At 70.0% G+C, this 81,494-nt stretch carries 68 protein-coding genes, 2 tRNA genes, 1 other RNA gene and 1 pseudogene; 30 read left to right on the forward strand and 42 right to left on the reverse strand.

Annotation, left to right across the window (positions count from 1 at the left end; translation table 11 throughout):
• Window positions 1-941 (reverse strand): annotated as a pseudogene (locus QM582_RS02970) (hypothetical protein); the annotation flags it as partial.
• Window positions 942-1,177: 236 nt separating this feature from the next.
• Between QM582_RS02970 and folP the strand changes: the two are divergent.
• Window positions 1,178-2,119 (forward strand): dihydropteroate synthase, encoded by a 942-nt coding sequence (gene folP, locus QM582_RS02975; protein WP_415081606.1) that lies wholly within the window; start codon window positions 1,178-1,180, stop codon window positions 2,117-2,119.
• Between the two features lie 15 nt (window positions 2,120-2,134).
• Here the strand turns inward: folP and QM582_RS02980 are convergent, their stop codons facing one another.
• Window positions 2,135-3,166 (reverse strand): lactonase family protein, encoded by a 1,032-nt coding sequence (locus QM582_RS02980; RefSeq protein WP_415081608.1) that lies wholly within the window; start codon window positions 3,164-3,166, stop codon window positions 2,135-2,137.
• Window positions 3,167-3,219: 53 nt separating this feature from the next.
• Complete coding sequence (gene upp, locus QM582_RS02985) at window positions 3,220-3,861, reverse strand: uracil phosphoribosyltransferase (RefSeq protein ID WP_415081609.1); 642 nt, start codon at window positions 3,859-3,861, stop codon at window positions 3,220-3,222.
• Between the two features lie 75 nt (window positions 3,862-3,936).
• Between upp and QM582_RS02990 the strand changes: the two genes are divergently transcribed.
• The 4 genes from QM582_RS02990 to QM582_RS03005 all read left to right on the forward strand — a co-directional run bounded on the left by QM582_RS02990 (window position 3,937) and on the right by QM582_RS03005 (window position 5,716).
• On the forward strand, window positions 3,937-4,569 hold the full coding sequence (locus tag QM582_RS02990; protein WP_415081611.1) for a tRNA adenosine deaminase-associated protein: 633 nt from the start codon (window positions 3,937-3,939) through the stop codon (window positions 4,567-4,569).
• A gap of 22 nt (window positions 4,570-4,591) precedes the next feature.
• Window positions 4,592-5,023: a nucleoside deaminase gene (locus QM582_RS02995; protein WP_415081736.1), complete on the forward strand. Its 432-nt coding sequence runs from the start codon at window positions 4,592-4,594 to the stop codon at window positions 5,021-5,023.
• Entirely contained in the window at window positions 5,020-5,616 is a 597-nt protein-coding gene (locus QM582_RS03000) for a YdcF family protein (RefSeq protein ID WP_415081613.1), read from the forward strand. Before QM582_RS02995 ends, QM582_RS03000 begins: the two co-directional genes overlap by 4 nt.
• Before the next feature lie 10 nt (window positions 5,617-5,626).
• A tRNA-Ser gene (locus QM582_RS03005) sits at window positions 5,627-5,716 on the forward strand.
• Window positions 5,717-5,770: 54 nt separating this feature from the next.
• Here the strand turns inward: QM582_RS03005 and QM582_RS03010 are convergent.
• The gene (locus QM582_RS03010) at window positions 5,771-6,187 is read right to left on the reverse strand and encodes a type II toxin-antitoxin system VapC family toxin (protein WP_415081615.1); all 417 of its coding nucleotides are present in this window, start codon (window positions 6,185-6,187) and stop codon (window positions 5,771-5,773) included.
• Window positions 6,174-6,458: a type II toxin-antitoxin system Phd/YefM family antitoxin gene (locus QM582_RS03015; protein WP_415081616.1), complete on the reverse strand. Its 285-nt coding sequence runs from the start codon at window positions 6,456-6,458 to the stop codon at window positions 6,174-6,176. Before QM582_RS03015 ends, QM582_RS03010 begins: the two co-directional genes overlap by 14 nt.
• A gap of 216 nt (window positions 6,459-6,674) precedes the next feature.
• Between QM582_RS03015 and dhaK the strand changes: the two genes are divergently transcribed.
• The 4 genes from dhaK (at window position 6,675) to QM582_RS03035 (ending at window position 10,286) form a co-directional block, all read left to right on the forward strand.
• On the forward strand, window positions 6,675-7,673 hold the full coding sequence (gene dhaK / locus QM582_RS03020) for a dihydroxyacetone kinase subunit DhaK (RefSeq protein WP_415081618.1): 999 nt from the start codon (window positions 6,675-6,677) through the stop codon (window positions 7,671-7,673).
• The gene (gene dhaL / locus QM582_RS03025) at window positions 7,674-8,309 is read left to right on the forward strand and encodes a dihydroxyacetone kinase subunit DhaL (RefSeq protein WP_415081620.1); all 636 of its coding nucleotides are present in this window, start codon (window positions 7,674-7,676) and stop codon (window positions 8,307-8,309) included.
• A 14-nt stretch (window positions 8,310-8,323) separates the two neighbouring features.
• Complete coding sequence (gene dhaM, locus QM582_RS03030; protein WP_415081622.1) at window positions 8,324-8,704, forward strand: dihydroxyacetone kinase phosphoryl donor subunit DhaM; 381 nt, start codon at window positions 8,324-8,326, stop codon at window positions 8,702-8,704.
• 103 nt (window positions 8,705-8,807) lie between these two features.
• Window positions 8,808-10,286 (forward strand): potassium/proton antiporter, encoded by a 1,479-nt coding sequence (locus QM582_RS03035; protein ID WP_415081623.1) that lies wholly within the window; start codon window positions 8,808-8,810, stop codon window positions 10,284-10,286.
• 9 nt (window positions 10,287-10,295) lie between these two features.
• Here the strand turns inward: QM582_RS03035 and QM582_RS03040 are convergent, their stop codons facing one another.
• Complete coding sequence (locus tag QM582_RS03040) at window positions 10,296-10,889, reverse strand: LytR C-terminal domain-containing protein (protein WP_415081625.1); 594 nt, start codon at window positions 10,887-10,889, stop codon at window positions 10,296-10,298.
• Window positions 10,890-10,924: 35 nt separating this feature from the next.
• Complete coding sequence (locus QM582_RS03045) at window positions 10,925-11,218, reverse strand: type II toxin-antitoxin system VapB family antitoxin (protein WP_415081626.1); 294 nt, start codon at window positions 11,216-11,218, stop codon at window positions 10,925-10,927.
• 52 nt (window positions 11,219-11,270) lie between these two features.
• On the opposite strand from QM582_RS03045, the gene QM582_RS03050 reads away from it, so the two are divergent.
• On the forward strand, window positions 11,271-12,866 hold the full coding sequence (locus QM582_RS03050; RefSeq protein ID WP_415081628.1) for a helicase HerA-like domain-containing protein: 1,596 nt from the start codon (window positions 11,271-11,273) through the stop codon (window positions 12,864-12,866).
• Window positions 12,867-13,080: 214 nt separating this feature from the next.
• Here QM582_RS03050 and QM582_RS03055 read toward each other — a convergent pair whose 3' ends face one another.
• Window positions 13,081-13,515, reverse strand: coding sequence for a hypothetical protein (locus tag QM582_RS03055; protein ID WP_415081630.1), 435 nt, complete (start codon window positions 13,513-13,515; stop codon window positions 13,081-13,083).
• Between the two features lie 129 nt (window positions 13,516-13,644).
• Between QM582_RS03055 and QM582_RS03060 the strand changes: the two genes are divergently transcribed.
• The 4 genes from QM582_RS03060 to QM582_RS03075 all read left to right on the forward strand — a co-directional run bounded on the left by QM582_RS03060 (window position 13,645) and on the right by QM582_RS03075 (window position 22,171).
• Window positions 13,645-13,881, forward strand: a complete 237-nt coding sequence (locus tag QM582_RS03060) for a helix-turn-helix domain-containing protein (protein WP_415081632.1) — start codon at window positions 13,645-13,647, stop codon at window positions 13,879-13,881.
• Between the two features lie 109 nt (window positions 13,882-13,990).
• The gene (locus tag QM582_RS03065) at window positions 13,991-19,507 is read left to right on the forward strand and encodes a glutamate synthase-related protein (RefSeq protein WP_415081634.1); all 5,517 of its coding nucleotides are present in this window, start codon (window positions 13,991-13,993) and stop codon (window positions 19,505-19,507) included.
• The gene (locus QM582_RS03070) at window positions 19,507-21,246 is read left to right on the forward strand and encodes a sulfite reductase flavoprotein subunit alpha (protein WP_415081636.1); all 1,740 of its coding nucleotides are present in this window, start codon (window positions 19,507-19,509) and stop codon (window positions 21,244-21,246) included. Before QM582_RS03065 ends, QM582_RS03070 begins: the two co-directional genes overlap by 1 nt.
• 1 nt (window position 21,247) lies before the next feature.
• Window positions 21,248-22,171 carry a hypothetical protein gene (locus QM582_RS03075; protein ID WP_415081638.1) on the forward strand — a complete coding sequence of 308 codons (924 nt, stop codon included), beginning with the start codon at window positions 21,248-21,250 and terminating at the stop codon, window positions 22,169-22,171.
• 115 nt (window positions 22,172-22,286) lie between these two features.
• Here the strand turns inward: QM582_RS03075 and QM582_RS03080 are convergent, their stop codons facing one another.
• The 6 genes from QM582_RS03080 to QM582_RS03105 form a co-directional block, all read right to left on the reverse strand.
• Window positions 22,287-23,813, reverse strand: a complete 1,527-nt coding sequence (locus tag QM582_RS03080) for a nucleobase:cation symporter-2 family protein (RefSeq protein ID WP_415081640.1) — start codon at window positions 23,811-23,813, stop codon at window positions 22,287-22,289.
• Between the two features lie 49 nt (window positions 23,814-23,862).
• A complete protein-coding gene (gene pucL / locus QM582_RS03085) occupies window positions 23,863-24,777 on the reverse strand; it encodes a factor-independent urate hydroxylase (RefSeq protein ID WP_415081642.1) in 915 nt (304 codons plus the stop codon).
• Between the two features lie 5 nt (window positions 24,778-24,782).
• The gene (gene uraH, locus QM582_RS03090; protein WP_415081644.1) at window positions 24,783-25,109 is read right to left on the reverse strand and encodes a hydroxyisourate hydrolase; all 327 of its coding nucleotides are present in this window, start codon (window positions 25,107-25,109) and stop codon (window positions 24,783-24,785) included.
• Entirely contained in the window at window positions 25,106-25,612 is a 507-nt protein-coding gene (uraD, locus tag QM582_RS03095; RefSeq protein WP_415081646.1) for a 2-oxo-4-hydroxy-4-carboxy-5-ureidoimidazoline decarboxylase, read from the reverse strand. The genes uraH and uraD overlap by 4 nt, the downstream gene beginning before the upstream one ends.
• A 216-nt stretch (window positions 25,613-25,828) precedes the next feature.
• A complete protein-coding gene (locus tag QM582_RS03100; RefSeq protein ID WP_415081648.1) occupies window positions 25,829-26,551 on the reverse strand; it encodes a FadR/GntR family transcriptional regulator in 723 nt (240 codons plus the stop codon).
• A 76-nt stretch (window positions 26,552-26,627) separates the two neighbouring features.
• On the reverse strand, window positions 26,628-27,995 hold the full coding sequence (locus QM582_RS03105; protein ID WP_415081650.1) for a cation:dicarboxylate symporter family transporter: 1,368 nt from the start codon (window positions 27,993-27,995) through the stop codon (window positions 26,628-26,630).
• Window positions 27,996-28,203: 208 nt separating this feature from the next.
• On the opposite strand from QM582_RS03105, the gene QM582_RS03110 reads away from it, so the two are divergent.
• Both QM582_RS03110 and QM582_RS03115 read left to right on the forward strand, forming a co-directional pair.
• A complete protein-coding gene (locus QM582_RS03110; protein WP_415081652.1) occupies window positions 28,204-28,815 on the forward strand; it encodes a hypothetical protein in 612 nt (203 codons plus the stop codon).
• Window positions 28,812-29,855, forward strand: coding sequence for a helix-turn-helix domain-containing protein (locus QM582_RS03115; RefSeq protein ID WP_415081654.1), 1,044 nt, complete (start codon window positions 28,812-28,814; stop codon window positions 29,853-29,855). The genes QM582_RS03110 and QM582_RS03115 overlap by 4 nt, the downstream gene beginning before the upstream one ends.
• 81 nt (window positions 29,856-29,936) lie before the next feature.
• Here the strand turns inward: QM582_RS03115 and QM582_RS03120 are convergent, their stop codons facing one another.
• The 6 genes from QM582_RS03120 to QM582_RS03145 all read right to left on the reverse strand — a co-directional run bounded on the left by QM582_RS03120 (window position 29,937) and on the right by QM582_RS03145 (window position 40,461).
• Window positions 29,937-32,018: a CHAP domain-containing protein gene (locus QM582_RS03120; RefSeq protein WP_415081656.1), complete on the reverse strand. Its 2,082-nt coding sequence runs from the start codon at window positions 32,016-32,018 to the stop codon at window positions 29,937-29,939.
• Window positions 32,019-32,274: 256 nt separating this feature from the next.
• Window positions 32,275-35,034 carry a phosphoenolpyruvate carboxylase gene (gene ppc / locus QM582_RS03125; RefSeq protein ID WP_415081658.1) on the reverse strand — a complete coding sequence of 920 codons (2,760 nt, stop codon included), beginning with the start codon at window positions 35,032-35,034 and terminating at the stop codon, window positions 32,275-32,277.
• A 142-nt stretch (window positions 35,035-35,176) separates the two neighbouring features.
• A complete protein-coding gene (locus QM582_RS03130; protein ID WP_415081660.1) occupies window positions 35,177-36,928 on the reverse strand; it encodes a PQQ-binding-like beta-propeller repeat protein in 1,752 nt (583 codons plus the stop codon).
• 10 nt (window positions 36,929-36,938) lie between these two features.
• Entirely contained in the window at window positions 36,939-37,358 is a 420-nt protein-coding gene (locus QM582_RS03135) for an RDD family protein (RefSeq protein ID WP_415081662.1), read from the reverse strand.
• 4 nt (window positions 37,359-37,362) lie between these two features.
• Entirely contained in the window at window positions 37,363-39,927 is a 2,565-nt protein-coding gene (locus tag QM582_RS03140; RefSeq protein WP_415081664.1) for a glycogen/starch/alpha-glucan phosphorylase, read from the reverse strand.
• 24 nt (window positions 39,928-39,951) lie between these two features.
• On the reverse strand, window positions 39,952-40,461 hold the full coding sequence (locus tag QM582_RS03145; RefSeq protein WP_415081666.1) for a MarR family winged helix-turn-helix transcriptional regulator: 510 nt from the start codon (window positions 40,459-40,461) through the stop codon (window positions 39,952-39,954).
• A gap of 85 nt (window positions 40,462-40,546) precedes the next feature.
• On the opposite strand from QM582_RS03145, the gene QM582_RS03150 reads away from it, so the two are divergent.
• The 4 genes from QM582_RS03150 to QM582_RS03165 all read left to right on the forward strand — a co-directional run bounded on the left by QM582_RS03150 (window position 40,547) and on the right by QM582_RS03165 (window position 44,310).
• Window positions 40,547-41,203, forward strand: a complete 657-nt coding sequence (locus tag QM582_RS03150) for an FMN-dependent NADH-azoreductase (RefSeq protein ID WP_415081668.1) — start codon at window positions 40,547-40,549, stop codon at window positions 41,201-41,203.
• 67 nt (window positions 41,204-41,270) lie between these two features.
• Window positions 41,271-42,395: a PQQ-dependent sugar dehydrogenase gene (locus tag QM582_RS03155; protein ID WP_415081670.1), complete on the forward strand. Its 1,125-nt coding sequence runs from the start codon at window positions 41,271-41,273 to the stop codon at window positions 42,393-42,395.
• Window positions 42,396-42,461: 66 nt separating this feature from the next.
• The gene (locus QM582_RS03160; RefSeq protein WP_415081672.1) at window positions 42,462-42,986 is read left to right on the forward strand and encodes an RNA polymerase sigma factor; all 525 of its coding nucleotides are present in this window, start codon (window positions 42,462-42,464) and stop codon (window positions 42,984-42,986) included.
• Between the two features lies 1 nt (window position 42,987).
• Complete coding sequence (locus QM582_RS03165; protein ID WP_415081674.1) at window positions 42,988-44,310, forward strand: hypothetical protein; 1,323 nt, start codon at window positions 42,988-42,990, stop codon at window positions 44,308-44,310.
• A gap of 10 nt (window positions 44,311-44,320) precedes the next feature.
• Here QM582_RS03165 and QM582_RS03170 read toward each other — a convergent pair whose 3' ends face one another.
• The 4 genes from QM582_RS03170 to QM582_RS03185 all read right to left on the reverse strand — a co-directional run bounded on the left by QM582_RS03170 (window position 44,321) and on the right by QM582_RS03185 (window position 49,943).
• Window positions 44,321-44,698, reverse strand: coding sequence for a hypothetical protein (locus QM582_RS03170; RefSeq protein WP_415081676.1), 378 nt, complete (start codon window positions 44,696-44,698; stop codon window positions 44,321-44,323).
• A gap of 171 nt (window positions 44,699-44,869) precedes the next feature.
• Window positions 44,870-48,289: a hypothetical protein gene (locus QM582_RS03175; RefSeq protein WP_415081678.1), complete on the reverse strand. Its 3,420-nt coding sequence runs from the start codon at window positions 48,287-48,289 to the stop codon at window positions 44,870-44,872.
• A gap of 246 nt (window positions 48,290-48,535) precedes the next feature.
• On the reverse strand, window positions 48,536-49,570 hold the full coding sequence (locus QM582_RS03180) for an adenosine deaminase (RefSeq protein ID WP_415081680.1): 1,035 nt from the start codon (window positions 49,568-49,570) through the stop codon (window positions 48,536-48,538).
• A gap of 46 nt (window positions 49,571-49,616) precedes the next feature.
• A complete protein-coding gene (locus tag QM582_RS03185; protein ID WP_415081682.1) occupies window positions 49,617-49,943 on the reverse strand; it encodes a DUF2218 domain-containing protein in 327 nt (108 codons plus the stop codon).
• A gap of 154 nt (window positions 49,944-50,097) precedes the next feature.
• On the opposite strand from QM582_RS03185, the gene QM582_RS03190 reads away from it, so the two are divergent.
• The 7 genes from QM582_RS03190 to QM582_RS03220 are packed head-to-tail and all read left to right on the forward strand — an operon-like array spanning window position 50,098 to window position 59,956.
• Window positions 50,098-51,105, forward strand: coding sequence for an ABC transporter substrate-binding protein (locus QM582_RS03190; protein ID WP_415081684.1), 1,008 nt, complete (start codon window positions 50,098-50,100; stop codon window positions 51,103-51,105).
• Between the two features lie 14 nt (window positions 51,106-51,119).
• Entirely contained in the window at window positions 51,120-54,752 is a 3,633-nt protein-coding gene (locus tag QM582_RS03195; RefSeq protein WP_415081686.1) for a hypothetical protein, read from the forward strand.
• Between the two features lie 11 nt (window positions 54,753-54,763).
• Entirely contained in the window at window positions 54,764-55,816 is a 1,053-nt protein-coding gene (locus QM582_RS03200) for a hypothetical protein (protein WP_415081688.1), read from the forward strand.
• Between the two features lies 1 nt (window position 55,817).
• Window positions 55,818-56,858 carry a FecCD family ABC transporter permease gene (locus QM582_RS03205; protein WP_415081690.1) on the forward strand — a complete coding sequence of 347 codons (1,041 nt, stop codon included), beginning with the start codon at window positions 55,818-55,820 and terminating at the stop codon, window positions 56,856-56,858.
• Between the two features lie 34 nt (window positions 56,859-56,892).
• Window positions 56,893-57,963, forward strand: coding sequence for a FecCD family ABC transporter permease (locus QM582_RS03210; protein WP_415081692.1), 1,071 nt, complete (start codon window positions 56,893-56,895; stop codon window positions 57,961-57,963).
• Window positions 57,960-58,775, forward strand: a complete 816-nt coding sequence (locus QM582_RS03215) for an ABC transporter ATP-binding protein (protein WP_415081694.1) — start codon at window positions 57,960-57,962, stop codon at window positions 58,773-58,775. Before QM582_RS03210 ends, QM582_RS03215 begins: the two co-directional genes overlap by 4 nt.
• Window positions 58,772-59,956, forward strand: coding sequence for an enterochelin esterase domain-containing protein (locus tag QM582_RS03220; RefSeq protein WP_415081696.1), 1,185 nt, complete (start codon window positions 58,772-58,774; stop codon window positions 59,954-59,956). Before QM582_RS03215 ends, QM582_RS03220 begins: the two co-directional genes overlap by 4 nt.
• 2 nt (window positions 59,957-59,958) lie before the next feature.
• Here the strand turns inward: QM582_RS03220 and QM582_RS03225 are convergent, their stop codons facing one another.
• The 13 genes from QM582_RS03225 to QM582_RS03285 form a co-directional block, all read right to left on the reverse strand.
• Window positions 59,959-60,633 (reverse strand): FadR/GntR family transcriptional regulator, encoded by a 675-nt coding sequence (locus QM582_RS03225; RefSeq protein WP_415081698.1) that lies wholly within the window; start codon window positions 60,631-60,633, stop codon window positions 59,959-59,961.
• 274 nt (window positions 60,634-60,907) lie between these two features.
• Window positions 60,908-61,753: a MetQ/NlpA family ABC transporter substrate-binding protein gene (locus QM582_RS03230; RefSeq protein ID WP_415081700.1), complete on the reverse strand. Its 846-nt coding sequence runs from the start codon at window positions 61,751-61,753 to the stop codon at window positions 60,908-60,910.
• Window positions 61,754-61,786: 33 nt separating this feature from the next.
• Window positions 61,787-62,470, reverse strand: a complete 684-nt coding sequence (locus QM582_RS03235) for a methionine ABC transporter permease (protein ID WP_415081702.1) — start codon at window positions 62,468-62,470, stop codon at window positions 61,787-61,789.
• A complete protein-coding gene (locus QM582_RS03240) occupies window positions 62,467-63,462 on the reverse strand; it encodes a methionine ABC transporter ATP-binding protein (RefSeq protein WP_415081704.1) in 996 nt (331 codons plus the stop codon). Before QM582_RS03240 ends, QM582_RS03235 begins: the two co-directional genes overlap by 4 nt.
• Before the next feature lie 402 nt (window positions 63,463-63,864).
• Window positions 63,865-64,686, reverse strand: coding sequence for a hypothetical protein (locus tag QM582_RS03245; RefSeq protein ID WP_415081706.1), 822 nt, complete (start codon window positions 64,684-64,686; stop codon window positions 63,865-63,867).
• Window positions 64,687-64,811: 125 nt separating this feature from the next.
• Entirely contained in the window at window positions 64,812-65,372 is a 561-nt protein-coding gene (locus QM582_RS03250) for a MogA/MoaB family molybdenum cofactor biosynthesis protein (protein ID WP_415081708.1), read from the reverse strand.
• Between the two features lies 1 nt (window position 65,373).
• The gene (locus QM582_RS03255) at window positions 65,374-66,774 is read right to left on the reverse strand and encodes an MFS transporter (RefSeq protein WP_415081710.1); all 1,401 of its coding nucleotides are present in this window, start codon (window positions 66,772-66,774) and stop codon (window positions 65,374-65,376) included.
• The gene (locus tag QM582_RS03260) at window positions 66,771-68,156 is read right to left on the reverse strand and encodes an MFS transporter (protein ID WP_415081712.1); all 1,386 of its coding nucleotides are present in this window, start codon (window positions 68,154-68,156) and stop codon (window positions 66,771-66,773) included. Before QM582_RS03260 ends, QM582_RS03255 begins: the two co-directional genes overlap by 4 nt.
• Window positions 68,153-68,917 carry a respiratory nitrate reductase subunit gamma gene (gene narI / locus QM582_RS03265; RefSeq protein WP_415081714.1) on the reverse strand — a complete coding sequence of 255 codons (765 nt, stop codon included), beginning with the start codon at window positions 68,915-68,917 and terminating at the stop codon, window positions 68,153-68,155. Before narI ends, QM582_RS03260 begins: the two co-directional genes overlap by 4 nt.
• A complete protein-coding gene (gene narJ, locus QM582_RS03270) occupies window positions 68,914-69,588 on the reverse strand; it encodes a nitrate reductase molybdenum cofactor assembly chaperone (protein ID WP_415081716.1) in 675 nt (224 codons plus the stop codon). Before narJ ends, narI begins: the two co-directional genes overlap by 4 nt.
• Entirely contained in the window at window positions 69,585-71,219 is a 1,635-nt protein-coding gene (narH, locus tag QM582_RS03275) for a nitrate reductase subunit beta (protein ID WP_415081718.1), read from the reverse strand. Before narH ends, narJ begins: the two co-directional genes overlap by 4 nt.
• Window positions 71,219-74,971: a nitrate reductase subunit alpha gene (locus tag QM582_RS03280; RefSeq protein WP_415081720.1), complete on the reverse strand. Its 3,753-nt coding sequence runs from the start codon at window positions 74,969-74,971 to the stop codon at window positions 71,219-71,221. Before QM582_RS03280 ends, narH begins: the two co-directional genes overlap by 1 nt.
• A gap of 75 nt (window positions 74,972-75,046) precedes the next feature.
• Window positions 75,047-75,817 (reverse strand): YggS family pyridoxal phosphate-dependent enzyme, encoded by a 771-nt coding sequence (locus QM582_RS03285; RefSeq protein ID WP_415081722.1) that lies wholly within the window; start codon window positions 75,815-75,817, stop codon window positions 75,047-75,049.
• A gap of 63 nt (window positions 75,818-75,880) precedes the next feature.
• Here QM582_RS03285 and QM582_RS03290 point away from each other — a divergent pair, with 63 nt between their 5' ends.
• Window positions 75,881-76,126: a DUF6457 domain-containing protein gene (locus tag QM582_RS03290; RefSeq protein WP_415081724.1), complete on the forward strand. Its 246-nt coding sequence runs from the start codon at window positions 75,881-75,883 to the stop codon at window positions 76,124-76,126.
• Here the strand turns inward: QM582_RS03290 and QM582_RS03295 are convergent.
• From QM582_RS03295 to QM582_RS03315, 5 genes are all read right to left on the reverse strand, one after another.
• A complete protein-coding gene (locus QM582_RS03295) occupies window positions 76,102-77,085 on the reverse strand; it encodes a calcium/sodium antiporter (RefSeq protein WP_415081726.1) in 984 nt (327 codons plus the stop codon). The genes QM582_RS03290 and QM582_RS03295 overlap by 25 nt on opposite strands.
• 80 nt (window positions 77,086-77,165) lie before the next feature.
• The gene (locus tag QM582_RS03300) at window positions 77,166-77,849 is read right to left on the reverse strand and encodes a type 1 glutamine amidotransferase domain-containing protein (RefSeq protein WP_415081728.1); all 684 of its coding nucleotides are present in this window, start codon (window positions 77,847-77,849) and stop codon (window positions 77,166-77,168) included.
• A gap of 241 nt (window positions 77,850-78,090) precedes the next feature.
• Window positions 78,091-78,175, reverse strand: a tRNA-Ser gene (locus QM582_RS03305).
• Between the two features lie 47 nt (window positions 78,176-78,222).
• Window positions 78,223-79,278, reverse strand: a complete 1,056-nt coding sequence (locus QM582_RS03310; RefSeq protein ID WP_415081730.1) for a hypothetical protein — start codon at window positions 79,276-79,278, stop codon at window positions 78,223-78,225.
• Complete coding sequence (locus QM582_RS03315; protein WP_415081732.1) at window positions 79,275-79,784, reverse strand: SigE family RNA polymerase sigma factor; 510 nt, start codon at window positions 79,782-79,784, stop codon at window positions 79,275-79,277. The genes QM582_RS03310 and QM582_RS03315 overlap by 4 nt, the downstream gene beginning before the upstream one ends.
• Before the next feature lie 125 nt (window positions 79,785-79,909).
• Between QM582_RS03315 and ffs the strand changes: the two genes are divergently transcribed.
• Both ffs and QM582_RS03325 read left to right on the forward strand, forming a co-directional pair.
• Window positions 79,910-80,004, forward strand: an RNA gene (ffs, locus tag QM582_RS03320) — signal recognition particle sRNA small type.
• 67 nt (window positions 80,005-80,071) lie between these two features.
• A partial coding sequence (locus QM582_RS03325) for a DNA polymerase III subunit gamma and tau (protein ID WP_415081734.1) occupies window positions 80,072-81,494 on the forward strand: 1,423 nt, incomplete at its 3' end.

Consider the following 81,494-nt stretch of genomic DNA (forward strand, 5'->3'; position numbering starts at 1 on the left):
AGTTGGCTACGGGTGATGGGTCCGAGGGTTTCGGAGCGGGCAACGACACTGTCGGTGGCCTCGGCAGAGGTGGTCGTGTCCGTACCGGCCGTACAGCCACAACCGTGCCGCTGCCCGGTGACCATCTCCGGGGTCAGGTGCAGGTACACCCGGGTGCGGGGCAGGTACCGCTGATCGTCGTCGCCACTGTTGAGGAGGGCTTGGGCTCGGGCTGGGGTGGCGAGGATTCCGAGTGCTTTGGACCGGCGCGCATCGAGGCTGTCGGTGTCACCCAGGGTTTTCAGTGATTTCGCGATGGCTTGGATGGTGGCTTCCAACTGTTGCGCATCGACGGTGTCGAGCCGGGCCCACAGTTCGGTGACGGTTGGCTGGCCCTGGTCGGGTGCGTTGCGGACGAAACGTTCCGCACGGGCCTTGGTTGTGGCGGCCTCGACGACCTTGTCGGCAGCGACCTGCGCGATCAATCCCCGCGCCAACCGCATCACGCGTGCCCAACCGACACGACCGATCTTGCCGGCCAGGCGATCGTCGACTGCCAGAGCCTGCTCGTGGCTGAGCTCGTAGCCGGCGGCGAGTTGGGCGAGTTTGAACGCCTTGTAGGGCGGCACGCCGCCGGCTCGGACCGCCTTCCATAGCGCCGGGTGACGGGCTTCGAGGTTGAGCACGTCACGGATCAGCCAGGTCGCCGCGGTGACGGAGATGCCCTTGATGGCGGCGACTTCCAGAGGCAGGAACTCGCCCACCAGCCGACTCCCGTCAGCACCGATCCGGACGGCCCGTTCGCCAACCACATCGAGTTCGTCGGTGGTCGTCCACGAGTGTTCCGCGGCCAACTCTGCCAGTGCCCGCATCTCTTCGACGTCAGCCTGCCGGCGCAGCGCGGCCGAGTGCCGCAGGCGTTCCGCAGCAGTCCCCTGGAACGGTGCCGCTGCGATGATCATGTGTTCGATTATAGTTGGCCCATCCGATGTTGGCAAGCGTTTGTTGGCTAGAGCAGGTGTGAAAAGTGTGGGGTCTGGTGACCGGCGCGGGCGGGAGATCCCGGCGGTCGCCGGGATGACGGGGCCGGCATGGCTCGAACCTTCGCCCAGTGCCCGGAGTGGTTCGACAGGCGGTGGCGGTACGTCGGCGTGGGCGCTTTGTCGTCGGATTGGCCGGGGAGTGGCAGTCTGACACCGTGCCCGCCGTCGATCCTGTCCCGCTGGTGTCTCCGACCCCGCTGACCTTGCGCGAACGCAGCTTCACCGCTGCCAATCCTGCGGTGATGGGAATCGTCAACCGGACGCCGGACTCGTTCTACTCCTCGGCCCGGTACCCGTCGATCGAGGCCGGGCTGGACGCCGTCGCGGGCATGGTCGCCGACGGTGCAGACATCGTGGACGTCGGCGGCGTCCGGGCCGGGCAGCAGGGCGACTGGGTGGACGCCGACGAGGAGATCGCGCGGGTGCTGCCGTTCCTGCAAGCGGTCCGGGACGCCCACCCGCACCTCCTGATCAGCCTGGATACCTGGCGCTCCGAGGTCGCCCGGGCTTGCGCCGGCGTCGGCATCGACCTGGTCAACGACACCTGGCAGGGTGCCGATCCCGATCTCGTCCACGTCGCCGCGGAGCTCCGCGCGGGCTACGTCGTCTCGCACACCGGCGGCTCCGCCCCGCGCACCGATCCGGACGGCGTCCGCTACGGCCCGCCCGGCCCGGACGGCGTCCCGCGCGACGATCCGGACGACGTGGTCGCGGACGTCCTCGCCGTTCTGACCGAGGGCGCGAACCACGCCCGACAAGCGGGGATACCAACCAACGCGATCCTGATCGACCCCACCCTCGACTTCGGCAAGACCACCCGGCACTCGCTGCGCACCCTGCGCTCCACGGCTCAGCTCGCGAACCTCGGCTTCCCGGTGCTGCAGGCGTTGTCCCGCAAGGACTTCGTCGGCGAGACCCTCGACCTGGCCGTCGACGACCGCCTGGAGGGCACCCTGGCGGCGACCGCGGTGGCGGCCTGGTTGGGCACGGTCTGCTTCCGGGCGCATGACGTCCGGGCCACCCGGCGGGTGGTCGACATGGTGGCGTCCATCCGCGGTGACCGTCCGGCCGCGGTCAATCGCCGCGGCGTCCGCTGAGCCTCAACCGAACCGTCAGGGCGCGACGAACCACACCCAGTTCGCCTTGGCACCGGTCTCGGCACGATCCAGCAATTCCAACTGGTCGCCGCGCACCCGGTACAGCGAGACCTGGGTGGAACGCTCCCCGGCGCAGACCAGGTAGCGGCCGTCCGGGGACACCGCGAAGCCGCGTGGCTGGGTCTCGGTGACCACGAACGACTCCGGGGCCGTCACCGGACCGTCCGGATGCACCCGGACCGCTCCCAGAGTGCTTTCGGTGCGCTCCGAGCACCACAGATGGGATGGGTCGGAGAAGTGCAGGTCGGCGCCCCAGATGTAGTGGTGCTCCAGCGGATCGGCGCCGAACACGCTGTGCCCCAGGCCCTTGGTCAGGTCGTGGGCGGTGGTCGACCCGGCCGGGGTGAGGCCGCCGAAATACTGGTCGCGCCGGTAGCGCAGCACCTCGCCGGAGAATTCGGTGAGCACGTAGACGGCGTCCTGCGCGGCGTTCAGCACCAGGTGCCGGGGTCCGGATCCGGGGGGCGCCGGCACCGTCGCCGGGGTCAGCGGGAGCAGATTGAGCCAGGCGTCGATGGTGTACTGCGCGATCAGGTCGGCGCCCAGCGACACGAAATAGGCGAACCTGCCGTCGCTGCTGGCCCGCACCGAATGCAGGTTCGGGTACTCGATCCGGCCGATCGGCTCGCTCACCTCGCCGTCGTGCACGGCACAGGTGATGCCGTAGCCGCCGCCGTAGGACGCCCCGAGCAGCGCCGAACCGTTGCGGGTCAGCGCGAGATAGTTCATTCCGCCGTCCGGCAACGACAGGTGCGACCGGTGGGTCAGCGTGCCGGACGCCCGGTCGAGGGCGAGCGTGGTGATTCCCGGGTCGTCGCCCTTCACGGCGGCGTAGATCAGGTCGCGCCGGGCGTCCACCACAAAGGTGGAGCAGCCGGGGACGCCGCCGTTGACGGCGGTCCGGCTCAGCCGACCGTCGGCCAGCTTGAACGAACTGATGGTGCCACTGCCGGAGTTGGCGACCAGGACGAGCCAGGAACCGGACATGCCAGCATCCTAGGGGTCGCAGCCCCTTGACAGGGCCCGTTTACTGGGCCCGTCTACTGGGCCAATCCGTAGAGCCGGTCGCCGGCGTCGCCGAGGCCGGGGACGATGTAGCCGTGCTCGTTGAGCCGCTCGTCGACCGCGGCCACCACCAGTGTGGTCGGGACGCCGACCGGATCGACCAGTTCGCGCATCCGCTCGATGCCCTCGGGTGCGGCCAGCAGGCAGATGCAGGTGATGTGATCGGCACCCCGGTCGACCAGGAACTTCACGCAGCCGGCCAGCGAGCCGCCGGTGGCCAGCATCGGGTCGAGCACGTAGCACTGGCGTCCGGACAGGTCCTTCGGCAGCCGCTCGGCGTAGGTGAACGGCTCCAGGGTCTCCTCGTCGCGGACCATGCCGACGAAGCCCACCTCGGCGGTCGGCATCAACCGCATCATGCCCTCGAGCATGCCCAGGCCGGCGCGCAGGATCGGCACCACCAGCGGGCGGGGCCGGGACAGCTTCTTGCCGGTGGTGACGGTGACCGGTGTGGTCACCTCGCAGTCGTCCACCCGGACCTCGCGGGTCGCCTCGTAGGCGAGCAGGGTGACCAACTCCTCCACCAGCTGGCGGAACACCGGGGAACCGGTCTCCACGCTGCGCAGCAGCGTCACCTTGTGCGAGACCAGCGGATGATCGAGAGCGCGTAGTTCCACACCCGAACCATTGCACAAGTGTGCGCTGTTCGGGTGGGCATGAAACGATGGGATGCCCAGGGACAAGGAGTGGCGATGAGCAGGTACACCGACGCCTCGGACGAGGAGTACGCCGACCGCGGCGACGACCGCCCGGGTCTCGACGACCTCGAACCCGTGGTTGAACTGCTGGACGACACCCTCGACCCCGAGGATGACGAAGACGACGAGGACGATTACCCGGAGGACGCCACCGAGGACGACATCGATCTGGTGGTGGCGCTCTACCGCGAGGACGGCCAGCCGGTCGCGGTGGCGTTGGCGCTGGAGTTGGCCAACGACCTCGACGAGCTGATCAACCAGCTGCGCCGGATTCCCGGCGACGGCGGCGCGGTCGGCCTGGTCTCCATCGCCTCGGAGTTCTTCGTCATCGTCCGGGTTCGTGGCAAGCACGTCCAGGTGCTGTTGTCGGACGAGATGGCGGCGGCCGACTGGCCGATCGCCCGGGACGTCGCCGACTTCCTGGGCTCCGAACTTCCCGAGGACGACGAGGACGCCGGCCCGATCGGCGACCTGGACATCCTCGCCGACGTCGGCCTGCCCGATTTCGAGGTGGAAGCCTTGTGCGACACCGACGACGATTCGGACGCGCTGGTCGAGCGGATCGCCCGGAAGCTCAAATTCGGCACCCAGTACCGCAAGACGGTGCAGGTCGCCTTCGGCCTGTGAGGTGAACCGCTGGCTGGCGCCGATGGGCCTGGCCCGGGCCGAGGCCGCGTTGGCGCCGGCGCACGGTGATGTGCCGGTCGGGGCACTCGTGGTGGACGCCGGCGGACGCGTGATCGCCCGGGCGCACAACGAGCGGGAGCTGACCGGCGACCCGACCGGGCACGCCGAGGTGCTGGCGCTGCGCCGGGCGTCCGAGGCGCTGGGTAGCTGGCGGCTGGAGGGGCACACCCTGGTGGTCACCCTGGAGCCGTGCACGATGTGCGCCGGCGCGCTGGTGCTGGCCCGCGTCGACCGGGTGGTGATCGGCGCCTGGGATCCGAAGGCCGGCGCGGTGGCGTCGCTGTTCGACGTGGTGCGCGACCCGCGGCTCAACCATCGTCCGGAGGTGATCGGCGGCATCGACGCCGACGCCTGCGCCGCGCAGCTGCGGGAGTTCTTCGAGAGCCGGCGATGAACTGGCCTGCGATCCCCGCGTGTGCCGCGGCGGCCCTCTGGCTAGGGGTGGAACTCGCGCACGGGCTGGCCGCCGGGTTCTCTGGACGCGGCGTCCGGGGCGGCGAGGAGGAGACCCTGCTGGTGCTCGGCTGCCCGCCGCTTCGGGACGGGAGGCCGTCCGCGCTGCAGCGCTGGCGGGTCGAGCTGGCCGCTCGCAACGCCGGTCCGCGGACCCGCTGGGTGTTCTCCGGTGCCGGTGAGGCCGAGGTGATGGCGCGGCATGCGATCGAACGCTTCGGTGTCGACCCGGCGTCCGTCGTCTGCGAGAACCGGGCCACCACCACCTGGGAGAACATCGGCTACGCCGCCGAACTGATCCCGCCGGACGGCGTGGTGCGTGTGGTCTCCGATCCGCTGCACGCCCGCCGCGGCGTCCGGTATTGGCGCAAGCGGTGGCCGCAGCGCGCCGGCGAGCTGCGTCCGGCCCGGCTCTACCGGTTCGGTGAGCACCCGCTGCTGAAGCTGACCACGGCGGCCTACGCGCTGGTGCTGCGTGGCCTGCGCTACCGCCCGGACGGGCGGATTTGGCAGCGAGTGTCGGCTGCCCGATAGAATCGCCGACGGTGGCGTGTCCGAGCGGCCGAAGGAGCGCGCCTCGAAAGCGCGTGTGGGTTTATGCCCACCGTGGGTTCAAATCCCACCGCCACCGCCAGCACGACCCCCGGTTTCCTCCGGTCAGACGACGAGGAAGCAGGGGGTCGTTCGCTTACTCCACCACCGGATCATGCACCGCGAAGCCCAGCTCCCGGGCCGAGCGGATCATCGTCGCGTCGTGGGTCACGACGGTGACCGCGTGCACTCCGACCCGCGCGGCCGACGCCAGGTGTAGGGCGTCCAGCGTCTTGACGTGCGGCTGGATGGCGCCGGCCTCGGCCAGCAGCGCATCGTCGACAGCGAGCAGCGTCGTCAGGTCGAGGACCTCGTCGGCCAACCCGAGATCGAGGCCCTCCCGCCGAAGCACCCGGAGCGACTCCAGCGCGGTCAGCCGTGAGGTCACGAAGGCGTCGCCCCGATCGCAGCCCTGGTTGAACCAATCGGTGGCGGTCGGGCTATGGCCCAGCGCGATACGCAGGACGACCGAGGTGTCGAGGTACCAGATCTGGTCGGACTCAGAACCGATCATGGTCCCGCTCGTCGGCCAGAAGCTCGTCCAGCGGGCGGGACAGCGGGACCGGATCGCGCCGGGTCAGCCGCGATCCCCGAGCCCGGGGCGGCGTCGCTCGTCCGGCGGCGACGAGCGACGCCAAGGGGTCACTCGAACCGACGGGTTCCGGCACCAACCGCAAGACCACCTTGCCGCGGTTCGTCACGCAGATCGCCTCGCCGGTCTCCACGACCTCCCGGGTGACCGCGGACACCCGCTGGTTCAGCTCGGTCATGGTGATGGTCCGCATGGACGTCATTCTAGCATCTACATGCTACTTCGGGAATGTGGCTCCGTCCCTGGCTGCTCGCATGGCACGTTCCGGGGGGTTCCCGTGCACGCTTGCCCGGAGATCGCCGGCTCCCTTTCGTGACGCGCCGGCAGCGGGCAGAGTTGGCGGTGCGTCCGTTGCGACGCTGCACCGCGGCCGGGGGTGTCCGCGGGTCCCACGAACAAGGAGTGCTCAATGAAGAAGCTCATCAACGATCCGGCGGACGTCGTCACCGAGACGCTCCAAGGCTTCGCCGCCGCCAACGCCGACCTGGTCACCGTCCATCTCGACCCTGACTACGTGGTTCGCGCCGATGCTCCGGTCAAGGGCAAGGTCGGCCTGGTGTCCGGCGGAGGCTCCGGCCACGAGCCGCTGCACGCCGGCTTCGTCGGTCTGGGCATGCTGGACGCCGCGGTGCCCGGCGCGGTCTTCACCTCCCCGACGCCGGACCCGATCCTGGAGGCCACCAAGGCCGTCGACGGCGGCGCGGGCGTGCTGCACATCGTGAAGAACTACACCGGCGACGTGCTCAACTTCGAGACCGCCGCCGAGTTGGCCGAGCTGGAGGACATCCAGGTCAAGGCCGTCGTGGTCAACGACGACGTCGCCGTCGAGGACTCCACCTGGACGGCCGGACGGCGCGGCGTCGCCGGCACCGTGCTGGTGGAGAAGATCGCCGGTGCGGCGGCCGAGCGCGGCGACGACCTGGACGCCGTCACCGCTGTTGCCGAGAAGGTGATCGGCCAGGTGCGGTCGATGGGCGTCGCGCTCACCGCCTGCACCGTCCCGCACGCCGGCAAGCCGTCCTTCGACCTGGGCGAGGACGAGATCGAGATCGGCATCGGCATCCACGGCGAGCCCGGACGGCACCGCATCCCGATGGCGGCCGCGGACGCGATCACCGATCAGCTGATCGACCCGATCCTCGCCGACCTGCACCTCGACGGCGACCAGGTGCTGCTCTTCGTCAACGGCATGGGCGGCACCCCCGAGTCGGAGCTGTACATCGTCTACCGGCACGCCCGGGCGCGGCTGGAGGCGGCGGGCCTGCAGGTGACCCGGTCGCTGGTGGGCAACTACATCACCTCGCTGGAGATGCAAGGATGCTCCATCACGGTGCTCAAACTCGACGACGAACTCACCGCGTTGTGGGACGCACCGGTCAACACCGTCGCACTCAGGAGGGGTGTCTGAATGACGAAGCTGGACGTGGAGTGGGCCAAGGACTGGATGCGTCGCGCGTCCGCCTCGCTGACCGAGCACCGGATGGAGCTGATCGACCTGGACCGGGCGATCGGCGACGGTGACCATGGCGAGAACATGGCGCGCGGCTTCGGCTTCGTGGTGCAGCGCCTGGACGAGAATCCGCCGGAGGACGTCGCCGGGGTGTTCAAGCTGGTCGCCCAGACCCTGATGTCGAAGGTCGGCGGCGCCGCCGGCCCGCTCTACGGCACCGCCTTCATCCGGGCCACCAAGGCGGCCACCGACGACCTGGACGCCGCGGGCGTGGTGGCGGTCTGCGAGGCCGCCCTGGACGGCATCGTGGCCCGCGGCAAGGCCAGCACCGGTGAAAAGACCATGGTGGACGCCTGGACCCCGGCGATCGCGGCGGCACGAGCCGCGGCCGAGGCCGGCAGGAGCCCGGCCGAGGCGCTTCGGGCGGCCGCCGACGGGGCGGCCAAGGGGGCCGCGGAGACGATCCCGATGCAGGCCACCAAGGGCCGGGCGTCCTATCTGGGCGAGCGGTCCATCGGGCACCAGGATCCGGGGGCCACCTCGACCGCCTACCTGCTGGCCACCGCGGCGGACGCCGCCGAGGCCGTGAGCTGAACGGAGAGCATGACGTGACCATCGCGTTCGTGATCGTGTCGCACTCGGCGAAGCTCGCCGAAGGCGTGGTCGAGTTGGCCTCGCAGATGGCCAGGGACGTGGAATTCCGGGCCGCCGGCGGCACCGACGACGGCGGCATCGGAACCTCGTTCGACGCCATCTACGCCGCGGTCGAGGAGCTGACCGCGGCCGGACACCAGGTGGCGCTGCTGACCGATCTGGGTTCGGCCGACATGACCGTGGACGCCGTCCTGGAACTGGTCGACGGCGACGACGTCCGGTTCTGTCCGGGTCCGCTGGTCGAGGGTGCGGTGGCGGCCGCGGTGACCGCACAGACCGGCGGCGACCTGGACGCCGTCGCCGAGGCGGCGCGGGCCCGCGAGCTCTTCGCGTAGCCGAAGAACGCGCGACCGCGCAACCCGTCGCGGCGGCTCCGGACAACGCCGGTGCGGGGCCGTCCGGCTCAATAGAGTATTGAGCCAACGGAGGGGTTGACACTTGAGCCTGGACACGGTGCTGCTGGCGGGCTCAGCTGTGCTGCTTGCCGCTCTCGGCGCCTCCCGGCTCTCCAGTTGGCTCGGTCTGCCCTCGCTGCTGCTGTTCCTGTTCCTCGGTGTCGGCGTCGGACTGTGGGTCGACTTCGACGACGCCCACCTGGCCCACGACCTCGGCTTCGCGGCCCTGGTGCTGATCCTCGCCGAGGGCGGATTCACCACCAAATGGCGTGAGATACGTTCCTATCTCACCCTGGCCGGATTGCTGGCGACGGTGGGCATCGGCGTCTCGATCGTGGCGATGACGGCGTTCAGCCACTTCGTGCTGGGCCTCGATCTGGCCACCGCCCTGCTGCTCGGCGCGATCACCGCGCCGACCGACTCGGCGGCGGTGTTCTCGGTGCTGCGCAAGGTGCCGATCCCCGGCCGGATCCGGGCCATCCTGGAGGCCGAATCCGGCCTCAACGACGCCCCCGTGGTGCTGCTGGTCACCGCCGCCACCGCCTGGGCGCTGGGCGAGTCGACCGAGAGCCCGGGCTTCATCCTGGGCATGGTCGCGCTGGAACTGGTCGGCGGCCTCCTGGTCGGCCTGGTGATCGGCTGGCTGGGTGCCCGGCTGCTCAAGCAGATCGCGCTGCCGGCGTCCGGCCTCTACCCGCTGGGGGCGATGGGCTGGGCGTTGCTCGCCGAGGGCGCCGGCGCCTACCTGCACGTCTCCGGATTTGCGGCGGTCTACATCTGCGCGATGGTGCTGGGCAACTCCGACCTGCCGCACCGCAACGCGACCCGGTCGTTCGCCGAGGGCATCGGCTGGGTGGCGCAGATCGGGCTGTTCGTGATGCTCGGTCTGCTCGCCCACCCGGAGCGGTTCTCTCCTCAAGTGCTGATCACCGGCGTGCTGGCCGGGTTGTTCCTGACCGTGATCGCCCGGCCGTTGTCGGTGGCGGCCTGTGCCAGTTGGTTCCGGGTGCCGTGGCGAGAACAGGCGTTCCTGTCCTGGGCCGGGCTGCGTGGCGCGGTGCCGATCATCATGGCGACGGTGCCGCTGGCGTCCCCGCTGCCGCAGGCCCGGGACCTGTTCGACCTGGTCTTCGTGTTCGTCGTCGTGTACACCACGCTGCAGGCGCCCACCCTGGAGTGGGTGGCCCGCAAACTGGGCGTGACAACCGGTGACGATGCGGTGGACATCGAGGTCGAGGTGGCGCCGCTGGACAAGATCCAGGCCGACTTCATGCAGATCAAGGTGCCCGCCGGCTCGCACCTGCACGGCGTGACGGTGTTCGAGCTGCGGCTGCCGCCGAGCACCGTGGTGTCGCTGATCATCCGCGACGGGACTCCGTTCGCCCCCGGTTCGCGCGACGTGATCCGGGCCGGCGACGAGCTGCTGGTGGTGGTGCCGTCCAAGTTCCGCTATCAGGTGGAGAGCCGGTTCAAGCAGATCGGACGCGGTGGCCGGCTGTCCCGCTGGCGCAAGGACGGCTAGCGATATCGGTCAGGAATGGCGGGGCGTCGGCGTCCGCGAGGTGGAGGTGCTCGGCGTCGGCTGGGTCGACACCGATGTGCTCGGCGACGGCAGCGCGCTGGCCACCGACGCGGGCAGCGCCGGGAGGCAGATCGGGCCGCTCACCGCGATCGACTCCTTCGGCTTGGTGACCCGGCCCGCATAGCTGTCGCCGAGCAGCACGTCCACGACGTGATCGATGCGTCCGTCGCCCTGCACCTTGGCGTTCTTGAAGAACCCGGCCACCAGCTTGACCTCGGGTGAATCGGGCGAGTTGCCGACGATGAGGGTGTCGGTGAGCCGCTGATCGGTGTTGTTCACCTTGAGGATGTTGAACCCGTAGGACCGCATCGCGCTGCTCACCCGCTTCGCCAGACCGCCCTGCAGCCCGGCGTTGAGCACCCGCAGCGTGACGTAGTGCGGGGTGAGCGTGCCACCGACATTGGTGGACACGCAGGGCTCCGGCGGCCGCGGCGGAATCTGCGCCGTGGCGTTCCGGTAGCCCCAGATGCCGCCGAAGGCGACCAGCCCGGCGAGCGCGAGCAGGGTCAGCGGAGTCTTGATCATCCCGATCAATTGCCGCACGCGATCAACTCCTCTTGCCTGGCCTCCGGCCCAGACTACTTGAGTTCGAGAACCCGGGCGTGCATCGTCTGCCGCTGCTGCAGCGCGGCGCGCAGCGCGCGGTGCAGACCGTCCTCCAGGTAGTACTCGCCCCGCCAGCCGATGACGTGGGCGAACAGGTCGCCGTAGAAGGTGGAATCCTCCTCGAGCAACTGCTCCAGATCGAGGGTCCGTTTGGTGGTCACCAGCTGATCGAGCCGGATCTGCTGCGGCGCGATCGCCGCCCACTGCCGCTGCACATAGCCGTGCGCGGGGTAGGGGCGGCCCTCGCCGACACGCTTGAAGATCACGACGGGCAGTCTAGCGGTGATCACCCGGTGAGCCGTCCCCTACAGTGACGTCATGTCCAGCTCTCCTGACGTAGCCGCGATCACCAAGGGGTACACCTTCGACTCTCCCGCCATCGACCTGGGCGTCCTGGTCGACGGCGACCCGGTGCCCGAGGCGAAGGTGCGGATCGCCCTGTCGATGCTGAACCGGCACGGGCTGGTGGCCGGGGCGACCGGCACCGGCAAGACCAAGACCCTGCAGCTGATGGCCGAGCAGATCGCCCGGGCCGGGGTCTCGGTGTTCGCCGCCGACATCAAGGGCGACCTGTCCGGTCTCGCGCTGCCCGGGAAGTCGTCGGAGAAGCTGCTGGCGCGGACGTCCGCGATCGGCCAGGACTGGCAGCCGCACGGCTGCCCGGTCGAGTTCTACGCGCTCGGCGGCCAGGGCACCGGCGTCCCGCTGCGGGCCACCATCAGCTCGTTCGGGCCGATCCTGCTCAGCAAGGTGCTGGGGTTGAACGAGACCCAGGAATCGACGCTCGGGCTGGTCTTCCACTACTGCGACACCCAGGGCCTGCCGCTGCTCGACCTGGAGGACCTGCGCTCGGTGCTGGCCTACCTGACCTCGGAGGAGGGCAAGGCCGACCTGAAGAACCTGGGCGGGGTGTCGTCGGCGACGGCCGGGGTGATCCTGCGCTCGCTGGTCACCCTGCAGACCCAGGGCGGCGAGGAGTTCTTCGGCGAGCCCGAGTTCGACAGCCGCGACCTGCTGCGCACCACGCCGGACGGCCAGGGCGTCATCTCGCTGCTGGAACTGCCGAACCTGCACGACCGGCCGGCGATCTTCTCCACCTTCCTGATGTGGCTGCTGGCCGACCTGTTCCACGACCTGCCCGAGGTCGGCGATGTCGACAAGCCCAAGCTGGTGTTCTTCTTCGACGAGGCGCACCTGCTGTTCGCGGACGCGTCCAAGGCGTTCCTGCAGGCGATCGCGCAGACCGTCCGGCTGATCCGATCCAAGGGCGTCGGCATCTTCTTCGTCACCCAGACCCCGAAGGACGTCCCCGAGGACGTGCTCGCCCAGCTCGGTTCGCGGGTGCAGCACCAGCTGCGGGCGCATACACCCAACGACGCCAAGGCGCTGAAGGCGACGGTGGCCACCTACCCGAACTCGGGTTACGACCTGGCCGAGGTGCTGCAGAGCCTGGGCATCGGCGAGGCGATCGTCACGGTGCTGAACCCCGACGGTGCCCCGACCCCGGTGGCCTGGACCCGGATGCGGGCGCCGGAGGCGTCCATGGATCCGATGGACGCACAGATGATGGCCGGCGGCGTCGCCCAGTCGGGAATGATGCGCAAATACGGCCAGGCGGTGAATCGTGATTCCGCCTACGAAATGCTCACCCGCAAGCTGGAGCAGGGCGCGGCCGCCGCGGCGGCCGAGGCGCAGCGGGTCGAGCAGGAGAAGGCTGCCGCGGCCGAGGCCAAGCAGCGGGAGAAGGACGCCGCGGCGCAGGCCCGCACCCAGTCCCGCGGCACGACGAGCAGTCGTCGGGCGCCGCAGAGCGGGGTGGAGAAGGTGCTCAGTTCGCCGACCTTCTGGAACAAGGTGATCACCGTGGGCGGTCAGATCGCCCGGGGGATGATGGGGACCGGCCGGAAGCGCTGAGTGGCCTCGACCTTACCCTGACCAAGGACTTGGCTTCCTGCTCGGGATCTGTCTATAGTCTTCTCGTTACTCCCCGCCGTTCTCCGGAACTGGCGGGGTTTTGTCTATCGAAGGCGGGTGTCTTGTGGCGTCAAGCGCAGTGATTGTCGTTGACTACCAGAACATTCACCTGACCGGGCATGGCTTGTGGTGCCCAAGTGGTGACGCAGCGCATCTATGCCTTGTCCATCCGCTCAGCTTCGCCAGCCAGCTCCTCCAACGAAGGAACCTCCTTCGGCGCCTGGCAGCCGAGGGCGAGGGCCGGCTGTTCGAGCCAGCCAGCCTGGCCGCAGTGATCAGCTTCCGGGGCCAGCCGTCCAACCGGCGCGAGCCAAAGAGCTATGCGCGTAGCCTCGCCCAGCAGTCGGAGTGGACCCGTGACCCACGATCTGAGGTTCGCTACCGCCCGCTCAAATACTACAGCGATGGGCATGCGGCAGAGAAAGGCGTCGACGTTCTTGTCGCGCTTGAGTTGGTTCAGCAAGCGGCCGTTGCCAGCAACGATCCAGGGCGCGTGGTCATCCTTGCCGCCCATGACACGGATCAAGAGCCCTCCATCGAAATGGCTGAGCGGCTCGCGCCGGGGCAGATCGAGACGGCCGGCTGGCATGGTGCCAAGCGTCTGGCAAGGAGCAGCACCCGCTGGCACACGGCTCTCGAGGAGCAGCACTTCCTACTCTGCCGAGATCCAAGGTCATACACATGATCCGGCTGGCCGACCCAGCGTCGCAGGGAGCCGATGCCCAGCGAGGTGACCACGTCCGCGGCCGCCGCGTTGCTGGGGGTGTCACGTCCCACGCTCATCAAGATGGCGCAGGAGGGCCGCATCGCCTCCCACAAGGTGGGGACGCACTTGCGCTTCCGATCCGAAGATGTTCTGGCCGAGCGGAAGGCTCGCCGGGAACGTGAGCGCCAGGCATTTCGCGAGTTGCGCGACGCACTGTTCAGTGGGGAAGACCCCTCCCGATCAACTTAGGTAAGGCTTACCATAGTTGGTGTCGCGGACCTCGCGGCACCGAATAAGCGAGTCCTCCACCGTCGCAGCGTCTCGCCGGCATGGCCGGGATGACCAGACAGGAGGCGCTATGGGTCAACGCTTGGGGCTCTATCAGCCCGCGGCCGAGCACAGTGCGTGCGGGGTGGGCTTCATCACCCGCAAGGACGGCGTCCAGAGCCACGAGGTGATCGCCCTGGGCGAGCAGGCGCTGTGCGCGATCCCGCACCGGGGCGGCATGTCCGCCGAAGGTGTCGGCGACGGCGCCGGTGTCAGCGTCGACCTGTCGGTGGACTTCTTCAGCGCCCTGGTCGGACAGCCACTCGAGCGCGGCCACTTCGGCGTCGGCAACTTCTTCATGCCCGACGACCGTGAGCAGTGGGACCGGGCGCACGCGCTGATCGACGCCGCACTGGCCGATGCCGGCCTGACCACGCTGGTCGTCCGGGACGTGCCGGTCGACGACACCGCCATCCGGCCGCGGGCGCTGCGCTACCAGCTGCCGATCGTGCAGTGGGTGTTCCGGCTCGCCGAGCCGGGCGGCGCGGACGACCGGCGGCGCCGGATCGACCGGGCCGCCAACACCGCCCTGCTCCGGATCGAGGCCGAGGCGTACCCCGACCCGGCGCTGGCGGGGCTCTATCCGCTGTCGCTCAGCGCCCGCACCCAGGTGCTCAAAGGACGCCTCAACGCCGGTGAGGTGATCGGCTACTTCACCGACCTGAGCGACCCGGCGCACGCCGTCCGTTCGCTGTACTTCCACACCCGGTTCTCGACCAACACCGAGCCGCACCCGACGATGGCGCAGCCGTTCCGGCTGATGGCGCACAACGGCGAGCTGAACACCGATCGGAAGAACCGGATCTCCGACGAGACCCTGGCGATCACCCGGCAGCGCCGGATCGTCCGTCCGCCCGGCCAGTCCGACTCCGGACGGCTCGACCAGACCCTGCAGAGCCGGGTCTTCGACGACGGCCTCGACCTGGTCGAGGCGGTGGTGTCACTGATGCCGCCGGCCTGGGAGAACGACGCCACGATCAGCCCCGACGTCCGCGCCATGTTCGAGTTCTTCTCGCTGTACGAGGAGAAGAACGACGGTCCGGCGGCGCTGATCTTCAGCGACGGCGACGTGATCGGCGCCCGGCTGGACCGGCTCGGCCTGCGTCCGCTGCGCACCGTGGAGACCGGCGACTACCTGGTGGTGTCGTCCGAGGCCGGCCAGGTCGGGTTCCCCGACGACCAGGTGACCCATCGCGGCCGGATCGAAGCCGGCGGCATGCTGTACCACGACCACCGGCTGGGCCGGACGTTCCGCACCCGCGAGGCGCTGGAGCTGCTCGCCGCGCGGCGCGACTACGCCGCGCTGCTGGACGACGCCCGCGTCGACGTCGCCGCCCTGCCGGCGCCGTCCTTCGAGCGCGGCACCACGACGCTGGGCTACACCGGCGATCTCAGCCTGGCCGGACGCTACGTCGCCTACTCGCTCAACCAGGAGAGCTTCCGGTTCATGATGGACCCGATGCTCGCCGACGGCTCCGAGCGGATCAGCGCGATGGGCTACGGCAACGCGATCAACGCGCTCTCCGACCAGGAGGGCGGCATGGCGAAGTACTTCTCGCAGCGCTTCGCCCAGGTCACCAACCCGCCGCTGGACTCGTTGCGCGAGGCGGACGGGATGAGCATGCGGGTGGCGCTCGGCGCCAAGCCGGACGGCGGCGAGCAGCACCGCAAGCAGCTGGTGCTGTCCTCGCCGATCCTCGGGCACCTCGACATGGTGCAACTGCGCGAGCAGCGACTCACCCCGCTGCGGCGCTTCGACCTGCTCTTCGCGCCGCACCCGTCCGACGCGGAGCGGAACGCCGCCTCGGTGGTGGCCGCGCTGGACGAGCTGTGCGACGCGGTCGCCGCGTTCGCCAGGGACGAGGGCGGGATCGCGGTGCTCACCGACCGTGCCATCTCCACCACCCGGGCGCCGCTGCCGCTGCTGCTGGCGATCGCGGCGGTCAACCAGCGGCTGATCGACGACGGTCTGCGGTTACGGGTTTCGCTGGTGGCCGAGAGCGGCCAGCTGCCGTCCTCGCACCACATCGCCGCGGCGCTGGGCTTCGGGGCGTCCGCGGTGTACAGCCTCAGCGCCCGGCTGCGCGCGGAGGAGAAGTACCCGTCCGCCCCGGCGCCGGCCGGCGAGGAGACCGAGACCGACCGGGCCTTCGCCCGGTTCCGCAAGGCCGCCGAGAAGGCGCTCGGCAAGACCATGGGCCGGGTCGGGCTGTGCACCGTGGAGAGCTACATCGGCGGCGAGTTCTTCGAGCCCAACTACCTGGACACCTCCGATCCGGTGCTGGCCCGCTGCTTCCCGCACATGGCCGCGCCGGTCGGCGGCGTCGGCTTCACCCGGATCGCCCATGCCGCGGCCCAGTGGCACGCCCGCGGCTGCGTGGTGGGAGCCGAGTCGCAGCTGCCGTTGCTCGGCCTGTTCAAGGAGCGCTCCGAGGGTGCCGGGCACTCGTTCGGCACCACCGCGGTTCGTGGTTTCGCCGGCATGACCGAGGAACCGCGCCGCTTCGACGACGGCGCCGAGGCGGACGCGACGCTCGCCCGGCTCACCCTCAGCCAGTTGGAGGGCGCGTTCGGGATCAGCGACGAGGCGTACGCCAACAACGGCCTCGCCGCGCTCACGCCGGAGCAGATCGACACCTTCCGGATCACCCCCGGCTATCGCGAGTTCCTGGCCGCCACCCGGGCCGAGCGGGCCCGGCGTCCGTCCGCGCTGCGCGACGTGCTGGCGCTGCCGGCCGACGTCGCGGGCCTGCACACCGCGTCCGACTTCGAGCACGAACTGGCCCGCTTCTCGGCCGACGGCAACGCCAGCATCCTGGTCCGCGGGCTGGCGACCGAGAAGCTGGACGCCGACCGCTACCGGATCCGGTTCACCGACGTCACCGGCGGCGACCCGGCCCGCTACGCCGCGTTTGCGGAGTTTCTGACCGGCCACGACCCGGACGGGGTGCTGAGCACCCGGGTCGGCGCCGACGGACTCGAGGTTCAGGTGCGCGGCCGGACGGCCGGCTTCCTGGCGCTGCTCGCTCCGGCGCCGGCGAGCATTCCGCTGGACGAGGTGCAGCCGGCGCACGAGATCACCCGCTCGCTGGCGTCCGGCGCGATGAGCCACGGCGCGCTGGTGGCCACCGCGCACGAGGCCGTCGCGCACGGCACCAACATGGTCGGCGGCATGTCGAACTGCGGCGAGGGTGGCGAGCACCTCTCCCGCTACGGCACCATCCGCGGCTCGCGGATCAAGCAGTTCGCGTCCGGCCGGTTCGGCATTTGGGCCGGCTACCTGGCCGACCCGATGCTCGAAGAGCTGGAGATCAAGATCGGTCAGGGCGCCAAGCCGGGTGAGGGCGGCCAGCTGCCGGCGGCGAAGGTGACCGTCGAGATCGCCGCCGCTCGCGGCGGCACCCCCGGCGTCGAGCTGGTTTCGCCGCCGCCGCACCACGACACCTACTCGATCGAGGACCTGGCGCAGCTGATCCACGACTGCAAGGCGGCCCGGGTCCGGGTGATCGTCAAGCTGGTGTCGTCCGAGGGCATCGGCACCATCGCGGTCGGCGTCGCCAAGGCGGGTGCCGACGTGATCAACGTCGCCGGCAACACCGGCGGCACCGGCGCGGCCGCGGTGACCAGCCTGAAGTACGCCGGCCGGTCGGCAGAGATCGGCGTCGCCGAGGTGCACCAGGCGCTGGTCGCCAACGGGCTGCGGGACAAGATCGTGCTGCGCTGCTCCGGGGCGCACCAGACCGGCCGCGACGTGCTGATGTCGGCACTGCTGGGCGGTGACAGCTTCGAGTTCGGCACCACCGCGCTGATGATGCTCAAGTGCGTGATGGCGAAGAACTGCAACATCAAATGCCCCGCCGGGCTGACCACCAACCCCGAGGTCTTCGACGGTGACCCGCGGGCGCTGGCCCAGTACCTGCTCAACGTCGCCCACGACGTCCGGGAGCTGCTGGCTCGGCTCGGGCTGCGCTCGCTGCGTGAGGCTCGCGGACGCTCCGACCTGGCCCAGCTGCTCGACCACCCGGCCAGCGTCGGACGCCTCGACGTCCGGGCGATGCTGGCCCGAGTGCCGGAGCGCACGGTCGACGACCCGGTCTACCTGGAGAAGAGCTACGCCGTCGACGACGCACTGATCGACCTGGTCAGAGCGGCATTGCTGGATCGTGCCGAGCCGAGCGTCGAAGTCGATGCGGGCACGCTGCACAACAGCGACAAGTCGGTCGGTGGACAGCTGTCGGTCGACATCGAACGGCTGCTCAACCACGAACTGGACGCCGCGGCGCTGGCCGGCCTGCCCGCGGTGTTCACCGACGAGCGCGGCCGCAGCTACCTCGACGACGGTGCGGTGCGGGTCCGCACCACAGGCTCGGCGGGCCAGTCGTTCGGCGCCTTCTGCAACGACGGCATCGAACTGGTGCACACCGGCACCGCCAACGACGGCGTCGGCAAGAGCCAGTGCGGCGGACGGATCGTGGTGCGCACCCCTGGTGGCGGCAGCGCCGAACCGGGCGGCAACGTGCTGATCGGCAACTTCGCCCTGTTCGGCGCCACCGGCGGCCGCACCTTCGTCCAGGGCGAGGCGGGCGACCGGTTCGCGGTCCGCAACTCGGGCGCCACCGCGGTCGTCGAGGGCATCGGCGACTTCGGCTGCGAGTACATGACCAACGGTGCGGTGCTCAACCTCGGCTCGGCCGGCAAGGGGCTCGGCAACGGGATGAGCGGCGGCTTCCTCTACCAGTACGACCCGGACGGGACGGTGCGCGGCCGGGTCAGCGAGGACTCCCTGCTGGTGTTCGGCATCGCCGACCACGAGCACGGCGACTTCCACTCCGAAGCTGTGCAACTGCTGCTGCGCTGGCACCGGGACGCCACCGGCTCCGGGCTGGCCGCCCGGCTGCTGGACGACTGGGACAACACCCGTCGGCAGATCTTCTGCGGCATGCCGCGGGCGCTGCTGCTCACCCAGGACGCCGACGCCATCCTGGCCGCGTCGACCCGCAAGCAGCTGCTGGACGAGCTGGCCACCTCGGTCGCCACCGAACAGGTCCGCTCGTTCAAGCAGCACTACCGGGCCGGGCGTCCGGTGCTGAGCGGACGCGTCCCGGCCGGCGAGGCCGACGACATGTTCGGGCTGCTGTCGTCCTACACGGTGTTCACGATCGCCCGCCAGCTGGCCCAGCAGCGGGTGCCCGGCGGCTTCGGGCCGGACGATCCGCGGGTCCACGCGGCCGCCCGCAAGTTGATCCTCACCGAGGACTTCTTCGTGATGCAGAAGGTGATGAAGTACCTGCGTGACCGGCTCGACCCCTTGCAGGACGCCGAACTGGCCACCCTGATCTCGGCCCGCCGGCTGACCGACTACACTCGCTCGCTGGAGCTGCGGAACGTCCGCGGTATGGACGCACCCGGCACCTACGGCTGGATCCTGCACCAGCGCGCCCGCAACGAGGCCCGCACCGACCGGGCCAGGTTCGACCGGCTGCTGGCCGAGGCAGCCCTGGACGACCTGGCCGCGGACGCCGTCCGGACGCTGGATCGGACGGCATGATGGCGCAGCTCACCATCGACGTCGAGGCACCCTTCAGCCCCGGCCAGCGGGCCTGGCTGGACGGCTTCTTCACCGGCCTGGCCGCGGCCCGACGCGACGAGGGGGAGGCCGTGGCGTCCGCCACGCTCACCTTCGACCTGCTCTACGGCAGCCAGACCGGCTGCAGCGAACTGCTCGCCGAGGACCTGGTCGCGGCCGCGCGGGCACGCGGCATGGCGCCCACCCTGCGGGTGCTGGACGACGTCTCGCTCGACGACCTGACCCGGATGGAGCGGGTGCTGGTCATCACCTCCACCTACGGCGACGGCGAGATGCCCGACAACGCCGGGCTGTTCTGGGACGACTTCTCCAGTGAGGCCGCGCCCCGGCTGGAGGACGCTCGCTTCGCCGTGCTGGCGCTCGGCGACACCGCCTACGACGACTTCTGCCAGGCCGGCAAGCTGATCGACCTGCGCTTCGAACAGCTCGGCGCCACCCGGATGCTGCCCCGGGTGGACTGCGACACCGACTACGACGAGCCGGCCGCGGCCTGGATGGATCAGGTCCTCGACCTGCTGGCCGCCGAGGCGCCCGCCTCCGGTGCGGCGCCGGCGGCCCCGGCGGCACCGGCTGCGAAGCCGGCCCGGGAACGTTCCCGGTGGAACCGCAAGACCCCGTTCCCGACCCGGCTGGTCGCCAACCGGCTGATGTCCGGGCCGGGCAGCGCCAAGGAGATCCGGCACTTCGAGATCGCGCTGGGCGACAGCGGCATCGACTACCAGGCCGGCGACGCGCTGGCCGTCGTCGGCGTCAACGACGCCGCGCTGGTCGATTTGCTGCTGGACCGGCTCGGGCACGATCCGGAGCACAGCGTCGGCGAGTCGACGCTGCGCGACCAGCTGATCCGGGGCTGGGAGATCGCCACCCCGTCCAAGGATCTGCTGGCGCTGCTGGCCGAACGGGCCCCGGGCAGCGAACTGGGCGAACTCGTCGTCCGCGCCGAGCGGGACGCGCTGGATTCCTGGCTGTGGGGCAAGGACACCCTCGACCTGTTGCAGCTGCTGCCCGAGGTGAACCTCGACCTGGACGACCTCACGAGGGTGTTCCGGCCGCTGCAGCACCGCGCCTACTCGATCTCGTCCAGCCCGCTGCACAGCCCGGACCGGATCCACCTGACCGTCGCCGCCGTCCGGCACGGCGGTCCCCGGGTGCACCACGGGGTGTGCTCGACCTTCCTCGCCGACCGGGCCGACGACGCCGAGTTCGGCATCTTCCCGCAGCCGAACGCGGCGTTCCGACTGCCCGCCGACGATTCCGCTCCGGTGATCATGATCGGACCGGGCACCGGCATCGCACCGTTCCGGGCCTTCCTGCAGGAGCGGGCCGCGCGCGGGGCGTCCGGGAAGAACTGGCTGTTCTTCGGCGACCAGCACCGGGCCGACGACTTCATCTACGCCGACGAGATCGAGAGCTACCAGGCGAGCGGGCTGCTGACCCGGCTCGACCTGGCCTTCTCCCGCGACCAGGCGCAGAAGATCTACGTCCAGACCCGGATGCGCGAGCAGGCGTCCGAGTTCTACGGCTGGCTGGAGGACGGCGGCTACGTCTACGTCTGCGGGGACGCGTCCCGGATGGCGAGGGATGTCGACCGGGCACTGATGGAACTGATCGCGACGCAACGCGGCCGAGGCGACGACGACGCGGCCGAGTACGTGGCGACGCTCAAGAGAGACAAGCGATACCTGAGGGACGTGTACTGAGATGACTGACGCTGCAACCCCCGAGGACGAGGGGCAGCTGCCGCCGTGCGCCGCGGAAGGGTGCGAACACCGATGTTCGGTTCGACGCCTGCCGGCGAGCGTGGGCGATGTGCTGCGCGCGTTGACCCTGCTGGACCATCCGGCGGCGATCACCGAGAACCGGGTGATCCGGCTCACCCAGGTGGCGGCGTATGCGGACGCCGGCGTGCCCGACGGGCCGTTCCGGGTGCAGCCCGGCTGGGTGTCGCTGCGGCTGCATCCGGAAGCGCTGACCGGCGCGATGCTGGTCGAGCCGCCGCACCCGTTGCCCGGGGAGGATCCGGTGCCGGAGCTCCGGCTGTGCGGTGTGGACGGCCGTCCGGTGCACCGCTGCCATCCGCTGCTGCCGGAGGACCGGCTGGTGCTGGAAGGGCTGGCCCGGCTCGACGGCCGGCTGCCCGGACCCGAGTTCACCGCGGGTGCCGACGGCGGGTGGGACAGCCCGGATGTCCCCGATCAGCTGCAACGCATCGACGACCTGCTCACCTGGACGACGACCCGCACGCCGTTCCTGCCGCACCGGCATGTCGACCCCGGGGTGCTGGTGGACGTCATTGAGCACGCCTGCGCGGTCGGCCTGCCGCTCGGCATCGCGGTGTTCTCCGATGCAGCCATGCACGCTGTGCAGGACACCGTCCAGTCGGTGGCGCACGCCGCCGGGATCATGGCGGTCGGCACCCAGGAGGCGATCCTGGAACTCCGTCCGACGGCGGTGCGGCACTGCCTGCTGCTGCGGCTGCACGGACCGCACGGGATCACCTCGTCGCTGGAGCTCTACGACTCCGCCGACCGCCGGGTCGCGCTGATCTCTCAGTTCGGCATCGTCGGCCAGGACGTGTACGACGCCTGGGAGCAGTTGGCCGAGTCGTTGCCGGAGCTGGTCTGAGGCCCGCCCCACCCAGCGCTCGCCTAACTATTTGGGGCTCGCTGAGTTCAGCGAGCCCCAAATAGTTAGGCGAGCGGATGGGTGGGCAGGTCGGCGCGAGGGCCGAGCTGGTGAATCAGTGCCCGGACGGCTCCTTGGCGCGGGTGCCGTCGATGTGGATGTCGGGCTCGTAGGAGTCCGGACCCAGGGTGCCACCGCTCTCCAGGGTGCGGGCCTCGCTGTCCTGCACCTGCAGCGGCGGGGCCGCGGCCAGGTCGGACGGATCTTCGGGGGTGCCGGGCAGGAACACGTTGAAGAACAGGTTCAGGGCCACCGCCATGATCGCCGAGGCGCTGATGCCGGAGTGGAAGATGGTCACGAACCACTCCGGGAAGCTGTGCCAGAAGTTGGCCGACACCACCGGGATCAGGCCGAACGCGACCGAGGCGGCGACGATCACCAGGTTGTTGTTGCCCTGGTAGTTCACCTTCGACAGGGTGCGGACGCCGGACGCGGCGACCGTGCCGAACAGCACGATCCCGGCCCCACCGAGCACCGGGCCCGGGATGATGCTGAACAGCGCCGCGGCCATCGGGGACAGGCCCAGGATGACCAGCAGGCCACCGCCGGCGGCCACCGCGAACCGGCTCTTGATCCCGGACAGCGCCACCAGGCCGACGTTCTGGGCGAACGCGGTGGCCGGGAACGAGTTGAACACCGGGGCGATCATCGACGATGCCATGTCGGCGCGCAGGCCGTCGCCGACCCGGCGGGCGTCCACCTTGGTGCCGACGACCTCACCGACGGCCAGCAGGTCGGCGGTGGTCTCCACCATGATCACCAGCACCACGATCAGCATCGAGATGATGGCGCCGGCCTCGAAGATCGGCAGGCCGAAGGCGAACGGCTGCGGCAGCGCCACCGGGGCGGCGGTCATCACCGGGGCCAGGCTGGTCTGGCCGGTGAACAGCGCCACGACGGTGCCGATCGCCAGGCCGAGCAGCACCGACATCCGGGACAGGATCTCGATCTTGCTGAGGATGATCACCACGACGAAGGTGAACAGCGCCAGGCCGACGCTCGACAGCGAGGCGAAGTCGGGGTTGGCGACGCTCGCGCCGTTGACGGTGATGGTGGCGTTGCCGGTGATCCAGCCGGCCGCGACCGGCATCAGGGACAGGCCGATCACGGTGATGATCGAGCCGGTCACGACCGCCGGGAAGAACTTCACGATCCGGGCGAAGAACGGGGTGATCACCAGGCCGATCGCGGTGGCTGCGATGACCGCGCCGTAGGCGGACTGCAGCCCGACGCCGGCCCGGTCGCCGATGATCGCCAGGATCGTCGACACCGCGGCGAACGAGGTGCCCTGGACCAGCGGCAGCTGGGCGCCGAACCAGCGCACCCCGAGCGTCTGCAGCAGGGTGGACACGCCGCTGACGAACAGACCGCAGGCGACCAGCAGCGCCTTCTCGGCGGTGTCCAGGCCGGCCGCGCCACCGACGATCAGCGGCACGGCGATCACGCCGCCGAACATGGCCAGGATGTGCTGGACGCCGTAGCCGATGGTGGGGCCGACGCCGAGCTTCTCGTCCTCGGGACGGCTGCCGACGGGCAGGTCGGGGAGTTCTACTTCAGTGGTGGGAGAGTCTGTGTCGATCATGGCCTGTGGCCTCTCTGGGTGGTGAGTGCTGCGGTCCGAGCGCGATGACTCAGATGAAGGTCGGGACGTCGGTCCAGGCGTCCGGCTCGGCGGTGATCCCGTCGCGGGTGATGGTTCCCTCGATCAGGCCGTAGGGACGGTCGGCGGCGTAGAACACCTCGTTGGGGTTCTCCAGGCCGAACGGGGACAGGTCGTAGACGAAGTGGTGCTTGTTCGGCATCGCGAACTTCACCTCGGCGATCTCGGGGAACGCCTCGATAGCCGCCTTGCCCATCTCCCACAGGGTCTGCTGCAGGGCCAGCGAGTGCACCGTGGCGAAGGTGGCCAGGAAGACCTCGCTGACACCGGCGTAGACCGCGTTGTAGTCGATGCCGGCCTCGACGGCCTCCGGCAGGTAGCGCCAGCGTCCGGTGACCGAGGTGGCCATGATCCGGTCGTCGGTCTCGACCAGCGTCGTGTACTTGTCCCGCGGGAAGCCCTGGAACTCGCTGCCGGTGGACTTCAGCACGGTCAGGTCCTTGAGCCCGGCCAGCACGTGGGTCTTGCCGTCGATCTTCTGCACCGCGGCCAGCCGGGTGGCCTGGCCCTTGCGGACGAAGGAGTGGTCGTGTTCCGCGCCGTCTACGAGAATGCGCTCCCACTCGTACAGCTCCGCCTGCCACAGCCCGCCCTCGATCCAGTCGAAGGAGGAGACGAAGTGGTCGCCCAGCTTGATCAGGAACTCCTCGGGCGAGCCGATGCCGTACTCCTTGGCGAACGCGAAGACGGTGTTCTTCTGGGTGTCGGTGGCCACCACGAGGGCGTTGTCGCCGACCAGGTAGGAGTCGACCAACTTCGCGCCGCGCAACTGGCTGGTGACGTTGAGATCCTCGATCTCGTGGCGCGCCGTGTCGCGGGTGATCCTGACGACCCGGTTCTCGGCCTTGCCGTATTTGTTAGCGCCAAGGCTGACGGTGACGGACATGTACTTCAACTCCCTCGGTAGGTGGAATAGGCGAAAGGTGAGAGCAGCAGCGGCACGTGATAATGGGCTGCTGAAGAATCGATGGCGACCGTGATGGTGACCGACGGATAGAACGTGGCGATACCCGCGGCGGCGAAGTAGGCGCCGGTATCGAAGGTGACGTGATAGGTGCCGCTGGGCAGTGCGTCGGGGCCGAAGGACGGCACCCGGCCGTCGCCGTCGGTGACCCCCTCGGCGACCAGGACGTGTTCGGCGTCGGTCATCCGGACGCCGACCCCGGACGCCGGGACGCCCCGGGAGCCGTCCAGCACGTGGGTGGTGACGAAGCTCATCCGGCCACCGCCTGTTCCAGCCGGAGCAGCGCGATCTGGCGCAGCTCGTCGGCCACCACGGCGGCCTCGGCGGTGTCGTCGTTGTCCAGCCGGGCGGTCAGGGCGGCCAGGATCTGCTCCGGCGTCCGGCCCGCGGCGCGGATCAGGAAGACCCGTCCGAAACGCTCTTCATAAGCGGCGTTGCCCTCGGCGATGGCCTGCCGGACGTCGCCGCCGGCGGTGCTCATGCCGGCCTGCTCGGTGGCCGAGTGGGCCGCGTTGGCGGCGCCGATGGCGGCCGCCTCGGGTCGTTCGCCGATTCGCGGATGGTTGGCCAGGGCGGCGTCCACATCGGCCGGGGTCCAGCCCCGCGCGGCGCTCTCGGCCTGGGCCAGCAGGGCGTCCCGGGACTCGAACGGCCGGCTCGCGAGCACCTCCGCGATCCAGCCCTCGACCTCGGCGCAGGTGCCCAGCAGGCGTGCCGCGGCCTCCCCGTCGAGCCGGTTGAACTCCTCGATCGTCATCCCGATCCTTCCCCGCAAGTTGGTCTGACCACTTGAGGGGAATCACGCTACTGACAATTTTTGAATGCCCTGTGTCGCCGATGTGACGGTTGTGTAACGCGGCTACGGAGCCGAATTCCTGGTGCTATGGACGGCGCTGGAGATGTGTTTTCAGCGGAATTTCCGAGAATTCTGTGCGGGCTGTGAACTATTCGTCACGACCGCGTAACGAGATCGTCACGCGGACTGGTCGATATCGCGGACGCGATCGATGACGGCGCGGATCTCGCGCAGGTGCGTCGCCATGGCGGAGGCCACCGCGTCGGGGTCGGCGGCCTCCAGGCCGGCCAGGATCCGGACGTGCCCGGCGTGCGAGACGCGGCGTCCGTCGCCGGCCAGGTGGGAGAACGCCCGGGCCTCCACGGTCCAATTGGCGGTGAGCTCGCCGAGCGAGGCCAGCAGCGGGTTGCGGGAGGCCCGGGCGATCGCGGTGTGGAAGGCGACGTCGAGCCGCAACGACTCCTCGGCGTCGACGTCGGCGGACGAGGCCGCCAGCAGGGCGCGCAACTCGGTCAGCTCGGCGGCGGTGATCCGCTCGGCGGCCAGCCTGGCCAGCTGCGGCTCGACCAGTTCCCGGAACTCCGCGGAATGGTCGAAATCGTCGCCCGCGTTCTCCAGCCGGGCGGCCAGCGACGCGCCCAGCGGCACCGCGCGGGCCACCCGGGTTCCGCTGCCGTGTCGGCGAACCACCAGGCCGGCGACCTCGAGCCGTCCCAGCGCCTCGCGCAACGCCGTCCGGGAGACCCCCAGATCGGCGGCCAGCCGGCGCTCGGCGGGCAGCCGGTCGCCGGGGGTGAACGAGCCCGCCACGATTCGGTGCTCGATCTGCCGGACGATGTCGTCGGCAACGGTCGCGCTGCTGCGTGCCAACCGCAGCCCTGCCGGGTCTGACGTTGCCATGGCGCCTTTTCGTCGAGCGTGATGGAGGGGACGGCCGGCGTGTTGTGTCGGCCGCCCCCTCATCTTGTCACGCGGTTCAGGCGGGCTGGAGGACCGAAGTGGTCTCGGACGCCGCCTCGTCCTCGTCGCCGGCGGCGGCGAAGGTGGCGTGCATCTGGTCGTAGTCGAGCTTGCCCTCCCACTTCGAGACGATGAAGGTGGCCACGCAGTTGCCGAGCAGGTTGACCGAGACCCGCATCGAGTCCATCAGCCGGTCGGCGCCGAGCAGCAGGGCCACCCCGGCGACCGGGAAGATGCCCAGCGCGGTGGCCGTGGCCGACAGGGCCAGGAAGGACGAGCCCGGCACGCCGGCCATGCCCTTCGAGGTGAGCAGCAGGACGCCGAGCGCGGCCAGCTGCTGACCCATCGACAGCTCGATGCCGAACGCCTGGGCCAGGAACAGCAGCGAGATCGACAGGTAGATCGCCGCGCCGTCCAGGTTGAACGAGTAGCCGGTGGGGACCACCAGCCCGGTGATCGAACGCGGATTGCCCGACTTGGTCAGCTTGGTCATGATCCGCGGCAGGACGGCCTCGGTGGAGGCGGTGCCCAGTGCCAGCAGGAACTCCGAGCGGGCGTACTTGATGAACTCCCACAGCGGCACCTGGGCGAATCCCCAGGCGATCAGGAAGAGCAGGCCGATGAAGACCAGCGCGGCCCCGTAGCAGGCGGCGATCAGCATCGCGTAGGTGCCGAGGGTGGCCAGACCGTACTGGCCGATGATGAAGGCCATCGCGCCGAACGCGCCGAGCGGCGAGACCCGCATGATCCAGCCCATGATCTTGAACACGATGTCGAGCGCGGCGTTCAGGAAGTCCATCACCGGCTTGGTCTTCTCGGGGCCGAGCACGACCATCGCGGCGCCGAAGAAGACGGCGAAGAACAGCACCTGCAGCAGGCTGTTCTCGGCGAACGCGGCGATCACGCTCTCCGGGATGACGTGCAGCAGGAAGGTGGCCGCGTCCGGGATCGAGCCGCCGGCGGTCTTGGCTGCCACGGCGGAACCGTCCAGGGTGGCCGGGTCGATCTGCAGGCCGGCGCCCGGCCGGACCAGATTCGCCACCAGCAGGCCGAAGGCCAGCGCGAAGGTGGACGCCGCCAGGAAGTAGCCGAGTGCCTTGACGCCCACCCGTCCCACCGACTTCACGTCGCCCACGTGGGCGATGCCGGTGACGATGACCAGGAAGATGATCGGCGCGATCACCATCTTGATCAGCCGGATGAAGCCGTCGCCGACCGGCTTCAGCTGGGAGCCGATGGTGGGCCACAGCGCACCGATGGTGATGCCCAGGACGATCGCGACGGCGATCTGGAAGAACAGCGACTTCCAGATCGGCTGCTTGACCTTGAGCTTCTGGTCCGGTCCTACTTCGTACAGGCCCTCCACTGTCTTCGACGCTGCCATGGGGGTTCTCCTTCGGAGTGCGACTTCTCCCGGGAGATTCCACTCCGCCGGCGTTACGACGACCGACGCCCGAGGTAACCGAGGAGTTACGGTCTGACCACTTTGCCTCGGGCCCGCGCGGCGGCGGGGTTCAGCGAGGGGCGACGTTCGTCTCTCCGGCGTGGCGTGTCGGGCGGTGGCGAAGCGCGTAGTTGGTATATTTTCTGGCATGATTTCAGACGGATACCCGGAGTGTGATCGGGTTCTCACAGACTTGGGCGATCCCTTCGTGCAGGCCTTCATCGATGCCGTCGATGGCGCTCGTGAGGATTTCGCCGCGTTCAAGGAGTGGCGGCCCGGCTGGTTCCCCAACTTCACTGCCCGCTTCACCGCGAACTTCCTCCACGAACGGATCTGGGATCGGTTGGTCCGCCTGGTCGAGGGCATGGACGGTATCCACGTCCATGACGTGGAGCCGACACGGGAGTTGCACAGCGGGACGTCGTACGCGATCCGGATCAAGCGGCATCATCCGGGTGACCGCATCTCTGCGTATCCGACCGATGCGTCTCGTGCCTTCTGGTCGAACAGCGTCGTGGCTCTTGAAGGGCTCGAGCCGCTCAGCCTTGCCCTCGGCTACTACTGGGATTCTGAACGGCGTACCGTCGGGGAGGCGATCATGTCCTTCCGCGACGGCAAGGACAACCCAATTTGGGCGATCCAGCTTCGCCGCAACGCCAGCAGCCCAGCTGGCTTCTCCTGGACGCCGATCGCACCCGAGCTGCCCGAGATCGATCTCAGCGGTGTCGTCCGTGATCCTGAGGAGGAGTTGGAATCGTGAGCCGCGCGATCGGTGACGTGCTGCTGGTTCTCCGGCGTGCCGCAGACATCACGCAGGAAGAACTTGCCGACGATCTCGGCATCACGCAGGCCGCGCTTTCCCGGTATGAGAACAACCTGCGTGAGCCTGACGACGAGATGGTGGAGAGGCTGGGTGAGGCTCTCGGGGTTACCCCGGAGTTCATCCGGCATGAGTTCCGGATGCAGGGTGCTATCGCTGCAGACGCTCATATGCGCCGGCAGAAGACCGCCAAGCCGTCGGACTGGAAGCGTGTCGAAGCTCGCGTGAACATGCTGCGGATGCACTCGTCCTACTTGCTGGAGAGGGTCCCACTGCGGCCGCAGAACCACGTCATTCAGGTTGATCCCGATGAACACACGCCCGCGCAGGCGGCAGCAATGCTTCGCGCCGCGTGGCGGATGCCAATCGGCCCGGTGCGAAACCTGATCCGCTGGGTCGAATCAGCCGGAGTCATCGTCGTGGAAGAGGACTTCGGAACCCATCGCATCGATGGAATGTCGCAGTGGGCGGGCGAGCACGCCGTGATCGTGCTCAATGCAGCGCTGCCCACTGATCGAAAGCGCCTCACGGTTGCGCACGAACTCGGGCACCTCGTCCTCCACGGACAGTACATCGACCTGGATGTGGAGGACCAGGCGAACCAGTTCGCCGCCGAGCTCCTCATGCCTGCGCACGTCATCGCCCCGGAACTGACGAACCTCACGCTGGGCAAGCTGTCCGACCTCAAGACGGAGTGGGGCGTGTCGATGCAAGCGATCTTCGAGCGCGCCTACCGCCTGGGCAAGGCAACCGCGGAAGCGCGACAGAAGTTCTACCGACAACTGAACAGTCGGGGCTGGAAGACCCGCGAACCCGGGAGCGACCTGTTACCCGCAGAGAATCCGGAGCTTGCGGCATCGGTTGGCCGGCAACTCGACCATGCTGGGCTCACCCAACAAGAAATCCAGTTCCTCATCGGCACGCGTGACGGTAACCCAACGCCTTTCGACGCGCCACGACGACCCCTCCGAGCCGTATGAGCCTGGACTCCGGTGGTTCGCGGGACGGCGGCGGGAGGCTGAGCGCCTTCCCGCCGCCGCGCGGTCAATACACGGGAGGGGTCACAGGTCCTTGATGTGGATGTACTGGAACGACGATGCCTTTACCCGGCGGGTGTTGTAGTTGCCGTTCCAGTTGTAGTTGTACTCCTCGACGGTGATGGTGCCGTCGCCATGCACGGCCGCGACCCAGGCGACGTGGCCGAACTCGCCGGCTGAGGACCAGGCCACCGCACCCCGGACGGGACGGTTGTCGACGGCTACTCCACGCTGTTGAGCGACGGTTCCCCAGGTCTTGGCGTTGCCCCAGCGGGCGGCGCCCTTGTACTGGTTGGTGAAGCCGACCTTGTTGGCGCTGTTCAGCCGCCAGGCGACGAACGAAGTGCATTCCCGGTTGTAGAAGTTCCACGGGTCGACCAGGGCATCACGCGCCGCCCTCTTCAGATTCGCCGGGTAGTCGTCGCCGATCGGTCCCGGTGGGGGAGGCGGTGGCGGCGGAACTGGCACGCCCACGCCGGCGGACGTCCTGGCGACAGAGTCGTAGCCGGCCTTGCTGCCGGTGACCCGCACGGAGATCGAACGTCCGGCTGCCGAGGTGGGGACCGTCCAGGACTGGCCGGTCGCTCCCGAGACGGCACCGCCGTCGATCAGCCACTGGTAGGTCAGGCTCACCGGAGCTGGACCCCAACTCCCCGGGTTCGCTGTCACCTGCCCGCCGACGCGTGCATCCCCACCGATGGAGGGCGTTCCGGCGTCGAGTGAGGCAGCGGTCACTGCGGCGGTGGAGGCGCTGGTTGCATTGAGGATCTGCGACGCTGGAGCCCACCCGGAGACCCTGACCGACAGCCTCTTGCCGATGTCGGCCACGGTGGGCTGGTAGCTGGCGGTGGTCGCCCCCTCGATCTGGCTCCCTTCGCGCAGCCACTGGTATTGATAGGTGACATCTGCCATCCAGATGCCTGGGTCGGCGCTAAGGATGGCACCTACCCGCGGGGTGCCGCTGATCGTCGGCGTACCGACGTTGAGCACCACAATCTGATTGTGTGGCTCAATCTCGGTGGTGACCGTGCTGTATCCGGGTTTGGTGCCGGTGATGGCGAGGCCGATCCGTGAGCCGGCATATTCCATGGTCAGGGCGAGGCTGTCCGCGGATTCGCCGTCGATCCGCTTCCCGTTACGGAACCAGGCGTAGCTGAACTGTGTCCCTTCGGTCCACCATCCACCCAGGTGGGCGCCGACGGTGGTCCCGACCCTGAGTTCGCCAACGTACGAAGGCAGGTGGGTAAGCAGCACCCGCAGAGACGGCTCCGATTCCACCGTGGTCGGCAGATGCCCGGGTAGATGGCCGGTCACCCGGATGGCGATTTGCTGGCTCTCGTCTTCCGATTGAAGCCGGTAGCTGGCCTCGGTTGCGCCGGGGATCGGTGATCCTGAGCGGAGCCACTGGTAGGTGAAGGTGGCTCCGGGACTCCATCTCCCGGTGTCGACGGTCACTGTGCCGTCCACGGCGAGTAGACCGCCAACCACGGGTACTGACGTGATCGGAATCGATGTGTCCTGATTCGTGACCGGCGATGTGAGAGCGGACGTCGTGGAGCGCTTCTGGTAGCCGGCGAGAGAGCCGGTCACCTTCACCTTCAGCTTTTTCTTGACGTCGCTCGATGTCGGTTTGTAGGTGGCTTGGCGAGCACCCTTGATCGCCTTGCTGGCGCGGTACCACTGATAGCTGAAGTCGATCCCGGCAGGTTGCCAGTCGCCTGGCGTGGCGGTGAGCGTGCCGCCGACGGTGGCGTCACCCGATACGGTGGGCGTCGTCGCTATCAGCTTGCCGGCTGCGACCGGTCGGGTTGACCCGGACGTCCGTGACACAGCTGGGCGGCCTTCCACCGCGCCGGTCACCTTCACCGAGATCCGCTTGCCCTTGTCGGCGGACACCAACAGATACTGTTGAGCGTCTGCACCCGGTATCGCCTTGCCCGAGCGATACCACTGGAAGGTCAGCCGGACCGTCGCCGGTCGCCACTTCCCTGGTCGAGCGGTGAGCGTCTTGCCGACCGTCGCCGTGCCAGAAATGGTGGGCTTCGCCGGTTTGATGATGCTGGCGGCGTTCGCCGTCGTCGGTGATGGGCCGACCAGCCCGATCAACATTGCGAGGATGGCGGAGAGCGCCCATATTCGGGCACCTCGTGGTCGGCCGGTCTCCGGTGCTACCCCCCGAATGTCCTTGATACCTGTCATCAGGCTTCCCCCAATTCTGGTCGATGACGGTCAGCGCCTACGATCACCGTCGGGGAGACAGCGATCATAGTTGCGCTCAGTATTGGGGATGGGCCGCTAAGAGCGGGCGGTATCGCCTCGAATGACCATGAGTTGTCCGGAGCCGTTAGCCGGCGACGGCGGCCTACCCGGTGTTGCGCAGGCCGGCGGCCACCCCGTTGACGGCGAGCAGCAGGGCACGCTCCAGCTGGGGGTCGCGGTCGCCGGCCCGAAGCCGGGCCAGCATCGCCACCTGCAGGTAGCTGACCGGATCGAGGTAGGCGTCCCGGACGCTCAGCGTGCGCTTCAGGATCGGCTGGTTGTCCAGCAGTTCGTCCTCGCCGGTGATCGCCAGCACCGCCGCCACCGTCCGGCTGTACTCGGCGGAGATCCGGTCGAAGATGTGGTGCAGCTTCGGGTCCACCAGGGAGGCCACGTAGTGCCGGGCGACGTCCAGCCGGGTCTTGGTGAGCATCATCTCGACGTTGGAGATGAAGGTGCGGAAGAAGTGCCACTGCTCGTACATGGCCCGCAGCCGGTCGCCGTGGCCGGCTGCGACGGCGGCGTCCAGGCCGCTGCCGACGCCGAACCAGCCCGGCACGATCTGCCGGGACTGGGTCCAGCCGAACACCCAGGGGATGGCCCGCAGCCCTTCCAGTCCGGCGCCGCTGTCGGGCCGCTTGGACGGCCGCGAGCCCAGTTTCAGCGCACCTAGCTGGTCGACCGGGGTGGACTGCCAGAAGTAGGTCGGCAGGTCGGGATCGTCGACCAGTTCGCGGTAGGCCACGAAGGCGGCGTCGGAGACGGTTTGCATGGTGGCGTCCCACTGCTTCAGCAGCTCGGGGCGCTGCCGCGACGTGACGTGCAGCGTGCTGGCCTCCAGCACCGCGGCCAGCGTCAGTTCCAGGTTCTCCCGGGCCAGTGCCGGCAGGGTGTACTTGTCGGAGATCACCTCGCCCTGCTCGGTCACCTTGATCTGACCGCGCAGCGAGCCGTACGGCTGGGCCAGGATCGCCTCGTGGGTGGGGCCGCCACCCCGGCCCACGGTTCCGCCCCGGCCGTGGAACAGCCGCAGTTGGATGCCGTGCCGGGCGGCCACGTCGCGGAGCACCCGCTGGGCGCGGTGAATCTCCCACTGGCTGGTGGCGATGCCGGCGTCCTTGTTCGAGTCGGAGTAGCCGAGCATCACTTCCTGGACGTCGCCGCGCAGCTTGACCAGCGCCCGGTAGGACGGGTCGGACAGCAGCCGCTCCAGGATCTCGCCGGCGGTGCGCAGCTCGGTCACCGTCTCCAGCAGCGGCACGAAGCCGATCGCGGCGATGTTCTCGGTGATGTCCACCAGCCGGGCCTGCCGGGCCAGCAGCACAGCCGCCAGCAGGTCGTCCGCACCCCGGGTCATCGAGACGATGTAGCTCTCGATGCAGGCCGGACCGAACCGCTCGTGGGCCTCCCGGATGGCTTCGAAGGTGGCATAGGTGCGGGCGCCGTCGGCGTCCAGGGACGGCGGCGAGGGGGCCAGCGGACGCCGCTGCGCCAGCTCGCCGCAGAGCAACGCGTACCGCTGCTCCGCGCTCAGTTCTGCGTAGCTGACCTCCAGCTCGCCGACCCGGTCGATCAGCTGGCCGACCGCGTGATGGTGCTTCTCGGAATGCTCCCGGACGTCCATGGTGGCCACGCCGAGGCCGAACGCGCTGACCGTGCGGATCAGTCGGGTCAGTCGGCCGTCGGCCAGCAGCTCGGCCGAATTGGCGATCAGCGACGAGCGGACCAGTTCCAGGTCGGCGAGCATCCGCTGGTTGCCGCGGTAGTCCCGGCCCGGACGGTGCGGGTAGTCCTCGGTTATCCGGCGCCGGGTGTTCAGCAGCTTCTGCCGCACGCAGTGCAGCTTGAGCCGGTACGGCTCCTCGACATGGATCCGCTGCACGTGCCGGTCGAGCTCGGGCAGCGCCTCCAGGTCGGCGTCCAGGCTGGCCTGCAGCTCGGGGCTGATCCGGCGCAGCCGGCTGGACGTGGACACCTCCGCGATCACCGCGTCCAGTTCGTTGAGCAGCACGCCGATGCCGACCAGATGCTGCCGCTGCAGCACCTGCAGGGTGGTCGCGGCGGTGACGTTCGGGTTGCCGTCCCGGTCGCCGCCGATCCAGTTGCCCAGCGCCAGCGGCGCCGCGGTGATCGGCAGGTAGCCGCCCTGCTGCGCCACCTCGTCGGCCAGGTCCTCCAGCAGCTGCGGGGCGGTGCCGGCCATCAGCGCGGCCGCGTAGAACAGCACGTTGCGGGCCTCGTCGTCGACGGTCGGTTGGTCGACCCGCAGCTCGTCGGTCTGCCACAGGGTCTCGATGACCTTCTTCAGCTCCCGGTCGCGGGCCCGCTCGGCGCGCGGGGTGAGCTCGTCGGGGGCGGCCAGCAGGGCGTCCCCGATCTGCCGCAGCTGCACCAGGGTGGTGCGCCGGCTGGCCTCGGTCGGGTGCGCGGTGAACACCGGCCGCACCTGCAGCTTGGCCAGCGCGGTGGTCAACGCCGGCGCGCCCAGCTCGTCGGCCACCTGCTCGACCGCCTTGGACAGCCAGCCGCTGCCCTCGGGGCGGTCGTCGAAGGTGCGGATCCGGGCCACCTGCTCGGCGATGTTGGCCAGGTGGAAGTAGGTGCGGAAGGCCCGGATCAGGTTCACCGCCGTCGGCAGGTCGGCGGTGCTGAGCCGCTTGGTCAGGGTGCGCTGCGCCTTGCGATCACCGGCCAGCGCGTCGCGGGACAGCCGGCGGATGTCCTCGATCTGATCGACCAGCTCGGGCGACTCCTGGCGGGCCAGGGTCTCGCCGAGCAGGTCGCCGAGGCGTCGGATGTCACGACGCAGGCGTGCGTCGTCGGTTTCGTCGAGGAAGCCGGGCAAGGCGGCGACGTCGGTCACGGGACCCTCCTGGTGCGGTGGGTTGGTGACAGCGCTGTCCGGACGCCTCAGGTTAGCGGGCGCGACACAAGCGGCACGAATTCTCGGTGGACGACGATCACGACCGGTGCTGATACCCCGCTCGGCCTCGCCGCGGAACCGCTCAGGAGATCCGGATGCCGTAGAGCTTCTTGGCGTAGGTGCCTACCACCAGCATGTTGCCGTAGACGGCGGGGGACGCTTCGATGTTCTTCTCCAGCTGCAGTGTCGAGAAGTCCTTGCCGGTATTCGGGTCGAACAGGTGCAGCAGCCCGCTGGAGTCGCCCTGAATGCCGTAGACGTGGCCGTCGGAACCCTGGATCAACAAGGGAGAACTCCACGAGAAGGCGCCCATGGTGCGCTGCCACACCACCTGGCCGGTCTTCTTGTCCAGCGCCACCAGGTCGCCCTGCTTCTCCGAGGCGGTGCGCGCCATGGTGACGAAGACCAGGTCGGAGACCTCGCCGAAGCCCAGCGCCGGGGTGGCCATCATGCCGCCGTTGACCGCGTTGTACTGGGCGTTGATCTCCCACTTCCAGACCTCTTTGCCGGTCAGTGCATTGATCTTGCGGAAGGTGACCGGGCCGGATTTCGCGCCGTTGGCGCCCTCGCCGCGCTTGTCGAACTCGTTGCCGGTGTAGATGAACGGGCCGTCCGGGGTGTCCTCCAGCACGATGGTGGCGTCGGTGTCGTCGCCGGTCGGGAACACCCAGACCACCTGCATGGTGGTGGCGTCCCAACAGATGATGTTGCCGTCGTTGTCAGGCGCGTACATCAGGTTGCGGTAGGCGGCCGCCGAGCCCTCGATGCCGTGCCGGGCGTTCGGGTCGCCGGTGTCGTAGCGCAGCTTGGTGTACTCGGGCTTCACGCTGACGGTCTTGGCGTCCGGGTCGAATTTCGCGTTCAGCTTCACCTTGTAGATCAGGCCGTTCTCGGCCGGCTCCATCAGGGTGTCGGACGCCGCGTTGACCAGCGCCGAGGAGTCGAAGGCGCCCCAGTCGCGCGGAGCGGACGGGTCGGTGCCGTTCCAGCCGTCGACCTCCTTGTTCTGGATCAGGTCGAAGATCCGGTATCGCCAGGTGCCGTTCTTGACGTCGCCGTTCTCGTTCAGCCCCATGCCCGAATACAGCAGCGGGTAGCCGCGCGGATCGACCGAGCCGGTCCCCTTGAAGGCGAACCCGGTGTCGATCGGCGGCTTGGTGTCTTTGCCGGTGGCCAGATCCATCCGGTAGACCTTGCCGTCCACCACCGGGTAGAGCACCTCGACGAAATTCTTGTCCTGCACCTGGACCGGGTCGAGGCCCATCGCCTGCTTGGTCTGCTGCGGCCAGTTCACCATCAACGGCTGGCCCGTCCAGCCGGCACCCGCCCAGTAGGAGCCCTCCGCCTTCACGTCGCCGGTGTCGTGGGTCCAGGCGATCTCCAACTTCTTGTTGGTCACGTCGGCGGTGCCGTAGGCGGGCGCGTTGCGGTAGTTGTTGCCGCGGAAGGTCAGCACGCCGGGCACCTGGGTGTAGGTGGACGGGTCGCCGAACGCCACCGGGCCGGCCGGGGTGTAGTCGGCGATCTGCTGGTTGGCGCCGTTGAACAACTCCCAGCTGACGGTGCCGTTCGGCGGGAACGGGCGGCTGAACTTGCCGCCGCCGAGTGCGGTCGGTGCCGTCCAGCCGGGCAGCGAACTGAGCGGCAGCTGCAATTTGGCCGGATCGGTCTGCGGATCGACCGACGCCGACGCGATGGCGGTCGGCGAGTTCGGGCGCGGGGACTCGACGAAGACGTCCGGGGCGGTGCAGGCGGTCAGGGTCAGGCCGCCGGTCACCGCAGCGATCGCGAGACCGAGCAGGGGACGGCGGACACGGCGAGGGGTAACAGACACGCTGGCGAGTTTAGGCGCCCGGCTCCGGGCATCCGGTGAGCCGGACGGTGGTGCCGGCGAGTTTGTCGCCGAAGGTCTGGCCGTTCCGGTCCCACAACGGCCAGAGGAAACCCAGTCCCAGCGTTGCGAAGTCGGCCAGGTGGGCCAGCGCGCGCAACGCCATCCGGGTCGGGGACGCCGGCGCTCCGACCGGGTCGAGGACCTGCAGCCGCAGCAGCCGGTGGGTGGGCGACTGCCCGTTCCTGGTCAGCAGCGCGGCCAGGGCGATCACCACCAGAAAGGCGATCCTGCCCCACTGGTCGGCGCCGCCGGGAGCCGAGAGGCTCCCGGCGACGACGCTGAGCAACTCGGTCAGCAGCACCCAGGGCAGGATCGTCCCGAGCAGGTACCCGGCGACCCTGCGCCACCAGTGCTTCGACTCACGCTTCACCCGATCAGAGCACCGGGTGGGTGTTCCAGATCCGCTTGATGTAGTCCTTCATCGACCGGTCGGAGGAGAAGAAGCCGCAGCGGGCCACGTTGAGGATGGCCGAGCGGATCCAGGCGTCCTGGTCGGCGTAGACGGCGTCCACCCGCTGCTGCGCCTCGATGTAGGAGCCGAAGTCGGCCAGCGCCATGAACCGGTCGTGGTGCACCAGGTTGGAGACCACCGGCTCGAAGGTCATCGGGTCGCCGCCGGAGAAGTGCCCGGAGGCGATCAGGTCGAGGGTGGCCTTCAGCTGCGGGTTCGACTCGTAGTACTCGCCGGGGTGGTAGCCGCGGGCACCCAGGTCGGCGACCTCCGGCTCGGACATGCCGAACAGGAAGAAGTTGTCGTCGCCGACCAGCTCGCGGATCTCGACGTTCGCGCCGTCGTCGGTGCCGATGGTGAGCGCACCGTTCAGGGCGAACTTCATGTTGCCGGTGCCGGACGCCTCCATGCCGGCCAGCGAGATCTGCTCGCTCAGGTCGGCCGCCGGGATCAGCCGCTCGGCCAGGGTGACGTTGTAGTTGGCCGGGAAGAAGACGTTCAGCCGGCCCTCGACCAGCGGATCGGCGTTGACCACCGAGCCGACCGCGTTGATCAGGTGGATGATCTGCTTGGCCATCCGGTAGCCGGGGGCCGCCTTGGCGCCGAACACGAAGGTGCGCGGGGTGACGTCGGACGCCTTCACCTTGCCGGACAGGATCTGCTCGTACAAGGACACGATGTGCAGCAGCTTCAGGGTCTGCCGCTTGTACTCGTGCAGCCGCTTCACCATCACGTCGAGCATCTGGTCGGTGGGCAGCTCGATGCCGTCGCGGACCCGGAGCCGGTCCCGCAGCCGGATCTTGTTGGCGTGCTTGGCGTCGGCGAACGCGGCCCGGAAGTCGGGGTCGTCGGCCAGCGGGGCCAGCTCCTGCAGCCGCTCCAGGTCGGTCACCCAGCCGGTGCCGATGGCGTCGGTGATCAGATCGGACAGGTGCGGGTTGGCCAGCTTCATGAAGCGGCGCGGGGTGACGCCGTTGGTGACGTTGGTGAATTTGTCCGGCCACAGCTCGGCGAAGTCGTTGAGCACCTTGTCACGCAGCAGCTGCGAGTGCAGCGCGGCGACACCGTTGACCTTGATGCCGGCGACGGTGGCCAGGAACGCCATCCGGACGCCGCGCTCGGGGTACTCGGCGATGATCGACATCCGGCCCAGCCGCAGGTAGTCGTCCGGCCAGGTCTCGCGGACCAGGTCGAGGAACTCCTCGTTGATCTTGTAGATGATCTCCAGGTGACGCGGCAGCAGCCGTCCGAGCAGCTCCACCGACCACACCTCGAGCGCCTCCGGCAGCAGGGTGTGACAGGTGTAGGCGAAACACTTCGAGGTGATCGCCCAGGCCTCGTCCCAGTCCAGGCCGCGCTCGTCGAGCAGGATCCGCATCAGCTCGGGCACCGCGATCACCGGATGGGTGTCGTTGAGCTGGAAGATCACCCGCTCGGGCAGGTCGCGCAGGTCGAAATCGGGGCCCTGGCCGTCGATGAAGTCGCGCAGCGAGCAGGCCACGAAGAAGTACTGCTGCTGCAGCCGCAGCTCCTTGCCCTGCGGGGTGGAGTCCTCGGGGTAGAGCACCTTGGAGATGTTCTCGGCGAAGGTCTGGGCGCGCACCGCCTGGGCGTAGTCGCCGGCGTTGAAGATGCTCAGGTCGAACGCCTGGGTGGCCTGCGCGCTCCACAGCCGCAGGGTGTTCACCCGGCCGTTGAGGTAGCCGGGAACCATGTAGTTGTAGGGGACGCCGAGCACGTTCCAGGCCGGAACCCAGCGGGACCGCTCCACGCCGCCGTCGTCGTAGGTCTCGGTGTGGCCGCCGAAGTTGACCTGGACGGCCGACTCGGGGTGCGCGATCTCCCACGGATTGCCCAGGGTGAGCCAGGAGTCGGGCTGCTCGACCTGCTCGCCGTCGACGAAGGTCTGCCGGAAGATGCCGTACTCGTAGCGGATGCCGTAGCCGATGCACGGCACGTTCATGGTGGCCAGCGAGTCGATGAAGCAGGCCGCCAGGCGACCCAGGCCGCCGTTGCCGAGGCCGGGCTCGACCTCCTGGGCGCGCAGTCGTCCCAGGCTCAGGCCACAGGAGCGCAGCGCCTTCTCGGCGACGTCGTTCAGGTTGGCGGCCAGCAGGTTGTTGCCCAACTGACGGCCCAGCAGGTATTCGGCCGACAGGTAGGCGACCGACTTGGGGTGGTTCTCCCGCTGCTTGCGGCTGGTCTCCAGCCAGCGGGCGGTCAGGTAGTTGCGCACGGTGTGCGCCAGGGCGGTGTACTGGTCGTTGATCGAGGACCGGGACAGCGCCACGCCGAGGTCGGTGTTCAGCTCGTGCAGGAACTCCTTCACGAAGCCGTCGACGGTGTGCGGCGGGGCCGTGACCGGTGCCAGTGCGAGGGGATGAGTCTGCGGGAACTCGACCCCCCTGCGGTGCGGCCCGATGGCGGGCGTCTCGTCTGCCGGGGTGAGCGGCGAAGGGGCTGACTCGGGCGCGCGTGACTCAGACATGGGCCATACCGTAGCCTTCCGCGGCTACGGCTCCGTACACCCGCCGACAGTCGGTACATCCGCCGTCCGGGCCGGCGCCAGCTTCTCGGTGACCAGCCGGGCCGCCACGCCGAGGTCGCGCAGCTGTTCCGGGGTGAGCGCGTCGATCACCAGGCGCCGGACTTCGCGGACGTGTGCCGGTGCGGTCTCGACCAGCTTGCGCCGTCCGGCCGGGGTGATGTGGGCGTTCACGCAGCGGGCCTCCCCGCTGCGCCGCTCGATCCAGCCGGCCCGCTCCAGGCGTCCGACTGCGTGCGACAACCGGGACGGCGAGCCCTGGGTGTAGGCGGCCAGCTCACCCATGCCGAGCGCCCCGTCCGGACGGTCGCCGAGCCGGGCCAGCACGTGGTACTCGAAGCTGTTCAACCCCGAGTCGCGCCGGAGTTGGGCGTCCAGGGCCGGCGGCAGCAGCATCAGCAGCGTCACCAGGGACTGCCAGTCGTGGAGCTGCTCGTCGCTGAGCCACCGCGGCTCGTTGCGAGGCTGCTCTGTCATGCCCACCAGGCTACATACTTGAACATTCAAATCGCCCGCGTTAGAGTGGGTGAAACTTCAATCACGAACCTCCGGGAGCACTCCAATGACCCTTCTCCGCATCGACGCCAGCATTCAGGGCCCGCGTTCGGCCAGCAGCGCGCTCGCCGACCTCGTCGTGGACGAGTTCACCGCGCACCGTTCCGGTGAGCAGATCCGCACCCGGCACCTCGGTGTCGACCCGCTGCCGTCCGAGCTGTGGGCCACCGCGGTCGGCGCCGGCTTCACCCCCGAGGCCGACCGGACGCCGGAGCAGGCCGACGCGGTCGCCCGGGTGCGGGAACTGGCCGACGAGCTGGCCTCCGCCGACGCCGTGGTGCTGGCGCTGCCGCTGTACAACTGGGGCGTCTCGCAGCACGTCAAGACCTGGATCGACCTGGTCATCGCCGGTGCGCCGCAGGGCGCCCAGCTGCTGGACGGCACCCCGACCGTGCTGATCGTCACCCGCGGCGGCGCCTACGGGCCCGGGACGCCGAAGGAGGGCTGGGACCACAGCATCGACTACCTGCGCCGGATCGTCGGCGAGGTGTGGGGCGCCGACCTGACCGTGATCGAGCGGGAGCTCACCCTGGCCCGGGTCAACCCGGCGATGGCCGGCCTGGTCGAGCTCGCCGACACTATGAAGGAGAGCGCCGAGCAGGCCGCCCGCGAGGCCGGACGGACCCTCGCCGACCGCGTCCAGCGCGAGGCGGACGCCGCCTGATTCGCACCCCGGGCTGAATCGGACCCGGACCCTCGGCGGTCCGGGAGGAAACGGGTAGCTTCGGAGGATGGCAGTCCGTCGCGGCATCGCCGTCCTGGCCCTGGCTCTGGCCCTGGCCGGATGCGATGCCGCACGGACCTCTCCGTCGCCGGCGCAGCCCTCGGCGACAGGCTCACCGACCCCTGCCGGCACCCGGCTCGCCGGGACGCCGTTCGGCGTCGCGGAACTCGGCCGCTTCGAGGAGCCGTGGGCGATGACCTTCCTGCCCGGTGGCGGCGACGCGCTGATCACCCTGCGGGCCGGACGCCTCATCCTGCGCGCCGCCGACGGCTCGACCCGGGAGGTCGGCGGCGTCCCCGAGGTCGCGTACCAGGGGCAGGGTGGGCTCGGCGACATCATCGCCTCACCCCGCTTCGCCGAGGACCGGACGGTGTACCTGAGTTGGGCGGCGCGCGGCGACGGCGGCTCGGGTGCCGAGGTGGCGCGGGCCTGGCTGGCCGCCGACGGCGACCGGGCCGCCCTGGAGGATCTCACCGTGATCTGGCGCCAGCCGAAGACCAGCGGCAGCGGCCACTACGGGCATCGGTTGGCCTTCTCACCCGACGGCGCCTACCTGTTCGTCACCTCGGGCGAGCGGCAGAAGATGACCCCCGCCCAGGACCGCGACAACGCCCTGGGCAGCATCGTCCGGCTCGACCCGGACGGCGCGAACGCCCGGATCTGGACCTACGGGCATCGCAACCCGCTCGGCATCGCTTTCGACCCCGCCGGCAACCTGTGGAGCTCCGAGATGGGGCCGCAGGGCGGCGACGAGTTCAACCTGATCGTCGAGGGCCGCAATTACGGCTGGCCGGAGGCGTCCAACGGCTCCCACTACGGCGGGGCCGACATCCCCGACCACCGGCCGGGCGACGGTTTCGAGGCGCCCACGGTGTGGTGGAACCCGAGCGTCTCGCCGGGCAGCCTGATGATCTACACCGGCGCGCTGTTTCCGCAGTGGCAGGGCGACGCGTTCATCGGAGCGCTGTCCGGCCAGGCGCTGATCCGGGTCGACCTCGACGGAACCACGGCGTCCACGGCGGACCAGTGGGACTTCGGTGACCGGGTCCGCGAGGTCGAGCAGGCACCGGACGGCTCCATCTGGGTGCTCACCGACGGACCCGGCGGGCGGCTGCTGCGGCTCACGCCGTAAGGTTCCGGCGTCCGCCGGCATGTAGAGGGTGTGGGAGCAATCGTCGAGCCGACCGGGGCTGACCTGGTGAGTGAGTCAGCGGACGGTCCGCCGCGACAGATCGACCAGCGGACCCGGGCGGCGTTCGTCGCCGTCTACACCCGGGATCATCCGCGGCTGGTCGGGTTCGTGCTGCGCCGGACCGGCGACCGCGGCGTCGCCGAGGACGTCGCGGCCGAAGTGTTCCGGATCGCTTGGGAGCGGATCGACGAGGCGGTCCCGACCTCACCGTGGCTGTTCGTCACCGCGCGGAACCTCACCATGGCGCATCATCGCGCGGCCCAGCGCTCCGCGGCGGTGCGGCAACGCCTGATCGACGCCGGCCTCGGACGCTCCGACGACGCGGACGGCGGTCGCAGCGAGCGGATCGGCGAGGCGCTGGAAGCCCTGCCGGCACAGCAGCGCGAACTGTTGACGGCCCACTACTGGGACGGGCTGAGCGGCGCCGAATGCGCGGCCCTGGCCGGATGCTCGGTCGGCGCGGTCTGGGTCCGGCTGCATCGGGCCCGCGCCGCGCTGCGGATCGAATTGGACAAGCCGAAGGGTGCATGAGATGCGACTGACCACGATGCTGCGGCAGGCAGATCCCCTGAACGACGTCCCGGACGGGCTGTCGGCCCGGGCCCGGGCGGAACTCCGGGCCCTGGTCGGCCCGGAACTGGAGGCGGCGGCTCCGGTTCGTGCGCCGCGGCGCCGCTCTCGCAGAGCGCTGGTGCTGAGCGGCGCCACCCTGGCCGCCGCCGCGGTGCTGGCCACCCCGTTTCTGCAGCACCCGGTCCAGGGCGTGCCGACCGTGCCCGTCCAGTCGCCGGCGCGCACCCCCGAGGCGCCCGGCGTCACCGGTCAATGGGTGCCGACGGCCCGGTCGCCGCTGGCCGGACGTCGCGACGCGATCACCGCCTGGGTCGCCGACTCGTTCCTGGTGCTGGGCGGGACCACCACGCGGCCCTGCACCGACGCGGCCGGATGCTCCGGCGAGGACGTCCAACTGCGCGACGGTGCCCGCTACCACCCGGCCACCGACAGCTGGACGCCGATCGCCGCCGCCCCGATCGCACTGCGTCAACTGCTGGTGCTGGCGAACCCGTACCCGGCGTCGGTCACCCTCGGGCACACCGTCTACCTGCTGCAGGGCACCACCTTCGTCAGCTACGACGCGGACGCCGACCGCTGGCGGACCCTCCCGGCGCCTCCCGACTCGGCGTTCGTCGCCGGCGTGATCGAGAACCGGATCGTGGCCTACCCCTGGTCGGTGTGCGCCGATCGCACCAGCAGGTGCGCCGGCACCGATCGGGCGACGTTCTACAGCTACGACCCGGACGCCGCGACCTGGACCAGCCACACCACCCGGCTGGCCGTGCCCAGCACCGTGTACGGGGCGGTGGTTGCCGGTGACGACCTGGTGGTGTCCTGGTTGGAAGGCAAGGTCCTGGGTGTCGCGAGCGTCGACCTGGCCAGCGGTGCCGTCGGCGTCCGGGCCCGGACAGCGATCGGTCAGCGCCCCGTCCCGGTGGCGGTCGGCGGTCTGGCCGCCTGGTCGCGGGACGCGTCGGTGAACTGGCTGTTCGACCCGGCGACCGGGAAGGTCACGAAAGTGGAGACGGCCGCCGAGCCGGGCCCACTCTGGGTGGTCAGCGATGCCTACCGGCGCAACATCCCGATCGTCACCGCCGGCATGATCGCCCTCGGCGGGCACTTCTACGACCCGGGAACCGGGCTGTGGTCGGTGACGCCGGCGCTCCCGGTGCCGGACCGGGATCCGGTGATCGCCGCCGGCCCGGACGCCGTCCTGGCTTGTCACGGCTGGAACGGCAGCAGCTACGCGGAAGCCTGCTACCTGCTGCGACCCGCGCCGGCGAGTGCGAAGCGGCCCTGACGGCGACGGCTCACTGCGCCCGGGCGACCCAGGGGAAGCGGCGATCGACCTGCGGGTCGTAGAGCGGGACGCCGAGCGCGTCCAGGCACTGGATCGCCGGGTCCATCACGGTCAGGTCCTTGACGTTGTGGAAGGTCAGCACCACGAAGGTGCCGCCGGCGATCCAGACGTCGAAGGAGCCTTGGCTGGGGTGCGAGAAGTGATAGGTGTCGGTGCGCCGCCAGGTGCCGTAGACGATGGCCAACTCGTCCAGCACCCGGTCGGTGTCCAGCGGGGCCACGTCCTTGACGCGGCGTCCCTTGATCAGTTTCAGGTAGGTGCGCCGGTCGGCCACGCGGTTGCTGCGCCGGCCGTCCGGATAGGCCCAGAACGCCAGTTGGTAGCTCATCTCACTCCCAGGGGGGGTACCGACTTCCTAGGGCGCAATGTAGCGACCGCCCCGCCTCAGCACCGGCACCGACGCGGCGCTTTCAGGGAAATCTCGGACGGGGAACGAACAGCCGGCGGATCCCGGCACAGCAGTCGGTGCCGAGATCCGCCGGCAAAGAGATCCCGCGGGTCAGTTCAGCGGCTGCCGGCCCAGGGTGCCGACCAGCGCCGCCCGGTAATCCGGGCTGGAGAACCGGGTCAGCTCCGCGTGGGCGTTGACCACGTTGGTCGCGATGTCCAGGCGCTCGCAGGCCTCGGCGTTCTCCGGGATGGCGGCGAAACCCTCCAGCCGGTCGACCACGGCCTGGGCCCGCCGGACCGCCCACTGCTGCTTGGAGTCCAGCCGGGCCGCGTACCAGTCGGACGCCAGCACGGTCTCCCGGTCGAACAGCCCGCGCACCTCGGGGGAGTCCAGCTCATGGCCGTCGGCGGTGGCACCGAACGCCATGATCTCCAGCAGCGCCCGCAGCGGCGGGATGGCCAGCTCGATGGTGCCGTCGTCGAAGTAGGCCTGCGCCACCCGGCGGTGGGTCTCGACGATCACGTCCATGCTCTGGGCGTAGACGTCCAGATCCTGCAGCTCGGGCCGCAGCATCTCCGGGGTGAACACCACGTGCGGGTGCAGGAAGATGCGGCCGAAGTACTTGCGGGCGAAGTTCTGGGTCATCCGGTAGCCGAGCCGGCTGGCCCGGACCAGGTGTCCGTTGTGCTCGAAGTCCTCGACCCGCTCCAGGAAGCCCTCGGCGATCAGGTTGCGGGCCGAGCGCTCCTCGTCGGTCATCCGGGAGAACAGCTCGGGCACCAGCATCGAGATGTCGTGGTCGACCCGGACGTTCGGGCCGACGTAGCCGGCGCAGGACACCCAGCCGTCGTACCCGGTCAGCACGTAGGACAGCAGCGCCGCGTTCAGGTCGATGATCGCCGGCATCGCGTTGAACGGGCCCTTGGTCAGCGCACCCTCCGAACCCGCGCCCGTGGTGGACGGGGATTTGCCGGTCATCGAGCTGATGTACTCCATGAACAGCTCGGGCAGCTCCATGTAGTGCAGCGGGTTGAACGAGCACAGCGGCGGCACCGGGCCGTCCGGCGGATTGTTCCGGCGTCCGGCGGCCACCACGTCCACCGGCACCGGCAGCGGCGCCTCGGCGGGCAGCTTCGCCGCCAGGTGCATGGCCAGGTCGGCCGCGGCGGTCGCGGGGGCGTTGACCACGTCCGGACGGCGCTGCAGGTAGCGCGGGTTCTTGGACGGCTTGCCCTTCACCAGCCGGGGGTTGGCCGACGACACCACGTAGGCCGGGCTGGTGTCGTCGTCCTCGTCGGCGAAGCGGGCCAACAGCTGCGCCATCGGCCGGGTGAACGCGCTGAAGGCGACGGCGTCGTCCCGCATCTCGCGTGCGTCGAACCGGGTCAGCGGCTCGAAATTCGACAGGAAGTTGTCCGGGCCGGAGATGTCCAGCTCGGTCTGCTTGTCGTAGCCGCGGTGGATGGCGTCGTCCGGGCGCTGGAAGAGCAGGTTCTCACAGTTCTGGACGTACTTGCGGGACAGCCCGATCGGTCCGGTCGGCACCGAGGTGAGGTGGGCCGGGCCGACGATGGAGGCGGTGATGTCGTCCTCGGTCTGCACCTTCACGGCCGGGTTGAAGTCGTGCCGCAGGCCGAACAGCCGCCACGAACCGTCGGTGTCGAAGCCCACCCGGAGCATGTTGACGTTGATCCGCTCGCCGTCCAGCCGCAGCGCGTTGCCCTGCCGGCCGTTCATGATCCCGACGGTGAAGTGGCTGCGCCAGTCGTCGCCCCACTCCGGGCGATGGAACCGCTTCACCACGAAGACGAGTTCCTTGACGTGCTGCGGGATGCTCTCCAGCCACGCGTTGTACTCGGGGGTGAAATCCACCTCGGACGGGGTGAGCAGCTTGATCACGCTGCCCATCGAGCGGCTGTTGGACAGCACCGCGCGGGTGTCGGAGCCGCGCAGCGCGGGGTCGGCGAACCGGTCGGAGTAGTCCCGGCCCAAGATGTCCTCGACCGCCTCCAGGTCGGCCTCGTAGTCGGCGACGTAGGCGTTGCCGAAGATGAACGCGTCGGTGATCGCCTTGGAGATCTCCGACTTGCCGCCGCCGGAGACGGTGCACGGCTTGTGGCACGAGGTGACCGTGGCGACGGTCGCCTTCAGGTCCCAGTGCTTGGGGTCGGACGGCGACTGGGCCAGTTGTACCCGGTAGCCGTTCGGGCCGAAATAGACCTTGTCGGCGCGCAGCCGGATGGAGCGCTCACCGGACGGGGTGTTCCAGGACACCGTCATATTCCGCAGCGAGTACTTCGGCCGGGCCGGCACCAGCACGTGCTGCGGGTGCTCCAGGTCGATCGCGTGGCCTTCCGGCTGCCGGACGAACCGCTTCGGATTCCGGGCCAGGACGTCCTCGAGCCGGTAGTCGTCGCCGGCCGACTCGTCGGTGTAGCCGCCGCCCAGGTTGTAGGAGGGGAAGACCAGCGCGCCGCCGGCGTGCTCCTCCTCGACGTTGCCGAACAAGTTCGCCGAGTAGGAGATCTGGGTCTTGACCTCCTTCTTGCAGTAGCCGAAGTAGTTGTCGGCGATCACCGTGACGATGACGCCGCGGGCGTCCCGGGCGCACACCTTGAACGCCTGGCCGCCGTTGTAGCGCTCGTCCGGGCTGGACCAGCACATGCCGTCGCGCTTCTGCCGCTCGGTGGCGTCGTCGACGTGCGGCAGGCCCAGGGCCTTCTTGGTCAGCTTGGTCAGGTGCGGGGCCAGGATGACGCAGCCGGTGGTGCCGGTCCAGGTGCCCGGGTCGAGCGAGGCGTCGTGCTCGGGCAGGTAGGGGTCGCCGCCGTTGCCGAAGATCCCCTCGACGAAGTCCAGGTTGGCGACCAGCCCGCCCGGCACGATGAACCGGGTCTCCATCCGGCGCTCGGTGGCGTAGCCGGGCACACCGGGGGAGACCAGCGGACGCAGCAGCAGCGAGACGAAGCAGGCGGCCGGATGGTCGGTCTTCGACAGGTAGGGCAGCACCAGGTCGGTCTGGGGCGGGTTGAACGACTCGGCGAGCAGCCGGGCGAAGACCGCCTTGGGCACGGCGATCTTGTCATCCGGGATGGGCAGCCCGCCCTCTGAGATATGGAAGACGCCGGCGGTGGTCCGGCGGTCGTTCGCCGGATTGTGCAGGACGCCGTTGGCCAGCCGGTAGCTGGACAGCAGCGGCGAGCCGAAGGAGTCGCCGTTGACCGGCAGTGAGAGCGCCCGGGCCAGGCCCGGCTCGTCGAGCACCAGGGTGCGCCGGGGCAGCTTCGGGCCCGCGGCGTCCGGATCGCCGGCCGGGAAGATGTCGGCCAGGTAGTCGTCCAGGAACGCCTGAATGCGATGGTCAGCGGCGCACAGCCGGTCCGAGAGGCGGCGGCTCAATTCGCGCTGACGAGCCAGGATGGGCGCGACCAGTTGGGCGCTGGTGGCCTCTTCGGCCTGCAGCGGAACGGACAGGCCGATCAGGGCGAGACGCAGATTGACCGCGGCGGCGGTGACATCGGTGGACATGGTTCCAGTCTGGTTCACTCGGCCGGACCTGTCAGCCGCTCCGGGTCACGTCCCATGATTGTTACCGCGATGTCCCACCTGCTAGACATCTGAGCAGGACTTGCATCCGTTCCCGGAGGGCGTCGGTCGGCTCGGCGTCCGGAATGAAGGACTCGCCGACCAGAATGCGGACATCGGTGTCGCGGTAGCGCCGGACGATCACCTGCAGGGTGGCGGCGGTCCACTCCTGGTCGGCGCGGCTGCCGGTCAGGCGGCATCGGAGGTCTCCGGGAGGCGCAGCCAGTCGTCCACCTCGGCCAGCCAACGGGCCTTGTCGGTGTCGCCGGCCAGGCTGGCCCGGATGCTGCACCGGGCCAGCTCGGCCAGCTCTTGATCGCTGAAGCCGTGCTCGTCGCGGGCCAGCCGGTACTGGTCGGTGAGCCGGGAGAGGAACAGCAGCGGATCGTCGGCGCCCAGCGCGACGACCGCGCCGGCGTCCAGCAGCCGGCGCAGCGGAACGTCACCGGCCTCCCGGTACACCCCGAGGTGGACGTTGGACGCCGGGCACACCTCCAGTGCGATCCCGGCGCGGACCAGCTCGTCGAGCAACGCCGGCTCTTCGGCGCTGCGGACGCCGTGCCCGATCCGGGTCGGACGCAGCTGCTCCAGCACTTGCCGCAGATGCCCCGGCCCGAGCAGCTCGCCGCCGTGCGGGACGCCGGGCAGGCCCGCGTTGCGGGCGATCCGGAAGGCCGGCTCCCAGTCGGCGGTCAGCCCGGCCCGCTCGTTGTTGCTCAGCCCGAAGGCGATCACCCCGTTCTCGCCAGCGTGCCGGGCGGCCAGCCGGGCGATGGTCCGGGCGTCCAACGGGTGCCGGACGCGGCTCGCGGCGACCACGATCGCCACCTGGACGCCGGTCTCCGCGGTGGCGCGCCGGGCCTCGTCCAGCACGATCTCCAGCGCCGGTGCCAGCCCGCCGACGTGCGGCGCGTAACTGGACGGATCGACCTGAAGCTCCAGCCGACGGGAGCCCTCGGCGGCGTCGTCCCGGGCGGCCTGGGCGACCACGAAACGCATCGCCTGCTCGCTGCACACCACCTGCCGGGCCATGTCGTAGAGCCGCTGGAACCGGAACCAGCCGCGCTGGTCGGGCGGCACCAACAGGCCCTCGGCGTCCAGCAGCGAATCATGCAGGGCGATGCCGGCCCAGTCGGCCAGCCGCCTCAGCGAGGCGATGCTCATCGACCCGGTGAAGTGCAGGTGCAGGTGCGCCTTGGGCAGCGCATCCAGGTCTCGCGCCATCGCTCGATGGTGTCACACGCCGCACCCCGCGGCGGGGCGGAACCTCTCAGTCCTCGGTCTTGCGCTGCACCGTGCCGGGCGTGCCGTCGTCGCGCTGCCAGGCGACCACCAGCTCGTCCCGGGTGCCGAACCGGACCAGGTGGCTGCCGACCACGCCCTCCCAGCGCTCCAGGTCGGCCTCGGCGGTCAGGGTGAGCAGCAGGGCGTCCTGGCCCCGGCCCAGGTCGAGCACGCCGCTGGGGAAGGTCACCCGCCCGGTGCCGGCGTCCTCGTCCCAGGTCGCCGGCACTTTGCGGGACATGTGCGAGACGAGTTGCTTGGCGTAGCGCTCGGGCCGGGCGGTGGCCACGGACGCGGTCGAGATCGAGGTCATGATCGGCAGGCTAACTCCGCTCGCTGTGGCCGGCGCGGCCCGCGTCTCAGCCAGGGGGAGCCTGGGGACGGGCTGAGAATTGTCTGTAGGCTTAGGTAAGCCTTACCTTGCTATCAGCAGAAGATAACCTCGACGACTTCAGGATGTGTTACGCATGACGCTCGGCTCGACCGCCGGCCGGTTGGCCCGTGTCGCGTGCCTGATCTCCGCCCTGGCCCTCACCGCGATCGGCTGCTCGTCCGCCCCGGCCCCGTCGTCGCCGGCCGCCGCCCAGACCCGGGCGGTGACCGACATCAACGGCGAACGGGTCGAGGTTCCGGCGCAGCCGCAGCGGGTGGTGCCGCTCAGCGAACCGACCCTGGACGGCGTCCTGGCCCTCGGGGTCACGCCGGTCGGCACGGTGAGCGGACGCGGGCAGAGCGGGGTGCCGAATTACCTCGCCGACGTGGCCCGCGACATCCCGATCCTGGGCGGCATCGGCCAGCCCAACTTCGAGGCGATCGGGGCCGCCAAGCCCGACCTGATCCTGGTCGACGGCACCAGCGTGAACAACAACCCGCCGGTGCTGGAGGCGCTGCGGCAGATCGCCCCGGTGGTGAACACCGGGTTCGCCGGCGGGGAGTGGCGGACCAACTTCCGCAATGTCGCCGCCGCGCTGGGCCGCGAGCAGCAGGGCGAGAAGGTGATCGCCGACTACGAGGCGAAGGTGGCCAGCACCCGTGCGTCGCTGGGCAAGGTGAAGGACCAGACCTTCTCGATCGTCCGCTGGCAGGGCACCGCCCCGGCCTTGATCCTGAAGGAATTGCCGCCCGGCCAGGCGCTGGTCGACCTCGGGCTGCGGCGTCCGGCCGGTCAGGACACCTTCGGACGTGGCCACTCCGAGCCGGTGTCGCTGGAGAACCTGCAGCAGATCGACGCCGACCACATGTTCTTCGGGACGCTGGGCGGCTCCAGCGTCAGCAACCCCAACGCCGGCGGTTCCGCCGGGCTGGACGGCGCCCAGCAGGCACTGGCGCAGGCCGAGCGGGTGCCGGGCTTCACCCGGCTGAACGCCTATCGAAAGAAGCAGATCATTCTCGTCGACGGCTCGGCGTGGACATCGACCGGGGGCCCGTTGTTGATGAACCGCCTCGTCGACGACGTGCGCAAAGCGCTCGGATGAGCAGGAGGAATCAGATGAAGACGCCGTCGAAGCCCGGGTCCGCCCGGACGCGGAGCTGGCTCGCGGGGACGTTGGCGCTGCTGATGCTCGGCCTGGGCCAGTCGCTCGCGCCGCTGGCTCTCGCCGAGGAGACGCCGGAACCGACGCCGTCCGCCGAGACCTCGACGCCGGCCGACGAGGCCGAGCCCACCGCGTCCGCCACCCCGACGGTCACCGCGCAGGCCAGGGAATCGGCCACGCCGACGCCCAGCCGGCCGACCCCGAGCAGGTCGGCAGCCGGCAAGCCGGCGCGTTCCGAAGCGCCCGCCGCGGTGAAGGCGCCGGCCCGGGTCGCGGCGGTCCCGAACGCCACCGCCGCCCGGGAGGGCAAGCGGTACGAGTTGGCCGGCGGCGTGACCTACTGGGTTCCCGAGCAGTGGGTGGCCGGAGCCGAGCTGGTGCTCAGCGGCACCGGCTGGCTGAACGCCGACGGCACCGCCGGATCGATCATCGCGGTCAAGCTGGATCGCGGCGCGGTCACCACCTCCGAACCCCGGCGTCACCCGGTGACCGGCGAGGAGTTGGCCGGCGACGTCTACGGCGTCGTCCAGGCCGACGCGCAGGGCGACTGGACACTGCGGCTGCCGTACCCGACCGCGGCGAACAGCAACGCCGGCTGGGAGCCCGGCCAGGCGCACAAGCTCAACCTGCTGACCGGATCGCTGCTGGACGGGGACGTGGTCCGCAGCGGCCCGGCCGACGTCACCGCAGCCGCGGTGCCCACGCCTACCCCGACGCCAACACCGACCACCCCGGCACCGACCACGCCCGCGCCGACCACGCCCGCGCCCACCACGCCAGCGCCGACCACCCCGGCCCCGACCACGCCGGCGCCCGAACCCACCGTCCCGGCCTGCGCCAAGGAGGGCTCCGGCGTCGTCACCGTCACCCCGGCCACGGTCGAGCTCGGCGGCGTGCTGCACGTCACCGGCTCGGGCTTCTGCCATCCCGCCGGCGGCGGATCGACGATCGGGATCAAGCTCGACGAGGGCGCGATCAGCCGGCTGGACGCCTCGGTGCACGCCAACAAGACGATCTGGGCGCTGGTCGACGCCGCCGCCGACGGCAGCTTCGCGATCGACCTGCAGCTGCCGGACGGCACCGACGCCGGGCAGAACGGCTCCGTCCCGGCGCTGGCCGGCGGTGCCCACACCCTGCAGTTCCTGACCGGCGGCCTGAAGCCGGGTGACACCAAGCGTTCGCTGGAGTCGACGCCGTTCCAGGTCAACGCGCCCACCCCGGAACCGACGCCGGTGCCGACCACGCCGGCGCCAACCCCGATGCCGACCACCCCGGCACCCACTACCCCCGCGCCGACCACGCCGGCTCCGGATCCGGGTGGCAGCTACAGCGACCCGGCCGACCCGTCGGTCGGCTACACGGTGCCCACCACGGTCAAGGCCGGCGAGCCGATCGTGGTCTCCGGCACGGGCTGGAAGGTCGAGAACGGCACCGCCGGCAGTGTGCTCAGCGTGCTGTTGGACGCCGCCAAGTCCGGTGACCCGAACACCGTCTACACCAAGCGCGAGGTGCTCGATCAGGACGGCAAACCGGTCAGCGACAAGCGGCTGCACGCGGTCATCCAGGCCGCCGCCGACGGCTCCTGGACGGCCACCATCCCGTTCCCGACGGCCGCCAACGCCCAGCTCGCCGACGGCAGCTGGACCGAATGGGCGGCCGGCTCCCGCCACCAGATCCGGTTCCTGACCGGCAGTTCGGTCGACGGCGACAAGCGACGCTCGCTGGCCGCCGACTTCACCATCGCCGGCGACAGCCCGGTCGACCCGGCCACCCAGCCGCCGAGCTGGGCGCACACCACGGTGAGCGTCGGCGGGGCGACCGCCTGGGTGCAGCAGGATGTCGCCACGGCGTCCGGATCGACGATCAAGATCAAGGGCGCCAACTGGACGAACCAGGCCGGCGCCGGCGCTTCCACCATCGCGCTCAAGCTGAACCGGGCCGGCGGGCAGTACACCCGCACCGGTAGCGGCATCGTGGCGCCGCCTGTCGGCGATCCCGATTCGACCATCTGGAAGCTGTTCGCCCCGGCGGGTGCGGCCGCCCAGCCGAACCTGATCGCCATCCCGGCCAGCGGCAACTTCGAGGTCGAGATCGACGCCCCGGCGGGACTGGTCGCGGGGCAGTTGCTGACCGCGCAGTTCCAGACCGGGAAGTTCGACGCCAAGGACCAGCAGCGCAGCAAGGTGTCCGAGCCCCTGGTCGTCGGCGGCGTCCCCTATGTTCCCGGGCCGGACCAGGACGACGTGACCTGTGAGCCGACCACCGAGAACGCGACGGTGACCATCGTCAATCCGCAGGTCAGCCCGGGCGGCGTGCTGCATGTCACCGGCTCCGGCTTCTGCCACCCGGAGAAGGACCGCGGCGGCTCCGTCGTGGCGATCAAGATCGACGAGGGCAAGTACAGCCGGCTGAACGACGCGGTGCACAGCAACCGGACGATCTGGACGATCGTCAAGGCCACGGCGTCCAACGGCACCTTCGACATCCAGCTGCAACTGCCGGACGGCACCACCAGCGGGCCCAACGGCTCCAACCCGGGAATGTCGCAAGGGGCGCACACCTTGCAGTTCCTGACCGGGTCGCTGAAGCCGAACGATGCCCGCCGGACCATCAAGTCCGCGGAGTTCGTGGTGGGCGACTACCGGCCCACCGGGATGCCGGATCCGGTCGAGGCCACCGAGGATCTGACCTCGGCGACCCGCAACGGCGTCGCGGCGTCCAGCACGGCGAGCAAGCTGACCGTGACGGTCCCGGGTGCGCAGTCCGGTGACTGGATCTACCTGAACACCTACGCGGGCGGGTCGCCGACCAGCCCGTGGGGCGACGCCTGGTTCCGGGCCGGCGCCGACGGCCGGGTGGTGGCGAACCTGACCGGGATCACCCTGCCGACCGGCACCAGCAAGCTGTCGGTGCAGTCCGGCAACTCCGGTGAGGTCGGCAAGCTGCTCGGCTGGACGTCGTTGACGGTGGCCGGGGGGACAGGCACCGAGACGCCGACCAAGACCACCACGACCGTCCGGTCGATCGCCCAGACCGCCACCACCGCCGACGACAGCGACGAATCGACGGCCCCCACCACGGTGCCCAAGGCGCCGGTGCAGCGCAGCAGCCAGCTGACCGGGCTGAGCAACGGCGACGCCACCGCGAAGGCGGACGGCAGCAAGATCACCGTCACCCTGCCCAAGTCGGCGGCCTCGAAGTGGGTCTACGTCTACCTGTACAGCGGAGCCAGCGTCGCCAAGGCGGGCTGGGTGCAGCTGAACAGCGCCAAGGCGTTCACCGTGGACCTGAAGGACCTCCCCGACGGACGCCACCGGATCGTCGCGGTGAACGGCGACGGCGGCATCGTCGGCTGGGTGGAGACCACCAAGGGCGCGGTGGCCAGCACCCCGACGGTGCCGGTGACCGGCACCCCGGCCCCGGCCGGATCCGGCGCTGCACCTGCCGCGCCGGCGGATGCGGCGCTCACCCAGCCGGGTGGCGGCTCGATGGAGCCGGTGCTGATCGGCGCCGCGGTGGCCGTGCTGACCGCCGGTGGTCTGGCGCTGCGCCGGCTGTCCGGCACGCCGAAGCGGGTGGCGCGATGAAAGGGATCTCCATGATCGTAGGCAGGGCCGTCCGGCTGCTCGCCGCACTGCTGTTCGGATTGGCCCTGGTGCTGGTCCCCGGCCAGCCGGACGCCGCGGCCATCCCGCCCGGCGGCCCCGGGCCGAGCACCCCGGGCACCAGTTCCAGCGTGTCGCCGCGCAGCCTGCAGGCCGGCGGCGTGATCCGGTTCACGCTGCGGGGCTTCCCGCGCGGCGAGATCGTCTACATCAAGATCGACGACGGCCGGCTGTGCAGCAACACCTCGCACGGCGCCTGCGTCTACCACTCGCAGAAGATCCCCAGCTCCGGGGTCGTGAACGGATCGTTCCGGCTGCCGAAGAGCCTGAAGCCGGGCAGCCACTCGCTGCGCTTCCTGGCCTCCGCCTACGTCGATCCGAAGAACCCCGGCAAGGGCACCAAGGGCTACACCAACCGCAGCCCCAGCTTCACCATCACCAGCGGGGGCTCGTCCGGCTCGAAGCAGCCGGGCGGCAACGGCGGCGGCAGCACGACCTCACCGGGCAGTTCCGGCACGTCCACCACGACCGCCTCTCCGGGCACCGTGGCCAAGCCGGGCGCCGGGACGAAGGCGACCCAGCCGGCCACCGTGCCGACCGCGCCCGCCGTGGACGCGCTGGCCGCCGACAAGGCCGGCAGCGTCCGGGCCGCGGTGACCGGGGACAGTGCGGTGCTCACCGTCGGCACCGACTACGCCGGCGAGTGGGCGTTCGTCTACGCCTATTCCGAGCCGACCCCGCTGGGTTGGCGGCAGGTCGCCGCGGACGGCACCGTGAACGTCGCCACCGGCGCGCTGCCGGCGGGGGAGCACCGGTTCGCGGTGCTGGACGCCGACGGCAAGCTGCTGGGCTGGACGGCGGCCGCGGTGGGCGCCACCGCATCGGCCACCCCGGTCCCGAGCCCGTCCGCGACGCCGGTCGCTCCGGCGCCCGTCGAGGCCGGCCCGAGCGTGGGTGTCTGGGTCCTGATCGGCGCGGTGCTGCTGGTCGGCGTCGGCCTGATCGTCGTGCTGGTGCGCCGCCGTGCGGCGTCCGGAACCAACTGACTTGGCGAGCACCACCGTCCGCACTCGGGCGGCGACGGCACCGGCCGTCGCCGCCCGGGCCGGTCTCGCCTTCGCCGCCGCGGCGTCCCTGCTGCTGCTCGGCATGCTGGCTTCGCTCAGCATCGGCTCCAACCCGATCCCGCCGGGACGGGTCTGGCAGCTGCTCTGGGCGCCGGACGGCAGCTTCGACGCCGTCGTGGTGCTGGAGCAGCGGCTGCCCCGCACCCTGGTGTTGGTGGTGGTCGGTGCCGCGTTGGGCGTCGCCGGGGCGCTGATGCAGTCGCTGACCCGCAACCCGCTGGCCGACCCCGGCATCCTCGGCATCAACGCCGGGGCGTCCCTGGCGGTGGTGCTGGTGGTCGCGCTGACCGGGCTGAGCGGCATCGGATTCTACCTGTGGTTCGCCTTCGCCGGGGCCGCGGTCGCCGCGGTCGCGGTCTACCTGCTGGGTATGGCCGGCCATGCCTCGCCGTCGCCGGTGCGGCTGGCGCTGGCCGGTGTGGCGATCAGCATGACCGTCGCCTCACTGGTGCAGACCGTCATCCTGGCCAACGCCAACGCCTTCAACGAGTTCCGGTTCTGGGTGGCCGGATCGGTCGAGGGCCGCGGCTTCCCGGTGCTGCTCTCCACCGGCGGATTCATCGCCGCCGGGCTGGTGCTGGCCTGCTGCCTGGCGCCCGCGCTGAACGCGCTGGCGCTCGGTGAGGACGCCGGACGCGCGCTCGGCGTCCGGGTCGGCCTGGTGCGCGGCCTGGCGGTGGTGGCGGTGACCGCGCTGGCCGGTGCAGCCACCGCGGCGGCCGGGCCGATCATGTTCGTCGGGCTGGGGGTTCCCTACCTGGCCAGGGCCGTGTTCGGCCCCGATCAGCGGCTGGTGCTGCCCGGCACGGCGCTGGCCGCGCCGGTGCTGCTGCTGGTCGCCGACATCGTGGCCCGGCTGGTGGTGCTGCCCGGCGAGGTGCCGGTCGGGGTGGTGGCCGCCGTGCTGGGCGGGCCGGCGTTCGTGCTGATCGTCCGGCGTCCCCGGATCGAGGCCCTGTGAATGATCGAGACACCGTGCTGAGCGAGGTCCGGCGATGAGCGCCACCCGTCCGATCAGCGTCGCGCACCGTCCCGGCTACCACCGGCTGCGGCTGGGCCGGGCCACCCTGCTGATCGAGCGCCGGAGCGTCGCCGTCGGGCTGGCCGCGGTCGGGGTGCTGCTGGTGCTGGGCACCGTCGGGCTGCTGATCGGCGACTATCCGCTGCGCCTGGATCAGGCGCTGCGCGCCCTGGTCGGCGTCGGCGGCGATCCGCTGGCGCAGTTCTTCGTCCGTGGCCAGCGGGCACCCCGGGTGCTGGCGGCCATGCTGGTCGGCGCCGCGCTGGCCGTCTCCGGCGCCATCTTCCAGTCGCTGTCGGACAATCCGCTGGGCAGTCCGGACGTGATCGGCTTCACCACCGGATCGGCCACCGGGGCGCTGGTCGCGATCATCGTGATCGGCGCCGGCCCGGCCGAAACCGCCGTCGGTGCCCTGGCGGGTGGCGCCGTCACCGCCGCGGTGGTCTATCTGCTGGCCTGGCGCCACGGGCTGACCGGCGGACGGCTGGTGCTGGTCGGCATCGGCGTGGCTGCGGTGCTGCAGGGCGTGAACAACCTGCTGGTGGTGCGGGCCTCGCTGACCGCCGCGCAGACCGCCGGGCAATGGTTGGCCGGGTCGTTCAACGCCACCACCTGGCCGCGGGTGTTGCTGGTCGGGGTGGCGCTGGCGTTGCTGCTGCCGGCCGCGGCGCTGCTGGCCCGGCCGCTGGGGGCGCTGGTGTTGGGCGACGACCTGGCCGCCGCGCTCGGCGTCCGGGTGGAACGGGTCCGGACGCTGCTGGTGCTGGTCGGGGTCACCCTGGTCGCCGTCGCGACCGCCGCCGCCGGCCCGATCAACTTCATCGCGCTGGCCGCGCCGCAGATCGCCCGCCGGCTGACCCGGACGTCCGGCATCGGGCTGGGCACCTCCGCGCTGGTCGGCGCGGTGCTGGTGCTGGCGTCCGACCTGCTGGCGCAACGCCTGCTCGCCCCCACCCAGCTGGCCGTCGGGGTGGTCACCGGCGTCCTCGGTGGCGGCTATCTGATCTGGCTGCTGGGCAGCCAATGGCGCAAGGGAGCACGATGACCTCCGTGAGAATGGTCGAACCGGTCACCGCGCCGGCCCCGCTGCGGGCCCGCAGCCTCGGCGTCGGCTACGGCGAACGCCTGGTGATCGAGGGGCTGGACGTCGACCTGCCGGCCGGTGAGCTGACCGTGATCGTCGGCCCCAACGGCTGCGGCAAGTCCACGCTGCTGCGGGCGCTGGCCCGGATGGTGCCGGCCCGTTCGGGCACCGTCGAACTGGACGGCAAGCCGATCGGGCACTACCCGACCCGGCAGGTGGCGCGCCGGCTCGGGCTGCTGCCGCAGTCGCCGGTGGCGCCGGACGGGATCACGGTCACCGATCTGGTGGCCCGCGGCCGCTACCCGCACCAGGGGATCTTCCGGCAGTGGAGCGACGAGGACGCCGCGGCGGTGGATCGCGCGATGCAGCGGGCCGGGGTGACCGAACTGGCCGGCCGGCAGGTCAGCCAGCTCTCCGGCGGCCAGCGGCAGCGGGTCTGGATCGCGATGGCGCTGGCCCAGCAGACCCCGATCCTGTTGCTGGACGAGCCGACCACCTATCTCGACATCGCCCACCAGGTCGACGTGCTGCGGCTCACCCGCAGCCTGCAACGCGACGGCTACACCGTCGTGGTGGTGATGCACGACCTGCACCTGGCGTTCCGCTACGCCACCCACCTGATGGTGATGAAGGACGGCCGGATCGTCGCCCAGGGCGAACCGTCCGCGATCGTCACCGCCGAGTTGATCGAGGACGTCTACGGGCTGCCCTGCCGGGTGCTGCCCGACCCGGAGACCGGTCGTCCGCTGGTGATCCCGGTGGGTGAGGAATGAGCTCGCCGGCGACCCTGCCTGGTGCCGGGGCGCCCCGGACGCCGCCCAAGGTGCGGCGTCCCGAACCGGCGCCCCGGGTGGCCACCCCGGCGAGCGCGCTGGCCGCGTTCCGGGCCGAGTCCCGCTCGCCGGTCGTCGAGCCGGACGGTGAGGAGTGGATCGTCACCTTCTTCTGGCGGGACGCCGACGCCGACGAGGTGCTGCTGTTCGTCAACCGGCTCACCGACGAACGCGACCTGGACCGCAGCCTGATGGAGCGGGTGCCCGGCACCGAGGAGTGGCAGCTGTCCTACCGGATGCCGGGGGACTGGCGGGCGTCCTACGCCATGGTGCCGAAACGGCCCGGCCGGCCGGCACCCTGGCGCGACCTGGCCGAGCAGGCGTCGCTGCGCGCCGCGCTCGACCGCGGGCTGCCCGATCCGCTCAACCCGCAGCGGATGCGCAACCGGGTGGGCAACCCGGTCTCGGTGGTCGAACTGCCGGACGCCCCCGCCCAGGCCTGGCTGGCACCGCGCGGCCCGCTGCGCGGCGAGCTCACCCGGCACGACCTGGACGGACGCCGGCCCTGGGTCTACCGTCCCGCCGAGTTCACCGCCGGCGGACCGGTGCTGGTCGCCCTGGACGGCGAGATGTGGGTGGGTGAGTTGAGCCTGCCGGCGCAGATCGACAATCTGATCGCCGACGGGCTGATCCAGGCACCGCTGGTGCTGCTGGTGCCCGGTGGCGACCGGCTGCGGCGCTGGGCGGAGCTCAACGGCTCCGGCGGGATGCCGGACTGGATCGCCGACGTCCTGCTGCCCTGGGCGGTGACCGGTCACGACGCCGGGACCGACGCCGCCGACCGGCTGGTCGCCGGGCAGAGCCTGGGCGGCGCCGTCGCGCTGCTCACCGCCGCCGAACGTCCGGACGCCGTGGGCGCCTTCCTGGCCCAGTCGGCGTCGCTGTGGCAGGAGGGGCTGGCCGACCGGGCCGCGGCGATGCCGGCGACGACCCGTGGCTACCTCGAGGTCGGACGCCAGGAGTGGGTGCTGCTCGGACCGAACCGGGAACTGCATCGCCGGCTGGACGCGTCCGGCGTCCGGCACGACTACGCCGAGTTCAACGGCGGCCACGACTACGCCTGCTGGCGGGGCGGGATCGCGGACGGGCTACGGGCCCTGCTCGGCGTCCGGGCCGGCTGAGTTCAGGCCTGCCCGGCAGGCACCAGGTCGCGGTCGATGTGCTGCGCCATGGCGTGCGCGGCGGCCGCGACATCGCCGGCCTCCAGGGCGGCCAGCAGCGCCAGGTGATCGCTCAGCCGGGCCTCGGCGTCGGTGGCGTGCACCACGGTGCCGGCCAGCAAGGCCCGGCGCAGCGCCGTCACCACCCCGGCGTACAGGCTGGCCAGCAGCTTGTTCCCGCTGGCCTCGACCACCAGGAAGTGGAATTGTCCGGGCGCCTTGCGGCGATCGGGTCCGAACGGCTGCTCGACCGGGGCGTCACCGGACTGCAGCGCCTCCCGCATCGCGGCCAATTGCTCGTCGGTCCGGTTCCGGGCGGCCTGCTGGGCGGCCTCCAACTCCAGCGCCCGGCGATAGCCGAGCAGGTCGGGCATGCCGAACTCGGACATGTACTCGATCAGCACCGAGCTGACCGGCATCCGGGAACGGACGAAGGTGCCGATGCCGGGCATCGGTTCCAGAATGCCGACGCTGGCCAGCGACCGGACGGCCTCCCGCACCGTGGTCTTGCCGACCCCGAGCAGCCGCATCAGCTCGGGTTCGGTGGGGATCTTGGAGTTGATCGGCCACTCGCCGGAGGAGATCTTCTGTCGCAGGTACGCCAAGGTGCGGCGGGCGCGATCTGAACCGACCTGCACCATTGCCTCCTGGTGAGAGGTACACGTATGAATGTGGCTACCACCGAAAATACTCCGGCCGACATTCGGTCAATAACGTTTCCGATCGCAAAATCGCCGGCTTTTGGGGATTTTTCTGTGATCTAAATGAGTGAGGGACGCCGCCGCCCGGACGGCCCCACCCCCAACGCACGTTGCCCTGCTTCGGCGTCCTTTCCGTGGTTTGAACCCGGTGAAGGACGCTGAAGCAGGGCAATGTGCGGGGGTGGGCCGTGAGCGGGTCGGCCGCAGACGGTCAGCCGGGCAGCACGTCGCCCGACGGCCAGGTGGTCTTGATGAACTCGGCCACCTTCGGGTCGTGCAGCAGGGTCTCCAGCTTCGCCACCCCGGGGTTGGTGTTGTCGGTGCGCCAGACCAGGAAGTTGGCGTACGGGTTGTCCTTGGCGGTCTCGGCGAGCAGGGCGTCGGCGGTGGAGAGCCCCGCGGTCAGGATGAAGTTGCCGTTCACGAACGCCAGGTCGATCTTCGGGTCGTCGAGTTGCTGGACGATCACCTCGGGCTGGTTCTCGACGAAGGTGAAGCCCTTCGGGTTCTGCGCCTTGGTCAGGTTCAGCACGTTCGAGGAGTCGGTGATGCCGGTCAGCAGGCCGGCGCCCTGCAGCAGCCGCAGCCCGCGGATCTGGTTGGAGGCGTCGTTGGTGATGGCGATGGTGGCGCCCTGCGGCAACTCCTGCACCGTCTTGTACTTCTTCGAGAACGCCGCATACGGCTCGATGTGGACGCCGGCGCCGTGCTCGAAGGCGTAGCCGCGCTCCTTGATCTGCGCCTCCAGGTAGGGCAGGTGCTGGAAGTAGTTGGCGTCCAGCTCCTTGGAGGCCAGCGCCTCGTTGGGCTGCACGTAGTCGTCGAACTCGGTGATCTGCAGATCCAGTCCGGCGGCCGGGGCCAGGTTCTTCTTCACGAACTCCAGGATCCGGGCGTGTGGCACCGGGCTGGCGCCCACCTTCACCGTGGTCAGAGCGGTCGACGGGGACGCCGCCGCGCTGCTCGGTGCCGCGGTCGGCGAGCCGCCGCAGGCGGTCAGGGCCAGGGTGACGGCGGCCGCGGCCAGGGCGGCCAGCGATCGGCTGAATCGTGACATGGGTATCTCCTTATCGTTGGTTGGCTAGGTATTTCAGCGGTGATCGACGCGGCGCACGACGGCGTCCCCGACGATCTGGACGAGCTGCACCAGCAGCACCAGGATGATCAGCACGATGACCATCACCTCGAGCTGGAAGCGTTGGTAGCCGTAGTTGTAGGCGAGTCGGCCGAGGCCGCCGCCGCCGATCAGGCCGGCCATCGCGGAGTAGCCGATCAGGGCGACCAGGGTGGTGGTGATGCTGGCCGCCAGCGAGGGCAGCGCCTCCGGGATCAGCACCTTCCACACCGTCTGGCCGCGGGTCGAGCCCATCGCGTGCGCGGCATCGACCTTGCCGGGGTGGACGTCCCGCAGCGCGGTCTCCACCAGCCGGGCGAAGAACGGCACACAGGCGATGGTGAGCGACACCGACGCGGCGATCGGCCCGATCGAGGTGCCGACCAGCAGCCTTGTGACCGGGATCAGCGCCACCATCAAGATGGCGTAGGGGATCGACCGGGTGATGTTGACCAGCACCCCGCCGAGCACCACGTTCAGCGTCCGGTTGTGGGCCAGGCCGCCGGGCTGGGTGACGAACAGCACCACGCCGAGCGGCAGCCCGAGCAGCACCGTGGCCAGCCCGGAGATGCCGACCATCTGCAGCGTCTCCAGGAAGGCCGGCCACAGCGCGGTGCTGATCGCCGGATTGTCGGCCAGGCTGTTGAAGAAGTCGTTCATGCCGCCACCTGAGTCACGGCCGCCTGGGCGCCGTGCCGACGCAGGGCGGAGACCGCGGCGTCCGCCGTCAGCGGCGCCGGGACCAGCACCCGGTGCCGCTGGAAGGTGACCCCGGCCAGCGTCTCGACGGTGCCGGCCAGCACCGGCAGGTCGGCGTCGAGGTCGCGTCCCGCCGCGGTCAAAGCCGGCACCGCTCCGGGTGCCACCGTGTCCAGCACCTCGACGGTGGGGACGCCGCCGGGCACGTGGTCCGCGGTCGGCGGCAGCGCGAGCAGCAGTTCGCTCAGCCGGCTGCCGAAACGGCCCACCGACTCGACCAGCGAGCCGGACTCGACCACCCGTCCGGCCTGTAGCAGCGAGACCGAGTCGCAGATCCGCTTCACCACGGTCATCTCGTGGGTGATGATCAGCACCGCCAACCCGAGCCGGGCCTTGAGCGACCCGATCAGGTCCAGGATCTCGCCGGTGGTCTTCGGGTCGAGGGCGCTGGTCGGCTCGTCGCAGAGCAGCACGTCCGGATCGGTGGCCAGCGCCCGAGCGATGCCGACCCGCTGCCGCTGCCCGCCGGACAGCTGCGCCGGGTAGGCCTGGCCGGCGTCGCCGAGCCCGACCAGCCCGAGCAGTTCGGACGCCTTCGCGGCCCGCTCGGCGCGTCCCACCCCGGCCAGCTCCAGCGGGTAGGCGACATTGCCGGCGATGGTGCGCGAGTCGAACAGGTTGGCGTGCTGGAAGACCAGGCCGAGCCGACGCCGGGCCTTGCGCAGGTCGGCAGCCCGCACCGCGGTCAGGTCGGCGCCGTTGATCTCCACGGTGCCGCTGGTCGGCCGGTCCAGCAGGGCGATGCAGCGGACCAGCGTCGACTTGCCCGCCCCGGACTGGCCGATGACGCCGTGCACCGAGTTCTCGGGCACCTGCAACGTCACCCCATCCAGGGCGCGGATCTCACGGTTGGGTTGTCGGTAGACCTTCGCAAGGTCGGTGACGGCGATCACAAAAAGTCCTTCTATGTCGTTGCGACAAGGGGAAATGAATGGAAGTGGGGACGCCGGACGGGCCGGACGGCGTCCGGCCGGAAAGGGCGTGGGTCAGGTCAGCGAGGGACCTGGAGGCGTGCTGGTCGGAACCGAAAGGGTCAACGACACATTCGCGCGCACATCATCGTCGAGGCTGCGGGACGCAGGCTGACGTGGGAGCGCACGGTGGTGAACACGAGGCTCAGTCTGCCCGGGCGTCCGGGCGGGACGCAAATCGTCATACCAATGGGACTACACCTCGGAGCGGCCGCCTCGAAGACGACCGCCTCGAAACGACATTGCCCTGGTTCAGCGTCCTTTCCGTGGTTTGAACCGGGTGAAGGACGCCGAACCAGGGCAATGTCGGACGGCAGTGATGGCTCAGCCGGCCAGCTCCTTGCATTGGCCGAGGGCCTTGCCGCCGACGGTGTTGACGGCACCGGGAACGAATCCGCCGGACACGCCCGACAGTCCGGTGCAGACCAGGTTGCGTCCGATCTTGTTCTGCACCACGTAGACGTCCTTCGTGCCCTCGGGCTCGGTGTCGGTGATCTTGATCGCGAGCAGCACCACGTTCTTGCCGACCTTGTTGAACATCGCTCCGAAGAAGGTGGTGTTCACATTGCTCGCCCACAGATTGCCCTTGACCGTGTTGTTCTTCACCGACCAGGGGATGAGCGGATCTCCGCCCCCGACGATGGTCACGTCCCTCCCGACGGAGGTCCCGTTGATCAGCACGACGGACGCCCCCAGCGCGGTGACGCTGCCCTTCACCGCGATCGTGGAGAACACCTTCACGTCCTCGATCGGGTTCCCGTCGGCGTCCACGCACGGGTGTGCCGAGTTGCCCATCAGGACCGTCGGCTGGCAGCCCAGGCCGAGCGTCGAACCGCGGAGGGCGGTGACGTTCCCGCCGACGGTGATGGTCGACGGCGAGCTCTGGGCGTCGAGGGCGGCGCCCTTGCGCACCGTGATGTCGCCCTTCACCGTGACCACCGCGTTCTTGGCGACCGAGCAGGCGCCGGTCACGGTGATGCTCGCATAGGTTCCCGATCCGATCTCGCCTCCGGTGCAGGTGAGTGCGCGGCTCTTCCCCGGCCCGTGCGAGTACCCGTGTGCCTCGGCGGTCAGTCCTCCGCTCAACGTCAGCCCGGCCGCGGCGGCGAGGGCTATCGCGGTCCTCCCCACAATGACTCCGCGCATGATCTGTCCCTTCCGGTACTCGCCCCACCCCGTGCAGGGCACGTTTCACAAGGGGAGTCGTACTCGCCGATATCTGCCACGTCAAGGAAAATTCTTGTCAAGGTGGTGAAACTGCGTAGTGGCGGTCAGGCGTGGCCGGCGCCGTCCAACTGGTCGACGATGTAGCCGAGCAGGTCCCCGACGACGCCGATGGCGTCCCGGATGCCGCCGCGGGAGCCGGGGATGGCCAGCAGCAGCACCGGCGGCGCGTCGGGACGCCCCAGCACCCCGATCACCTCGCGCGAGATCAGCGCCTGCCGGGTGTGGCTCAGGCCCACCCGGCGGATCTCCTCGGCGACGCCGGGTAGTTCGAAGGCGATCAGGTCGGCGACCACCGCGCTGGTGTGGTCGTGCGGCCCGATGCCGGTCCCACCGCAGCAGAACACCACCCGGACGCCGCCGCCGGCGGCCCGGTCGATCGCCGTCCGGATCGCGTCCGGGTCGTCGGCGACGATGTCCAGCTCGGTGTCGATGCCGAGGCCGCGCAGCAGCTCGACCGCGACCGGGCCGCCCCGGTCGCGGTCCCGTCCGGACGCCACCTCGCTGGAGACCACGATCACCGCGGCCCGCAGCCCGGCGGCGGCCCGCAGGGCGTTCTCGGCCGCGGTCACCGCGGCGTCGATCTCTGGCTCGGTCCCGGTGCGCATCTCATGACCTCTTCGGCGCGCCCGGACGGGCGTAGCGCCACCAGGTGATCCCGACGCAGCAGATCGCCCAGACCACGCCGATCCAGTAGAAGGCGGCCGGGGACATCACGGTCAGCCCGACGCCGAACAGGAACGGCCCGAAGGCGGCGATCGCGCCAGTCCAGCCGATCACCCCACCCGCCTGGCGACGCTCGAAGATCATCGGCATCTGCTTGAAGGTGGACGCGTTGCCGATGCCGGAGAACAGGAAGATCAGCAGCATCCCCCAGAGGAACTGGTTGAAGCCGGCCTGCAGGGTGGCGGCGCTGGTCAGATCCGGGGTGAGCGCCGGGATGGTCCAGATGATCGAGCCGATCAGGCCCAGACCGGAGACCAGCGTCCAGATCGCGCCGCCCATCCGGTCGGTCAGCGGCGCGAACAGCACCCGGGCACCGGCCCCCACCAGCGGGCCGAGGAAGACGTAGGTGACCGGGTCGGGGACGTCGTAGCCGGCCACCAGGATCTGCGCGGTCGCGCCGCTGCCCTGCACGATGGCGGTGTTGCCGGCGCCGTACAGGTTGGTCATCAGCAGGCCGAACTGTGCCGACAGGCCGGAGAAGGTGCCGAAGGTCATGATGTACAGCACCGTCATCAGCCAGGTGTCGACGTTGCCGAAGATGTCGAATTGCTGCTTGATGTTGGCCTTGATCGGCACCGACTTCAGGTACTGCCAGGCGATCCAGGTGCCGATCAGGATGAACGGCAGCCAGACGAACGAGGCCGCCTGGTACCAGACCTCGACATTGGGTTTGCCGGGCACCTTCATCATTTGGCTCTGGCCCATCCACCACAGCATCCCCAGCCCGATCAGCCACGGGGTGAGCAGCTGCACCAGCGAGACGCCGAAGTTGCCGATGCCGGCCTGCAGGCCGAGCGCGGTGCCCTGCATCTTGCGCGGGAAGAAATAGGACGTGGACGGCATGAAGCCGGAGAAGGCGCCGCCGCCGATGCCGGCCAGGAAGGCCAGCACCAGCAACTCCCAGTAGGGGGCGTCCGGTGACATGGAACGCACCCCCCAGCCGAGCACCGGGAAGAACAGCAGCAGGGTGGTGGCGGCCACCATCTTGCGGGTGCCCATGATCGGCGGCAGCACCATCCAGACCAGCCGCATCAGGCCGCCGGACAGTCCGGGGATGGCCGCCAGCCAGTACAGCTGCTCCTTGCTGAAGGCGTAGCCGATGGCGTTCAGCTTCGGCACGATCGCGGACGGCAGGAACCAGGCGACGAAGCACATGGTCAGGGTGAAGGTGGTGATCCACAGCGTCTGCCAGGCCAGCCGCTTGTCCCAGGTGGCCTCGTTCTCCGGGTCCCAGGAGCGCAGCCATTCGGGGCCGCTCTGCAGTCGATCCGTCAGGGTGCTCATGCTCCGACCTCCTGGTGGGAACGGGTGTCGATGTGGTCGGTGTCGAAGTGGTCGGCGAGTTCCGGCGCCTTGGCATGCAGCATCGCGACGATGGTCAGGTGCATCCAGATCGCGCAGACCGCGGTCAGCAGGAACAGCACGAAGAAGGTGCTGGTCGGGAACCCGCTCCAGGCCTTGGTGTAGGCGAACAGCGGCGGCAGGATGAAGCCGCCCAGGCCGCCGAGCATGCCGACCAGGCCACCCACCGAGCCGACGTTGTCCGGGAAGTACTCGGGAATGTGCTTGTAGACCGCGGCCTTGCCGACGCCCATGGCGCAGCCCAACAGGAACACCAGGACGGTGAACCAGACCACGTTGATCGCGTAGCCCAGGTGCTCGGTGCGGGTGCCGTCGGCATGGCTGATCACGATGTGCCCGTTCGGCATCATCAGGATGCCGGAGGTGACCAGCATCACCCCGAAGGTGACGTACATCACCGTCCGGGCGCCGAGCCGGTCGGAGATCCAGCCGCCCAGCGGCCGCAGCAGCGAGGCCGGGAAGATGAACAGCGCGGTGAGCAGCGCCGCCGACCACAGGTCGACGCCGAAATTGTCGATGTAGTACTTGGGCAGCCAGGCCGACAGCGCGACGTAGGAGCCGAACACCGCCACGTAGTAGAGGCTGAACCGCCACACCCGCAGATGCCTGAGCGGGGCGAGCATCTCGCGGATCGGCTTGCTCTGCCCGGCCATCCGGTCCTGCCGCGGCACCACCAGCCAGGTGATCACCGCCAGCGCCACCAGCAGCACCGCGTAGAGCACCGGCACCAGCCGCCAACCGCCCTGGACGCCGAACGCGAAGGTCATCCCGGCGGTGCCGGCGATCAGCGGCGGGCCGATGAATTTGGTCACCGAGGCACCCACGTTGCCGGCGCCGAACAGGCCGAGCGCGAAGCCCTGCCGGTTGCGTCCGAACCAGGCGGCGTTCCAGGCCACCCCGACGCTGAACAGGTTGCCGGCGAAGCCGACCAGGAAGGCCAGCACCAGCAGCATCCCGTAGGAGTGCGCGGTGGAGACCAGATACGCCGGCACCGCGGTGGCGGCCAGCATCACGATGGTCACCTTCCGGCCACCGATCCGGTCGGCGATGATGCCGGCGGGCAGCCGCCAGATCGACCCGTTGAGCACCGCCAGCGCCGAGATCCAGGAGAGCTGCACGTCGTCGAGCAGCAATTCCTTCTGAATCTCGATGCCGAGGATGCCGAACATCATCCACACCGCGAACATCACGGTGAAATCGATCGTCGACATGGCCAGGACGCGGTTGGCGCCCGGCCCGGTCGGGTGTGCTGGCGGGATGGTTTCGTCGCCGCGGTCCGCGGCTTCCTGCACGGTGGTGGTCATCGGCCTTTCCGGTCTCGATCCTGGGTTCCTATCGGGTCCCAGCCGCGGACCCGGCCGCGGGCTGGGGTCGGTGCGACGGCGTCCCGGCTGCGGTACACCACGTACGGCCGGAACAGGTAGTGCAGCGGGACGGTGAAGGCGTGCACCAGCCGGCTGAACGGCATCAGCGCGATCAGCGCGAAGCCCATCAGCACGTGCACCTTGAACTGCCAGGTGCTGGCCGCCATCGCCGCGGTGTCCGGCTGGAAGATCAGCAGCGAGCGGAACCAGATCGACACCGTCTCGCGGTAGTTGTGATGCTCGCCGGTGGCGGTGTGGTCGCCGGTCAGGGTGGCGACGATGCCGAGCACGATGGCCCCCACCAGGATGACGTACATCAGCTTGTCGTTGCGGGTGGTGGCCAGGAACACCGGGCCGGTGGTGCGGCGCCGGTAGATCAGCAGCGCGATGCCGACCAGGGTGGCCGCGCCGGCCACCGAGCCCGCCCCCAGCGCCACCGCGTGGTACATCTCCTGCGAGACCACCAGATCGGTCCACGACTTCGGGATCAGCAACCCCATCAGGTGACCCATCAGCACCACGAACAGGCCGTAGTGGAACAGCGGGGACGCGATGCGCAGCAGCCGCGACTCGTACAGCTGCGACGAGCGGGTGGTCCAGCCGAACTGGTCGTACTTGTACCGCCACCAGGTGCCGGCGATCAGGATCAGTGCGACCAGGTAGGGCAGCACGCCCCAGAGCATGATGTCCAGCGCGTTCATCGTGCCGCTCCTCCACGGGTCTCGATGAGTTCGATCGGCTGCCGGGTCGCCGGCGGCTCGATCCCGACCAGCTCGACCGGCTGCCGGTTGCCGAACCGCTCCTGCACCTCGACGCGGGTCTGCGGGGACGGCCCGGGCAGCAGGTCGCAGACCGCCTGCAGCACCCCGGCGTGCGGCAGGTCGTCGGCGATCAGGCCGAGCCGGATCAGTTCCACGCTGGCCCGGAACCGGTGCAGCAGCTCGCGGCCGCGTTCGGCGTCCCGGACGGCGAACTCCAGCACGATCGGCAGGTAGTCGGGCAGCTCGCCGGCCAGGTCCACCACCAGCCCGGAGTCGCGGTACAGCTGCTTGATCTCGGCCAGCACGCCGCCGCGCCGCCGGGTGTCCCCGTCGGTCCAGTAACTCAGGTGCAGGGCGTGCCGCCGGGACAGGTCGAACTCCTGGACGTGGAACGACTGCAGTTCGCGCAGCAACCTGCGGGGGGCAACCCCCCGAGCCCCCCGCAGGTGTGCCAGTACCGGGGCGAACGCCGGCCCGGTGTCCGTGCCGGCAAGCGCGGCCTCGATCACGTCCAGCCGGTCCAGCAGTTCCTGCTCCGGGTAGGCTAGACACAGCGCCGCGGCCTGGAAGACCACCGCCTCCGGCGCCTCGGTGGTACGCGGCCGGCTCATTCGTTGCCGTCCCAGTTGAGCAGCCCGCTGCGGTGCTGCAGCTGTTCGGCGGACGCCGCCGCCTCCGCCTGCTGCCGCGCCTTCAGCGCCGAGTAGGTCTCGATGGCGACCGGCACCGGCCGTCCGGACGCCTCACCGAACGGGCCCGAGGCGTACATGCCGGGGCCGCCCTCGAAGTCGAGCGAGCAGGCCAGCTCCTCCAGGTTGTGCGCCTCCTCGTGGTGCGCCTTCGGGATCACGTAGCGGTCCTCGTACTTGGCGATCGCCAGCAGCCGGTACATCTGCTCCATCGCCTCCGGGGTCATCCCGACGGCGGCGGCCAGCTCGGTGTCGCGTCCGGTGCCCAGGGTGACGCCGCGCATGAACGAGCGCATCGCGGCCAGCTTCTGCAGCACCTCGGTGACGATCTCGGTGTCGCCGGCGGTGAACAGCTCGGCCAGGTAGCTGACCGGGATCCGCAACGCGTCGATGGCGCCGAACAGGTTGCCGGCCGCCTCGGCGTCGTGGCCCTGGTTGCGCAGCAGGTCGACCACCGGCGACAGCGGCGGGATGTACCAGACCATCGGCATCGTCCGGTACTCCGGATGCAGCGGCAGCGCCACCTTGAAGTGCTTGATCAGCGCGTAGATCGGCGAGCGCTGGGCGGCGGCGATCCAGTCGTCCGGCATCCCGCCGGCCCTGGCGGCGGCGATCACCTCCGGATCGCGCGGGTCGAGCAGCAGATCCAGCTGGGCCTGGTACAGGTCCTTCTCGTCGGCGCAGGCGGCGGCGGTGACGGCGTCCGGGTCGTAGAGCACGATGCCGACGTAACGCAGCCGTCCGACACAGGTCTCCGAGCACACCGTGGGCAGCCCGACCTCCAGCCGCGGGTAGCAGAAGGTGCACTTCTCGGCCTTGCCGGAGCGGTGGTTGAAGTAGATCTTCTTGTACGGGCAGCCGGTGATGCACTGCCGCCAGCCGCGGCAGCGATCCTGGTCGACCAGCACGATGCCGTCCTCGGCCCGCTTGTAGATCGCACCGGACGGGCAGGACGCCATGCAGGACGGGTTCAGGCAGTGCTCGCAGATCCGGGGCAGGAAGAACAGGAAGCTCTTCTCGTACTCCATCCGGATCTGCTCGTTGGCCTCGGTGCGCAGCTTCTCGACGATCGGGTCGCGGTCGATGGTCTCGTGGATGCCGCCCAGCGAGTCGTCCCAGTTGGCCGACCAGGTGATCTGGGTGTCCTCGCCGGTGATCAGCGACTTCGGACGGGCCACCGGGAAGTCGTCGCCGAGCGGTGCCGCGATCAGGTTCTGGTAGTCGTAGGTCCAGGGCTGGTAGTAGTCGTCCAGCTCCGGCTGCACCGGCGAGGCGAAGATGCTGAGCAGCTTGTGGAAGCGTCCGCCGCCGCGCAGCTTGAGGCCGCCGGATTTGGTCCGCACCCAGCCGCCGCGCCACTTCTCCTGGTCTTCGTAGCGGCGCGGATAGCCCAGCCCGGGCCGGGTCTCGACGTTGTTGAACCAGACGTACTCGGTGCCGGCCCGGTTCGTCCAGGCCTGCTTGCAGGTCACCGAACAGGTGTGGCAGCCGATGCACTTGTCGAGGTTCATCACCATGCCGACATGCGCCATGACGCGTTTGGGAGCAGCCATCAGTAGGTCACCTCCTGGGAACGACGGCGGACGGTGGAGACGATGTCGCGCTGCACCCCGGTCGGGCCGAGGTAGTTGAACGCGTACGCCTGGTGCGCGTAGGCGCCGATCAGGTGGGTGGGTTTCAGCAGGATCCGGGTGACCGAGTTGTGGATGCCGCCGCGCTTGCCGGTGGCCTCCGACTTGGGCACGTCGATGGTGCGTTCCTGGGCGTGCTGGACGTAGCAGATGCCGTCCGGCAGCTTCGGGGTCACCACGGCCCGGGCGACGAAGACGCCGTTGGCGTTGGTCAACTCGATCCAGTCGTTGTCCCTGACCCCGATGGACGCCGCGTCGGCGACGCTCAGCCAGGCCTGCGGGCCGCCCCGGCCCAGGCTCAGCATGAACAGGTTGTCCTGGTATTCGGAGTGGATCGACCACTTGTTGTGCACGGTGAGGTAGCGCAGCGTGATCGCCTTCGCCCCGGTCGGCCCGAGCTCGGGTTCGCCGTAGGCGCGGGTCATGTCCAGTGGCGGCCGGAAGATCGGCAGCTGCTCGCCGGCGTCGATCATCCAGTCGTGGTCGAGGAAGAAGTGCATCCGGCCGCTCAAGGTGTGCCACGGCTTGAGCCGCTCGGTGTTGATGGTGAACGCGGCGTAGCGGCGTCCGCCGGTCTCCGAGCCGGACCATTCCGGCGAGGTGATCACCGGCTGCGGCGACTCCTGGGTCTGCTTGAAGGTGATCCGGCGCTCCTCCTGGCCCTCGGAGAGGTCGGCCAGCTTGCGTCCGGTCTTGGCCTCCAGGTCGTGGAAGCCCTGGGTGGCGAGTTCGCCGTTGGTGGTGCCCGAGAACGCCAGGATCGCCTCGGCCAGCCGGGCGTCGGTGTCGATCGCCGGACGTCCCTCCGCCGGGCCGGACGGCATCACGCCGTGCAGCCTGCCCAGCAGGTCGACCGAGTGCTTCACGTCGTAGGTGATGTTCTTCACCGTGAAGCCGAGCCGGTCGGCGAGCGGACCCACCGAGGACAGTTTGTCGGCGATCGCGGTGTAGTCGCGCTCCACCACCATCAGGGCCGGCAGGTTCTTGCCCGGGACGGCCGGGACGTCGGTGCCGCGCCAGTCGGGGACGTGCCCGCCGGGCTGGGCGATCTGGCCCGGAGTGTCGTGCTGCATCGGGACCGCCACCAGGTCGGAGCGGGTGTCCAGGCGTCCCTTGGCCAGGGTGGAGATGGCCCGGGCCAGCAGGTGGAAGAAGTCGAAGTCGCTCTTGGCCTCCCAGGGCGGGTCGATGGCCGGGGTGAAGGCGTGCACGAACGGGTGCATGTCGGTGCTGGACAGGTCGTACTTCTCGTACCAGGTGGCGGCCGGGAAGACGATGTCGGACAGCAGCGTCGTCGAGGTCATCCGGAAGTCGGCGCTGATCAGCAGGTCGAGCTTGCCGCGCGGCGCCTCTTCGCGGAACTTCACCACCGTGGGCCGGTGCTGTGAGCCGTGCTGGTTGGGCATCAGGTTCGAACTGGTGCCGAGCAGGTGCTCCAGGAAGTACTCGTTGCCCTTCGCGGACGAGCCGAACAGATTGGAGCGCCAGACCACCATGGTGCGCGGCCAGTTCTCCGGGGCGTCGATGTCCTCCATCGCGGTGGTGAGCGTGCCCTGTTTGAGCTGGTCGGCGACCCATCCGCCCACCGACTCGGCCTCGCCCGCCGCGACGGCCGCCGTGGCCTGGTCGGCCAGGTCGAGCGGGTTGCGGTCGAACTGCGGGTAGAACGGCATCCAGCCCAGCCGGTGCGACAGCGCCAGCGCGTCGGCGCTGTGCAGCCCGTCCAGGTGCCCGGTGGACAGCGGCGACTTGATCGCGTCGGCCGAGTAGCCGTCGGTGCGCCACTGGTCGGTGTGCATGTACCAGTAGCCGGTGCCGATCATGGTGCGCGGCGGACGTGACCAGTCCAGTGCGTTGGCGATGTTGAACCAGCCGGTCATCGGCCGGCACTTCTCCTGGCCGACGTAGTGCGCCCAGCCGCCGCCGTTGCGTCCGATCGACCCGGTCAGCATCAGCAGCGCGATGATCGCCCGATAGGTGACGTCGGCGTGGTACCAGTGGCAGATGCCGGCGCCGATGATGATCATGGTGCGGCCCTGGGAGTCCTCGGAGTTCTTCGCGAACTCGCGGGCGATCCGCAGGCAGGCCTCGGCCGGGACGCTGGTGATCTCCTCCTGCCAGGCCGGGGTGTAGGGGGTGCTGGCGTCGTCGTAGCCGGCGGCCCACTGCCCGGGGAGCCCCGGGCGTCCGACGCCGTACTGGGCCAGCATCAGGTCGAACACGGTGGTGACCCGGTGCTCGCCGACGGTCAGGGTGGGGACGCCGCGGCGGATGATCGAGCCCTCGCCGCGGGGATCCTCGAAGCAGGGCAGCGCGATCTCGACCGGCTCGGCGCCCTCCACGTCCAGCAGCCCGAGCGCCGGCTTGAGGTCGCCCAGCACCAGGTTCCACTTGCCCTTGCCCTGCTCGTTGTAGCGGTCGCCCATGGTGCCGTTCGGCACCGCCGGCGCGTTGCTGGCGGTGTCCCACAGCACGGTGCGGAAGGCGTTGTCCGGCTTCTCGCCGGTCGAGCCCTCTGCTTCGCTGGTCGAGCTTGTCGAGACCCCGGCCAGATCGGCCGCAGTGAGGAACTTGGACGCCGTCAGGCCGTGGCCGTCCGGGTGTTCGACCAGGGTGACCAGCATGGACAGGTCGGTGTACTGGGTGACGTAGTCGGTGAAGAACGGCACCTGCCGGTCGACGAAATTCTCCTTCAGGATGACGTGGCCCATGGCCATCGCCAGGGCGGCGTCGGTGCCGGCCTGGGCGGGCAGCCACTCGTCGGCGAATTTCACGTTGTCGGCGTAGTCGGGGCTGACCGTGACCACCTTGGTGCCGCGGTAGCGCACCTCGGCCATCCAGTGCGCGTCCGGGGTGCGGGTGACCGGGACGTTGGAGCCCCACATCATCAGGTAGGTGGCGTCCCACCAGTCGCCGGATTCGGGGACGTCGGTCTGGTCGCCGAAGACCTGCGGGCTGGCCACCGGCAGGTCGGCGTACCAGTCGTAGAACGAGGTCATCGCGCCACCGATCAGGTGGTTGAACCGGGTGCCGATGGCGTGGGACACCATCGACATCGCCGGGATCGGCGAGAACGAGACGCAGCGGTCCGGGCCGTAGGTCTTGATGGTGTGGACGTAGGACGCCGCGGCGAGCTCGATCGCCTCGTTCCAGGAGATCCGGACCAGTCCGCCCTTGCCGCGGGCCTGCTGGTAGCGCTTCCGGGTCTCCGGGTCGGTGGAGATCTCGGCGAAGGCGGCCACCGGGTCGCCGCCGTTGCGGGCTTTCGCCTCGCGGTAGGCCTCGACCAGCACGCCGCGTCCGTACGGGTAGCGCACCCGGGTCGGCGAGTAGGTGTACCACGAGAAGGCTGCGCCGCGCGGGCAGCCGCGGGGCTCGTACTCGGGCCGGTCCGGGCCGGTGGTCGGGTAGTCGGTCTGCTGCGACTCCCAGGTGATGATGCCGTCCTTGACGTACACCTTCCACGAGCACGAGCCGGTGCAGTTCACCCCGTGGGTGGAGCGAACTACCTTGTCATGGCTCCAACGGTCACGGTAGAAGACGTCGCCCTGGCGTCCGCCCTCGCGGAACACGGCGCGTCCGTCGGTGGTCTCGTCCCACTTGGTGAAGTACTTGCCCAGCTTCAGCAGCGCGTCGGCTGCCGGCCCGTCCAGGTGTGCGCGCGCAGGGGTCATAGACGGTACCTAAGCGCCTCGGGTGGGGCCTTGGGATTTTTATCACGAAAAAGTCGTGTTATTTAGTGGAACCTGTCACCCCGGGGTGGGCCAGTAGTGGTCCTCGTTGAGGGTGCGGGCACCGAAGATCGCCTGCCCGACCCGGACGCAGGTGGCCCCCTCCTCGACCGCCACCTCGTAGTCGCCGGACATGCCCATGGACAGGTTTCCCGGGCCGAGGAGGTCCGGGTCGGTGTCGCGGGCCCGGTCGCGCAGCGTCCGCAGCCGGACGAAGCAGGCCCGCACCCGTTCCACGTCCGAGGTGAACAGCGCCAGGGTCATCAGGCCCTGCACGGTGAGGCTGCTGTACTGGGCCAGCTGGCGCAGGAACGCCGGGACCTGCTCCGGCGGCAGGCCGTACTTGGACTGCTCGGCGGAGGTGTTGACCTGCACGTAGACGTCCAACGAGCGACCGGCCGCCTGCAGCCGGCGATCCAGGGCCTCGGCGACCCGCAGGCTGTCCAGGGCCTGGAACTCGGCGGCGAAGGCCGCGACGTCTTTGGCCTTGTTGGTCTGCAGGTGCCCGATCACCGACCAGGCCACGTCTTCGTCGCTCAGGTTGGCGTGCTTGCGCTTGGCCTCCTGCACCTTGTTCTCGCCCAACTGGTGCATGCCGGCGGCGATGGCGTTGCGCAGCCGCTGCTCGGGCACCGTCTTGCTGACCGGCAGCAGCCGCACCTCGTCGGGGGAGCGGCCGGCCCGCTCGGCGGCCGCCGCGATCCGGGCTCGCACGGCGTCCAGGTTGCGTCGGAAGTCCTCGACGGACGTCGCGGTCGGGTACTGGGTTTCGGACGACTCGGCTGGCATGACACCACGCTAGTGCTGTTCGATGAGCCTGTGCCCAGAGACGATCCGGCGAGGATGGACGCGATGCGCGACTGGCTGCGGCAGGTCGCCGACGAACTCGGCGTCGATCCGGCCGACGTCCTCGACCACGAGGATGCCCTGCTCGCCATGGTCGCCGCGGTGGCGCACGGGCCGTCCCGTCCGGGTGCGCCGCTCAGCGCCTTCCTGGCCGGCGTCGCGGTCGGACGCGGCGCGTCGGCGTCCGAGATCGCCGCACGGGTGACCGCGCTGGCGCAGGGCCAGGGTCAGGTGCGGGCGAGCAGCAGATAGCCGAGATAGGCGACGTAGCCGGCCACCATCGCGGTGCCCTCGGTGCGGGAGAGTCGGCGTCCGGTGAGGAACAGCGGCACGCAGAGCAGGCAGACCGCGACCATGATCGGCAGGTCGATGTGCAGCAGGTAGGTGTCGATCGGGCCGGAGCCGTTGGCCACCAGCACCGGGACGCCGAGGATCAGGGTCAGGTTGTACACGCTGGAGCCGATCAGGTTGCCGACGGCGATGTCGCGGTCGCCGCGGATCGTGGAGACCAGCGTGGTGACCAGTTCGGGGGCGGAGGTGCCGATCGCCACGATGGTGAGCCCGATGAAGGCGTCCGAGACCCCGAACAGTCGGGCCAGCTCCACCGAGCCGCGGACCAGAGCGTCCGCGCCGAGCACGATGACGGCGATCCCGACGATCAACAGCACCGCCGCCAGCACGGTGTGCCGGCGTCCGGACGTGCTGGGGTCGGCGGTGAGGGCGTCCACCACGTCGTCGGCGGCCGCCTCGGCGGCGCTGTTGTTCTCCCGACGGGTCCACCAGCCGAGCCCGACGGTGTAGGCGACGGCGGCCAGCACCAGCGGGATGCCCTCCCACAGCTGCAGCTGGCCGTCCAGGCTGAACACGTAGAGCAGCGCGGCCGCGATCGCCATGCCGGGCAGGTCGAGCACCAGGGTCCGGCGCTCGAAATGAATGGTCCGCAGCGCCGCGCTCAGGCCGAGGATCAGCAGCAGGTTGACGATGTTGGTGCCGGCGATGTTCCCGACCGCCAGCGAGCCCGCGTTCACCTTCATGGCGTCGATGCCGACTGCGAGTTCGGGTGCGCTGGTGCCGATCGAGACGACGGTGAGCCCGATGATCATCGGTGGGATGCCCAGTCTCCGGGCCAGCAGGGACCCGTACCGGACCACCAATTCCGCGCCCGCGATCAGTGCGGCGAGACCGCCGATGACCAACAGAACGGGGACCATGGCTCACTCTACCGGGGCCCGTTGAGCGTGCGCACCGTGATTGGCGACCTCGACGCCGCCCGGCGTCCATTCATGGTGGATCAGAGCAGCGCGGCGACCTTGGCTGCGGTGTCCCTGGCCGAGGCCGGATTCTGTCCGGTGACCAGGCGTCCGTCGACGACGGTGTAGGAGACGAACGGCAGCATGGCTTTCCGGTAGTGCGCACCGCGTTGCTTCATCTCGTCCTCGGCGTTGTAGGGGACGAGCTTGTCGACGCGGGCCAGCACCTCCTCCTGCCAGGCGAAGCCGGTGAGCTCGCGTCCGGCGACCAGAAGCGAGCCGTCGCTGAGCCGGGTGTTGAGCAGGCCGCAATACCCATGACACACGGACGCGACCACGCCGCCCTGCTCGAAGATCTCGCGAGTGATCCGCTGCAGGCCCGCACTGTCCGGGAAGTCGTACATCACGGCGTGGCCGCCGGTGAAGAAGATCGCGTCGTAGCCGGCGGGGTCGATCTGGCTCGGACCGAGGGTGCGGTCGAGCAGCGCCATGCGCTCCGGGTCGGCCCGCCATGCTCTCGCCGTCCGGTCGTAGTTCGGGAACGTCAACGACCGCGGTTCGAGCGGGCTCGGGCCGCCGGCCGGGCTGACCAGGGTCTGCTCGAATCCGTGCGCGTCGAAGACCTCCCAGGCGTGGGTGAGCTCGGACAGCCACAGCCCGGTGCGGTGTGAGGGGTCGTCGTAGTGCCCGACATTGGTGACGACATTCAGGATGCGGGTGGTCATCGGTGCCTCCAGCGACTGATCTGTTCTCACTACGAACCTAGGTCGTACCACGGTCGCCGCTCGGTGTGGCACTCGGGCGGACATCGCCTGCGTTAAGGCACATCGCCTGTGTTCCTACGCGGGCGATGTGTGCAACCGCAGGCGATGTGCGCCAACTCATGCCTCGGAATTCACCGCGCGGGGGTCGCCCGGTGCCAGAAACAGCGATTCCCACCCTGGTCAGGGCGGGAATCCACAGCGGCGGAGGATACGAGATTCGAACTCGTGAGGGCGTGAACCCAACCCGCTTTCCAAGCGAGCGCCATAGGCCTCTAGGCGAATCCTCCGTCGGAGAGGATACCGGGCGAGCCCGACGGCGGCCAAACCGCGCGGCTCACGGACGGTAGGTGCGCACCTGGCCGTCGGCGTCGGTGTAGGTCACCTTGGTGATGAACGAGCCCTTGGGCTCGGCGTCGGCACGGCTGTAGGCGAAGAAGACCACCGCGCCGTCGGGCTGCAGGACGCCGGTCGTGACCTCGGCGCCCTTGATCGCGGTCGCCACCTTCGGGTCGTGTGCCCCGGCCGGCAGGATGCCCACGGTGAACTGCTCCCAGCCGCGGGTGGTGCTGTTCCGCCAGACACTGAGCTTCACGACGTTGCGCGCCGGGGTGTCGCGGGTAGCGGCGAACCCCGGTCCATTCAACGGGTCGAAGAAGCTGATCTGCTTCAGTCCCGGGTCGCGGTAGACGACCTGCGTCCGGTCCCCGACGCGCAGTGCCGCGGTGGAGACGGTCGTGCCCGCGCTGCTGTGCAGGTTGCCGTCCGCGCTGCGCCAGATCAGTCCCTCGACCCAGTCCTTGCTGTCCTGGTCCTGATGCGAGACACCGAGCACCACGGTCACCCCAACCGACGAGAGGTAGCCGGTGCGGTTGCCGTAGCTGGCGCTGATGTCGGAGGTCAGGTTGGTGACCACGTTCACCCAGTCGACCTGGCCCGGGATCGTCCACAGCGACAGCCGCGGCGAGATCGGCGTGCCGGTCACCGTCGTGGTGTTCAGCGGGACGGACGCCAGGGTCACGCCCGGGTCGGACGCGCGCTTCTTCCCGGTCAGGGTGAGGACCCCGTCCGACTCCGCCGCCGTGATCGAGGCGTACGGGGCTCGTGGGACGACGCCCGGCTCGAAGTCGAATTTCGCCGACCTCACCGGGGCGGGCGCCGTGGGGCTCGACGCCGGATCGGGGACCCCGATCGTGGTGTGTTGGCTGAGACCCACCCAGGTCACCAGGCTGACCGCCGCAGCGGCGGCGAAGGCGGCGAGTCCGCGCCGCTGCATCCGTGCGGTGCGCCGGCGGCGTCCCTGCTGCAGCAGGTTGTCGATGTCGAGATCGGTGGGCATCGTGTCGGCCGCGTCGCGCAGATCCTCGCGCAGCAGGCCCTCGAGGTCGGTCATCGCGGTCCCCTCTCATCGGTGGGTGTGTAGAGCGTGCGCAGGGTGGCGAGTCCGCGCGAGGCGGCGGATTTCACCGCGCCGACGCTGATCCCCAGGCAGTCGGCGGTGTCGGCCTCCGACAGGTCGTTGTAGTAGCGCAGGACGATCACCCGGCGCTGTTGTGGCGGCAGCGATTCGAGCATTCGCACCGCCTGGTCGTGGTCGTCCACCCGGCGGTGGGCGTCGTAGGGATCGGCGTTGTCCGGCGTGACGGCCGGGGACGCCTCGCGGCGCCGCCAGCGGTCGATGGTCAGGTTCACCACGATCCGCCGGGCGTAGCCGGCGGCCTCGGCCGTGCGCACCCGGCGCCAGGCCAGATAGGTCCGCAGCAGCGCCTCCTGGGCGAGGTCTGCGGCCAACTCCCGGTCGCCGGTCAGCAGGAAGGCGGTGCGCTTCAGCGACCCGCCGGCCTCGGTGGCGAAGCGGACGAACTCGGCGTCCCGCTCCGCGGTGGACAGTCCGAACATGGCGCCCCTTTCTGCACTCTTCACCCTGTCCTACGTAGCCGGGCCGGGGAAGGTTGCCAGGCCCGGGCGATTTCGGCCGTCCGGTGTGGTCAAACGCAGCTGCCGGCGTCCTCTACACTGGGGCCCAAGGTCCCCGTGCGGCGGTACCTCGCCCAACTCCCCCAGGGCCGAAAGGCAGCAAGGGTAAGCGAGCTCTTCCGGGTGCGCGGGGACCCCTTCACGTCCCGAGGACGGCCCGGTGGATCGCGGCTCGAAAGTTGTCCTACCCAGCACGTAAGGTGCCAACCGTGGACGACGAGCGCGAGGACGAGCTGTTCGACTCCGAGCCGTACGACGAGCCGGAGCCGTTCGATCAGGACGGTCCCGACCTGTTCGGCGCCGAGCCCGACGAACCCGCGCCGCCCGAGCCGTCCGCCGCCCCGCGTCCGCCGGCAACGACCCCGGTCGAGCGTCCCGAGGCGCCGCTGGCGCTCTACCGGCGCTACCGTCCGGACGCCTTCGCCGACGTGATCGGCCAGGAGCACGTCACCGAGCCGCTGCAGCGGGCGCTGGCCAACAACCGGGTGAACCACGCCTACCTGTTCTCCGGTCCGCGCGGCTGCGGCAAGACCACCTCGGCGCGCATCCTGGCCCGGGCGCTGAACTGCGCCAACGGCCCGGCGCCGGTGCCCTGCGGCGAGTGCCAGTCCTGCCGCGACCTGGCCCGCGGCGGCCCCGGTTCGATCGACGTGATCGAGATCGACGCGGCCTCGCACGGCGGTGTCGACGACGCCCGCGACCTGCGGGAACGCGCCTTTTTCGCCCCGGTGTCCAGCCGCTACAAGATCTACATCGTCGACGAGGCGCACATGGTCACCACGGCGGGCTTCAACGCCCTGCTCAAGGTGGTCGAAGAGCCGCCGCCCCATGTGAAGTTCATCTTCGCCACCACCGAGCCCGAGAAGGTGATCGGCACCATCCGGTCGCGCACCCACCACTACCCGTTCCGGCTGGTGCCGCCGAAGACGCTGTCGGCCTACCTGGGCTCGCTGTGCGAGGCGGAAGGGGTCGCGGTCGACGCCGCGGCGCTGCCGCTGGTGGTCCGGGCCGGTGCCGGTTCGGTGCGCGACTCGCTGTCGGTGCTCGACCAGCTGCTCGGCGGCGCCGGTCCCGACGGGGTCACCTACAGCCAGGCCGCGGCCCTGCTCGGCTACACGCCGGACGCCCTGCTCGACGAGATCGTGGACGCCTTCGCAGCCGGCGATGCCAACGGCGTCTTCGCCTGCATCGACAAGGTGATCGAGGTCGGCCAGGATCCGCGCCGGTTCGCCGAAGACCTGCTGCGCCGGCTGCGCGACCTGATCATCGTCGCCGCGGTTCCGGACGCCCTGACCACCGGCCTGGTGGACGTCGCCGCCGACCAGGCCGAACGGCTGCGCGGCCAGGCCACCGCGCTCGGCCCCGGCGAACTGACCCGGGCCGCCGAGGTGATCGCGGTCGGGCTGACCGAGATGCGCGGCACCACCGCGCCCCGGCTGCACCTGGAGCTGATGTGCGCCCGGGTGCTGCTGCCCGCCGCGGACGCCGGCGACCGCGGCGTCCATGCCCGGCTTGACCGGCTGGAGCGGCGGCTGTCGATGACCGCGCCCGAGGCGCTGGACGCCCCGCCGGTGGCCGCTCCGGCAGTGCCCGAACCGTCCGCGGTGGCTCCGCCGGCGGCAGCGCCCGTCC

The sequence above is a fragment of the Micropruina sp. genome (assembly GCF_047607385.1).
Lineage (GTDB): Bacteria > Actinomycetota > Actinomycetes > Propionibacteriales > Propionibacteriaceae > Micropruina.

What these genes read in the sequence shown, in the direction of transcription:
- QM582_RS03190 (WP_415081684.1), top strand. Translation starts at nt 50,098, where the DNA reads ATGACGCTCGGCTCGACCGCCGGCCGGTTGGCCCGTGTCGCGTGCCTG.
- narI (WP_415081714.1), bottom strand. Translation starts at nt 68,917, where the DNA reads ATGAACGCGCTGGACATCATGCTCTGGGGCGTGCTGCCCTACCTGGTC.
- QM582_RS03055 (WP_415081630.1), bottom strand. Translation starts at nt 13,515, where the DNA reads ATGCCAGCCGGCCGTCTCGATCTGCCCCGGCGCGAGCCGCTCAGCCAT.
- QM582_RS03065 (WP_415081634.1), top strand. Translation starts at nt 13,991, where the DNA reads ATGGGTCAACGCTTGGGGCTCTATCAGCCCGCGGCCGAGCACAGTGCG.
- QM582_RS03230 (WP_415081700.1), bottom strand. Translation starts at nt 61,753, where the DNA reads ATGTCACGATTCAGCCGATCGCTGGCCGCCCTGGCCGCGGCCGCCGTC.
- QM582_RS03310 (WP_415081730.1), bottom strand. Translation starts at nt 79,278, where the DNA reads ATGACCGACCTCGAGGGCCTGCTGCGCGAGGATCTGCGCGACGCGGCC.
- QM582_RS03110 (WP_415081652.1), top strand. Translation starts at nt 28,204, where the DNA reads ATGATTTCAGACGGATACCCGGAGTGTGATCGGGTTCTCACAGACTTG.
- QM582_RS03145 (WP_415081666.1), bottom strand. Translation starts at nt 40,461, where the DNA reads ATGACAGAGCAGCCTCGCAACGAGCCGCGGTGGCTCAGCGACGAGCAG.
- QM582_RS03015 (WP_415081616.1), bottom strand. Translation starts at nt 6,458, where the DNA reads ATGCGGACCATCACCATGACCGAGCTGAACCAGCGGGTGTCCGCGGTC.
- QM582_RS03195 (WP_415081686.1), top strand. Translation starts at nt 51,120, where the DNA reads ATGAAGACGCCGTCGAAGCCCGGGTCCGCCCGGACGCGGAGCTGGCTC.
- pucL (WP_415081642.1), bottom strand. Translation starts at nt 24,777, where the DNA reads ATGTCCGTCACCGTCAGCCTTGGCGCTAACAAATACGGCAAGGCCGAG.
- QM582_RS03280 (WP_415081720.1), bottom strand. Translation starts at nt 74,971, where the DNA reads ATGACCCCTGCGCGCGCACACCTGGACGGGCCGGCAGCCGACGCGCTG.
- narJ (WP_415081716.1), bottom strand. Translation starts at nt 69,588, where the DNA reads ATGAGCCGGCCGCGTACCACCGAGGCGCCGGAGGCGGTGGTCTTCCAG.
- QM582_RS03105 (WP_415081650.1), bottom strand. Translation starts at nt 27,995, where the DNA reads ATGGCAGCGTCGAAGACAGTGGAGGGCCTGTACGAAGTAGGACCGGAC.
- QM582_RS03000 (WP_415081613.1), top strand. Translation starts at nt 5,020, where the DNA reads ATGAACTGGCCTGCGATCCCCGCGTGTGCCGCGGCGGCCCTCTGGCTA.
- uraH (WP_415081644.1), bottom strand. Translation starts at nt 25,109, where the DNA reads ATGAGCTTCGTCACCACCCACGTGCTGGACGGCTCCCGGGGCGTCCCG.
- QM582_RS03250 (WP_415081708.1), bottom strand. Translation starts at nt 65,372, where the DNA reads ATGCGCACCGGGACCGAGCCAGAGATCGACGCCGCGGTGACCGCGGCC.
- QM582_RS02980 (WP_415081608.1), bottom strand. Translation starts at nt 3,166, where the DNA reads ATGTCCGGTTCCTGGCTCGTCCTGGTCGCCAACTCCGGCAGTGGCACC.
- QM582_RS03220 (WP_415081696.1), top strand. Translation starts at nt 58,772, where the DNA reads ATGAGCTCGCCGGCGACCCTGCCTGGTGCCGGGGCGCCCCGGACGCCG.
- QM582_RS03200 (WP_415081688.1), top strand. Translation starts at nt 54,764, where the DNA reads ATGATCGTAGGCAGGGCCGTCCGGCTGCTCGCCGCACTGCTGTTCGGA.
- QM582_RS03260 (WP_415081712.1), bottom strand. Translation starts at nt 68,156, where the DNA reads ATGACCACCACCGTGCAGGAAGCCGCGGACCGCGGCGACGAAACCATC.
- QM582_RS03290 (WP_415081724.1), top strand. Translation starts at nt 75,881, where the DNA reads ATGCGCGACTGGCTGCGGCAGGTCGCCGACGAACTCGGCGTCGATCCG.
- QM582_RS03075 (WP_415081638.1), top strand. Translation starts at nt 21,248, where the DNA reads ATGACTGACGCTGCAACCCCCGAGGACGAGGGGCAGCTGCCGCCGTGC.
- QM582_RS03155 (WP_415081670.1), top strand. Translation starts at nt 41,271, where the DNA reads ATGGCAGTCCGTCGCGGCATCGCCGTCCTGGCCCTGGCTCTGGCCCTG.
- QM582_RS03295 (WP_415081726.1), bottom strand. Translation starts at nt 77,085, where the DNA reads ATGGTCCCCGTTCTGTTGGTCATCGGCGGTCTCGCCGCACTGATCGCG.
- QM582_RS03050 (WP_415081628.1), top strand. Translation starts at nt 11,271, where the DNA reads ATGTCCAGCTCTCCTGACGTAGCCGCGATCACCAAGGGGTACACCTTC.
- QM582_RS03170 (WP_415081676.1), bottom strand. Translation starts at nt 44,698, where the DNA reads ATGAGCTACCAACTGGCGTTCTGGGCCTATCCGGACGGCCGGCGCAGC.
- QM582_RS03175 (WP_415081678.1), bottom strand. Translation starts at nt 48,289, where the DNA reads ATGTCCACCGATGTCACCGCCGCCGCGGTCAATCTGCGTCTCGCCCTG.
- QM582_RS03210 (WP_415081692.1), top strand. Translation starts at nt 56,893, where the DNA reads ATGAGCGCCACCCGTCCGATCAGCGTCGCGCACCGTCCCGGCTACCAC.
- QM582_RS03180 (WP_415081680.1), bottom strand. Translation starts at nt 49,570, where the DNA reads ATGGCGCGAGACCTGGATGCGCTGCCCAAGGCGCACCTGCACCTGCAC.
- dhaK (WP_415081618.1), top strand. Translation starts at nt 6,675, where the DNA reads ATGAAGAAGCTCATCAACGATCCGGCGGACGTCGTCACCGAGACGCTC.
- QM582_RS03070 (WP_415081636.1), top strand. Translation starts at nt 19,507, where the DNA reads ATGGCGCAGCTCACCATCGACGTCGAGGCACCCTTCAGCCCCGGCCAG.
- QM582_RS03140 (WP_415081664.1), bottom strand. Translation starts at nt 39,927, where the DNA reads ATGTCTGAGTCACGCGCGCCCGAGTCAGCCCCTTCGCCGCTCACCCCG.
- uraD (WP_415081646.1), bottom strand. Translation starts at nt 25,612, where the DNA reads ATGACGATCGAGGAGTTCAACCGGCTCGACGGGGAGGCCGCGGCACGC.
- QM582_RS03245 (WP_415081706.1), bottom strand. Translation starts at nt 64,686, where the DNA reads ATGCGCGGAGTCATTGTGGGGAGGACCGCGATAGCCCTCGCCGCCGCG.
- QM582_RS03255 (WP_415081710.1), bottom strand. Translation starts at nt 66,774, where the DNA reads ATGAGCACCCTGACGGATCGACTGCAGAGCGGCCCCGAATGGCTGCGC.
- QM582_RS03185 (WP_415081682.1), bottom strand. Translation starts at nt 49,943, where the DNA reads ATGACCTCGATCTCGACCGCGTCCGTGGCCACCGCCCGGCCCGAGCGC.
- QM582_RS03315 (WP_415081732.1), bottom strand. Translation starts at nt 79,784, where the DNA reads ATGTTCGGACTGTCCACCGCGGAGCGGGACGCCGAGTTCGTCCGCTTC.
- QM582_RS03100 (WP_415081648.1), bottom strand. Translation starts at nt 26,551, where the DNA reads ATGGCAACGTCAGACCCGGCAGGGCTGCGGTTGGCACGCAGCAGCGCG.
- QM582_RS02990 (WP_415081611.1), top strand. Translation starts at nt 3,937, where the DNA reads ATGAGCAGGTACACCGACGCCTCGGACGAGGAGTACGCCGACCGCGGC.
- QM582_RS03285 (WP_415081722.1), bottom strand. Translation starts at nt 75,817, where the DNA reads ATGCCAGCCGAGTCGTCCGAAACCCAGTACCCGACCGCGACGTCCGTC.
- QM582_RS02995 (WP_415081736.1), top strand. Translation starts at nt 4,592, where the DNA reads ATGGGCCTGGCCCGGGCCGAGGCCGCGTTGGCGCCGGCGCACGGTGAT.
- QM582_RS03165 (WP_415081674.1), top strand. Translation starts at nt 42,988, where the DNA reads ATGCGACTGACCACGATGCTGCGGCAGGCAGATCCCCTGAACGACGTC.
- QM582_RS03215 (WP_415081694.1), top strand. Translation starts at nt 57,960, where the DNA reads ATGACCTCCGTGAGAATGGTCGAACCGGTCACCGCGCCGGCCCCGCTG.
- QM582_RS03235 (WP_415081702.1), bottom strand. Translation starts at nt 62,470, where the DNA reads ATGAACGACTTCTTCAACAGCCTGGCCGACAATCCGGCGATCAGCACC.
- QM582_RS03060 (WP_415081632.1), top strand. Translation starts at nt 13,645, where the DNA reads ATGCCCAGCGAGGTGACCACGTCCGCGGCCGCCGCGTTGCTGGGGGTG.
- dhaL (WP_415081620.1), top strand. Translation starts at nt 7,674, where the DNA reads ATGACGAAGCTGGACGTGGAGTGGGCCAAGGACTGGATGCGTCGCGCG.
- QM582_RS03150 (WP_415081668.1), top strand. Translation starts at nt 40,547, where the DNA reads ATGACCCTTCTCCGCATCGACGCCAGCATTCAGGGCCCGCGTTCGGCC.
- narH (WP_415081718.1), bottom strand. Translation starts at nt 71,219, where the DNA reads ATGGCTGCTCCCAAACGCGTCATGGCGCATGTCGGCATGGTGATGAAC.
- QM582_RS03010 (WP_415081615.1), bottom strand. Translation starts at nt 6,187, where the DNA reads ATGATCGGTTCTGAGTCCGACCAGATCTGGTACCTCGACACCTCGGTC.
- QM582_RS03080 (WP_415081640.1), bottom strand. Translation starts at nt 23,813, where the DNA reads ATGATCGACACAGACTCTCCCACCACTGAAGTAGAACTCCCCGACCTG.
- QM582_RS03300 (WP_415081728.1), bottom strand. Translation starts at nt 77,849, where the DNA reads ATGACCACCCGCATCCTGAATGTCGTCACCAATGTCGGGCACTACGAC.